111 protein-coding genes, 1 pseudogene and 1 riboswitch are annotated in these 115343 nt (G+C 44.3%); of the genes and pseudogenes, 38 read left to right on the top strand and 74 right to left on the bottom strand.

The window, feature by feature from the left end; all coding sequences use genetic code 11:
- Positions 1–32 precede the first annotated feature (32 nt).
- From NR125_RS12415 to NR125_RS12395, 5 genes are all read right to left on the bottom strand, one after another.
- Entirely contained in the window at positions 33–1172 is a 1140-nt protein-coding gene (locus tag NR125_RS12415; protein ID WP_019380585.1) for an acyl-CoA dehydrogenase, read from the bottom strand.
- Between the two features lie 63 nt (positions 1173–1235).
- Entirely contained in the window at positions 1236–2366 is a 1131-nt protein-coding gene (locus tag NR125_RS12410) for an acyl-CoA dehydrogenase (protein ID WP_192907968.1), read from the bottom strand.
- A gap of 49 nt (positions 2367–2415) precedes the next feature.
- The gene (locus NR125_RS12405) at positions 2416–3270 is read right to left on the bottom strand and encodes a 3-hydroxybutyryl-CoA dehydrogenase (protein ID WP_256815444.1); all 855 of its coding nucleotides are present in this window, start codon (positions 3268–3270) and stop codon (positions 2416–2418) included.
- 209 nt (positions 3271–3479) lie between these two features.
- On the bottom strand, positions 3480–4667 hold the full coding sequence (locus NR125_RS12400; protein ID WP_256815443.1) for an acetyl-CoA C-acetyltransferase: 1188 nt from the start codon (positions 4665–4667) through the stop codon (positions 3480–3482).
- 327 nt (positions 4668–4994) lie between these two features.
- Positions 4995–7106 (bottom strand): (Fe-S)-binding protein, encoded by a 2112-nt coding sequence (locus NR125_RS12395; protein ID WP_009332309.1) that lies wholly within the window; start codon positions 7104–7106, stop codon positions 4995–4997.
- Positions 7107–7382: 276 nt separating this feature from the next.
- Between NR125_RS12395 and cls the strand changes: the two genes are divergently transcribed.
- Together cls and uvsE are read left to right on the top strand one after the other, a co-directional pair.
- Positions 7383–8564 (top strand): cardiolipin synthase, encoded by a 1182-nt coding sequence (gene cls, locus NR125_RS12390; protein WP_217035466.1) that lies wholly within the window; start codon positions 7383–7385, stop codon positions 8562–8564.
- Between the two features lie 431 nt (positions 8565–8995).
- Positions 8996–9952 carry a UV DNA damage repair endonuclease UvsE gene (gene uvsE, locus NR125_RS12385; RefSeq protein WP_256815442.1) on the top strand — a complete coding sequence of 319 codons (957 nt, stop codon included), beginning with the start codon at positions 8996–8998 and terminating at the stop codon, positions 9950–9952.
- A 183-nt stretch (positions 9953–10135) separates the two neighbouring features.
- On the opposite strand, the gene NR125_RS12380 is transcribed toward uvsE, so the two are convergent.
- The 8 genes from NR125_RS12380 to speE form a co-directional block, all read right to left on the bottom strand.
- Positions 10136–10684: a cysteine dioxygenase gene (locus NR125_RS12380; RefSeq protein WP_192907969.1), complete on the bottom strand. Its 549-nt coding sequence runs from the start codon at positions 10682–10684 to the stop codon at positions 10136–10138.
- A 25-nt stretch (positions 10685–10709) separates the two neighbouring features.
- Positions 10710–11612, bottom strand: a complete 903-nt coding sequence (locus NR125_RS12375) for a DMT family transporter (RefSeq protein ID WP_256815441.1) — start codon at positions 11610–11612, stop codon at positions 10710–10712.
- A 103-nt stretch (positions 11613–11715) separates the two neighbouring features.
- A complete protein-coding gene (locus tag NR125_RS12370) occupies positions 11716–11967 on the bottom strand; it encodes a hypothetical protein (protein ID WP_256815440.1) in 252 nt (83 codons plus the stop codon).
- Positions 11967–12146: a XapX domain-containing protein gene (locus tag NR125_RS12365; RefSeq protein WP_009332314.1), complete on the bottom strand. Its 180-nt coding sequence runs from the start codon at positions 12144–12146 to the stop codon at positions 11967–11969. The genes NR125_RS12370 and NR125_RS12365 overlap by 1 nt, the downstream gene beginning before the upstream one ends.
- A gap of 91 nt (positions 12147–12237) precedes the next feature.
- On the bottom strand, positions 12238–13905 hold the full coding sequence (gene argS, locus NR125_RS12360; protein ID WP_019380576.1) for an arginine--tRNA ligase: 1668 nt from the start codon (positions 13903–13905) through the stop codon (positions 12238–12240).
- Positions 13892–14344, bottom strand: a complete 453-nt coding sequence (locus tag NR125_RS12355) for a YwiB family protein (RefSeq protein WP_019380575.1) — start codon at positions 14342–14344, stop codon at positions 13892–13894. Before NR125_RS12355 ends, argS begins: the two co-directional genes overlap by 14 nt.
- Positions 14345–14599: 255 nt before the next feature.
- A complete protein-coding gene (gene speB, locus NR125_RS12350; RefSeq protein WP_026041615.1) occupies positions 14600–15478 on the bottom strand; it encodes an agmatinase in 879 nt (292 codons plus the stop codon).
- Between the two features lie 60 nt (positions 15479–15538).
- The gene (gene speE, locus NR125_RS12345; protein WP_009332318.1) at positions 15539–16366 is read right to left on the bottom strand and encodes a spermidine synthase; all 828 of its coding nucleotides are present in this window, start codon (positions 16364–16366) and stop codon (positions 15539–15541) included.
- Between the two features lie 407 nt (positions 16367–16773).
- On the opposite strand from speE, the gene NR125_RS12340 reads away from it, so the two are divergent.
- Positions 16774–18843, top strand: a complete 2070-nt coding sequence (locus NR125_RS12340; RefSeq protein WP_256815439.1) for a transglycosylase domain-containing protein — start codon at positions 16774–16776, stop codon at positions 18841–18843.
- Positions 18844–19054: 211 nt separating this feature from the next.
- Here the strand turns inward: NR125_RS12340 and NR125_RS12335 are convergent, their stop codons facing one another.
- Positions 19055–19567: a YwhD family protein gene (locus tag NR125_RS12335; protein ID WP_019380572.1), complete on the bottom strand. Its 513-nt coding sequence runs from the start codon at positions 19565–19567 to the stop codon at positions 19055–19057.
- Between the two features lie 37 nt (positions 19568–19604).
- Positions 19605–20264: a site-2 protease family protein gene (locus tag NR125_RS12330; protein WP_019380571.1), complete on the bottom strand. Its 660-nt coding sequence runs from the start codon at positions 20262–20264 to the stop codon at positions 19605–19607.
- A 180-nt stretch (positions 20265–20444) separates the two neighbouring features.
- On the opposite strand from NR125_RS12330, the gene NR125_RS12325 reads away from it, so the two are divergent.
- Positions 20445–20630 carry a 2-hydroxymuconate tautomerase gene (locus NR125_RS12325; protein WP_009332324.1) on the top strand — a complete coding sequence of 62 codons (186 nt, stop codon included), beginning with the start codon at positions 20445–20447 and terminating at the stop codon, positions 20628–20630.
- Positions 20631–20865: 235 nt separating this feature from the next.
- Here NR125_RS12325 and NR125_RS12320 read toward each other — a convergent pair whose 3' ends face one another.
- From NR125_RS12320 to NR125_RS12310, 3 genes are all read right to left on the bottom strand, one after another.
- Positions 20866–21375, bottom strand: a complete 510-nt coding sequence (locus NR125_RS12320; RefSeq protein WP_009332326.1) for a YwgA family protein — start codon at positions 21373–21375, stop codon at positions 20866–20868.
- Between the two features lie 58 nt (positions 21376–21433).
- On the bottom strand, positions 21434–22735 hold the full coding sequence (locus NR125_RS12315) for an HD domain-containing protein (RefSeq protein ID WP_256815438.1): 1302 nt from the start codon (positions 22733–22735) through the stop codon (positions 21434–21436).
- Between the two features lie 283 nt (positions 22736–23018).
- Positions 23019–23243: a YuzB family protein gene (locus NR125_RS12310; protein WP_009332328.1), complete on the bottom strand. Its 225-nt coding sequence runs from the start codon at positions 23241–23243 to the stop codon at positions 23019–23021.
- Between the two features lie 380 nt (positions 23244–23623).
- Here NR125_RS12310 and NR125_RS12305 point away from each other — a divergent pair, with 380 nt between their 5' ends.
- The gene (locus tag NR125_RS12305; RefSeq protein WP_009332329.1) at positions 23624–24376 is read left to right on the top strand and encodes an RsfA family transcriptional regulator; all 753 of its coding nucleotides are present in this window, start codon (positions 23624–23626) and stop codon (positions 24374–24376) included.
- A gap of 152 nt (positions 24377–24528) precedes the next feature.
- On the opposite strand, the gene lipL is transcribed toward NR125_RS12305, so the two are convergent.
- The gene (gene lipL, locus NR125_RS12300) at positions 24529–25371 is read right to left on the bottom strand and encodes an octanoyl-[GcvH]:protein N-octanoyltransferase (RefSeq protein WP_034296184.1); all 843 of its coding nucleotides are present in this window, start codon (positions 25369–25371) and stop codon (positions 24529–24531) included.
- Between the two features lie 215 nt (positions 25372–25586).
- A complete protein-coding gene (gene pta, locus NR125_RS12295) occupies positions 25587–26564 on the bottom strand; it encodes a phosphate acetyltransferase (RefSeq protein WP_251174331.1) in 978 nt (325 codons plus the stop codon).
- Between the two features lie 383 nt (positions 26565–26947).
- On the opposite strand from pta, the gene hemQ reads away from it, so the two are divergent.
- From hemQ to gerQ, 3 genes and pseudogenes are all read left to right on the top strand, one after another.
- On the top strand, positions 26948–27691 hold the full coding sequence (gene hemQ, locus NR125_RS12290; RefSeq protein WP_009332332.1) for a hydrogen peroxide-dependent heme synthase: 744 nt from the start codon (positions 26948–26950) through the stop codon (positions 27689–27691).
- A gap of 153 nt (positions 27692–27844) precedes the next feature.
- Positions 27845–28254, top strand: a pseudogene (locus NR125_RS12285) (cell wall hydrolase).
- A 46-nt stretch (positions 28255–28300) separates the two neighbouring features.
- Positions 28301–28819, top strand: a complete 519-nt coding sequence (gene gerQ / locus NR125_RS12280) for a spore coat protein GerQ (protein WP_251174332.1) — start codon at positions 28301–28303, stop codon at positions 28817–28819.
- Positions 28820–28859: 40 nt separating this feature from the next.
- Here the strand turns inward: gerQ and NR125_RS12275 are convergent, their stop codons facing one another.
- The 3 genes from NR125_RS12275 to NR125_RS12265 all read right to left on the bottom strand — a co-directional run bounded on the left by NR125_RS12275 (position 28860) and on the right by NR125_RS12265 (position 30695).
- Positions 28860–29231 (bottom strand): DUF423 domain-containing protein, encoded by a 372-nt coding sequence (locus tag NR125_RS12275; RefSeq protein WP_009332334.1) that lies wholly within the window; start codon positions 29229–29231, stop codon positions 28860–28862.
- A 26-nt stretch (positions 29232–29257) separates the two neighbouring features.
- Positions 29258–29533 carry a YwdI family protein gene (locus NR125_RS12270; protein ID WP_009332335.1) on the bottom strand — a complete coding sequence of 92 codons (276 nt, stop codon included), beginning with the start codon at positions 29531–29533 and terminating at the stop codon, positions 29258–29260.
- A gap of 484 nt (positions 29534–30017) precedes the next feature.
- Positions 30018–30695, bottom strand: coding sequence for a uracil-DNA glycosylase (locus NR125_RS12265; RefSeq protein WP_009332336.1), 678 nt, complete (start codon positions 30693–30695; stop codon positions 30018–30020).
- 183 nt (positions 30696–30878) lie between these two features.
- Between NR125_RS12265 and NR125_RS12260 the strand changes: the two genes are divergently transcribed.
- Complete coding sequence (locus NR125_RS12260; RefSeq protein ID WP_009332337.1) at positions 30879–31208, top strand: YflT domain-containing protein; 330 nt, start codon at positions 30879–30881, stop codon at positions 31206–31208.
- A 164-nt stretch (positions 31209–31372) separates the two neighbouring features.
- Here the strand turns inward: NR125_RS12260 and NR125_RS12255 are convergent, their stop codons facing one another.
- The 5 genes from NR125_RS12255 to mobA form a co-directional block, all read right to left on the bottom strand.
- Complete coding sequence (locus NR125_RS12255; RefSeq protein WP_019380563.1) at positions 31373–31771, bottom strand: hypothetical protein; 399 nt, start codon at positions 31769–31771, stop codon at positions 31373–31375.
- 160 nt (positions 31772–31931) lie between these two features.
- Positions 31932–32951 carry a thiazole biosynthesis adenylyltransferase ThiF gene (locus NR125_RS12250; RefSeq protein WP_256815437.1) on the bottom strand — a complete coding sequence of 340 codons (1020 nt, stop codon included), beginning with the start codon at positions 32949–32951 and terminating at the stop codon, positions 31932–31934.
- Positions 32952–32979: 28 nt separating this feature from the next.
- Positions 32980–33210, bottom strand: a complete 231-nt coding sequence (gene moaD / locus NR125_RS12245) for a molybdopterin converting factor subunit 1 (RefSeq protein WP_256815436.1) — start codon at positions 33208–33210, stop codon at positions 32980–32982.
- A complete protein-coding gene (locus NR125_RS12240; RefSeq protein ID WP_019380561.1) occupies positions 33203–33667 on the bottom strand; it encodes a molybdenum cofactor biosynthesis protein MoaE in 465 nt (154 codons plus the stop codon). The genes moaD and NR125_RS12240 overlap by 8 nt, the downstream gene beginning before the upstream one ends.
- A 62-nt stretch (positions 33668–33729) precedes the next feature.
- Complete coding sequence (mobA, locus tag NR125_RS12235) at positions 33730–34332, bottom strand: molybdenum cofactor guanylyltransferase (protein WP_019380560.1); 603 nt, start codon at positions 34330–34332, stop codon at positions 33730–33732.
- Between the two features lie 366 nt (positions 34333–34698).
- On the opposite strand from mobA, the gene pdxK reads away from it, so the two are divergent.
- The 4 genes from pdxK to NR125_RS12215 all read left to right on the top strand — a co-directional run bounded on the left by pdxK (position 34699) and on the right by NR125_RS12215 (position 40368).
- Entirely contained in the window at positions 34699–35526 is an 828-nt protein-coding gene (gene pdxK, locus NR125_RS12230) for a pyridoxine/pyridoxal/pyridoxamine kinase (RefSeq protein ID WP_251156332.1), read from the top strand.
- Between the two features lie 281 nt (positions 35527–35807).
- Complete coding sequence (locus tag NR125_RS12225) at positions 35808–36155, top strand: YojF family protein (RefSeq protein ID WP_019380557.1); 348 nt, start codon at positions 35808–35810, stop codon at positions 36153–36155.
- 43 nt (positions 36156–36198) lie between these two features.
- Complete coding sequence (gene bshB2, locus NR125_RS12220; protein ID WP_026041611.1) at positions 36199–36864, top strand: bacillithiol biosynthesis deacetylase BshB2; 666 nt, start codon at positions 36199–36201, stop codon at positions 36862–36864.
- Positions 36865–37071: 207 nt separating this feature from the next.
- A complete protein-coding gene (locus tag NR125_RS12215; RefSeq protein WP_256815435.1) occupies positions 37072–40368 on the top strand; it encodes an alpha-amylase family glycosyl hydrolase in 3297 nt (1098 codons plus the stop codon).
- Between the two features lie 111 nt (positions 40369–40479).
- Here the strand turns inward: NR125_RS12215 and NR125_RS12210 are convergent, their stop codons facing one another.
- The gene (locus NR125_RS12210) at positions 40480–40914 is read right to left on the bottom strand and encodes an SRPBCC family protein (protein ID WP_019380554.1); all 435 of its coding nucleotides are present in this window, start codon (positions 40912–40914) and stop codon (positions 40480–40482) included.
- A 211-nt stretch (positions 40915–41125) separates the two neighbouring features.
- Positions 41126–41848 carry a Crp/Fnr family transcriptional regulator gene (locus tag NR125_RS12205; protein ID WP_009332348.1) on the bottom strand — a complete coding sequence of 241 codons (723 nt, stop codon included), beginning with the start codon at positions 41846–41848 and terminating at the stop codon, positions 41126–41128.
- Between the two features lie 208 nt (positions 41849–42056).
- Between NR125_RS12205 and NR125_RS12200 the strand changes: the two genes are divergently transcribed.
- From NR125_RS12200 to NR125_RS12190, 3 genes are all read left to right on the top strand, one after another.
- Positions 42057–42782, top strand: coding sequence for an ABC transporter ATP-binding protein (locus NR125_RS12200; RefSeq protein WP_256815434.1), 726 nt, complete (start codon positions 42057–42059; stop codon positions 42780–42782).
- Complete coding sequence (locus NR125_RS12195) at positions 42779–43807, top strand: ABC transporter permease (RefSeq protein ID WP_256815433.1); 1029 nt, start codon at positions 42779–42781, stop codon at positions 43805–43807. Before NR125_RS12200 ends, NR125_RS12195 begins: the two co-directional genes overlap by 4 nt.
- Before the next feature lie 68 nt (positions 43808–43875).
- Positions 43876–44526, top strand: a complete 651-nt coding sequence (locus NR125_RS12190; RefSeq protein WP_251156335.1) for a TetR/AcrR family transcriptional regulator — start codon at positions 43876–43878, stop codon at positions 44524–44526.
- Between the two features lie 24 nt (positions 44527–44550).
- Here the strand turns inward: NR125_RS12190 and NR125_RS12185 are convergent, their stop codons facing one another.
- The 4 genes from NR125_RS12185 to NR125_RS12170 form a co-directional block, all read right to left on the bottom strand.
- The gene (locus NR125_RS12185) at positions 44551–45636 is read right to left on the bottom strand and encodes a PQQ-dependent sugar dehydrogenase (protein ID WP_251156336.1); all 1086 of its coding nucleotides are present in this window, start codon (positions 45634–45636) and stop codon (positions 44551–44553) included.
- 24 nt (positions 45637–45660) lie between these two features.
- On the bottom strand, positions 45661–46518 hold the full coding sequence (locus tag NR125_RS12180) for a Cof-type HAD-IIB family hydrolase (protein ID WP_009332354.1): 858 nt from the start codon (positions 46516–46518) through the stop codon (positions 45661–45663).
- Between the two features lie 321 nt (positions 46519–46839).
- A complete protein-coding gene (locus NR125_RS12175) occupies positions 46840–47502 on the bottom strand; it encodes a DNA alkylation repair protein (RefSeq protein WP_256815432.1) in 663 nt (220 codons plus the stop codon).
- A 120-nt stretch (positions 47503–47622) separates the two neighbouring features.
- Entirely contained in the window at positions 47623–48111 is a 489-nt protein-coding gene (locus tag NR125_RS12170; protein WP_256815431.1) for a GNAT family N-acetyltransferase, read from the bottom strand.
- A gap of 141 nt (positions 48112–48252) precedes the next feature.
- On the opposite strand from NR125_RS12170, the gene NR125_RS12165 reads away from it, so the two are divergent.
- The gene (locus NR125_RS12165; RefSeq protein WP_009332357.1) at positions 48253–49572 is read left to right on the top strand and encodes a short-chain fatty acid transporter; all 1320 of its coding nucleotides are present in this window, start codon (positions 48253–48255) and stop codon (positions 49570–49572) included.
- Between the two features lie 314 nt (positions 49573–49886).
- On the opposite strand, the gene NR125_RS12160 is transcribed toward NR125_RS12165, so the two are convergent.
- From NR125_RS12160 to NR125_RS12145, 4 genes are all read right to left on the bottom strand, one after another.
- Positions 49887–50090, bottom strand: a complete 204-nt coding sequence (locus NR125_RS12160) for a hypothetical protein (RefSeq protein ID WP_162271992.1) — start codon at positions 50088–50090, stop codon at positions 49887–49889.
- A 71-nt stretch (positions 50091–50161) separates the two neighbouring features.
- Positions 50162–51169 carry an ABC transporter ATP-binding protein gene (locus tag NR125_RS12155; RefSeq protein WP_009332359.1) on the bottom strand — a complete coding sequence of 336 codons (1008 nt, stop codon included), beginning with the start codon at positions 51167–51169 and terminating at the stop codon, positions 50162–50164.
- A gap of 21 nt (positions 51170–51190) precedes the next feature.
- Entirely contained in the window at positions 51191–51997 is an 807-nt protein-coding gene (locus NR125_RS12150; protein ID WP_009332360.1) for an ABC transporter permease, read from the bottom strand.
- A gap of 3 nt (positions 51998–52000) precedes the next feature.
- Positions 52001–52804: an ABC transporter permease gene (locus NR125_RS12145; RefSeq protein WP_071158239.1), complete on the bottom strand. Its 804-nt coding sequence runs from the start codon at positions 52802–52804 to the stop codon at positions 52001–52003.
- Between the two features lie 184 nt (positions 52805–52988).
- Between NR125_RS12145 and NR125_RS12140 the strand changes: the two genes are divergently transcribed.
- Complete coding sequence (locus NR125_RS12140) at positions 52989–54353, top strand: YjiH family protein (protein ID WP_009332362.1); 1365 nt, start codon at positions 52989–52991, stop codon at positions 54351–54353.
- A gap of 196 nt (positions 54354–54549) precedes the next feature.
- On the opposite strand, the gene NR125_RS12135 is transcribed toward NR125_RS12140, so the two are convergent.
- The 8 genes from NR125_RS12135 to NR125_RS12100 form a co-directional block, all read right to left on the bottom strand.
- The gene (locus NR125_RS12135; RefSeq protein ID WP_071158237.1) at positions 54550–55017 is read right to left on the bottom strand and encodes a hypothetical protein; all 468 of its coding nucleotides are present in this window, start codon (positions 55015–55017) and stop codon (positions 54550–54552) included.
- A gap of 17 nt (positions 55018–55034) precedes the next feature.
- Complete coding sequence (locus NR125_RS12130) at positions 55035–56144, bottom strand: PRK06851 family protein (RefSeq protein WP_192907982.1); 1110 nt, start codon at positions 56142–56144, stop codon at positions 55035–55037.
- 584 nt (positions 56145–56728) lie between these two features.
- Positions 56729–57205 carry a Cys-tRNA(Pro) deacylase gene (ybaK, locus tag NR125_RS12125; RefSeq protein WP_009332365.1) on the bottom strand — a complete coding sequence of 159 codons (477 nt, stop codon included), beginning with the start codon at positions 57203–57205 and terminating at the stop codon, positions 56729–56731.
- Positions 57206–57317: 112 nt separating this feature from the next.
- Entirely contained in the window at positions 57318–58979 is a 1662-nt protein-coding gene (locus NR125_RS12120; RefSeq protein ID WP_251266786.1) for a glycoside hydrolase family 13 protein, read from the bottom strand.
- A 221-nt stretch (positions 58980–59200) separates the two neighbouring features.
- Positions 59201–59662: a hypothetical protein gene (locus tag NR125_RS12115; protein WP_226280657.1), complete on the bottom strand. Its 462-nt coding sequence runs from the start codon at positions 59660–59662 to the stop codon at positions 59201–59203.
- Between the two features lie 99 nt (positions 59663–59761).
- Positions 59762–60664: an NAD(P)/FAD-dependent oxidoreductase gene (locus NR125_RS12110; RefSeq protein WP_071158231.1), complete on the bottom strand. Its 903-nt coding sequence runs from the start codon at positions 60662–60664 to the stop codon at positions 59762–59764.
- 109 nt (positions 60665–60773) lie between these two features.
- On the bottom strand, positions 60774–61376 hold the full coding sequence (locus NR125_RS12105; protein WP_009332369.1) for a hypothetical protein: 603 nt from the start codon (positions 61374–61376) through the stop codon (positions 60774–60776).
- An 11-nt stretch (positions 61377–61387) separates the two neighbouring features.
- Positions 61388–62569 (bottom strand): ParM/StbA family protein, encoded by a 1182-nt coding sequence (locus NR125_RS12100; protein ID WP_019380538.1) that lies wholly within the window; start codon positions 62567–62569, stop codon positions 61388–61390.
- A gap of 467 nt (positions 62570–63036) precedes the next feature.
- On the opposite strand from NR125_RS12100, the gene NR125_RS12095 reads away from it, so the two are divergent.
- A complete protein-coding gene (locus NR125_RS12095; RefSeq protein WP_019380537.1) occupies positions 63037–64305 on the top strand; it encodes a GGDEF domain-containing protein in 1269 nt (422 codons plus the stop codon).
- Between the two features lie 235 nt (positions 64306–64540).
- Positions 64541–66034 (top strand): peptide MFS transporter, encoded by a 1494-nt coding sequence (locus tag NR125_RS12090; protein WP_019380536.1) that lies wholly within the window; start codon positions 64541–64543, stop codon positions 66032–66034.
- Positions 66035–66173: 139 nt separating this feature from the next.
- On the opposite strand, the gene NR125_RS12085 is transcribed toward NR125_RS12090, so the two are convergent.
- The 6 genes from NR125_RS12085 to NR125_RS12060 all read right to left on the bottom strand — a co-directional run bounded on the left by NR125_RS12085 (position 66174) and on the right by NR125_RS12060 (position 71705).
- Positions 66174–66674: a cupin domain-containing protein gene (locus tag NR125_RS12085; RefSeq protein WP_019380535.1), complete on the bottom strand. Its 501-nt coding sequence runs from the start codon at positions 66672–66674 to the stop codon at positions 66174–66176.
- 24 nt (positions 66675–66698) lie between these two features.
- Entirely contained in the window at positions 66699–67544 is an 846-nt protein-coding gene (ypfJ, locus tag NR125_RS12080; RefSeq protein ID WP_019380534.1) for a KPN_02809 family neutral zinc metallopeptidase, read from the bottom strand.
- Positions 67545–67670: 126 nt separating this feature from the next.
- Positions 67671–68789 carry an NAD(P)/FAD-dependent oxidoreductase gene (locus tag NR125_RS12075; RefSeq protein ID WP_071158227.1) on the bottom strand — a complete coding sequence of 373 codons (1119 nt, stop codon included), beginning with the start codon at positions 68787–68789 and terminating at the stop codon, positions 67671–67673.
- 330 nt (positions 68790–69119) lie between these two features.
- Positions 69120–69311 (bottom strand): hypothetical protein, encoded by a 192-nt coding sequence (locus NR125_RS12070; protein WP_009332376.1) that lies wholly within the window; start codon positions 69309–69311, stop codon positions 69120–69122.
- Between the two features lie 68 nt (positions 69312–69379).
- Positions 69380–70357 carry an ornithine cyclodeaminase family protein gene (locus NR125_RS12065; RefSeq protein ID WP_071158291.1) on the bottom strand — a complete coding sequence of 326 codons (978 nt, stop codon included), beginning with the start codon at positions 70355–70357 and terminating at the stop codon, positions 69380–69382.
- 13 nt (positions 70358–70370) lie between these two features.
- Positions 70371–71705, bottom strand: coding sequence for an MFS transporter (locus NR125_RS12060; protein ID WP_009332378.1), 1335 nt, complete (start codon positions 71703–71705; stop codon positions 70371–70373).
- A gap of 199 nt (positions 71706–71904) precedes the next feature.
- Here NR125_RS12060 and NR125_RS12055 point away from each other — a divergent pair, with 199 nt between their 5' ends.
- Positions 71905–73077 carry a tetracycline resistance MFS efflux pump gene (locus NR125_RS12055; protein ID WP_019380532.1) on the top strand — a complete coding sequence of 391 codons (1173 nt, stop codon included), beginning with the start codon at positions 71905–71907 and terminating at the stop codon, positions 73075–73077.
- 34 nt (positions 73078–73111) lie between these two features.
- Here NR125_RS12055 and NR125_RS12050 read toward each other — a convergent pair whose 3' ends face one another.
- Positions 73112–73708 (bottom strand): class I SAM-dependent methyltransferase, encoded by a 597-nt coding sequence (locus NR125_RS12050; protein ID WP_009332380.1) that lies wholly within the window; start codon positions 73706–73708, stop codon positions 73112–73114.
- Between the two features lie 291 nt (positions 73709–73999).
- Here NR125_RS12050 and NR125_RS12045 point away from each other — a divergent pair, with 291 nt between their 5' ends.
- Together NR125_RS12045 and NR125_RS12040 are read left to right on the top strand one after the other, a co-directional pair.
- Complete coding sequence (locus tag NR125_RS12045; RefSeq protein ID WP_256815429.1) at positions 74000–74131, top strand: hypothetical protein; 132 nt, start codon at positions 74000–74002, stop codon at positions 74129–74131.
- A gap of 424 nt (positions 74132–74555) precedes the next feature.
- The gene (locus NR125_RS12040; protein WP_256815428.1) at positions 74556–78311 is read left to right on the top strand and encodes a S8 family serine peptidase; all 3756 of its coding nucleotides are present in this window, start codon (positions 74556–74558) and stop codon (positions 78309–78311) included.
- 180 nt (positions 78312–78491) lie between these two features.
- Here NR125_RS12040 and NR125_RS12035 read toward each other — a convergent pair whose 3' ends face one another.
- Complete coding sequence (locus NR125_RS12035; RefSeq protein ID WP_251156346.1) at positions 78492–80186, bottom strand: methyl-accepting chemotaxis protein; 1695 nt, start codon at positions 80184–80186, stop codon at positions 78492–78494.
- Between the two features lie 185 nt (positions 80187–80371).
- Between NR125_RS12035 and NR125_RS12030 the strand changes: the two genes are divergently transcribed.
- Entirely contained in the window at positions 80372–80857 is a 486-nt protein-coding gene (locus NR125_RS12030; RefSeq protein WP_251174345.1) for a hypothetical protein, read from the top strand.
- Positions 80858–80900: 43 nt separating this feature from the next.
- Here the strand turns inward: NR125_RS12030 and NR125_RS12025 are convergent, their stop codons facing one another.
- Positions 80901–81050, bottom strand: a complete 150-nt coding sequence (locus NR125_RS12025) for a hypothetical protein (protein WP_019380526.1) — start codon at positions 81048–81050, stop codon at positions 80901–80903.
- A 166-nt stretch (positions 81051–81216) separates the two neighbouring features.
- On the opposite strand from NR125_RS12025, the gene NR125_RS12020 reads away from it, so the two are divergent.
- The 3 genes from NR125_RS12020 to NR125_RS12010 all read left to right on the top strand — a co-directional run bounded on the left by NR125_RS12020 (position 81217) and on the right by NR125_RS12010 (position 83229).
- Complete coding sequence (locus NR125_RS12020) at positions 81217–81921, top strand: DUF421 domain-containing protein (protein WP_009332386.1); 705 nt, start codon at positions 81217–81219, stop codon at positions 81919–81921.
- Between the two features lie 17 nt (positions 81922–81938).
- A complete protein-coding gene (locus NR125_RS12015; RefSeq protein ID WP_034296197.1) occupies positions 81939–82931 on the top strand; it encodes a DUF3231 family protein in 993 nt (330 codons plus the stop codon).
- 94 nt (positions 82932–83025) lie between these two features.
- Entirely contained in the window at positions 83026–83229 is a 204-nt protein-coding gene (locus tag NR125_RS12010; RefSeq protein ID WP_256815425.1) for a hypothetical protein, read from the top strand.
- 7 nt (positions 83230–83236) lie between these two features.
- Here NR125_RS12010 and NR125_RS12005 read toward each other — a convergent pair whose 3' ends face one another.
- Positions 83237–83734: a hypothetical protein gene (locus NR125_RS12005; protein ID WP_256815424.1), complete on the bottom strand. Its 498-nt coding sequence runs from the start codon at positions 83732–83734 to the stop codon at positions 83237–83239.
- Between the two features lie 318 nt (positions 83735–84052).
- Here NR125_RS12005 and NR125_RS12000 point away from each other — a divergent pair, with 318 nt between their 5' ends.
- The 3 genes from NR125_RS12000 to NR125_RS11990 all read left to right on the top strand — a co-directional run bounded on the left by NR125_RS12000 (position 84053) and on the right by NR125_RS11990 (position 84737).
- Positions 84053–84271, top strand: coding sequence for a DUF1659 domain-containing protein (locus tag NR125_RS12000; protein WP_009332390.1), 219 nt, complete (start codon positions 84053–84055; stop codon positions 84269–84271).
- A gap of 40 nt (positions 84272–84311) precedes the next feature.
- Positions 84312–84530, top strand: coding sequence for a DUF2922 domain-containing protein (locus NR125_RS11995; protein WP_009332391.1), 219 nt, complete (start codon positions 84312–84314; stop codon positions 84528–84530).
- A 69-nt stretch (positions 84531–84599) separates the two neighbouring features.
- On the top strand, positions 84600–84737 hold the full coding sequence (locus tag NR125_RS11990) for a YvrJ family protein (protein ID WP_256815452.1): 138 nt from the start codon (positions 84600–84602) through the stop codon (positions 84735–84737).
- Positions 84738–84894: 157 nt separating this feature from the next.
- On the opposite strand, the gene NR125_RS11985 is transcribed toward NR125_RS11990, so the two are convergent.
- The 8 genes from NR125_RS11985 to NR125_RS11950 form a co-directional block, all read right to left on the bottom strand.
- Positions 84895–85767, bottom strand: a complete 873-nt coding sequence (locus NR125_RS11985; protein ID WP_256815422.1) for an AraC family transcriptional regulator — start codon at positions 85765–85767, stop codon at positions 84895–84897.
- A gap of 83 nt (positions 85768–85850) precedes the next feature.
- Entirely contained in the window at positions 85851–86300 is a 450-nt protein-coding gene (locus tag NR125_RS11980; protein WP_009332393.1) for a helix-turn-helix domain-containing protein, read from the bottom strand.
- A gap of 184 nt (positions 86301–86484) precedes the next feature.
- Positions 86485–87996: a malate:quinone oxidoreductase gene (locus tag NR125_RS11975; protein ID WP_009332394.1), complete on the bottom strand. Its 1512-nt coding sequence runs from the start codon at positions 87994–87996 to the stop codon at positions 86485–86487.
- 274 nt (positions 87997–88270) lie between these two features.
- Entirely contained in the window at positions 88271–89212 is a 942-nt protein-coding gene (locus NR125_RS11970) for an aminoimidazole riboside kinase (RefSeq protein WP_192907994.1), read from the bottom strand.
- Positions 89213–89233: 21 nt separating this feature from the next.
- On the bottom strand, positions 89234–90673 hold the full coding sequence (locus tag NR125_RS11965) for a glycoside hydrolase family 32 protein (RefSeq protein WP_217026033.1): 1440 nt from the start codon (positions 90671–90673) through the stop codon (positions 89234–89236).
- A gap of 30 nt (positions 90674–90703) precedes the next feature.
- Positions 90704–92113: a sucrose-specific PTS transporter subunit IIBC gene (locus NR125_RS11960; protein WP_256815418.1), complete on the bottom strand. Its 1410-nt coding sequence runs from the start codon at positions 92111–92113 to the stop codon at positions 90704–90706.
- A 156-nt stretch (positions 92114–92269) separates the two neighbouring features.
- Positions 92270–93259 carry a LacI family DNA-binding transcriptional regulator gene (locus NR125_RS11955; RefSeq protein WP_009332398.1) on the bottom strand — a complete coding sequence of 330 codons (990 nt, stop codon included), beginning with the start codon at positions 93257–93259 and terminating at the stop codon, positions 92270–92272.
- A 94-nt stretch (positions 93260–93353) separates the two neighbouring features.
- Complete coding sequence (locus NR125_RS11950; RefSeq protein WP_009332399.1) at positions 93354–94265, bottom strand: hypothetical protein; 912 nt, start codon at positions 94263–94265, stop codon at positions 93354–93356.
- 304 nt (positions 94266–94569) lie between these two features.
- Between NR125_RS11950 and NR125_RS11945 the strand changes: the two genes are divergently transcribed.
- From NR125_RS11945 to gnd, 5 genes are all read left to right on the top strand, one after another.
- Positions 94570–95481 (top strand): nuclease-related domain-containing protein, encoded by a 912-nt coding sequence (locus NR125_RS11945; protein WP_306219780.1) that lies wholly within the window; start codon positions 94570–94572, stop codon positions 95479–95481.
- 627 nt (positions 95482–96108) lie between these two features.
- Positions 96109–96840, top strand: coding sequence for a GntR family transcriptional regulator (locus NR125_RS11940; RefSeq protein WP_009332401.1), 732 nt, complete (start codon positions 96109–96111; stop codon positions 96838–96840).
- Complete coding sequence (gene gntK, locus NR125_RS11935) at positions 96833–98407, top strand: gluconokinase (RefSeq protein WP_256815414.1); 1575 nt, start codon at positions 96833–96835, stop codon at positions 98405–98407. Before NR125_RS11940 ends, gntK begins: the two co-directional genes overlap by 8 nt.
- Positions 98398–99744 (top strand): GntP family permease, encoded by a 1347-nt coding sequence (locus NR125_RS11930; protein WP_019380510.1) that lies wholly within the window; start codon positions 98398–98400, stop codon positions 99742–99744. The genes gntK and NR125_RS11930 overlap by 10 nt, the downstream gene beginning before the upstream one ends.
- Before the next feature lie 75 nt (positions 99745–99819).
- Positions 99820–101226 (top strand): decarboxylating NADP(+)-dependent phosphogluconate dehydrogenase, encoded by a 1407-nt coding sequence (gnd, locus tag NR125_RS11925; protein WP_256815412.1) that lies wholly within the window; start codon positions 99820–99822, stop codon positions 101224–101226.
- A gap of 83 nt (positions 101227–101309) precedes the next feature.
- Here gnd and aspA read toward each other — a convergent pair whose 3' ends face one another.
- Entirely contained in the window at positions 101310–102740 is a 1431-nt protein-coding gene (gene aspA, locus NR125_RS11920) for an aspartate ammonia-lyase (protein ID WP_019380508.1), read from the bottom strand.
- Between the two features lie 126 nt (positions 102741–102866).
- Here aspA and NR125_RS11915 point away from each other — a divergent pair, with 126 nt between their 5' ends.
- Together NR125_RS11915 and NR125_RS11910 are read left to right on the top strand one after the other, a co-directional pair.
- Entirely contained in the window at positions 102867–103055 is a 189-nt protein-coding gene (locus NR125_RS11915; RefSeq protein WP_019380507.1) for a hypothetical protein, read from the top strand.
- A 212-nt stretch (positions 103056–103267) separates the two neighbouring features.
- Entirely contained in the window at positions 103268–104437 is a 1170-nt protein-coding gene (locus NR125_RS11910; protein ID WP_256815410.1) for a DUF418 domain-containing protein, read from the top strand.
- Positions 104438–104558: 121 nt separating this feature from the next.
- On the opposite strand, the gene NR125_RS11905 is transcribed toward NR125_RS11910, so the two are convergent.
- From NR125_RS11905 to NR125_RS11865, 9 genes are all read right to left on the bottom strand, one after another.
- A complete protein-coding gene (locus NR125_RS11905; RefSeq protein ID WP_192907998.1) occupies positions 104559–105137 on the bottom strand; it encodes a bifunctional transcriptional activator/DNA repair enzyme AdaA in 579 nt (192 codons plus the stop codon).
- A gap of 27 nt (positions 105138–105164) precedes the next feature.
- The gene (locus NR125_RS11900) at positions 105165–105935 is read right to left on the bottom strand and encodes an isocitrate lyase/PEP mutase family protein (protein WP_009332409.1); all 771 of its coding nucleotides are present in this window, start codon (positions 105933–105935) and stop codon (positions 105165–105167) included.
- A 490-nt stretch (positions 105936–106425) separates the two neighbouring features.
- The gene (locus NR125_RS11895; protein ID WP_256815407.1) at positions 106426–106863 is read right to left on the bottom strand and encodes an SMI1/KNR4 family protein; all 438 of its coding nucleotides are present in this window, start codon (positions 106861–106863) and stop codon (positions 106426–106428) included.
- Positions 106856–107077 (bottom strand): hypothetical protein, encoded by a 222-nt coding sequence (locus NR125_RS11890; protein ID WP_226280658.1) that lies wholly within the window; start codon positions 107075–107077, stop codon positions 106856–106858. Before NR125_RS11890 ends, NR125_RS11895 begins: the two co-directional genes overlap by 8 nt.
- A gap of 158 nt (positions 107078–107235) precedes the next feature.
- Complete coding sequence (locus NR125_RS11885) at positions 107236–107862, bottom strand: LXG domain-containing protein (protein WP_256815404.1); 627 nt, start codon at positions 107860–107862, stop codon at positions 107236–107238.
- A 198-nt stretch (positions 107863–108060) separates the two neighbouring features.
- Positions 108061–109632, bottom strand: coding sequence for an L-lactate permease (locus tag NR125_RS11880; RefSeq protein WP_071158180.1), 1572 nt, complete (start codon positions 109630–109632; stop codon positions 108061–108063).
- A gap of 35 nt (positions 109633–109667) precedes the next feature.
- Positions 109668–110597 (bottom strand): L-lactate dehydrogenase, encoded by a 930-nt coding sequence (locus NR125_RS11875; protein WP_019380492.1) that lies wholly within the window; start codon positions 110595–110597, stop codon positions 109668–109670.
- Positions 110598–110884: 287 nt separating this feature from the next.
- Complete coding sequence (locus NR125_RS11870) at positions 110885–111895, bottom strand: aromatic ring-hydroxylating dioxygenase subunit alpha (RefSeq protein WP_019380491.1); 1011 nt, start codon at positions 111893–111895, stop codon at positions 110885–110887.
- A gap of 22 nt (positions 111896–111917) precedes the next feature.
- Positions 111918–113273 carry a nucleobase:cation symporter-2 family protein gene (locus NR125_RS11865; protein ID WP_083390512.1) on the bottom strand — a complete coding sequence of 452 codons (1356 nt, stop codon included), beginning with the start codon at positions 113271–113273 and terminating at the stop codon, positions 111918–111920.
- Positions 113274–113442: 169 nt separating this feature from the next.
- A riboswitch (purine riboswitch) is annotated at positions 113443–113544 on the bottom strand.
- Between the two features lie 135 nt (positions 113545–113679).
- Between NR125_RS11865 and guaD the strand changes: the two genes are divergently transcribed.
- Entirely contained in the window at positions 113680–115047 is a 1368-nt protein-coding gene (guaD, locus tag NR125_RS11860) for a guanine deaminase (protein WP_251156356.1), read from the top strand.
- Positions 115048–115343 lie beyond the last annotated feature (296 nt).

The raw sequence follows: 115343 nt of genomic DNA, 5'->3' as shown, positions 1-115343 counted from the left end.
AAATTTTACCAAAACGACCCGTTTTAGAACATTTATTTCGTTACCATACGAGAGATTACGAGACGCTGGATTTCCTGTGTGCCTTCGTAGATTTGCGTAATTTTGGCGTCACGCATGAAGCGTTCTACCGGATAATCCTTTGTATATCCGTACCCGCCAAAGATTTGGACGGCATCTGTTGTTACTTTCATAGCCGTATCACCAGCAAGCAGTTTGGACATGGCAGATTCTTTTCCGTATGGAAGCCCTTCTGACTCCAGCCATGCTGCCTGGTACGTTAATAGTCTTGAAGCTTCAATGCTTGTGGCCATGTCTGCCAGCTTAAATCCGATTCCCTGCTGGGCAGCAATAGGCTTGCCAAACTGCTGGCGTTCTTTTGCATATTCAACTGAAGCATCCAGTGCGCCCTGCGCGATCCCGACTGCCTGGGCAGCTATGCCGTTGCGGCCGCCGTCAAGTGTCATCATGGCAATTTTAAAGCCTTCGCCTACGTTTCCTAGAACGTTCTCAACCGGAACTTTGCACTCTTCAAAAATGATTTCAGTTGTAGGTGAGGAACGAATACCCAGTTTCTTTTCCTTCTTGCCGACTGAGAAGCCTTCAAAGCCGGATTCCACGATAAACGCTGTTGTTCCTTTATGTTTGGAAGCTGGATCTGTCAGGGCAAATACAACATAGATATCTGCGATTCCGCCGTTTGTGATGAAAATTTTGCTGCCGTTTAAGACGTAATGATCACCCTCAAGACGTGCCGTTGTTCTCATTCCGCCGGCATCTGATCCGCTGCCTGGCTCAGTAAGGCCATAAGCGCCAATTTTTTCACCCTGGGCCATAGGCTTCAGGTATTTTTGCTTTTGCTCTTCGCTTCCGAATTTGAAAATCGGCCAGCCTGCCAGAGATGTATGTGCTGAAAGAGTTACACCTGTAGAGGCACATACTCTGGAAAGCTCTTCAACTGCGATGCAGTAAGCAAGGTAATCACTGCCGATTCCGCCATACTCTTCAGGCCACGGAATCCCTGTTAAGCCAAGCTCCGCCATTTTGTCGAAAATCTCTCTGTCAAAGCGCTCTTCTTCGTCGCGTTCAGCAGCAGTCGGCGCCACTTCATTCCTGGCAAAATCGCGCACCATTTTTCTGATCATTTCATGCTCTTCACTCAATTGGAAATTCATTGTCTTTCCCTCGCTTTATATGGATTCGTTGATATATGGTGAATTCATTATTGGTCTGTTTCTTTACAGCTGTTTGCTGATGACAATCCGCTGAATTTCGCTTGTGCCTTCATAGATTTCGGTAATTTTGGCATCACGGAAGTAGCGCTCAACCGGGTAGTCTTCCGTGTAGCCGTAGCCGCCGAATACCTGAATGGCTTCTGTTGACACGTCTACTGCTGTTTTGGATGCAAACAGCTTTGCCATTGAGGCTTCCAGTCCGCATTTAATGCCGCGCTGGCGCATGTCTGCTGCGCGATAGATTAATAGTTTTGCAGCTTCGACGCTTGTCGCCATGTCTGCAAGCTTGAATCCGACACCTTGCTGAGCAGCGATCGGCTTGCCGAACTGTACACGTTCCTTCGCATAGCTTGCGGCTGCTTCAAAGGCTGCTTCTGCGATTCCAAGCGCCTGCGAAGCAATACCGATCCGTCCGGCGTCCAGATTGGCCATCGCAATCTTGAAGCCTTCTCCTTCATTGCCGAGAAGATTTTCAGAAGGAACACGCATATCCTCAAATGTCAGCTGAAGCGTTCTTGAGCCGTGCAAGCCCATTTTGTGCTCATCCTTCCCAAATACAAGGCCTGGCGTATCTTTCTCTACAATAAAAGCGGAGATGCCTTTGCTGCCAAGCTCCGGATTTGTGGATGCAAATACAATATATACGTCTGCTTCGCCAGCATTCGTGATGAACACTTTTGAACCATTAATGACATAATGGTCTCCATCTTTTACCGCACGGGATTTCAGGCTTCCCGCATCCGAGCCTGCGCTCGGTTCAGTGAGGCAAAAAGCTCCGAGGTACTCGCCTGAAGCAAGCTTCGGAATATATTTCTGCTTTTGCTCTTCCGTACCGAAGTAAAGGATTGGGTTTGTTCCAACCGATGTGTGGACCGATAAAATAACGCCCACTGTCGCACTCACACGGGACAGTTCATGGATGGCGATAATGTAGGAGGTAAAGTCCATTTCGGATCCGCCGTATTTTTCAGGAATCGGTATCCCCATCAGGCCAAGCTCGCCCATTTTGCGGAGAATCTCCCTTGGAAACTCGCCCTGCTCCATTTTTTCCACAAAAGGGGCGATTTCCGTTTGCGCAAAATCACGCACCATTCTCCTCATCATTTCCTGTTCTTCTGTAAATCTCAGGTTCATTTGTATACCCTCCGATGCCGCCTGGCTCTATTCAGCCGGGCTCCTGTGATTATTTTTCGTAAACGTAGAAGCCTCTGCCTGTCTTCTTGCCAAGCCAGCCAGCTTTTACATATTTTCTTAACAGCGGGCATGGACGGTATTTATCATCGCCAAAGCCTTCATGCAGGGTTTCCATAATATACAGGCATGTATCCAGGCCAATGAAATCAGCCAAAGTCAGCGGTCCCATTGGATGGTTCATGCCAAGCTTCATCACTTCATCAATGGCCTCTTTTGTCGCAACCCCTTCATAAAGCGTGAAGATTGCTTCATTAATCATCGGCATCAGGATGCGGTTGGATACGAATCCAGGAAAGTCATTCACTTCTACCGGCACTTTTTTAAGCGTCTTTGTGATGTCTTCAATGGTTTGATACACTTCGTCTGCAGTTGCAAGGCCACGGATGATTTCTACTAGCTTCATCACTGGTACCGGGTTCATAAAATGCATGCCGATGACTTTTTCCGGACGTTTTGTGGCAGCCGCGATTTCTGTGATAGGAAGGGATGATGTATTGCTTGCCAGAATCGCATGTTCTGGAGCGATTTCATCCAGCTGGCTGAAGATCTTTGTTTTAATCTCCATATTTTCAACGGCTGCTTCGATGATGAGCTCAACGTTCTTTGCGTCCTGCAGATCAGTTGAAGCGGTTACATTTTTCAGCACTGTTTCCATGTCTTCCGCTGTCATGCGCTCTTTTTCCACCTGGCGGGAAAGATTCTTTATAATTACGCCAATGCCGCGTTCAACAAAATCCGGCTTTAGGTCGTTTAAGATGACGCTGTAGCCTGCCTGCGCACAAACCTGCGCGATTCCTGAACCCATTTGTCCAGCACCGATTACCATAATGTTTTTTACGTTCATATTTGTATCCTCCGATCTTGGGCTTTGGCCTGTATTTCTATCGATTCGGCTGGTAAATCCTGCTTTTTGGCCGGTAAGATGTTCATATAGACCTTCATTGTTCCATGTGGCCGATAAATTGATTATTTTGGCCGTAAAATCCTAATTGCGGCCGATATGATCAGTTGCGTCTCTCGCTTGGCCGGGCTGCACCGCCGTCCTAAAACAGATTACTGCTTCGGAACCTCAATCATCACCGCATCTCCCTGGCCTCCGCCGCTGCAGATGGCCGAAATGCCGATTCCGCCTCCGCGGCGCTTCAGTTCATGCATCAGTGTTAGGATGATTCTCGCTCCGCTCGCGCCGATTGGGTGTCCAAGGGCAACGGCACCGTCGTTAACATTCACTTTCTCTTCATCAAGACCGGCAATTTTTCCGCTTGTTAAAGCAACAGCCGCAAATGCTTCGTTAATTTCAAATAGGTCAATCTCTTCCAGGGTTTTTCCTGTCTTTTTCAATAGAGCATTAATGACAAGTCCAGGGGTTTGCGGGAAATCCTTGGCTTCCACTGCAAGCGCTGTATGGCCAAGAATATAAGCTCCCGGCTTTTTGCCTTCGCGTTCTGCCCGCTCTTCGCTCATCAATACTAAGGCTGCTGCTCCGTCGTTAACGCCAGGCGCATTCCCCGCAGTGATCGTACCATCGGAGTTAAAAACCGACCCCAGCTTAGCCAGCTTTTCTAAGGAAGTATCTTTACGCGGCGATTCATCCTGGGAAACAACGATTGGCTCACCTTTTCGCTGCGGCACTTCCACCGGCACGATTTCCTCTGCCAATCTGCCGGATTCCATTGCTGCAATGGCACGTTCATGGCTTCTCAGTGCCCAGTTGTCCTGCGCTTCACGGCTGATTTCAAACTCTTTAGCTGTCGAGTTTCCGTATGTTCCCATATGGACGCCTGTGAAGCTGCAGCTTAATCCGTCATGAACCATTAAGTCCTTAACCGTTGAATCACCCATGCGCAGCCCCCAGCGAGCTTTCGGCAAAATATAAGGAGCATTGCTCATGGATTCCATGCCCCCGGCCACGATGACTTCCTCGTCACCCGCCCGGATAATCTGATCCCCTAATGTGACGCTACGCATGCCGGAAGCACATACTTTATTGATCGTTTCCGTTTTCACTTCCCATGGCAAGCCTGCTTTTCTTGCAGCCTGACGTGAAGGGATCTGGCCCTGGCCGCCCTGGAGAACGGTTCCGAGAATCACTTCATCTACGTCCTCTGGATTGACGCCGGCGCGGTTCAGCGCTTCTTTTACTGCAAATCCGCCAAGGTCAGAAGCTGAAAAGCTGCTAAGCGCTCCGGCAAATTTTCCAAAAGGTGTTCTTACTCCGCTAAGAATTACGGTTTTCCCCATTAAGAATCGCTCCCTTGTACTATTAATTTAAAATGTTCTAATAATTAATTTGAAAAAAAATCGGGTCTATGAAGCAGTTCTGGTTGAAGTTAAATATCAGTGAAGGCGCGTTGGCTGACTGAACGCTCGCTCGAAAAAACCGCGAAATCAAAGGATTTTCTCCCTCATCAGCAAACAAGCAAAATTGTAAGCGCTTTATCATATTCTATTTTACTAGAAAAATAGCAGAAATTGAAACACTTTACACAAAATTCTGGTAAAAACATTTTTCGTCAAAATGCTTTAGCTGAAATTTGCTTCAGTGCTTCAATTTCCACTTTCAATATGTTAGGATGCTAAGTTCTGGCTTTCACCTATAACAGACTTTTCGAGAATTTCGGCAACATCGTACGTATGAACCTGTTCTTCCACTTCTTTTGCTTTCGTGCCATCTGAAAGCATCGTTAAGCAGTATGGGCATCCGGAGCTGATCACGGATGGATTCACTGCGAGTGCCTGCTCTGTGCGTGAGACGTTGATGCGGTGCCCTGTTTCTTCTTCCATCCACATTAAGCCGCCGCCTGCTCCGCAGCACATGCCGGTTTCGCGGTTTCTTTCCATTTCCACAAGCTTAACGCCAGGAATGCTCTTAAGGATTTCACGAGGAGGATCGTACACCTCGTTGTAGCGTCCAAGATAGCAGGAATCATGGAATGTGATCGTTTCTTCCACAGCATATTGCGGCTTCAGCTTGCCTTCTTCTACAAGCTTAGCAAGAACTTCAGTATGGTGATAAACCTCTGCCTCTAATCCAAAATCCGGATACTCATTTTTGAAAATGTTGTAGGCATGAGGATCGATCGTTACGATCTTCTTCACTTCATTTTTCTCAAACTCTTCAATATTCTTTGTGGCAAGCTCCTGGAATAAGAACTCGTTTCCAAGACGTCTTGGTGTGTCACCAGAGTTCTTTTCTTTGTTTCCAAGGATCGCGAATTTAACGCCTGCCTCATTCATTAGTTTCGCAAAGGAAAGAGCGATCTTTTGGCTGCGGTTATCATAAGATCCCATGGAGCCAACCCAGAATAAGTATTCAAACTCTTCTCCTGCCTTTTTCATTTCCTTCACTGTCGGAACATGAACATCTTCGCGTGCTTCTCTCCAGTCTTCGCGCTCCTTGCGGTTCAGTCCCCAAGGATTTCCCTGGCGCTCGATATTGGTCATGGCGCGCTGTGCATCCGCATCCATTTTACCCTCTGTTAAAACAAGGTAGCGGCGCAGATCAATAATCTTATCAACATGTTCATTCATAACCGGGCATTGGTCTTCACAGTTTCGGCAAGTCGTACAAGCCCAGATTTCTTCTTCTGTAATGACTTCGCCAATCAGGCTAGGGCTGTATGCAAGGCCTGCAGCAGCTTCTTCTGCACCCTGGCCTGCAGCAGCAAGGGCAAGCTGATTGCCTTTCGTATTTGAAAACGCAAATGTCGGCACCCAAGGCTGCTTCGAAGTGACAACAGCACCATGATTGGTTAAATGGTCACGCAATTTCAGGATTAAATCCATCGGAGAAAGCATTTTTCCCGTGCCGGTTGCCGGACACATATTGGTACAGCGTCCGCATTCCACACATGCATAGAAATCGATCATCTGATGCTGTGTAAAATCTTCAATCTTTCCGACACCAAAGCTTTCCTGTGACTCATCTTCAAAGTCGATTGCTTTTAATTTCCCCGGATTATCCAGACGGTTGAAATATACGTTGGCCGGTCCGGCGATTAAGTGAGCGTGCTTGGATTGCGGCACGTACACAAGGAAAGCGAGAAGGAATACTAAGTGAATCCACCATGAGATGTAAAACACAACTATTGATGCCGTTTCACCCATCCATGCGAATGCACCGGCAATCAGAGAAGCAACCGGTTCTGTCCAGGTTCCTTCATGGCCATGCCAAATCATGCCCATTCCATTGCCAAGCAGTACGGAAAGCATGAGCCCTCCGATAAAAATAAGAACGAGACCTGATTTGAATCCGCGTTTTAAACGGACAAGCTTTTCCACATAACGACGGTGGAAAGCCCAGATTACCGCTACAAGGATCATCAGGGTCACAATTTCCTGGAAAAAGGTGAAGCCAGGATATAATGGTCCAAGCGGCAAATGCGCACCTGGCTTAATTCCCTTGATAATAAAATCGATTGCTCCAAATTGGACAAGAATGAAGCCGTAGAAAAACATCACGTGGATAATTCCGCTTTTCTTATCCTTTAAAAGCTTCTTCTGGCCAAATACGTTAACCCAGATCTTCTCAAGGCGTTCTTTCACCTTGCCGTCAAACTCCACCTTTTTGCCAAGCTTGATATATTCAATCCGCGTCTTCACAACATAGACAAACAGGCTGATGGCGTAAGCGGTTACAAGAAGAAATGCAATTAAGTTGATCCATAATAGACCGTTCATAGGCATGGTGCTCCTTTCTTCATCTTAGAAAATTTTAAAAACAATATAATTTTCTGAATTTACTCTTACTCCCATTATATTATGAATGAGCATTCAGTCAACCATTTTTCGTTAAACTTGTTCGAAAAATTTCATTATTTTCATTTATTAAATTCTTTATAAAGGTGAAAAGTCCTCCCATTTTGGGAGATTCCATGATAGAAAAAGCTTTGCAGGAAATACTAACAGGAAAATCCTGTCGAGAGGAAGATTGCATTGACTGTCTGGAATATCATTATGGCCGTTTTACTCGTCATCTTCTTATGGCTCTATATCGACTTTACATGGGGCCGGAAAAGCCATATGAAAAAGCTTGAGCGGACCGCCTTACCCATCCGGCAGTCTGATATGGAACTATTTGCAGACGGACCTGCTTTGTTTGATGATTTATTCTCCGAGCTAAGAAGAGCGCAAAAGCACATCCATATTTTATTTTATATTGTGAAGGATGATAAAATCAGCAAGGAGTTTTTAACCATTTTAAAGGGTAAAGCAAAAGAAGGAGTGGAAGTCCGTCTTTTGCTGGATTGGGCCGGAAGCTTTCCGGTTAAACGCAAAACCGTTAAGGATCTTAAAAGCAGCGGCATTAAGTTTTCGTTTGCACATGTGCCAAAGCTTCCATTTCTCTTCTATTCTTTCCAGGCCAGGAACCATCGGAAAATTACCGTTATTGACGGAAAGATCGGTTACAGCGGAGGCTTCAATATTGGCAAAGAATACATCAATCTGGATAAAAAGCTGAGTCCCTGGCGTGACTATCATTTGAAATTCCGTGGTGAAGGGGTAGAGGATCTGCAAAGAGAGTTTCTAATCGATTGGTATAAAGCAACAAAGACTGACCTGCTCGCAAACAGAGTCTATTTTCCTGAGCAGCCTGCAGGAGATTACCGCCATCAGTTCGCATCTTATAAAGGAGCATTTTTAGAAGAAAGCTTCTCCTCCTTAATTCGGAATGCGAAAAAGAGCATTACGATTGGGACACCCTATTTTATTCCGGGCAAAAGGCTTTTTCAGGATTTAATCCATGCCCTGGAACGCGGGGTAACTGTCAAGATACTTGTCCCATGCATTACCGATCATATTCTTGTTAAGGAAGCCTCCTATCTTTACTTAAGAACCTTGATTAAACAAGGAGCTTATGTGTATGAATACAAAAATGGCTTTTACCATGCGAAGGCGATCATCATCGATGATGAAATCAGCGATATTGGAACAGCCAATTTTGATAAGCGGAGCCTGTTTTTAAATTATGAAATCAATTGCTTTATTTATGACAAAGAGTTCATAAAGCAGATCAGGTCTGTTCTGGACAAAGACATAGACAATGCAAAGAGATTGACGCTAAAAGAATTAAACCGGCTGGACCCTTTACGGACATTCAAGGAAATGCTTGCCCGGTCTGTGGCAAGCTTCCTCTAAGAAAAGCGGAAGCGCCTTGCCCACGAAGGAACGCAGACAAAGAACGCCACGTCCTGTGGCAACGTCTGCATGACCCCCATCCTCCCAAAAGCTGCCGCTTTTGGTCGTGCGATGATTATGCTGACGAAGCCTTCCTTGTCCTGGGGGCCCCAAGCACAAGACGAGCGTCCTGGAAAGGCGTTCTTTGCCTTTTTAGGAGGATTGCCCGAAATGTGGAGGTGACTGCCCAGGGACGACAGGCATAAGACAGTTCCTGTAAGAAGGCGTTCTTCCTTCTGAAAGGAAATGGCTTATGACCCCGAGTCCCTAGGAGCCGCAACTAGACAGGCTTGTGACCTCGAGGGGGTAGGCTGCTTGCGCTAGACAGCTCTCGAAATACAAAGATTTACATTCTGTTAGATTATAGACCAGCATAAAGAAGGTGCTGCAAATTGAAAATAAGACTGGGATATGTTTCTCATGCCATCAGCCTGTGGGAGGCATCTCCTGCGAGAACATTGACTTTTACGCGCTATCAGCAATTGCCTGAGGAAGAAAGGCTGGAAAAGCTGAAGACCGTCACAGCAGTGAATTTGCAAAATACGTTAAGAATGCTTTATTTTAATATCGCCCATGAAATTCAGCTATATCGGCTTTCAAGCTCCATCGTACCTCTGGCCACGCATCCGGAGGTTTTATGGGATTTTGTCACACCCTTTAAGGAAAAATGGCTTGAAATTGGTGAATTGATTAAAAAACACGGGCTACGCGTCAGCTTTCACCCCAATCAATTCACCCTGTTCACATCTCCGCGTGACGATGTGACAAGAAATGCAGTCAAAGATATGGATTACCATTACCGGATGTTCGAGGCCATGGGGGTTGAAAACGAGAGCTTCATTAATATCCATATTGGCGGGGCTTATGGTGACAAGCTCACGACCATCCACCGTTTCCATGAAAATCTCAAGACACTGCCATCTCATATTAAAAAGCAAATGACACTTGAGAATGATGACAAAACCTATAACGCGGATGAAACCCTCCTGGCCTGCCAGAAAGAAAACATCCCCCTTGTGTTCGATTATCACCACCATATGGCGAACCTCGGCACCCGCCCGCTGGATGAGCTTCTCCCTGGGATTTTTCAGACGTGGGAACAAACAGGACTCAAGCCGAAAATCCACATCTCCTCTCCCAAATCAGAAAAAGCCTTCCGGTCCCATGCCGATTATGTTGACATTGATTTCATCAGGCCGCTTCTCGATCTGCTGAAAACCTTTAACCGGGATATCGATTTCATGATTGAAGCTAAAGCAAAGGACAAGGCTGCGCTTAAGCTGACAGAAGATATCAGCAGCATCCGCGGGGTGAAGAGGATTGGCGGCGCGGAGGTAGATTGGAAATAAGAAAAGCGGAGGCGCCTTGCTCACCCCCGACAAGCACAAGATGAGCCTCACGGAAAGGCGTTCTTTGCCTTTTTGGGAGGATTGGCTTGTGACCTCGAGGGGGTAGGCGCCGCAGCTAGACAGTTATCTAATTCCGAAGTTTGTCATTCGTAATGGAAGGCGTTCCGCTTGCGGAACGCCCCTTTATTTTAACTGAATCTCCTTCACCTTCTGCCTCTGCTCCTCAGGCCACCAGGCCCCACAGTCTTCAGAGACTACACAGGCAGAGCACTTTTGAAGGTCGTACACCTTCATACCAGTAATCGGAGGTGAATAAAGATGCAGTGTGACAAGGTTCTCCCTGCCTGCACTCTTCATTTTGTGCACACCTTTTTTGAGAGCAAAAAAGAAGGAGTCTTTGGACTTTATCTCTGCAAAAAGCTCAATTGGGACGTCTTCCTTCACTTCATAAACAGTATTTTCCGCATCTCCATTTAACACTTGAATCCATCCCTTTGAATTTCCATGATCATGCGGGGCGCATTCGATATCTGACCAGTTCATGACGAGCAGCTCCACTTCTTCACTTTGGTAAAGCAGCTTGCGGTAGTAGGGTTTTCCATCTGCCGGCTGCAAGTGAGGAAACAACTCCTCAAGTTTGATATCAAGTGATGCCAAAGCCTTTCTAAGTTCTTCTGCAGAAGGTGATTTCAATGAATCCAAACTGTTTTTAAACCGTTCCTTCAAGGCCATTAAACGACTCCCCCTTTACTCTGGATTATCGTTTCCTCCATGAAAAATATTTCAGCTGACCATTCACCATAATCACTCCTATAATAATTATGATCCCGCCCATGAAGCTTATGAAGAAAATTTTTTCACGAAGCAATAAAACGGCCGCAATAAAGGTAAATAGCGGCTCCATATAGATAAACATTGATACTTTGGAAGCTTCCAAAACCTCGAGAGCCTTGGACCAGTACCAGTAGCCAATCCCCGACACAAATATGCCCAGAAACAATATATGAGCCCATTCAGAATCGGATAAAAGATGGAACTTCTCCCACCCTCTGTCTCTCATTAAAAAGGGAATGGTCAACACGCATCCAAGCAAACTCATATAAAAAGTGACCACAAGGGAAGGAAGCTTAATTTGCAGTTTTCTCACCAAAATCGAATATACGGCCCAATTCAGTGTACTTAGGATCATAAGGAAATACCCTATATTTAATGCAAATCCCAGCGTCTGGCCGCTTCTCGCTCCTGTTACCATGAGGACCCCGGAAATCGCAGTTATAATGCCCAGCGTCTTAAGAAATGTCAATTTTTCATGGAGAAAAATCATGGAGAGAAGCACGGTAAAAACAGGTAAAAAAGAAATGATCCACCCCGCAGATGAGGCGTCTATTGTCTTTAGAGCTGATACCTGGATGACCTGATGGATGAAAACGCCGAGTACACCGAGAACAATTAAATGGGGATTATAGTTGAGCGGAATCTGGAGCGGATATCTTTTCAAGAGAAGCACAAGGAGCAGAAAAGCTGCCCCGATGGCAAACCGGAGCATGATCAATGTATAAGGGTCCAGCTTATCCAAAACAGCTTTTGTGGAAACAAAAGAGACTCCCCAAAAACTGATCGAAATGGTTGCAAAAAAAGAGGCTGCCAATTGTGGCTTCATGGGCGAGCATGTCCTTTCCGGAAGGTTTCTACCATGATATGCTCGTCCCGAAGTAAAATGCGGAGTTTAGTTTGATTTACTTGCGGATTGTATGCAAAATTTATTATTTTTTTGCTGATTTGCCGGGTTGGCTGACTAATTTTCTGAGGATTAGCCCGTAACTTTTTGGTTTGCTGCCTGTTTTCGGTTTGTTTGCAGGTTTACCAGGTTTGTTTGCTTTTTCCCTGATTTGTTTGCCAATTTTAGCTATTGTTTGCTGATTTCCCAGGTTTATTTGCAACATTCCGGATTTATTTGCAAAGTTCACATTTAGACATAAAGGGTGCCCATAACTTACGTGGACACCCTTTTCCATTATCTCAATATTCCCTGCAGCCAGGGCAGAACCACTTCATATGCTTTAAACCCGAGGTAAATGCCGACTATCCCCATAATGCCAGGCAGTGCGGGCGGTGCGGGTATCGGCAGCTTCATGAAAGCAAAGACAAATCCGACGAGAAATCCTGTAAGTATGGATAAAAGAACGATTTTCATGAGATCCTCCTAAAATAACATATGCCTTTAGCTTCCCCTTTTTCGTCAAAAACATGAAAAAGCCGGCACCTATAAGTGCCAGCTTTGAGTTTTACATTTTTTCCGGTGCAGATACGCCGATTAATTTCAGAGCATTCTTCAAGGTAGTCTGAACGGCTTTGATCAGTGCCAGTCGGGCTTTGGTTCTTTCCGGATTTTCCGCATCCAGTACTTTTTCAGCATTATAGAAGCTGTGGAAAGAAGAAGCCAGTTCATAAATATAGTTCGTGATTCTGTGCGGCATGCGCTTTTGCGCAGCTTCGCCGACAGCCTGCGGGAATTCGCCGATTTTCTTCAGAACGTCGATTTCCTTTTCCGCCTGAATCAGGGAGTAATCTGCAGCTTCGGCAGACATGCCCTGCTCTTCACCCTGGCGCAGGATGCTGGAAATACGCGCGTGTGCGTACTGGGCATAGTAAACAGGGTTTTCATTTGATTGTGAGACAGCCAGATCAAGGTCAAAATCAAGATGCGTATCTGCGCTTCTCATCGCAAAGAAATAGCGAGTTGCGTCCAGTCCTACTTCTTCCACAAGGTCACGCATCGTTACCGCTTTGCCGGTACGTTTGCTCATCTTCATTTTTTCGCCGTTTTTGTACAAGTGTACAAGCTGGATGATTTCGACTTCGAGCGCCTCACGGTCATAGCCAAGCGCCTGGATGGCCGCTTTCATGCGCGGAATGTAGCCATGGTGGTCAGCACCCCAAATGTTGATCAGCTTTTCAAAGCCTCTTTCAAGCTTGTCTTTATGGTAAGCGATATCTGGAGTCAGATATGTGTAAGAGCCGTCATTTTTAATAAGAACACGGTCTTTGTCATCACCGAAAGCAGTTGAGCGGAACCAGGTTGCACCCTCTTCTTCGTAGATGTGGCCGTTATCCTTCAATGCCTGAAGGGCTGTGTCGATTTTGCCATTATTATAAAGAGATGTTTCAGAATACCAAACATCAAATGGCACACGGAAATCTTCCAGATCCTGCTTCAGCTTTGCCATTTCATATTTCAGGCCGTATTCACGGAAAAAGTCAAAACGCTCTTTTTCATCCGCATGTACATACTTATCGCCATACTCATCAGCCAGCTTTTTGCCGATGCCGATGATGTCTTCGCCATGGTAGCCGTCAGCCGGCATTTCTTTTTCAAGGCCAAGAGCCTGGAAATATCGCGCTTCAACCGATAGAGCAAGATTGTTAATCTGGTTGCCGGCATCATTGATATAGTACTCACGGGAAACCTCATAGCCAGCTTTGTCTAAAATGTTGCATAGGGAGTCGCCGACAGCTGCCCCGCGGGCATGTCCAAGATGCAAGTCCCCTGTTGGGTTAGCTGAAACAAACTCGACCTGGATCTTCTGGCTGTTTCCAACTGTTGTTTCTCCGTACCGATCTCCTGCTTCCAGAACGGCAGGAATCAGATCAGTCAAATAAGAATTATTCATGTAAAAATTAATGAAGCCAGGTCCTGCGATTTCAATTTTTTCAATTGAAGCCTTTGAGCTGTCAAAATGAGCAATAAGCTCCTCTGCAATCATTCTTGGCGCTTTTTTTGCCACACGTGCTAATTGCATTGCCATATTCGTGGAATAGTCCCCATGTGCCTTTTCCTTCGGGATTTCCAGAATTACATCAGGAATCTGCTCTTCCGCTGCTAAGCCAGCCTTTACAACCGCATCTTTAATTTCCTGCTTTAATTTGCCTTGCACCTGCTCAACTATGTTCATTGTTCTCCTCCTCAAACGTAATCGCCAAATGATATGTACCTGCCTGGGATCCCTGCATTTTCAGATCGTATAAAATATCAATCGAACCTTCACCAGATTCGTGATCATATTGATGGACCATGCGCTTGGTCACCGTGCCCATTTCAAACACTCCGTAAGGCGTTTCATAGCTGCCGCGGAGCTTTTTATTCATTCTAAAAGGGAGCCTCATCTTTACGGCGCCGCTTCGTAAAATCAGTCCGTCTGCATCGGACATTTTTATGATCGTCTTTACTGTTCCCTCTTCCATTACTTCATCATACTGAAGGAATCGGGCAGAATCTTTTATATAGTATCGGCCAAAAGCAGTCAATTCAAAAGTCTCTTTGCTGCCAAGCTTGCGAATATCTGTCTTCACATTAATCTTCACAGGCATTTGTTCCGCTGAGCGACTGGACAACGGCAACACTTCCTTTTCATCATATATAACTATATAAGTATAAATACTCGCTGGGGAAAGTGCAAGAAGGTGACAGAAAGAAAAGCAGAAGCGCCTTGCCCACCCCCGACAAGCACAAGACGGGCCTCCCAGAAAGGCGTTCTTTGCCTTTTTGGGAGGATTGGCTTGTGACCTCGAAGGGGTGGGCGCTGGAGCTAGACAGTTATCGACGTTCAGTATTTCTTGAATAAAAAAAACGGAGACCGAAGTCCCCGTTTATTTTTTATTAACCCATCCAAGAATCATTTCCCGGATCAGTTTGCTTGCTGTATTGGCTGTTTGTTCAGATGGATCATAGATGGGCGCAACCTCGACAAGGTCTGCTCCAACGACTTTAACATCTGAATGGGCAATTTCATGAATAGAAGCAAGAAGCTCTCTTGATGTGATGCCGCCTGCGTCGACTGTGCCTGTTCCCGGCGCGTGGGCAGGGTCCAGAACATCAATATCAATGGTTACATAGACCGGACGTCCTGCAAGCTTAGGAAGAATATCTTTCAATGGCTTGTGCACTTCGAATTTTGAAATGTGCATGCCGACTTCCTTTGCCCACTGGAATTCTTCTTTCATGCCGGAACGGATGCCAAAAGAATAGATATTGCCAGGACCAATCAAATCAGCTGCTTTGCGGATTGGCGTTGAATGAGATAATGGCTCCCCTTCATAATCCACACGAAGGTCTGTATGGGCGTCCATGTGGATAATCGCCAAATCCGGATATTTTTTGTACATTGCTTTGATAACAGGCCAGGAAACCAAATGTTCTCCGCCCATGCCAAGCGGAAATTTATCCTCCGCCAGAAGCTGATCGATAAACTCCTCAATCATATCGATGCTTTTCTGCGGATTTCCGAATGGCAGCGGAATATCGCCGGCATCATAATATTTTACCTCTTCAAGCTCACGGTCCAGATATGGGCTATACTCTTCAAGCCCGATTGACACTTCTCGGATACGGGCAGGGCCGAAACGGGAGCCCGGACGATAGCTGACTGTCCAGTCCATTGGCATTCCATAAATGACCGCTTCACTTTCCTCATAACTAGGATGGCTTTTAATAAACACATTGCCTGAATAGGCTTCATCAAAACGCACCAAGGTCATCCCTCACTTTTTATGTATTCAAGAAGGCTGCTCTGAAACGCAGCCTGTCCATTACTTCACTAAATCTGCAACAAATTTAGGCAATACAAATGCCGCTTTATGCAATTCTTTCGTATAGTATTTTGTTTCGATCTCATGGAAGCGATCTTCGCTTACTTCTAATGGATCGTATTTTTTAGATCCGATTGTGAACGCCCACATGCCGCTTGGGTAAGTAGGGATATTCGCAGTGTAAAGACGAGTGATTGGGAAAATTTCTTTCACATCGCGCTGTACGTTGCGGATAAGGTCCGCTTTGAACCAAGGGTTGTCAGACTGGGCCACAAAGATGCCGTCTTCTTTTAAGGCTTTAGAGATTCCAGCATAGAAGCCTTTCGTGAATAGATTTACCGCAGGTCCTACCGGCTCAGTTGAGTCAACCATGATCACGTCATATTCATTTTCGCTTTCGGCAATGTGCATGAAGCCATCACCTACCTGCACATCAACGCGAGGGTCATCAAGCTTGCCTGCAATCTCAGGAAGGAATTTTTTTGAGTACTCAATAACCTTTCCATCGATATCCACAAGAGTCGCCTTTTTCACGCTTGGGTGCTTAAGGACTTCACGGATGACGCCGCCGTCACCGCCGCCAACAACAAGAACGTTTTCAGGGTTTGGATGTGTGAACAAAGGAATATGCGCAACCATCTCATGGTAAACAAACTCATCCTTGATTGAAGTCATAACCATGTCATCAAGAAGAAGCATATTGCCCCACTCTTCTGTTTCCACCATATCAAGCTTCTGGAATTCTGTCTGTTCTGTATGTAAAGTACGCTTCACCTTCATCGTAATGCCAAAGTTCTCTGTTTGTTTCTCTGTAAACCAAAGTCCCATTCTTTAATCATTCCTTCCATAAAAAAATGAATTATCACTAAAGAGCAGCAAAAAGCATTTTCATCTTTTATACTTCCCTAACATGCAAATAACAAACACAGAAAAAGTATAGATGAATCTAGCAAAATTGCAAGAAAAATTTCGCTAATTAGTAGAGAAAGATGTTTAAAATCTCTCTGTTTTTTCAATACTGAATACATAGAGCACTTATTAGGGAATTATTTGGATACTTCGCCGCACTTATCAGTCAGCTTTTAATTTTATCGGCCACTTTGGAACCTTTATCGGTCAGATTTCTAGTTTATTGGTCAATTTGGACAGTTTATCGGTCAGTTTTTATCTTTTTGGTCACTTGGCGCTGTATCAACTTTTCACTATAAAAAACAGATAAATAGGGGGTGCTTGATATGGAATTAATGACGGATCAGCGTTTTCGAAAAACGATGAAATATTTGCGTGCGGTTCTCATTATTAGCTTAATAGGAATGGCTTTAGCCGCGGTGATGATCGGAGGCATTCTGGTATATGCCAAAATTTTGGGGCCGCCGCCGCTCGCCGTTCCGCAATCGACTTTATTTTTCTCGGATGATGGCACGGTTATCGGTGAAAGCAACAACGGCCAAAAACGCTATTGGGCACCACTCGATGACATCAGCCCGCACTTAATTGATGCGACGGTCTCGATAGAGGATAAGAATTTTTTCGAGCACAATGGATTTGATTATAAAAGGATCGCAGGTGCCGCCCTCGCTGATATAAAGGCAATGGCCAAAGTTCAGGGTGCCAGCACCATCAGCCAGCAATATGCCCGCAACCTGTTTCTTGAACATGAAAAAACCTGGAAGCGGAAATTGCTTGAGGCCTTTTATACCATCAGGCTTGAAATGAATTATACGAAAAAGGAAATCCTTGAAGGCTATTTAAATACGATTTATTACGGCAATGGAGCTTACGGCGCACAGGCAGCAAGCCAGTTCTATTTCGGGAAGGATGCAAGTGAGCTGTCATTAGCTGAGGCTTCCATTTTATCCGGCATCCCTAAGGGTCCTGGCATCTACTCGCCATTTGCATCAGCAGAAAAAGCAGATCAGCGGCAGAAAGTGATTCTGCAGACGATGGTGAAGAACGGGCTCATCAGCCAAAAAGAAGCAGATCTTGCGGCGGCAGAAGAGCTTGAGCTGGTTGGCGAGCACATGCACCCAAGAGCGAAAACAGCCCCATATTTTCAGGACGCTGTCCGCAATGCCCTTAAAACACAGCTGAATCTGGATGACCGTACGATTGAATTGGGCGGATTAAAGGTTTATACCACTTTGAATCTGAAGGAACAGGAAATCGCGGAAGAAACAATAGATAAGCTTATTTCAAAAGACTCGGAGATTCAGGTCGGCGTTGTTGCCATGAATCCGAAAAACGGGTATGTGAAAGCAATGGTTGGCGGACGTGATTATGAGGCAAGTCCCTTTAACCGTGCAGTCCAGGCAGTCAGGCAGCCAGGATCGACGATAAAGCCTCTTCTCTATTACGCGGCATTGGAGCAGGGCTTCACCCCTTCCACCCCAATCCGGAGCGAGCAGACGACTTTTCGGTTTGAAGACGGTACGCCGGACTACACACCGCATAACTTCAACAGCAAGTATGCGGATGACGATATCACAATGGCCCAGGCCCTTGCTCTATCTGACAATGTCTACGCGGTGAAAACTCATTTATTTTTAGGGGAAGAGACGCTTGTCAATACAGCCAAGAAATTTGGCATTACCTCTAAGATGGCGAAGGTGCCGTCCCTTGCACTCGGCACATCCGGCATGAGAGTCATTGAGCTTGCCAACGCTTACAGCATGTTCGCCAATGGAGGGAAAAAGATCTCCCCGGTACTGATTAAGCGTGTGGAGAACCATAAAGGCGAAGTCATCTACGAGCAGGAGCCATTCCAGATGAAGATTCTGAAGCCTGACCTTGCTTTCGTTATGACCCACATGATGACAGGTATTTTTGACCGGAAGCTGAACGGTTATGCCCAAGTAACGGGAAGCACAGTCATCAACGATATGACCCGCCCTTACGCCGGCAAGTCCGGTTCAACAGAAACAGACAGCTGGATGGCCGGCTTTACACCACAGCTTGTCACAGCGGTATGGACCGGCTATGACAAAGGCCAGGTCATTACAAAAACCGTTGATAAAACGTATGCCAAAAACATTTGGATCCGGTTCATGGAGGAAGCCCATAAAGGAAAGCCGGCCAAGGAATTCAAAGCGCCCAAAGATACAGTCGGCGTCTACATTGATCCATCCAACGGGAAAATTGCCGGGGAAAACTGCCCGGTCAAGCGCCTAACCTACTTCGCAGAAGGCACAGAACCTGCGGAATATTGTACAGACCACTTGAGCCATAAAGAAGAGAATAAAACTGAGCAGCCGGAAAAGAAGCCTGACACACCTTGGTATAAGAAACTGTTTCGGTGGGCTTCGTAACGGTGACCACTTGTAAAACTGGTATAGGTGCCTGTCATTTTAATAAAAGTGAAAAACCCCGGGGTCCGAATCCCGGGGTTTTTCGTGTCCTAGTGCTATATTGTGCCTTCACACTGTTAAATAGTTTACTTTTTTTATTGGAATTGTACAAGTAGTTAGAAAATCACGTCAAAAAAATGTCACAATTTCGTCACAAAATTAGACTTTTTTTCTAAATGGCTTGTAAATCTTTTTTTAGCTGTTCCGCTGATCTTTCCCACATGCCGGCGTCATGGTTTTTCAGGAAATCTGCCAGCACTTTTTTGGATTTCTCGTCCATATGATCCACTATGATGTGTCTTTTAATCGATTTATCCATGCGGTTCACATGCTCTGGCAGCGATTTGTAGCCCCGGCGGATTTCTCTGTCGACCGTCATCTCACATGCAGTAACACCTGCATAATAAGCGCCTCCCTCTTTGCGGTCAATGGTGACCCAAATCAGCCAGTACGGCTTCCCGTTAGGCACTTCCTCTTTGGTTTTCAAAAACTTGATGCCTTTTTCAACAGGGCTGCGCGCATGCATGGCGCCCACTTCAATAGACGCCTCACCGGCATCCACATCAATAATAACCGGTGTCACATTATCAAGGCTCAGAGTCCCGACCCCAAAACCGCCATGTCCTTCAGTCGGGTCGCTCTTGATTATATTAAAATCGAGTTTCTTTTTCTTTTTTTCTTCCATTTTCAAGTCCTCCTAAGCAAAAATTAGGCTCTTATTATTATGTCATAAATATTTCATAGAAAAAATCATTTAGGCCGCTCGCAAGTACCGGCAATACGGTGTTAAATATCGGCTGGATGGTGTATTGATCCAGCGGTGTAATGACAAGAATTAGGAAAATAACGGAGCCATACGCCTCAAACTGAGTCATTTTCGGGCGAATATGGGCTGGCGCCAAATCTTCAATAATTCTGTAGCCATCAAGCGGCGGAAACGGCAGCAGGTTGAATACAAACAGCACTAAATTCAGCTGAATAAAGATATTCAGGAAATCTGCCACAAACGCTGGAAATGAAGCTGCGAGTCCAGTTCCGGCAAGAGCATACCAGATGAAAAAACCCAGGACAGCCATCACCAGATTGGATATCGGTCCCGCAATTGAAACAGATATCCCGGCAAGCTTCGGATTTTTGAAAAAGAAGCGGTTGACCGGTACCGGCCTGGCCCATCCGAAACCGGCAATAAAAATCAGGATTGTTCCAATCGGATCCAGATGCTGCATGGGATTTAGGGTTAATCTGCCCTGATTTTTTGCAGTGGGATCTCCAAACTTATAAGCCACATAGGCATGGGCAAATTCATGGACCGTAAAGGCAATCATCAATGTTACCGCGACATAGGGAATCTCCCTGAGAGAAAACGCCAAAAATTGTTCCAAATGCCAAAACTCCCTCTCCTGCCGGCTGAAAAGCCAGGCTTTATTTATACATACTATGTAGGAAAAGCCGATGCTATTTACCTAAAAGTATACATGAACGCCTGAGCAAAGGGAATCAGGCTTGCACATTGCGAGAAAAAGTGGAAAAATACAAGCATAAATAGTGAGGAGGAAAAGAAAATGCCATACGTAACCGTTAAAATGCTTGAAGGCCGCACTGAAGAACAGAAAAAAGCGCTCGCTGAAAAAGTAACAGCTGCCGTAAGCGAAACGACTGGAGCCCCTGAAGATAAAATCGTCGTATTTATCGAAGAAATGTCCAAAAATCACTATGCTGTAGGCGGAAAACGCTTAAGCGATCAGTAGAATTGCGTAAAGAAGGCAGTTTTCCATTACGGAAGCTGCTTTTTTATGGTTTTTTGCATAATGAGAGGTTTTACTTGCGGATAAAGAAATTTATTTGTATATAGACCGATTTTACTTTCGCATAAAAAATCTTATTTGCACATAGTATGATTTTACTTTCGCATAAAAAAATTCCGTGCGGATAACTGATTTATGTGCGGTAAGACTTTTTCAGCAAAAAAGAAAAGCCAGGCGCTTAATGCAGCCCGGCTTTTTCTCTTAAGCTTCCAATATATTGATACGCCTGTTCCACTTCTTCATCCGTGTAGCGCTGTTTGCTTTTTAGGGTAAAGACTTTTTCTTTCACTTCTTCTTTTGGGAGGTCATTAAAATAAAGGACCGTTGAGACGAGTTCAAGGAATCTTGCATTCTGGCCGTTCATATCAAGCAGGCAATCCTGCAGACTGGGCATTTCGACTGCATTAATGTCCAGAAATTCCTTGCCGGTTTCAGTAAGGGTGTACCGATACTGGTAATAGCCGCCCTTTTTTTCCTTTACTTCGTTTAAAAATCCCATGTTGCAGAGTTCTTCGACCCTTAGTGTCAATTCTTCCGAATATGGCCCGTAAAAGTGAAATTGAAATCTTTCCTGAAAGGGAAATGCGATGTTTTTGGCGATATAAATCATTTTCTGCAGCTTTTTCCGTCCCACGATTTCTTCAGAGACTGCAATGGCATGCATTAGTTTGGCGTGATCCTTTAACAAAGCTCTTCATCTCCTACTCCGTTTTTTCCCGTATCTATAGAAAACCAATTATGTAGTTTTAATCGATTTCCAGCAGCGTTCTAATCTGTTTTTTAATGTTTGGCTTTTTGCTGTCGTCTGCAATAAAATCAGCCGGATAGTAAAGCTTATGATCAGTGCGTCGCTTCCCGGAAATGGCATCCACGATCTCCGATTCGCGGGAAAGCTCGCGGATATCCCCATTTTTCAGCAGCAAATGGATCGGCAATCTTTCTTCTTCCTCGCCAGGACGGTAAAAATCATAAGGCAAATCAGATGAAGAATCGACGACCAGGTAATATTCCGGATCGATGCCTGCCTTTTTGAACAAAGCCGACAGCTCCGCCAGCTTCTTGTACTCTTTCGCCGGGTCGAATTCCACATATTTATATAAATTCCGGTCCATAAATCGGCAGCAGAGATCTTTCAGTATCGGATCTTCTTCCTCCTGCCACATCTGAAAATAATAAAGAATAATAGCTTCATCGAGCTTTATATAATCTTCAAGAGTGATTTCACCATTGAATAAAGAGTAAAAATGGATTGGATCATATTTAAACCTGTATTTCTGTTCATGCAAATCTTTCGCGCGATGAAGGATTTTGGTCAGGATCACCTCGGCACTGCGTGTAACCGGGTGAAAATACACCTGCCAATACATCTGATACCGGCTCATAATGTAATCCTCAACGGCATGCATCCCGCTCTGTTTGATCACGACCTGGTCTTCCCGCGGCCTCATGACACGCAGGATCCGCTCCATGTCAAAGTGGCCATAACTGACACCCGTAAAATAAGCATCCCGCTGCAGATAATCCATCCGGTCCGCATCAATCTGGCTGGAAATCAGGCTGACGACCAGCTTATTTTTAGAAGTTTTGGCAATCACATCTGCCACTTTCTGAGGAAAATCGGCACTTACCCTGGTGAGCACCTGATGGACCTCGGTATCGCCGAGAATGATTGCCCTCGTATAATGTTCATGATCGAGGTCGAATACTTTTTCGAAGGAGTGTGAGAACGGGCCGTGTCCCAAATCATGGAGAAGTGCCGCGCATAAGGTCAGGATGCGGTCTTCTTCATCCCATTCCGGCCTGCCCCAAAAGACGTCATCGGAAATGCGCCGCACAATCTCGTAAACTCCGAGCGAGTGGTTAAAGCGGCTATGCTCAGCACCATGGAAGGTTAAATAAGTTGTCCCGAGCTGCTTAATTCTTCTAAGACGCTGAAACTCTTTTGTCCCGATTAAATCCCAGATTACTCTGTCTCTTACGTGTATGTAACGATGAACGGGATCTTTAAATACTTTTTCCTCACTTAACTTTTCCGCTGAATATGCCATTCCGTACCCTCCGCTTTTCCTGTGTCCACGAGTTCCAAACCTGCTGTTCCCATTTTCTGGCGTATACCTATTATATCCCGATCACGGTGTCAATTCATCACAAAATTCTTTGTTTTTCATGGCTGTTCGACAGAAACCGCAATACAGCAATCATCTTCCCTGGAAATATTTTTCGACTTTTCTAAAAACGAATATTGCCTCCTAAGTCTATTTACCAATCGAAGCTCAATCATAAACTCAGGCAAAAAATAAAATCACCTCAGGACAGGAGTCAGGGTGATCTTTATTTTTTCAGCTTTTTATTAATTTTCTCCATCAATTCCTCTTCCGTCAGTGCGGCAAGGGGACGGTTATTGACGAAAGCAAATGTTTTTTTGCGGCCTGGCCCGCAATAGGATTGGCAGCCGACATCAATTTTTGCTTCAGGATCTATTTCTTTTAATCGCGGTATTAATGTCTTCAGATTTACAGCCTGACAATCGTCGCAAACACGAAATTCGTTTGCCATTTTATTACAACCCTTTCTGCGGTCAATCTTTTATATTATGCGCTCCCCGTTCCGGGAGCTTTAACAGCGCATGGCGCGCCTCGTCATCTTCTTCGTTAAAGCATATCCGCTGCAAAGCATTCCTATTCAGATAAAAAGGACTGCCCTGCCAACTGCTACAGGCTATTTTAAAACTTATCCAGCTCTATTGCAAGCTGTAATCATTAACTTGGGTGGTGAATCTTAGTAATCTTCACAAAACCGCCATACGTATCTAGCGAAAAATAAAATTTTAAAAAATCTACTATCCTTTTAATCACCTTTGTATAAAACCTGCCAAGTTTGTCCATCCTTTAACTAAGGCAACAGCAAAAAGTAATAATTTAGGGAGTTGAGGTTACATGAAAATACGTCAGGACGCTTGGACAGATGAAAACGATTTATTGCTGGCAGAAACTGTTTTGCGGCATGTGAGGGAAGGCAGCACTCAGTTAAACGCTTTTGAGGAAGTTGGGGACAAGCTGAACCGCACATCTGCGGCATGCGGATTCCGCTGGAACGCTGTAGTGAGGCACCAGTATGAAAAAGCACTTCAATTAGCCAAGAAACAGCGCAAGCAGAGACAAAGAATGCTAGGAAAGGATCAGGGCGGCAAAAAGAAACTCTTATACTCTCCGCCGGTTCCAACTATGCAGGAGGTTGAAGCAGCGCCAATTAAGACAAATGCGGTCCTACCGCCATCACCGGCAGATTTTTACGAAGAGCGCACAGAGGATGAATCGCATACCCAAACAGAGACGGTCTCATCCTTCACCTATTCAGAGCCGGTTTATACTGCGCCTGCACAGCTGGATATGGATACCGTTATCACATACTTGCAAACATTGAATCATTCAGGCATTCAGCTTGATATACTAAAGAGTGAGAATGAAAGATTGAAGCGGGAAAATGCCGATCTCAGAAGCCGAAACGAAGAGCTTGAAGGCAAAATCGGCGAATTGGAGCAGAATACGGTAACCATTCAGGAAGATTACGAGACACTGATGAAAATCATGAACAGAGCCCGCAATTTTGTTCTGTTTGATGAAGAAGAAAGGCCGGCATCCAAGTTTAAAATGGACCGCAACGGCAATTTGGAAAGAGTAGCTGAATAAGAAAAACTAAAAGCGCCTTGCCCGCCCAAGGGTGCAGGCGCTGAAAATTCTAAAACAAAAAAGGTGTTCCCGGCAGCGGGAGCAGGAGAAAATGGCAGCAATTCCTTTCAAGGAGGGCCGCAGATCGTTTATGACTGCGGCTCTTCTTTTATTTATTCGCTGCCAAGTACTTTCTCATTCCGTTCTATCACACGGCGGTAATAGGCTTCAAACAGGCCTGCTTCCACATTTGTCAGCTGCCCTGCATAAAGGCGGCCTGCTTTCTTTTTCAATGACTGCAAAAAGCGTAGCATCACATCCTGTACCGTCAGTTCTGTACCCAGCAATTCCGATAGTGATGCCATCACAGCCGGCTGAATTTCAGGGTACTGGAACTTTGTCTGTTCTTCTTTTTTAGCAAGAGAATAGAATTTGCCAATCAAATCGGCCCGCTCACTTCCACTGCCATCCACGCACAGATAGATCTGGACCGCCACGCCATTGCGGAGGCGCCTTTGCGAGATGCCGGCAAACTTTTGTCCCCCGATGCTTAAATCATAGCTTCCCGGGCAATAGGAGCCGACAATTTCACGCGCTTCTATTTCTATATGAAAATCGAAAAACATCTCTTGGATGAGCATCCACATCGCATCATATCCGCGGTTTATATCAATTCCCTTTTCACTTTCAGGAAAAATCAGCGAAATATTCAGGACCCCTTGATCCAGGACAACTGCCAGGCCGCCGGAATTTCGTACAATCACTTCGTACCCCTGGCTCTTTAAAGACTGGATGCCTTCAGTTAAAAAAGGCAGCTTCGTATCCTGGATTCCAAGCACAATGGTATTATGGTGAACCCATGTTCTCGCGGTCGCAGGCGCCTCACCCGATCCGACAGAAGCACATAGTGTATCGTCCATCCCGAAAGAGTGCAGGGCATTTAAGTGGATGCCTGCAGCAGACTGGTCAATAACCCTCCATTCTTCCTGAAACAGTAAGTCTTGTAGCGAATTCATCTTCATTTGATCCCCTTTTGCCGATATTCGAGTTAATCGGCAGAATTTATCTATTTAACGGCCAAATCAGCTGGTTTATCAGCCTAAGTTATAGTTCTATCGGCCAAATATGGCATTTTAGCGGCCAAACTTGAGCCTTTATCGGCCAAAGGCCCATAACAGATACATTATAGCAAAAAAGCCAGTCACAAGGGACCGGCTTCTAAGCTGCTGTATTATTGATGTAAAGCTTGAGCTGCAGTAATTAAAGCAAGCTTGTAAACGTCTTCCTCGTTGCAGCCGCGGGACAGGTCATTAACCGGACGGTTCAAGCCTTGAAGGATTGGTCCCACTGCCTCGAAGTTTCCTAGGCGCTGGGCAATTTTGTAGCCGATGTTTCCGGCTTCCAGGCTAGGGAAAACAAATACATTTGCATCTCCCTGGATTGGTGAATCCGGAGCTTTTTTCTCAGCTACCGATGGAACGAATGCCGCATCAAACTGGAATTCCCCATCGATGATTAAAAGCGGATCGCGAACTTTAGCCGCTTCAAGTGCCGCCGCAACTTTTTCCGTTTCAGGTGACTTGGCAGAGCCCTTTGTTGAGAAGCTCAGCATGGCCACACGCGGTTCGATATCGAACATTCTGGCTGTTTTCGAGCTTTCAATCGCGATTTCCGCCAGGTCCTGGCTGTCCGGTGAGATGTTGATGGCACAATCGGCAAAAACATATTTCTCACCGTCACGGACCATGATGAATACACCAGATGTTTTGCGCACGCCTTCTTTTGTTTTAATGATTTGAAGAGCCGGGCGCACTGTGTCAGCTGTTGAATGGGCAGCTCCGCTCACAAGGCCGTCTGCTTTGTTCGCATAGACAAGCATGGTTCCAAAATAGTTTTCATCAAGAAGGATCCTGCGTGCATCTTCTTCTGTCGCTTTGCCTTTGCGTCTTTCAACAAATGCAGCCACAAGCTCATCCATCATTAAAAAGTTATTCGGGTCATAAATTTCAGCTGATTCCAGGCTGATATCCATGTCTTTTGCTTTTGCTTCAATTTCTGCGATGTTTCCAATAAGGATCGGAGTGATGATTTTTTCCGCAGCCAATCTTCCTGCAGCCGCTAAAATACGCTCATCCTGTCCTTCCGGAAAAACGATTCTTAAATTCTGCCCTGTTACTTTTTCTTTCAATACTGTGAATAAATCACTCATGCTAATTCCTCCTACGGCACTAAATTTCCGTTCAATTCAATAGAAATTCTCCTATATACTCCCTTAGAATACTCCTCATCCTAAGAATTTCAAGGAGTTCACATACTGTTAGCGTTTACAACAAAAAAGTTTTTGTTTTCGGTAAATTTCCAATAATAAATATCCTTCTGACAGTCCACCTTTATACCTTTTTTAAGATATCCATAATCCCCTCTTTGTAAACGGGAATTTGCGGTGACAGGCACCTATGCCAGTTCGGCAAATTGGTATAGGTGCCTGTCACCCTGCTGAATTCCAACATTTCAAGTTTTGTACACATGTTAATTGGAGAAACTATGTTATAGTAATGATGAGAATTTTAGTACATATTAGGAGTGATTATAATGAGTGAAGCAGCAGTAACGCTTGATGGCTGGTATTGTTTACATGACTTCCGCACAGTTGATTGGACAACTTGGAAAATGGCTCCCAGCGAAGAGCGTCAGGCAGCGATCCACGAATTTATGGCCCTAGTGGACAAGTGGAATACAACACAAAGCGGGAAAAACGGCAGCCATGCCCTTTATACAATTGTCGGCCAAAAAGCTGATTTTATGATGATGATCTTAAGGCCTACAATGGAAGAGCTAAATGAAATTGAAAACGAATTCAACAAAACTAAGTTAGCTGAATTCACGATCCCTGCTCATTCATATGTTTCTGTTGTCGAGCTGAGCAACTACCTGCCGGCAGGAGAAGATCCTTACCAGAATCCTCAGATCCTGGCACGCCTTTACCCAGAACTTCCGAAAGCAAAGCATGTCTGCTTCTATCCGATGGACAAGCGCCGCCAGGGCAATGACAACTGGTACATGCTTCCGATGGAAGACCGCCGCAATATGATGCGCAGCCACGGCATGATCGGGCGCCAGTATGCAGGAAAGGTAAAGCAGATCATCACAGGTTCAGTCGGCTTCGACGATTACGAATGGGGCGTTACCCTCTTCTCTGATGATGTTCTTCAGTTTAAAAAGCTTGTTTATGAAATGCGCTTCGATGAAGTCAGTGCCCGCTACGGTGAATTCGGCTCCTTCTTCGTTGGCAACATCCTTGAAGAGGACAAGGTTGAAAAATTCCTTCACGTATAATGTTTAAAACTCCCGGCTTCTGCTGGGAGTTTTTCTTTTTCCGGAGGTCATAAAAAAACATGCCTCTACATAGTAATGAAATAGTGAGTTTCTCTTATACCTAAGCAATTCTCTTATCCGCAGCATCATGGCTTATTAAAGAGAGGTGAAGAGATTGGAGTTATCCCTTACACCGAGGAAGATGTTAAGCTCCTCGGCCGGCTCATGCGTGCGATGGGAAGCTTGGCATGCTGATGGTTGGGAATGTGAGGGGTTAACCGTGTCCGGGGTGAATGTCTGGGCCTTCAAGGATACCTGCTCCATCAGGAGAATGGTCTATCAGAACCCAAGCGGGATTGAAGCCAACCAAAAAGGCAATTTTTATCAAGGTGCGCGGCAGTGAGATTGACCTCGCCCGCAAAGTAATAAGCGGTCACCAACACTACTCTGCCAGCAGTGCATTATGGTTCTTTCGGCCACAAGGCAGCTGCCCGGCCCAATGGTACAGCCAAGGGAATGCCGGACGGTTTAAAGCCCATTGCTTTTATAAATCTACCCCGCAGGACTGTCCGACAGTCTACTAGCAATGCGGATAGAAATGGCTGATTTTAATTTTAGGAGGGAAAAAAATTGAGTCAATCAAATTATGGTCAATACCCTTTTTATGGTTACCAGCAGCAGCGTTACACGGACGGCACCCAAATGCCTCAGAACTTTCAGGGCCAGCCGCAGGGTCAGCCGCAGTTCCAGCCCGTTCAAACAGGCGGAACAATTCCGGGTACGAGTTCGGGCGGGATGTTTCCAGGTGCAGGCGCCGGCGGCGGTATGGGTGCCCCTTCAGCTGCTCCTTCTATTCCAGGCATGCTCCCGCTTGAACAATCCTACATCGAAAATATTCTTCGCCTGAACAGAGGAAAACTCGCGACTGTTTATGCAACATTCGAAAACAATACGGAATGGAACGCCAAAATATTTAAAGGCATCATTGAAGCAGCCGGACGGGATCACTTGATACTGAGCGATCCGCAAACAGGCCAACGCATCCTTCTTCCAATGATCTACTTAGACTATGTAACATTTGATGAAGAAATAGAATATGAATATCCGTTTGGCGGAGGGCAAGGAATGTCGCAATATTCGCCGAGGTAATGAAAAAAGGAGCTTTGACCCCGTCAAAGCTCCTTTCCTATTATAAATATTTTACCGCCGCAATGATCAGCAGCACCCAAGCCGCAAGGAAAGAGACTCCGCCAAGCGGGGTGATGGCACCCAACACGCTGATTTTTGTTAATGTTAAAACATATAAGCTTCCTGAGAAAAGGATAATGCCGATCAGCATCAGCCAGCCTGACCAGGATAATAAAGATGTCGCCGGCAATTTGCCAAGCAGGACGCCAATAATCAAAAGGCCTGTTGCGTGGAACATCTGGTAGGTTACACCTGTTTTCCATATCTCCAAATACTTCGGCTCCACTTTCCCCTCAAGCCCATGCGCTCCGAATGCACCTAATGCAACTGCTAAAAAAGCATTAATGGCTCCAATTATAATAAATAGCTTCATAATCCCCTGCACCTCTTATCGTTTTATTAAAAATCGAATAATGAATCGCCGTTTGCCTCATCTTCCATCTGCATTTTCTTTGGCTGCAGACCCGCTGGCTGAGCCGCAGGCGGTGCATTGTATGTATGGCTAATAGAAGCAACAGCAGACACACTTCCTGTATCCGACTCTTCCAAAACCAGCTCGCATAATGACTTGATCGCCTGCACTCTTTCTCTTATTCTGGCGTCTGAAGAGCTGCTTTTTGCTTCCAGCAATTCCTTTTCCATCTTCCCTAAAAGCTTCTGAACAGAGATATTCATTCTCTACACCTCTTTCTGTAAAAAAAGCACAAGCGCCTTGCCACCCTCTACCCTCAAGTGTCAGGCTGCTTCTGCTAGACAATTCCTGAAGTCCAAAAAAAGTATACATTCTTTTTAAAAAATCGCCAATGTTACCGGCCATATAAAGTTTATCAGTTTTCCTTTTCAAAACGCAAACAAGGATGGCCAGATGCCCGGAAAACTTCGAGAGAGGGCATCCGCCTGGTTTTAAAGAAAAGCGGACGCGCCTTTCGCCCACCCCCAACCCTGGAGGGGGTAGGCGCTGAGCTAGACAGGGTAAACTGAAAAGCCCTGCAGCCTTTTGGATAGTACCGGTCCCAGTAACACAGAATTATTTGCATTTAAAACAAGCCATTTTCTGTGAACTCATTTTCCTTTCCCTTCTCGAACATGCATATTTCGAGCACTTCTCTTATTCTCTTACACGAAACGGTATGTTTCACGTGAAACATGACGAAAAGAATCAGAGATCATGAATCTGCCAGTCAATGGGCTCCTCCCCAAGCTCTTGTAATATCTCATTCGTTCTTGAAAATGGCCTGCTGCCAAAGAACCCTTTTCTCGCCGAAAATGGACTTGGATGCGGCGATTTTACTATATAGTGTTTAGAAGCATCAATCAGCACTTCTTTTTCCTGAGCCGGTTTGCCCCATAAAATAAAAACCACGGGCTTTTCCCTCTCATTCAGTTTTTGTATAACCGTGTCGGTGAAAGTTTCCCATCCTTTCCCCTTATGCGAGTGCGCCTGCCCTTTGCGGACGGTCAGAACGGTATTTAAGAGCAGCACTCCTTCTCGGGCCCATTTTAATAGATAGCCATTGTTTGGCACCTCGAAGCCCAGGTCATCCTGCATTTCCTTGAATATATTTTTCAGCGAAGGAGGCAGCTTTACATCAGGCTGTACCGAAAAGCTCAATCCATGTGCCTGCCCCGGCCCATGATAAGGATCCTGCCCCAATATAACTGCCTTTGCGTCTTTATAAGCTGTATATTGGAGCGCATTGAAAATATCCTCCTGCCTCGGATAAATAGTTTGCTCCTCATATTCTTTTTTTAAAAATTCACGAAGATGGAGATAATAAGGTTTCTCGAATTCCTCTGCCAAAATCTCCTGCCAGTCATTGCTTAAGATACGCTTCATCTGCCAACTCTCCCTCCTCTTATTTGAAAAGTCCTATTCTTAATACCCATTGGTTATCATGGCATAATCTTTCATTCTTGCATACATGTTTAAAATTTTTTAGAACGGATATGTAATAAATATAACGGCAGGACATGCTGCCATTTAAATAAATCTGCAAATCTTTTAAGGAGGATGTTATATATGTATAAAATTGAAGTTGTTGAAAATGGCGTACAGGCTACAGATACGATTGGAATGCTGCAAAGCCAGGGATTTAATAAGGAAAACATCTATATTTTCGCACATGACAAGGATCGCTCAGAGCACCTTTCTGACGCGACGGATACAGGCGAAGTCGGCATGAAGGAGCAGGGCCTACTCGATTCTGTCGGCAACGTGTTCAAAAAACGCGGAGATGAGCTTCGTACAAAATTTGAATCTGTTGGTTTAACGACGGTAGAAGCAGAACAATATGAAAAAGTATTGGATGAAGGCAAGTTAGTTATTGTAGGTACAGACGAAGTAAAATAATTAGAAAAGCGGAGGCGTTTTTCCTTCTGGAAGGAAACGACTTATGACCCTGAGTCCCTAGGAGCCGAAACTAGACAAGCTTGTGACCTCGAGGGGGTAGGCGCTGGAGCAGCTAGACAGTATAAAAAAGCGATGAAAAATTTTTCATCGCTTTTTTTATGCCCTTAAAACATCCAAACCCATAGCCCAATCAGAAGAGCCGGGTATAGCACATACCACCAGACTCTGGTTATATTGACTTTTGACAGGATGAAAAAAACCAGTTCAGGCAGCACAATCAAACCAGCCTGAACCCAGATGAAAGTGCTAAAATGCTCCGGTGCTGTAATGCCTTCCCCTGTCGCCCAGTCCCCGCTATTGAATAAAAAATAGAAAAAGTTCAGGAATGGGAGAATGATAGCGAAAAGAATCCGGCTTATATGTACGATTAGATCTGCAGGACGCTTGGTTTTATACATAGGGGTAACCGGAATGATAAAGCTGTAAAGGATCAGGACCATCCCTATAAAATTGACCAGCAGCTGGTCAAACAAATAGCCGAAAAAATACATGAATGTAATCATTATTAACCTCTTCTGTCTTTTTGTCTTTATTTTACAAAAAAGGAAGGGGCTTATATATAATGAAAAAGCACTAGTTTATCGGACTCTTACTGACCGTAAAGGCCAAAACGCCACGTCCTGTGGGCCCCAACCAACAGAACCCCACTGATTGAAGTTCACTTTAACCCATAATCCGCTGATAAATGGACTTCGCCTGCGCTAAATCCTTTGTGCCATGAATAAGGGCGCGTCCGTCTTTAAAGAGGACAAGGCGCTTCTCCTCCATTTCGATGGAAAGCAGATACGGATTGCCTTTCACCTGGTAGCCAAGTGCTTTCAGCTGCCGTGCGATTTCAGCGAATTCGATTTCCTGCTCCTTTGGCGGGCGGATCTGAACAGTGTCCCTTCCGCAGAGAACAGTGGATTTCATCATATTTTCCGGCCGCAGATAAGGATATGTTCTTTCTGTTCCGCAAGATAAGCAGCCTTCATCCTTCGCTTTTGACACCTTCATGCTGGTGTACTGGTTTCGCCATAAATCAAAACTGACCATAGCGGTACGCACGGCTTCCCAGTCCTCAGCCAGAATTTTCAGCGCTTCAGCTGCCTGATGGGCGACGACCATTTGCACAGCTGGGGCAATGATTCCTCCGGTGTCACAGGTCATCCCCTGGATCGGAATCTTTTTCAGCAGGCAATTCATGCATGGCGTTTTCCCGGGAATGATTGTCATGCTCATGCCAAAGCTGCCGACACAGGCTCCATAAATCCATGGAATATTAAATTTTTGAGAGATATCATTAATGGTCATCCTGGTTTCAAAGTTATCGGTCGAATCCAGGATCAGATCCACCCCTTCAGCAAGCTCTTCCAGCTTTTCCGGAGTAGCATCGCCAATAATCGAGCGGATTTCGACCTCGCTATTAATTTGTTTTAGCCGTTTTTCTGCTGCAGCCGCTTTTGGCATTTTATCTAAGGCGTCGCTTTCTGCAAAAAGCTGCTGGCGCTGCAGGTTGCTTTCCTCGACATAATCCCGGTCAATGATCGTCAGTTTGGCGGCACCTGAACGCGCCATCAATTCCGCATTTCCCGAGCCAAGAGCGCCGGCACCGACTATCAGCACATGCTTGGAGCGGATTTTTTCCTGCCCCACTTTTCCAATAGGCGGAAACAAAGCCTGGCGAGAATACCTTTCAGACAATGCGCCCCCTCCTCTCTTGAAGCTGCCATTACCCTCCGCTGACTGGAGGGATAAAGGCGATTGTATCTCCGTCCTGAATGACTTCATCATCAGAAGCAAACTCTTCATTCACGGCTGCAATGACTGAATCAAGCTTCAGCCCGTAATTTTCCTCAAGCATCTGTTTCAGTTCAGAGATTGTTTTGCCGCTGACATCCTTTGTCAAAGACTCTTCTCCAACACGGTCCCGCAAATGGGCAAAAAACATAATTTTATTCATGTAAATCCTTCTCCTCCGGTTTTCCTTTTGGGTATGCCACTGTTTCCAGCTGATTGCCGATCCATTCTTCGCCATCTTCCCAATGTTCCTTTTTCCAAATCGGCACAATTTCTTTAATTCTTTCAATCGCATAGCGGTTTGCTTCATAAGCATCCGCACGGTGTGGAGTGGAAACGGCAATGACGACCGCTACATCGGTGATATCCAGCTTGCCTGTCCGGTGGGTAATTGCCACTTCTGCCCCGTTCCAGCGCTCTTTTATCTCGGTTCCGATCTGCTCCAGTTTTTTCACAGCCATTGATTCATATGCTTCATATATTAAGTAAAGTGTTTTTTTTCCATGTGTCAGCTCGCGGACGGTTCCGATAAAGGTCGTAATCGCTCCCGCTTCCCGCTGCACCACTTTATCGATCACACTTTGGATATCGATCGGATCTTTAGAAATCTCAAAATTCATGGAATCACCTCTTTTTATTTGATTTTGACATAGACAGAGCCGGAATGGAAATGAATGCATTCTTATTTTGAGGCATCTTCGGCCAGTTTCAGTGCCTGCCGGTATTCATCAGGACGGTTCATGTTAAAAAAGTGCGCATCCCTATATAAAAACCCCATATTCTTAAGCTCTTCATCTTTTATGATTCTGCTATCTATTTCCTGCAGAAATTGGCGGATCCGCAGCTTATTTTCTCTCAATGCCAGCTCTGCTGCATCTTTTGCATCCTTTCGGTAAGCGGCAAAAAGCGGGTGAAGCTGCCCTCCGATTTCAAGTACGGATGCCTGATGCTGATCCAGCTGTTCAAGAAGAAGCCTGGCAAGCTCCCCGGATATGAATGGCATATCACAGGCCACAATCAGATTTTTTTGGGTCCTGGATTCAGACAGGCCGGCCTGGATTCCAGCCAGTGGCCCTTTTTCTTTCCAGCGGTCGCTCACAAGGGGAAGGCCGAGAAACTGATAATCTTCCTGTTTATTGGCTACGATGATGACATTGGGCAATATAGAAGACAGCTGATCGGCGATTCGTTCAATTACCGTTTTGCCGCCTATTTTCAGCAGGGCTTTATTCTCCCCCATCCGGCTTGAATGCCCTCCTGCCAAAATGATGCCTGTACTGCTCATTTTCCTCACCGTCTTTCAATGTATCTTATCGTTATCCTTTTATTTTACCATCTATTCCGGCCTGTTTCTTATACGAAGGCCGCTGGAGTTGGCAATATTGTGACGTTCAGCAGGATTTTTTTCTGAAGTTAATTTATGTGCGGATAGACGAAGTTTATGAGCGGATAAATTTTTTTACGTGCGGATAAGCGTGATTTATGTGTGCATAGCCTTTTTTATGTGCGTTCAAGTGATGTGCATCGTATTTTTGCCTAAAGGAGCGGTTAACTTAATGCTATCTGCAGTCCGTTATAGTTTTTACCTTTTTCAATTATTGTTATAATTAGAAAAAGATATCCAGCAGTACTTCAAGGAGGAACTATGCATATGACGATGAAAAAAGTAATGACCATTGCCGGTTCAGATACGAGCGGCGGCGCGGGAATCCAGGCAGACCTTAAGACATTCCAGGAGCTTGGCGTTTACGGGATGACTGCGCTGACTACCATTGTGACGATGGATCCTAAAAATAACTGGAGCCACAACGTGTTCCCGATTTCTACAGACATTCTGGAAACACAGATCGAAACGATCATATCTACAGGTATTGATGCGATGAAAACTGGCATGCTAGGTTCTGAAGAAGTGATTAAAATTGCGGCCAAGACCATTAAAGAAAACAGCCTGGACCATGTTATCATCGACCCGGTCATGGTCTGCAAAGGTGAAGATGAGCCGATTCATCCTGAATTGAACGAAGCATTAAGAGATTTGCTTGTGCCGCTTGCAACAGTGGTAACACCAAATTTATTTGAAGCATGGCAGCTGGCTAAAACAGGTCCAATCAAAACTGTGGAGGACATGAAAGAAGCGGCTGTCAAAATTCATGAACTTGGTGCGAAGTATGTATTAATCAAGGGCGGCAGCAAGCTGCAGCACGAAAAAGCCGTTGACCTTCTATATGATGGACAAGAGTTCACTCTTTATGAAAGCGAACGCGTTGAAACGACTTACACTCATGGCGCAGGCTGCACCTACTCTTCTGCAATCACAGCAGAAATCGCGAAAGGCAAACCTGTCAAAGAAGCGGTTCAAACAGCGAAGGATTTCATCACTGCCGCCATCAACCATGGCTTTAAGCTAAATGAGTATGTTGGCCCTACGATGCCTGGTGCTTACCGCAAATATAGCGCAGGCAGTCTTGATTCAGAATAAGCATGGTGAAACAGAGTCCGAGGGGGCTCTGTTTTTTGCAATTGGCAATTCACCCGATAAAACGGGGATTTAGCGGATATATTGATTTTTTCGCGGATAAAATTAAATTTCCGCGGTTATATTTGTTTTTTCGCGGATAATATAACAATTTCGCGGTTATATCTTTTTAGCACCCTTTCTGAGATTACTTTTTCGCTTTTCATTTCTTTTTTTAGTAAGATAAACATATAAATACCGTCTCAAACGAATATATGAAGATAAAACGGAAGGGGGACTATAGAGTGGAACCAGCAGTGAAAGAACACGTGCAAAAAGAGATTGACCGCCTTGCCAATAAAGAGGTCTTTATTCATCTGGAAACAACAAATGGAGCGTATGCTTCCCATTTTGATGAAAGCTTCTTTTCTTCAGGCGCCTATATCCGCAATGCCAAATTGGTTTATGAGCATGGAAAAATCACCGGAAAAGGCCCTTACCGGGTTGGATTGAAAATGAATTTTGGCTGGGTGTATGCTGAAGGAATTACCCACTTTGAAGTCGATAAAGAAGACAGGCTCCTTTTAGCCGGCCACGATTTCAGCGGCAAGCTTGCAGTCGCCCTGCAAATTAGTGAAAATCCTTTTGAATAAATAGGGGCTCAGAGGATATCAAATGGAAAGGAGCACGACCATGATGGAAAAGGAAAGACATGTACTCGTCATCTTCCCTCATCCGGACGATGAAGCATTTGGCGTTTCAGGAACGATTTCCTTACATATCGATAACGGCACACCTGTCACCTACGCATGCCTGACGCTTGGAGAAATGGGGCGCAATATGGGTAATCCCCCTTTTGCCACCAGGGAAACTCTGCCGAAAATCCGCAAAGAAGAGCTGGAGGAAGCAGCCAGGGTTCTGGGCATCCAGGACTTAAGAATGCTGGGGTACCGGGATAAAACCGTGGAGTTTGAGGATGAAGAAAAGCTCGCGAACAGACTAGGAGTCATCATCGGTGAGACAAACCCTTCCCTCATCATCACGTTCTATCCGGGATACGCTGTGCACCCGGATCATGACGCAACAGGCGCCGCTGTGATCCGTGCGGTAAAAGAGCTGCCTGCTGACAAGCGTCCGAAGGTTCACTGTGTCGCATTCTCCAATAACTGTGAGGAAGAAATCGGCCAGGCGGATATTGTCAATGACGTCAGTGCGGTTGCAGACCGGAAAGTTGCAGCGATCAAGGCACATGCCTCACAGACACAGCTGATGGCAGCGAATATGGAAGAAAGCATTAAAAAGCAAGAGCCTGAAGTATTGGCCAGAATGTATAAAGAACGTTTTTGGACCTATAAATTCTAAAGATAGAGCACGCCGCCTCTGGTTTCAGAGCGGCTTTTTAGTATTTGTTTTTTTCTGAATATTAACTACTTTCTGCCCATGAGCTTTCCCTATTATGATGTTAGAATTTCCTTAAGTATCTGCAAGCGATTTCATTTGCTTCTTGGTGCAATCGCTTGCACTACACCCTTACACACTTTAGCTAACCAATTATAGGGAGGGAATTTTATGGACAAATATAGGAAAGCTGGCTTCTTGATCATGCTCCTAAGCCTGATTCTCAGTTTATTCACAGGAATTCACCCGCATTCATCCTCTGCCAGCACAGGCGAAAGTCCAGTAATAGACGGGAGTCAAGTTACTTTCTCCTATCAGGGAGAAGCTCAGCAGATCCGGGTCGCCGGCAGTTTTACCGGCTGGCAAGATGGAGCATTGGCAATGACGAAAGGCGAAAACAATATATGGTCAAAGACTATTCATTTATCACCTGGAGTCTATGAATATAAATTTATTCTGGATGACGGCAATTGGATTGCCGATCCGGCAAATAGCAAGACTGGTAACGGAAACAGCTTACTGGCTATTAGCGGATTAACGACTGAAATGCCTGCTGATGCTGTAAAAGATACCCTGATTCCTCTTTCAGCCAAATTAGTACATAGCAACGGCACTATCGAAGATGTGCAGCCAGCCTGGAGATTAAAAACTGAAGCAAATGGCGTTGAGGTGAAAAATAATCAGCTGGCAATCTCCAATTCTGCTGAAGCAGGAAGCGTAACTGTCATTGGCGAATTCAATGGCTATACACTGGAGCATAGCTTCAGCATTATCGGTCAGATGAATAGCTATACAATAAACTACTGGCGCGATGACGGTGAGCAATTCAATTGGGATTTATGGGCATGGGAGGACGGAAAAAATGGCAAGGCTTACCCATTTACAAACCGGACAGAAGGATTTGCCCAAGCTGAGATTTCTGTTCCTTCGAGTAAAATCCATGTCATTCCCCGTCCCGGAAACTGGGATACTCAGGATGTTTCCAGAACCATTACCATGCCTGATGGCCAAAATGAGGCAGAAGTATGGCTCGCTGAGGGGTACCAAACCGTTTATTACTCAAAAGAGGAATTTGACGATCGGAATGCTGGAGATAACCGTCGTTTTATTGAGTTTACGTATGTAAGAGACAATCACGATTATGAAGGCTGGAACATTTGGACCTGGCAGACTGGCTTAAAGGATGGGCAGGCAGATTTTACCGAAGTCAATGACAAGGGGGCTGTTGCATTGATTGAAATTGGCCAGCAGAGTGAGCAAATGGGATTTGTGCTTCGTAAAGGAACAGGCTGGGATCAAAAGGATCCTTATGGTGCCGACCGCTATATTAAAACAGGGAATGACAAGTACACCAAGGTTATTGTCAAAAGCGGCCAGAGTGAATTCTATCAGGTCCCTTCTATTACGGGTCCTCTTCTAAACAATGGCAGTCTTACTCTTTATTTTAGAGATCCGGCGCTGTTCAAACAGGGAAAAATGGATTCGATTGAAAAGGTTCAGGCAAAGTTGAATGGACAGATTTATGATATGCAGTATTCCCTTAAGGAAGAACGTTTCTTTGTGACGATTGATCACTTAAAAGAAGGCACATACGAGTACTCTTTCCTTGTTACTAGAGATGGAGAGACTTCTGAAATGAAAGATCCTTTTAATGAAAAGTCATCCATCACCTATAAAAACCCAGCAGCAGAGATCAGAACTGACGTGAGTCCAAATAAAGTTTCATACAATGAAAATGCCGTTTTGTCTATTGAAACAATACTTTCAGATCCTGAGGTATCTATTAAAGAAGCTTACGCAGACCTATCTGCTATCGGCGGAAGCAGCAAAGTCAGTATTGACCCGGCATTAAATGCACACACCATTTCCATTGATCAATCTGTAACGGCAGGCATTAAGAAGCTGCCGATCACAGTGATTGATGAATATGGGAATTTTCATGCGGGAGAAGCTTCCGTTGAAGTCAAAACCCGCACCTTCAGCGGCAAAAAGGATGATTTTGATTGGGATGAAGCACGCATTTACTTTATGCTGACAGACCGCTTCAACAATGGAGATTCTACCAACGATGATCCAAACCATTCAAATTATGATACGTCCCATCTGGAAACCTATCATGGCGGGGATTTCCAGGGTATGATTGAAAGACTGGATTATCTCGAGGACCTTGGCATTAACACGATTTGGATTACACCGATCGTCGACAACATCAATTGGGACCTGCGCCATGATAAAGATGGAAACCAATATGGCTATCATGGCTACTGGGCAAAGGATTTTACAAAATTGGATGAGCATCTTGGGGACATTAAGACATTCCAGGAACTTTTGGAAAAAGCGCATGACCGCGGCATAAAAGTGATGGTGGATGTGGTACTGAACCATACCGGATATGGATTAAAGGAAAACGATCCCTCCATTGGGCTTGGAATTCCCAACTTCCCTTCTGATGCTGACCGCGAGCGCTTTGCCGGCATGCTGCGGGATGGAGGAAATGATACCATCCGCGGCGAGCTGGCCGGATTGCCTGATTTTAAAACTGAGGAAGAAGAGGTCCGCAGACAAATTATTGACTGGCAGACAGACTGGCTTGAAAAAGCAAGAACAGACCGCGGGGATACGATTGACTACTTCCGTGTGGATACCGTTAAGCACGTGGAGCATACAACCTGGAAAGCATTTAAAAATGCCCTGACTGAAATCAGGCCTGACTTTAAAATCATCGGAGAATATTACGGCGGCCACATCGATGAACATGGAGGCTTTCTGAACAGCGGCGAAATGGATTCCATCCTCGATTTTGATTTTAAACATACCGCTGCTGATTTCATTAACGGCAAAATCGACGCAGCTGAAGCAAAATTGCAGGCTCGAAATGATAAGCTCTCAAATACGGCAGCTCTTGGCCAATTTTTAAGCAGCCATGATGAAGACGGCTTCCTGATCACAAGTGCGGGCAATGATTGGGGCAAAATGAAAATCGCCTCTGCCCTCCAAATAACAGCAAAGGGACAGCCAGTTATCTATTATGGGGAAGAAATCGGCCTTTCCGGCAAACATGCAGGAGATATGGATAAAGGAGAATTTAATGAAAACCGCTATGACTTTGACTGGTCCCTAATCGGAAATGACATGCACAAGCACTACCAGAAGCTCCTTAACATCCGGAAAGATTACTCGGCAGTGTTTTCAAAAGGTACACGCGAAAAGCTCGCAGGCAGAGACGCTAATGGGTATTTAGTCTTTAACCGCTCCTATAACGGCATAAATGCTGTTGTAGGCATAAACACTATGACGGATAAAAAGAAAGTAACAGTAAAAGTCCCATTTGCCGCCGGCAGCAAGGTCATTGACCAATATTCCGGAAAGAAATATTCAGTGGACAAAAATCAGCAGATTAAAGTCAAACTGCCCGGCAGAAATGAGGGCGGTACGGTCATTCTAGTTTTGGATGAAAAAAGGGATTAATAAAGTCAGGGAGCCTCTCTAATGGAGAGGCTCCCTGTTTTACTGTTTAGCTCAAGGTACGACGAAAACCGTTAAAGGTGTGGGGGATAGTCAAGGCGCCTTGCGCTTTGCTTATTTCTCCATCATTTCCTTCAAATACTGAAGCTGGCTTCCATCTTCCCGCTTCACAATATTCACGATGAAACGCTTCGTTAATTTGGCGACAAGGCCGCTGGTTTTAACGTTTGCTTCCATCTCCACCTGCGTTCCTTCTTCTATTTCATGAAAATCATATTTATATTCTGTTATCAGTCCATTTGCATTGCTGCGGGTGGTATAGGTTCTGTCTTGTTCAAAATCAATAATTTCAATATCTGCACTGATTTTTTTCCCTCTGACCATACGGGTTTCGATGAACCTTGTTCCTTTTCCGATCTCGCCCTCGGTCTGTTTTTCCACGTTCACAACAAACGGCATGAGTTCAGGGACATTTTCCATTTTAATCATATAATCGAATACTTCATGTACAGGTTTATTGATAATCTCACTGGAACGAAAATCAGCCATGCTTTGCACCTCAGAGTCATAGAGTCTATGACTCTATTATATAACAAAAAAGCCGGGCTGACTAAGAAAAGCGGAAGTGCGAACACGCACTGAGAACGCCACATCCTTCCAAAAGCTAGCGCTTTTAGTCGTGCGATGATAAAGCTGCCGGAGCATTCCTTGTGGAGCAAGACAGTTCATATATGCTCTCACCTTAAAAAGCAACTCGCCCTTACAGCCTCTGATGGTAAAGGGAGCAGAATTTGCACCAGTCCACAATGACGATTTTTCTGCCTGTAATTTCGATGATTCCTTCTTTTTTCAGTCTGGAAAAAACACGGCTGACACTTTCCCGGGATGTTCCGACAAGGGTGGAGAATTCCTGGACGGTTATGGGAAGCTCAAGATGCATCCGATTACAGTGGTTGGCGCCGAATTTTTCCGCGAGCCTTTCCAATGTCCGGACTGTTTTCGAGTACACATCAAGCAGGGCGATGTCCCTCAGAATAGAGGTCATATCACGCAGCGATTCACTCATATAGCGGATAATCTGAACAGCCATTTCCGGTGAATACAGAAGCTCCTGTTCCAGATCATCCGTGTTCAGAAAGTAGATTTCACCATCCTGCACCATTGTACCCGTCGCAGGATAGGTTTGGCCCGTCTGGTTAAAAAGGTTGGCTTCTGCAAAAATCTCGCCTTTTTTCTTAATGCAGACAATCAGTTCGTTGCCATGTTCATCCTGTTTCGTCAGCTTCACAATGCCGGAATGAACAAAGTAAACTCCTTTGGCGACATCATATTCAGACATAATTCTTTCGCCCTTCAAATAAGATTTCTTAATAATTCGTTTATCGATCAGCTGTATGGATTCACTGGGGAGCTCTTTAAAAATTTCAATCTTGCCTAAAAATTCATCGATCAACGGTCTATGATCCTGCTTTTCATTTTCCATTCCCATCCCCCGCTTTTACATTTCTATTAGAAATATTTTAGCTAAGATGGGTTTAGGAAGAAGTGACTTAACTCACAAAAGCCTGCTCATTGCTTGAAATTCCATTTGTCGAAATTAATAAGTGATTACTCACTTTACAAATAGACTGTTTTCCCTTTATGATGGATGTAAGTGATTACTCACTTTTTAGTTGAAAAGGAGTGAACCAATGAAAAATTCAATTGTTTCCATCCAAAATGTATCCAAGACTTATGGAAAGCACCAGGTTTTAAAAGGCATTTACCTTGAAATTTACGAGGGTGAAATTTTTGGCCTGCTCGGCCCATCTGGAGCCGGCAAGACGACGCTTGTTAAACAACTGGCAGGACTGGAGGTGCCAACACAGGGGGAAAACCATATTTTCAGCGAAAAAATGCCCCAGCTGGATTTGATCAAACGAATTGGCTATATGGCACAATCTGACGCTCTATATACTGACTTAACAGCAAAGGAAAATCTTGATTTTTTTGCAGCGCTGTATGGATTAAAAGGAAAAGAAAAAAAGCAGCGGATGAATGAGGTAATGGAAATTGTTTCGTTAACTGACCATCTTGGCAAGCTGGTTTCCGATTATTCAGGGGGTATGAAAAGAAGACTTTCCCTTGCCATTTCCCTTCTGCATAGCCCTGGTCTCCTCATACTGGATGAACCTACTGTAGGAATCGATCCTGTCCTCAGAAAAAGCATCTGGGAATCTTTTAAAAGTCTGAAGGAAAACGGAACGACTATCCTGGTGACGACTCATGTTATGGATGAAGCTGGAAAGTGTGACAGACTTGGCATGATTAGAGACGGACAGCTCATTGCAGCTGGAACACCGGAAGAATTGATGCAGCAGACCAGCTCTGCCAATATTGAAGATGCCTTCCTGGCATATGGAGGTGCGCAAGTATGAGGATTATGGCCCTGGTTATACGGATACTCCGCCAGATTGTAAGAGATAAACGGACGATGGCTCTATTGATCTTCGCTCCTATCCTGGTCCTGACTATGCTTCACCTTGTGTTTAACGGAGATGAATATACGCCTGAAATTGGCCTCATTGATATCCCTGAAAAACTGGAATCTCAGCTTAACCTGGAAGATGCTAAACTCAAACACTATGATACGGAGAAGCTGGCAGAAAATGACCTATCAGACAAGAAGCTGGATGCGTATCTGGCTTTTGATCAGATGCCGCCATCAGTGGTTCTGGAAGGAAGCGATCCAAGTGTAAACGGAGCTGTGATGAAATGGGTTCAGGATGCACTGAAGCCTATACAGCAAAATGGAGAGAATCAGGAGATAAAGATCGATTATTTATTCGGCTCGGACGACATGGGGCAGTTTGATTATTTCGGGCCGGTGCTGCTGGGATTCTTTGTCTTTTTCTTTGTATTCCTGATTGCCGGTGTTTCCTTTTTGAGAGAAAGAACAACCGGTACACTTGAGCGGCTCTTGACCAGTCCTCTCCGGAAATGGGAAATCGTTACGGGATATATCATGGGATTTGGGTTATTCACCATGATCCAGGCTGCCATCATCGCCTGGTATGCAATCTATGTGCTTGGCATGCTGATGGAAGGGTCTTTTGGCTATGTCCTGCTCATTACACTGCTTCTTTCGCTGACAGCATTGACTCTGGGAATCCTGCTGTCTTCCTTTGCCAATAATGAGCTGCAGATGATTCAATTTATACCGCTTATTGTGGTTCCCCAGATCTTTTTCTCGGGGTTATTCAATCTGGAGACCATATCAGGGTGGCTCAGCTGGATCGGTCCTTTTACGCCTTTATTTTACGCAGCTGAAGCATTAAGAAATGTAATGGTGAGAGGATTTGGATGGGAAATGATTTATAAAGATCTGCTTATGCTGCTCGCTTTCTCATTGCTCTTTATGTTTCTGAATATCGCTGCTTTAAGACGGTACCGGAAAATTTAAAATTTCTTTTTGCATTTTCATTCCTTTATAATAAAGGCATAGATTTTGAACGTATAAAGGAGTTAACCATGCCAGAGCAGGATTCCATTTTAGAAGGATTATTTCAGGAAGAAGAAAGACTTACGGAGAAGCAGAAGAAAATTATCATGGCTGCGATTGAATCGTTTTCCGAAAAAGGCTATGCAGCCACTTCGACAAGTGAAATCGCCAAGAAGGCAGGAGTAGCCGAAGGAACCATCTTCAGACACTATAAAACAAAAAAGGATTTACTGATGGGGATTGTTTCCCCGATGATGGCGAAGCTGATTGCTCCCTTTGTCATCAAGGATCTATACAAAGTAATTAATCATAAATACGAACACTTTGAAGATTTTTTAAGAGCCATGATGGAAAACCGGATAGCGTTTCTGAAAAACAATATGCCTCTTATTAGGATCCTGATTCAGGAAATTCCGTTTCACCCTGAACTCAAGGAACAGTTTAAAGAGCATATCGCGATTAAAGTATTTGAACGCTTTGTTACTTTGGCTGAATATTATCAGAAAAAAGGTCAGATTATTGATATTCCAGCCTATAGTGTAGTCAGAATGACCTTTACATCGATATTTGGCTTTTTAATCGCGAGGTATTTAATATTGCCTGAAGCCGATTGGGATGATAAAAAGGAAATCGAGCTGACCATTCAATTCATCATGCATGGACTTTCTGCTAAAGACTAAAGCCTGGCACAGCTGCCAGGCTTTTTATATATCCGAAAGCGGAATTTGATAGAGTTTGTCATCCTTATCAAGCGGATTGCCGCGTCCGTCCGTATTGTTGCTGATAAAATATAGCACATCCCCTTCAATAAAGACGTCCCGGATTCTTCCTAAGTTAGAAACAATTTTCCTGACGTTCTTTGTTTCCAGATCAAACTCAAGAACGGCACTGCCTCTTAAAGCGGCAGTGTAAAGCTTGCCTTTATAATAGGCCACCCCGGACGGAGCCCAGGTTTCGTCATCACCTGAGGTAAATAGCGGTGATTCCATTCCTTCCTTCTTTTCGGTCCCTTTTATGACGGGCCATCCGTAATTTTTACCGGGAAGGATCTTATTGATTTCATCATTGGCCGATGGGCCGTGCTCACTTTCATATAAAGTTCCATCCTCAGCCCATGCCAGCCCCTGCGGATTGCGGTGGCCGTAACTATAAACATAGGATCCGCTGAAAGGATTATCCCCCGGTACGCTCCCATCCAGATTCATTCTTAGGATTTTTCCTCCCAGAGAATTCACATCCTGAGCAATTTCAGGATCAGTGGCAGCATCGCCTGCAGTAGCATAAAGCTTTCCGTCAGGGCCAATTTCAAGCCTGCCGCCGTGGTGGAACTGCCCGCTCGGGATTTTATCGAGCAAAAGCCTCTCCTCTTTCCACGTTCCCTCTTGAAGCCCAAGGGTCACTATACGATTAAACTGACCTGAGGTGTTTTCATAGGTGTAATAGGCATATGCTTCATTTGATTTTGAAAAATCAGGTGCCAGCACAAATCCAAGCAATCCAGCTTCGGAAGCAGTAGAAAGTTTTTTCGCAAGTTCAACTTTTTGACGTTCTTTCTTGCCATCCTCTACTTTTACAATGCTGCCCTGCCTTTCCGTCATGTAAAAGGTTTCGCCTGTTTTGGCAATGGACCAGGGAATATCAAGCTCATCCGCCAGTATTTCCGGCTCTTCACCGGCAGGAAGGCTTGCCTCCTGATCCTCGACTTGTTTCCCGCTATTATTCCCGCCGGTACTTGAGCATCCAGCCAGCAGGCCAAAAACCAGTAACCCTGCACCTAACACCTTTTTCATCCAGCTTCCATCCCCCTTGAAATTTTACTTCAGGACTTCCCGGATTGCCTTGGCTACACCGCTGTCTTCATTTGCAGATGTCACCGCATCACATTGTGCTTTAATGATGTCATCGGCATTTCCCATGGCAACGGATCTTCCTGCACGTTTGAACATAGACAAATCATTATAATTATCGCCAATTGCCATTGTTTCCAGAAGTGAAATGCCTCTTTCTTTTACAAAAGCTTCAAGAGCAATCCCCTTTTGGGCGTTCACACTTGTCAGCTCCAGGTTCTCATCCCCTGATGAACTTACAGCCATGCCTTCAAGCTTAAGCAAGTCTTCTTTGGCGGATACGAGAAAATCCGGTTCGAATGAGAAGGCCAGCAGCTTGTATATTTGGTGCTCGTCACTGTTGAAAAGCTCGTCATAGCTGTTCACTTTTCGCACCAGCCCTTTTGTAAAGCGTTCTTCCGCAGCTTTTGTCACTTCGTCAATATCCGCTTCTGGATTTCCGCTTAAAAAGATGTCGACAATGATGGAGACGCCGCGGTCTTCATCAATGGTGTATGTACCCTGGTTTGTGTATACCTCAAAATAAACGTTGTTCTGTACAAGGATATAGGCAGCTTTTTTAGCCAGGTCCTTATCGAGCGGATTGGAGGATACAACTTTTCCATCTGCAGCTCTCACTTCTGCCCCGTTTGCGCAAATAATCGGGCAGGAGATGCCGGCTTCATCGAGGACGAAGCTTGCTTCGAAGTAGGAGCGCCCGGTTGCGATGACTACTTCGACTCCTTTTTCCTGTGCTGTTTTAATGGCTTCGATATTTTCAGGCGTGATTTTCTGTGTGGCGGTTAAAAGCGTGCCGTCCATATCACTTGCAATGCATTTGATCATTATAATTTCACCTTCTGGCTGTAGTATTTTTACTGAAAAACTTATTTGCCATTCTATCATGTTCTTAGGGTTATTTTAAATAATTGCACTTCCCTGAAAAACTCTCTTACTTATTTTAGTTTATGTATGCTGTCCGTTGATTTCCGCTGCGGGCCCCCAGCAAACCCTCGGGGAGGAACGAGAGCCTCCTCCGCAGGACATTGATTATGCTTCCTCGGCTAAGCACCGCACGAAGGAAATGCGTCAGCATTTGCGAGGATCAAGAGTCCTCCACTGCAATCAACTCAGTGCTCCTAATTTAAATGATAAAAACCTAAGAGTCTAACCAATATACTTACTCCCCTCCCTAATGCTCAGCCTGGCAAGTGTGTTTGATTCAATAAACCTTTTAACTGATTCAGGGTTTGTTTTGGAGTATTCCCTGAGCGCCCAGCCGATGGCTTTTTGGATGAAGAATTCTTTGCTGTCATTGTTTAGCATAATATAGCGGTATAGCAGGTCTTCGTTTGTGCTGGTTTTGTATTTCAGCTGAAATAGGATGGCGGCCCTGCGGAGCCACATATTTTCGCTGGTCGCCCATCCCTCTATTTTTTCGGGGATGACTTCTGGATTTTTGGCCGCGATGGCGCCTGCCGGGTGGGCGGCAAGCATATCGACGGTATCCCACCAGGATTTCGTTGTGATCAGCTTTTCAACTAATGAGAGATGACTTTTGTCCAGTTTCCTTGTGAATTTCCCGATGTAGTCAAGGGCGGCAGCCTGGTATTCACGCTCTTCCAGATCCCATAAGGCTTCCACAAAATCCGGATTAAATTCCTGCTTCAGAAGGCCTGTCTCATTAAAAAATTCCTTTAAAAGAGCTCTTCGATCAGGCGCCTTAATTCCAAGAAAAGGAAAGTGGTCTTTAAGATAGCTTTGCATGGGGATTGCTTTTTCTATGTCTCTATTTTCCTCAAAAAGCTTTATTAATAATCGAATATCCATCTGAACACTCCTTTTTGCATCAACTTGGGGTTATGTTTCCCTATCCGAGTCCGGGTTCGGACTCGCTCTTCCCGATTTCTCCTTTTCCTGTCCGAATGAGCACCGGGTTCAGTTAATTTATCATTCCACATTCACCAACTGCCCTACACATTCTTCTCCATCTTCCATTCTCGAGGTATCGTCAACATTAAGCTGATAATAGCGGTACACCTTCTTCCAAAAGCGGATAGCAGGCTCATTTCGTTTTAACTGCTCTATATAGTAGGTTCCCTTATATTTGCTGAACAATAGATCAATCGCTGTTTGCCCCACGTTTTCCCCTCTGAACGAGTTATACAGAAAAAAGTCATTGATGCAGTAATCTGCTTTTCTTAAAAAGGGAGCACGCAAAAGCAGCAGGAATCCTGCCAGTTTGCCATCAGCTTTAATGAGGTAAGGTTCTATGCCTTCTTTGTCCCAGATTAATGAAAAGGCGTCAAATTCGAATGTGCCTTCTTCATTTACTTTCAATGCATCAGTGTATTTTGTTAAATCGTGCAGATAGAAAGCATACATGTTTCTTACGATATCCCGGTCTTTCCATTCAGCTTTCACTATTTTAACGTCCATATTTCCTGTCCCCTTTCGATGTTTACTCTCCTAATTTAAGTGGCAGAAGCCTTTTAGACAACAATTATGTCAGAAAAGAAGGAATAGATCGAATTTTACAGAAAATATAATAGGTTAATAATAAAAATTGGAGGTTGCATCATGAAAGTACTGGTATCTTTCTTTAACCGCATTATGCAGCGGTATTTGCCTGATCCATTTTTATTTGTCATTATCCTAACCTTCGTTGTTTTTGGATTAGGTTTGATTTTCACAGATAATGGACCTTACCAAATGGTTCAGCATTGGGGAAATGGTTTTTGGGGCCTGCTGACTTTTTCCATGCAGATGGTGCTGGTTTTAGTCACTGGACATGTGCTGGCCAGCAGCACGATCTTTAAAAAAGGATTAGGTGCACTGGCATCATTAGCCAAGTCACCAGGCCAGGCTATCCTTATTGTGTCATTCGTATCGATGATTGCAAGCTTAATTAACTGGGGATTTGGCCTCGTGATTGGCGCCTTATTTGCTAAAGAGCTTGCCAAAAAAGTAAAAAATGTGGATTATCGCCTGTTGATTGCAAGCGCTTACGCTGGCTTCGTTGTCTGGCACGGAGGAATTTCAGGTTCGATTCCATTGACCATTGCTACACCTGGACACTTCTCTGAAGAGATGATTGGCGTCATCTCTACTGACCAGACCATCTTTGCCGGATTCAATATTTTCATTGTTGTCGCACTATTGTTGGTTTTGCCTTTTGTAAACCGCTTTATGATGCCGTCGAAAGAAGAGACCATTGTGGTCGATCCTGCTCTTCTTCAAGAAGACATCCAGGCAGCTTCAATTGAAAAAGAGGCGATGACACCTGCTGAACGCCTGGAAAACAGCCGTCTGATTTCCCTGCTTGCCGGAATTTTTGGTCTTGTTTTCTTATTTTATTATTTCGCTGCAAAGGGGTTTAACCTGAACCTTGATATCGTAAATTTCCTATTCCTGTTCCTCGGCATCCTTTTCCATGGAACACCTAAAAGGTTCCTCGAAGCTGTCCTCAATGCAGTGAAAGGGGCTAGCGGAATCATTATTCAGTTCCCGTTTTATGCCGGAATCATGGGCATGATGACTGCCTCAGGACTTGCTGCGGTTATGTCTGAAGCGTTTGTCAGCATTTCGAATGATTACACATTCCATTTCTTCGCGTTTTTAAGCGCGGGGCTTGTGAACTTCTTTGTTCCTTCAGGAGGAGGCCAGTGGGCGGTTCAGGCTCCGATTATGCTTGAAGCGGCTCAGTCAATGGGTGCTTCCATCCCTAAAACAGCCATGGCTGTCGCATGGGGTGATGCCTGGACCAACTTAATTCAGCCTTTCTGGGCCCTTCCGGCGCTCGCCATTGCAGGACTCAAAGCAAAGGACATCATGGGATTCTGTGTTCTGACTCTGCTGGTCAGCGGGGTGATTATTTCAATAGGGTTTTTATTTTTCTAAAGTCAAAGAGCATGGCATCCGCCATGCTCTTCTATTATGAGATAATGTGTATTATCTTAATTTAGATAACTGTCTAGCTCCAGCGCCTGCCCCCTTGGGGTCACAAGCCAATCCTCTCAGAAAGGCAAAGAACTCCTTTCCGTGAGGCCTGTCTTGGGCTTAAGGCCCGCAGGACAAGGAAGGCTTCGTCAGCATAATCATCACACGACCAAAAGCGGAAGCTTTTGGGAGGATGCGGGTCATGCAGACGCTGCCACAGGACGTGGCGAGATCTTAGTCTGCGTTCCTTCGTGGGAATGGCGCTTCCGCTTTTCTCATGACATTCCATTATGATGATCATTTTTCATGTTATGCATATAAGACTCGATATAAGCTCTCTCTGACTCAGATACATGCTTTTCATTTTCTTCAGGGTCAAAATCGTCAATTCCATGCTTTTTATGCCACCAGTCCACAAACATTCCCGCTCCCAGCAATACTGCACAAAAGCCCAGCAAATATAGAATCAATTTGATCACCTCTCTATAGTATATCGATTTTTCAGAAAATATTGATATATTAGCCGAGCCTATTTTTCGGTAGGTGCAATTTATACTTTGACCGTTTCAGGCAGCTCCTGATAACCCTCCTGATAAATGCGGCTGATGATGGATTCGATTGCAGGCTCTTCCACGGTTAAATCTTTGATATTATGTGTTTCAGTAATTTGGGCAATTAATTCCGAGGCGGACACTTCATCCCGGTTAAATCGGATCCAGAAGCGGCTTGCTTCTTCTTTAAACACCTCACCGCCCTTAAGCTGGAGGCTGTGAGATGATTCCTCCAGGTCAACGATGAGTGTCCTCGTTTTGCCAAAACGCTCTTTTACCACTGCGATTTCCCCGTCGTAAACCTTTTGCCCATGGTCAATGAGAATCATCCGCTCACAAAGTTTTTCGATATCCTCCATATCATGTGTGGTTAAAATGACGGTGATTTTGCGCTCATTATTAATCTCTTTAATAAATGTCCTCATTTTCTCCTTAGCGATGACATCCAGGCCAATCGTCGGTTCATCAAGAAATAGGATTGGCGGGTCATGCAGCAGGGATGCGGCAATATCAGCTCTCATCCTTTGCCCAAGAGACAGCTGGCGGACCGGAGTATTCAAGAATTCATCCAGCCCCAATATCTCTGTAAAGGTGTCCATGTTTTCCTTATACCGTTTAGCCGAAACCTGATAGATTTCCTTCAGCAGCTCAAACGATTCGATTGTAGGAAGATCCCACCAAAGCTGTGTTCTCTGGCCGAATACCACTCCGATATTCTTGGCATTTTCCTGCCTGTTTTCATAGGGAATGATGCCGTTTACCGTTACACTCCCTGAGCTTGGGACAAGAATGCCCGTAAGCATTTTGATGGTGGTGGATTTTCCGGCACCATTCGGTCCGATATAGCCGACCATTTCCCCTTCTCCGATCGAAAAGCTGATATCCTTCACTGCTTCCTTCTTAATATGTTCTCTTTTCACCAGGCTCTTCACAGCGCCGAGAAAGCCTGTCTCCCTCTTGGCAATCATAAAGTCCTTCATCAAATGTTCAACCTCTATAATCGGCAATTCCAGCCCTCCTAAACTATGTCATGAACCTGTACTCTTATACCTCTTTAAACCGAGCATCCAAATATAATAGGCTATGGCAAAAAAAACGATGCCAACAAGCGGCGAATAATACCCAATATTCTCAGGGAAAAATGGCGTTTCCTTTTCCAGAAGCACAGCCGCGGGAAAGTAATTCACAAAGCCGAATGGAACGACAAAAGCGGTAAACCATTGGACGGCTTTCGGATAGATGACCAAAGGATAATTGGTCAGATTTCGGGCCGGATACATGGCCACCCAGTAAAATTGCTCCGATTTTGTCGTCCAGAAAGCGAGGGCAGATATCATGACAAGCAGACCTCCCTGGATGAGGATTCCCCCAACCACGGATAACAGCAGAAACAAACTTTTCCCGATGGTCCAATCCAGCTGCAGCTCAAAGCTGACCCAAATAAAAATGCCGATGCTGAAGATGAACTGTCCAAAAGATGCAACGTCAAACTTCATCGCCATGAAATGAAAAAATGGATTGATCGGCCTGACAAGGAAGCGGTCAAATGTGCCGTTTAAGATGTAGGTATCCAACCCCCTGAAATGAAAAAAGAGAATGATGCAGAATCCCCAGGATAAAACAGCGACAGCAAATAGAAACAGCATCTCGTAAAAGGTCCATGAGCCCAGTTCCTGAAACTGATAAAGCATGATCCACATCGTGACAGCAGTGCCTGTATAAGATGTGATCAGCCCGACAATCCTCATGACAAAGGCAAACCGGTACTGCAGCTGGGCCCTTACACCTGCGGAGATGAGCTTGAAATACAAATCCAAATATTTTAAAACACTCACACTCTATCCCCCCTGTACCACTACTTTTTGGGATGCGCGATTCCAGACAAACCTTAATAACAGATAACTGGCTGCAGCCCAAAATAATTGGACACCCAGGGAAAGCAGGATTTCAATTCCAGAGATTCTGCCTATAAAAATCGCATTTGGTATGTAATAGATCCCCTGAAACGGCAAGTAAAGCGCCATCTTTTCCAGCCAGCCCGGAAAAAACCACAGTGGAATGACTGATCCCGAAAGAAGGGACATGGCAAAGTAAAAGACATCGACAATCCCGCCTGTTTCAACGAGAAAAAAGGAAAGCAGCCCAAAAGACATTTCAATGCAATAGCGGATCAGGAATCCAATAAAGGCGGATACGATGAACAAAGCCCAAGTCTCCCAGCTAGAGGGCAATGTCAAATCCATAAAAATGAACATGACTGTATATAAAGGGAGCAGCGCTGTCAGTATGTAAAAGGCCACACTGCCAAAATCGGCAAAAAGATAGCGGAGCGGCACATCAAACGGCCTCATTAATTCCAGGGAAATATCTCCGGTCCGGACCTTCTCCTGGATTTCCCACAGCGGGGTGCCCGCCCCATTTACTCCAGATAAAAATTGGCTGACCACAATATATGTCAGCATGGACTCAAAGCTGACGCCGCCAGCTTCTTCCCTTCCGGCATATAAAGCAGTCCAAATTGAACCCCACATCAGCAGAAAAATAAGATTTGAGCCAAGCCGCGACCATACATCAAATCGATAAACGGCTGATCGAAGAAAGGCCTTCTTTGTGAAGGTCCCATATAACCGAAACCTGAACATCCGCACACCTGCTTTTTGATTTTTTTGATTATTTCATATTTTAACATAATTTAGGATCTTAAAAATATGTTTGTTTTAGAAGTTTAAAAAGAAGGGAAACAGTGGAATTTAAGAGAAAGGGTTGGCTTTTTCAGGGGTTATGAATTAAAATAACATTTGGTTTATAAATATAAGAAAAAGGTGAATGATATTGTTTGATGCATCCAGAAAGAAGCATTCTTCTTCAGATCTAATAAAATTTCTCATACCTTCTTTAATTGGAATCAGCTTATTCATGGTTCCGATCAAATATCAAGGGGATATTACAATTCCTATAGCCATATTTTCAGGCTGGATCCAAAACCTGCTCGCAGACTATCTTCCTGAAATTATGACCTTTATTATTGTCATTACACTTTTGGGTACATTGCTGGCCAAATTCGCTAAGCCCGCTTTTATCGAAAAAAGCCCTTTTTTCAAGAACCTATTTGACGTTCCCTACATCTGGGCTGCAGCGAGATTTATAGGCGCTGTTTTTGCTGTTATTACCCTTTTTCAAATCGGTCCTGAACAGATCTGGTCTGAAAACACAGGCGGACTTCTCCTAAATGACCTTCTGCCGATCCTGTTCTCGGTCTTTTTATTTGCCGGGCTGTTCCTGCCTTTGCTGCTGAACTTCGGATTGCTTGAATTCTTTGGCGCACTTTTAACAAAAATCATGCGTCCTGTATTTAAGCTGCCTGGAAGGTCATCGATTGACTGTGTGGCATCCTGGCTTGGCGATGGGACCATTGGTGTTCTTCTAACCAGCAAACAGTATGAAGAAGGCTATTATACGAAAAGGGAAGCGGCCATTATTGGCACAACCTTTTCCGTCGTATCCATTACCTTCAGCCTTGTTGTTATTTCACAGGTGAATCTTGGCCATATGTTTGTGCCTTTTTACCTGACCATTACAGCAGCGGGATTCCTTTGCGCCATTATCAGCCCTAGAATCTGGCCCCTGTCCAGAAAGCCTGATACGTATTATAACGGCCAGGAATCCGAGCTTGATGAGAGCATCCCTGAGGGACACACATCAGCAAGCTGGGGACTCCAGCAGGCTGTTGCCAAAGCAAGCACAAATCAGAGCTTGAAAGCCTTCTTCCAGGATGGCGCCAAAAACATTCTGGATATGTGGATGGGTGTAGCCCCGATTGTCATGGCTTTGGGAACCTTGGCTCTGATTATCGCGGAGTATACTCCTGTTTTTGCTTATTTAGGAATGCCATTCATTCCATTGCTTGAATTGATGCAGGTACCGGAAGCAAAAGCCGCTTCGGAAACACTTGTGGTCGGATTTGCTGATATGTTCTTGCCTTCCGTTATCGGTGCAGGCATCGAAAGCGAAATGACACGATTTATCGTAGCTTCAGTATCCGTTACCCAGCTGATTTATATGTCAGAGGTGGGCGGACTTCTGCTTGGCTCTAAAATCCCTGTAACATTATGGGACCTGATTATTATCTTTATCCAAAGAACGCTTATTACTTTGCCGGTGATTGTGCTGGCTGCTCATATTCTTTTCTAAATGGTTTTCCATTGGGTTAATACTGAAAACCTGATATGACGGGAAGTGACCGATATATCAACATTTTAACCGATAACATTAGAAACCCGGCCGATTAACAAGGTGCAGCGGCTGCTATCAGTGTAGCAAGCGCTGATTTCTACAGATAAAAGAGGTATCCTGAAGCGGATACCTCTTTTTTATTAGCTTCTTTAATTTAAAAACATTGGAAAGAACGAATTCTTCTCAAGTCTGTTCCATAATACGTCCAGCGCCAGTTCCTCCAGCGCCAGCCGGCTACAGATGTTCTGCCGACAAAGGTCGGGAAGAACCAGAAGCTGTTTCCATTTTGCAGCCATATAAACGTATTGCGGAATAAGCAGCCTCTTATGGCACCGGGATCAACAGCAAACGTGCTTACCTGCTGCATCTGTGGTGTGAAGCTTGGCGGCGGCCCTGATGGCGGTCCATCCTGACCTCCGGGGCCTCCTCCGCCACCTGGAGGCCCAAATCCACCGCCAGGACCACCTGGAGGCGGTCCTGGCGGGAATCCTGGAATATTAAACCCGCCGCCCGGAAATCCCGGAATGGTGAATCCACCGCCTGATCCTCCGCCAGGAAAAATGCGTCCATGTTCATTCTGGTCATACATATATGGATAAAACGGATAATTTGTATAATCCATTGTGTGTGGTCTCCCTTCTATTCCCTTATTGAAACTTTCTCTGAAATCAGCAGCAGCTCAGAGCGGACCTTCTCTTTGATCCGGTCAACTACTGCAAAGTCCATGGCGCTTACATAGATGTTTTCCAGCGTGTCCCGCTGGGTTTTGGCCCGTGCCAGATAGGATATGGCTTCGGTCATTTTATTTTTATAACGGGTGCTGATATCCTTTAGCTGTTCAGCGTAAATTTCATCTGTGCCTGAATTGATCGTAATTTCATACATGTCGACGATTTCATCTCCATCACGATCCGGAAAATACTCATGCGGCGCCGTGCTGTCAAAAATAGCGAGGCCCAGCTCGCGAACGATGATCATATCCAGGCTGTGCGGATCGAACCCGCAATGATAGATTTCAATATCAAATCCGCGGCTTTCAGCTTCTGCTGCCAGCTTCTTAAGCATCGTTGACTTGCCGGAACCCGGACGCCCTTTAATGAAGTACCTTTTTTGAATATCCTCCGTAAGATTCGGCACGAAATCCACCGCTCCAATCGGAGTGGCTGCCCCTAAATAACGATGTTTCACAGATGGAGTTTTGTTCAATTTTGCATTTCCATAGAAGGCGGAGATCAGCTTCTTGGTCAATTCATCCGCCTTCTGGAAATTCATATTTTCTATATAGATTTTCTCCCATTCATCATGGATTCTCAGTGCTTCGGCAAATGTGTCATAGGCCGCTGCAAAGGAATTGCTGATCTGACCAGACAGTAAAGTTATTTCTTCTCTTTTCGCAGCCAGCGCCCTTGAATCCCACGCTTCTCCGAGATTAATATATTCTTCGACGGCTCCGGGTGCTTTCGGTTCAATCACATGCGGCGCTGTTCCGTCGACAATGCCTGCTTTTAAAGAAGGAATGATCACGCCATCGATTGATTGACTGTCAGATGAGCAATAAATGTATTCAAGGTCATAGCCCTTTTCGGACAGTTCCGCTCCGATTGCTTTCATCAGTGATGATTTGCCTGTTCCTGGGCCGCCTTTTAAAATGAATAAGCGATCAAGCCCCTGCAGGTTCGATTCGAATAGATTGTGGAACCCCCGGGCTGTATTCCCGCCGGCGAAGTATTTCAGTATTTTCCCAGCCATTCTTACACTTCCTTTCGAAATGCATTTTCACCTTACAGTATGCAAAGGGAGCAGGATGGGTGAAAGCCTATTTAGAAAAGCGGAAGCGCCTTGCCCATGAAGGAACGCAGACTAAGAACGCCACGTCCTGTGGCAACGTCTGCATGACCCCCATCCTGGGGGCCCCAAGCACAAGACGAGCCTCCCGAAAAGGCGTTCTTTGCCTTTTTGGGAGGATTGCCCGAAATGAGGAGGCGACTGCCCAGGGACGACAGGCATAAGACAGTTCCTGCAAGAAGGCGTTCTTCCTTCTGAAAGGAAACGGCTTATGACCCCGAGTCCCTAGGAGCCGAAACAAGACAAACCGAAATGTGTAGGCGACTGCTTAGGGACGACAAGCATAAGACGAGCCCTGCAAGAAGGTGTTTTTTCCTTCTGAAAGGGAATGGCTTATGTCTCGAGTCCCTAGGAGCCTCAACAAGACAAGCTTGTGATCTCGAGGGGGTAGGCTGCTTGCGCTAGACAATTATCGACGTTCAAAATTTTATACTTTTTTCGTAAAAAAAGAGTGCCGAATCATGGTTATTCAGCACTCTTCACTTTTATTATTTAATTAAATCCGCAAGTTCAGCTCCGATGGCCTTCTGCAATTCTTCCGCTTTGAGCTCCATCTGCATGCCAATTTTGCCTCCGCTGACAATAATCAGATCAAGTCCCGCTGCCTTTGCATCAACGAAAGAGGGATACTGCTTCTTCATACCGACGGGAGAGCAGCCGCCGCGGATGTAGCCGGTCAGCTTCTGGATATCTTTGACCGGAATCATTTCCACTTTCTTTTCGCCGGCTGCTTTAGCGGCTTTTTTCAAATCAAGCTCTTCTGCCACCGGAATGATAAAAACATAGATCTGCTTGCTGTGGCCTTGAGCAACTAGAGTTTTATAGACAGCTTCAGGATCTTTGCCAATCTTCGCTGCAACCGAAACCCCATCGATTTTGCCGTCCTGGTTGTCATATGTAATCAGTTCGTAATCCACTTTCTGAGCATCCAGCATACGCATCGCGTTTGTTTTACCCTTTGCCATTGCCTGCGCCTCCATTGGTTATTTTTCTCATTTTAGCATTTTAGGATAAATTTCAAAAAGGATCAGACTTATAAAAAAGCAGGACCCCTAAAAGGAATCCTGCTAACAAAGTTTATCTCAATCGATAAACACGGGCTTCATAAGGCTTAAGCATAATTGAATCCGAATCTTCATGCGTATCAACCGGATAGTTATTCAATAAAAGCTGATCATTAGAAAGCTTAAATTCAGCTTCAAAAGATGCCTCCTTTGTTGAAAGATTCGTGATGACGACTACCTTGTCATCATCTGATGTACGGGTATAGGCATAGATTTGCTTATCTTCTTCAAGAAGCAGATCGTATTGGCCATAGGTGAAGACTTCATTTTCTTTTTTCAATCGAATCATTTTTTTATAGAACGAAAGGATGGATTCCTGGTCCTGCGATTGGACTTCCACATTGATTTCCTTATAGTTCGGGTTAACCTTCATCCATGGCTGTCCTGTTGTGAATCCTGCGTTGTCCCTGGAAGACCACTGCATAGGCGTACGGCTGTTATCGCGGGAAGAGGCCCAGATGATATCCATGATTTCCTGATGGGACATGCCTTCCTCTTTTTTAAGGCGGTACAGGTTTTTCACGGCTACGTCATCATAATCGTCAATGGATGGGAATTGGACATTGGTCATGCCGATTTCCTGTCCCTGATAAATGAATGGCGTTCCCTGCATCAGGAAGTACATGGCACCCATGGATGTCGAGCTCTGGTGCCAGTATTCCTCATCATTTCCCCATGTTGAAACGACACGGGGCTTATCATGATTTTCGATAAATAAAGCGTTCCAGCCATCAGCCTCCAGACCTTTCTGCCAGCGGGTAAGAACTTTTTTCAGCTCGACAATATCAACCTCTGGATTGGTTTCTGCATCCCAAAGGCCAAGGTGTTCAAATTGAAAAATCATATCCATTTTACCCTGTTCCTCACCGACCCAAAGATCGGCTTCATCCACAGTAACACCGTTTGCTTCGCCCACTGTCATCACATCATAGTTCGCATATGTGCGATCTTTAAATTCCTTTAAAAATTCGTGAATGCCTTCCTGGTTCATATGCATATCGAAGGAAGAAACATACTTTTGCTTTTTTGGGTTCGGCATATCAGGCAGGCCGGCACGCTTTTTGATATGGCTGATGGCATCAATCCGGAAACCGTCGATTCCCTTATCCAGCCACCAGTTCACCGTATCATATAAAGCCTCACGGACTTCTTTGTTCTCCCAGTTTAAATCAGGCTGCTTCGTAGAAAAAACGTGCAGGAAATACTGTTCAGTCTTCTCATCATATTCCCATGCTGACCCGCCAAAAATGCTTTCCCAGTTATTCGGTTCCTTGCCATTCTTTCCGTCTCTCCAAATATACCAGTCCCTCTTCGGGTTCTCCTTGGATGAACGGGATTCGATGAACCATTGATGTTCGTCACTTGTATGGTTCAAGACAAGATCAAGAATCAGCTTCATATCGCGCTTATGGACTTCATCCATCAGCTGATTGAAATCCTCCATGGAACCGAAGTCTTCCATGATATCCTGGTAATCTGAAATATCATAGCCATTATCGTCATTAGGGGATTTGTACATTGGGCAAATCCAGATGACATCGATCCCCAATCCTTTAATATAATCAAGCCGCTGAATGATTCCCTGAAGATCACCAATTCCATCTCCGTTTGAATCCTGGAAACTGCGCGGATAAATTTGATATCCTACTGCTTCTTTCCACCAAACCTTCTTCATATTAACACCCTCAATTTATATAAATTTCTTTTTCAATCATCGCGGTGCGCAAACGTTTGCATTAAGCGGTATAAAAAAAAGCTGCCTGCTTTTAAGCATTTGCATACTACTACAGTAAGTGTAACGCTTACAATTGGATTTTTCAATACCCTTTTTCATGATAAAATCCTGCTAACAATTTAGAAGCCGCAGCTTTTTGGACTGCGGCTTCTCCTATATTATCAGGCTGGCTCCACTTGAAGCTGTTCCCGGTATGGTTTTAACGAATGATAGATAATTTTCTGCATGAAGGCTTTATCCATATCCGGCAGAAGCTTTTCAGCAAATGCCCATGCATTTTCCTCAATTTTCAATGCTGTGAGGCATCGTTCCTGCTCTGTTATGCAGGAATCAAGGTAATTGGCCAATTCCTCCAGCTCTGTATCTTCAGCATGACCAAGCTCATGAGCAAACACAACAGTGAAATAATCCAAAAAGCGATCAGCAGAAGAAAAGAGCTGCTGGCATTGTTTCATAATCTCTTCCATATAAAGCGTTATGGTATGTGTTCCCATGCTGTACTTTCCGCCAGCTATACGATTTCCCGGAAAATGATTCTCTAATTTAATCTTTGCCAGACTCCCCGATCTCTCCAATAACTCCCGAACGACTAGATCCAAGCTTTCTTTCTTCAATGCATACACCTTTCTCTATTTAATAGCTTATAGGCTATTATATGAGAAAAGAGCTCAGAAATAAACCAAATATTTACCCTTTAAATTCTATATTCAAACCAGTTCAGGTTAATTTTTGTCCTGCAGCAGCGATTTATGAATCCAAATGGCAGCCTGTGAACCCTCCCCCATTGCAATGGTTACTTGTTCTGAATGGGCTGCCACATCTCCAGCTGCCCAAACATTTTTGACACTTGTCATTTTCGAGCGGGGATCTGTCAGGATATGCTTATTTTCAAGGCGCTCTGCTCTGAGCTGCTTTGCCAGGTCAGACTTTACTTCGTTTCCTCCAAAGGCAATAAACCCTCTATCACCTGTGATTTTTTTACCATTTTCAAGCAGTACACCGTTGAATTTTTCGTCGTCTGCAAGTACCTTACATATAGATTCCTCAAGGTATTCAATCTTTTTTTCTTTCAATTTCTCCAATAATTTCTGATCTGCCGGCTTTTTTTCATGGTTGATGAAAACAAGATCATTTGTCCAATAAGACAATGTTAATGCCATATTGGCTCCGGCATTTCCAGAGCCGAGCACAATGGTGCGTTTATCCTTTACCTCATATCCGTCGCAGTCAGGACAGACATAGACAGAAATGCCGAGACAAGGCATTAATTCGGGGAAGGGCGGCATCCGGTCCATAATACCCGTTGCAAGTAAAATCCGTTTTCCCACATATTTATTGCCCTTTTGGGATGAAACCTCAAATCCTCCATCTGTCTTTTCTGCGTGCTCCACTTTTTCATTAACAAACTTCACTCCAAGGCTTTCTGCGTGCTTCTTCCCAATCTCCCGGAGTTCAGGGCCGCTCACGCCATCCGGATAGCCTAAGATATTATGATAGCTTTTGCATATCGTGGAGCGCCCATCATTGGAATCAAGCACCAGCACCTTATGTTTATATCTGCCCAGCTGAATGGCAGCCTGCAGTCCCGCAATACCTCCTCCAACAATCAGGCAATCATAATTCAATTGAAATTCCTCCTTTTCGTTCCAAGATAAGCTATAGTTGTAAACTACCCAGAAAATCCTTTTCTAAATACAAAAAAGGAGAGTTTCATCACTGAAACTCTCCCCAAGCTTATTTATTCATATGTGCAAGAAAGCCGCCAAGAAGAGTATCCAGGTCTTCTTCGCTTTCCTCTTCAGTTTGACCTTCTGCATTTTCTTCCTGTTCCTGTTTAGCTTTATCCCAATCAAAGTCAAGCAAATCATCTTCAATATCGGTCAGTTCAACTTCAGAAAGTTCGTCTTCTTCTAAAGCTGCAGCTGCCGAATCATACTGACTCACTGAATGCCTCGGCTCCTCCTGCAGATAAAGAGCTTCATCAATATCAGAAGATCGGCTGTTCAAAGAAGCCAGCAGGGAAGTTGCACGTACGGGATCCGTAATCAGCTGATAAAGGATGCTGCCGAGCAATGCTTCTGAGTGCTCATGCTTTAGCCAGTCGCGCTGGATTTTGCTTAACCCCTTGGGAAGGGGAATGGTAATAGTTTCCCGGTCTTTTGATTGAGAGCTGCTGACTCCCTGCATCACAAACTCTGCAATCTTACTGGAAAAATTCCGTTTTTCGGTTTCCTTGAGCTTTTGCAGATGCTTCAAAATATGATCAGGTGTGTCAGATGGCACCCGAAAGGATACGGATTGTCCTCTCTTAATTTCAGAAGAGGAAGCTTTACTCATGAAAAATCACCCTAGTTGGCTTTAACAGGTTTTTTATCCTGGTCCGCCTTGTCTTTATTCGTTCTTCTTGAAAAATCAGAGATCAGCTTGTAATAAGCATTGGCCATCATCCAGATGCTTTCTTTTTCATCCTCAAAGAAGTCAATGTTATAGCCATCCAGATTGTTATTTAATGTTTTCAGATAATCTTTTAAAACAATAGAGCCGCCGCCGACAAAGTAGCAGATTTCCGTCTGGGAGTTTTTCTGCCAAACGTTGCGGAGTAGGCGATACTGCTTCTTAGCCAGATCAAGCAAAATTCGGTCTGTAATATCATGTACGCTTGTCCGGCTTCCTTTTACCATAATATGATTGCGGTCATTCTTTTTCGTGATGATTTCCACGACATCCCGGCGGCTGTCGAGTTCAACGCCATGTTTCGAACGAATCTCCTCACGGATGGATTCAAGAGCTTCAGATACCCCAAGGTTGAAGCCCTGCGCTTTGTCATCATCAACATTGCGGTTTTTAATGACAGCAATATCCGTTGATAGTCCGCCGATATCCTGAATTAAAATACGCTTATCAATTAAATCCTTATTGATGATATTTAAGTTGTTGTCCATTACAAGGTTGATATAAGCAGCAAAGCCTTCAGGATATACCTTAATTTCATCAAACTTGATATTTACTTTTTGCCCCTGGTACTTCGGTGTCACAAGGAACTCAACCTGATGGACAGAGCCCAGCAATTTGGAACGGTAGCCCGCATCCTTGCCTTCCTTTACTTCACGAAGAGGAAGTCCTGTTCCCAGTGTGTAGTTTGCATCAATCACATTCCCGGACTTTTTAAAGCCTGTGGAACCATCTTTCTGCACAGCATCCAATGCCAAAGCAGAGAATAGCATGACTAATGTCTGATCTTCTTCGGATTTGCTGCTGCCCGGATCTAATTCAGTAGCGTTATCGCTTTTCGTTGCCAGGTGCCCCACACGATAAATCGCATTGTTTTCTTTCAGGGCAGGGGAGTGGACTCTGATATGTATGCCTTCAAGCGGATTTTTGCTGTCAAGTTCTTCTATCCCGATAACCGGGCGGTCCTCAACATCTCTCGCAATCACATTCGGTATATTTAATTCTGAATCCAGTTTTCCAAAGATTGCTTTAATAGAATCGTTTCCTACGTCAACTGCTGCAATTCTTGAATTCGTCAAATCATTCAATCCTTTCATTCTCAAATATAGAGCTATTGTTTTAAGAGTAATTCAGATTGAGAGATTAATCAATGTAAGGAAATAAAAAGTAATCAAAGCGTAAAGACGTAAACAAATTGTAAACTTATACCTACATTGTATACACTTTCCGTATACAAGTAAACAATATTGAACACATCCTTACACACCAACATGTACACGCGTTTGTATACTTGTTTACATTTTTGAATACAACTGTAAACAATATCGCATACTTGTATTCATTTTTGTTTACAACCAAGTTTATTTGGTGTTTTTCCTGAAATTTGATAGTTTAAGAGATAAAATAATATCCTGCTTGTCTCTAACAAAAATGAAATAAAATAGATAATATTAAAAAATTTAGAAAATATATTAAATTTGTCTACTTTCTAGAAAAAAATTCCTATAAAATAGAGGTATAACAACAGGCAAAGGAGTACAGAAAGATGCAAGGCTCCAGAATATTTATGGTTTCGCTTTTTATTGTTTCACTTTTTACAGCTCTGATCTCGGACGGGATCATTGTCGAGAGCTCTTCATATATAAAAGCACTCTTCATATACTTGCTGTTTTCCTGCTTGTATCACCATTTGCGGATTATCAGCAGAAACGGAAATACGTCCATCGATTATGGAATTAATTACAGTCTCTCCATTGGGCTTTTTACAGGGCCATTAGGTTTATTTATATTTGAAGTCATCTATCGATTTAGTGTTTATTTATATAAGAAACAAACAAAAACAGACGATCCGGATGAATTTTTCCATACGTTTTATAACATTGGCTCCTTTGTGATGAGCAACTCTATTGCATTCTATTTATTCAATCTGCTGTATCCCCTCTTTCAGGATGCGGCATTCGGCTTTTGGATAATCATGCTTATTCTGATTACCGTAACATCCATGCTTTCAGACATCTTCCTGGTTACCGTGTTTAAATTGACAGGAGACATAAAAACGAAGCAGGAAGCGATTGATTTTATCAAAACAAGAAGTGTACTGGATATGGGGAAGATTGCCTTTACTAATGGTCTTTTGCTGTTATTTCTTAATGAGGGCAAATGGGAGATGCTCATAAGTCTGTTTATACTTAATTATCTTGTCAGCCGTTCCTTTCTGTCGAAATCACAGATGCTGCAGAATAAAATCGAACGCGATAAATTTGAGCAGATGGCCTATACCGACTTCCTTACTGGTGTTTTTAACCGTGCTTATATGGATAAAAAAATGACGGAACTTAATCAATCGGCGGAACACATCGCGATTGTAGTGGCAGATATCGACAAGTTCAAAAGGATTAATGATAGCTATAACCACGCCGTGGGCGATCAGGCAATCAGGCACTTTGCCGACTCATTGAAGAGCTATCTTTCCAAAGATGATTACTTGTTCAGAAGCGGCGGAGAGGAATTTACCATAATAATGAGATTCAGGTCATATGAAGAATGCTTGAATTTAGCTCAGAAGATACGCAAAGGCATTGAAAACAGCACATTTCATGCCGATTTTAAAGACCAGTCCATTTCTCTATCCTACACAGCATCCTTTGGCCTCTTTTACTATAAAGTGAACAAGCTCCTTTCTATTGAAAAAGCCTATGTTTACGCAGACCAGCTCCTTCTGCAGTCTAAGGACATGGGAAAAAACAGGCTATCCTCCAGGGAAGAATCAATTCATCAGCATAGCCCTAAAGAAGCAGTACTTACAAACGCATAAGGATATTTGCAGCAGCCGCCGGTTTGAGCGGCTTTTTTTTATGGGAATAATACCTCTGTTTTTAGATAAGTTTTAATACTGTTATTATTCTGAAAAAACGTTCTTTTGTTTAAATCTCTGGAAAAATCTATTTATTCCGCCTAAAAAGTCAATAATAACCATCGTTACATAAAATTTTTTTTGACAATTAGGAACTATGAAAGATATTATAGAATAGCTAAAAGGAGGATGAAACATGTCAGATTTTAATAGGCAGAAAATTGTTGAAAGTGTGCCTCAAAAAGGTTTCTTTGGACATCCTAAAGGCTTGTTCACACTTTTCTTCACTGAATTTTGGGAGCGCTTTTCTTATTATGGAATGAGAGCGATCCTTGTATTCTATATGTATTATGAGGTTTCAAAAGGCGGTTTAGGCCTGGATGAGCCGACAGCTTTAGCTATCATGTCCATTTATGGGTCATTGGTGTATATGTCAGGAATCATCGGCGGATGGATAGCCGACAGATTGCTCGGAACCTCCAGAGCTGTATTCTATGGCGGAATTTTAATCATGCTCGGCCATATTGCCCTTTCTATTCCTGGCAGCCTGGCTATGTTCTTTGTTTCCATGGTGCTGATCGTATTAGGTACTGGATTATTGAAGCCAAATGTATCAAGCGTGGTTGGGGATATTTACAGCCCGGAAGATAACCGCCGCGATGCAGGTTTCAGTATTTTCTATATGGGTATCAACCTTGGCGGATTCCTTGCGCCTTTAATTGTCGGAACAGTTGGAATGGATTATAATTTCCACCTAGGTTTCGCCATTGCTGCCGTTGGTATGTTCTTTGGCTTATTAGTGTTTGTTTTTACGAAAAAGAAAAATCTTGGATTAGCAGGAACTTATGTATCTAATCCATTATCAGCAGATGAAAAAGGTAAGGTTTATACAAGAATTGGCCTTGGTGCTGCTGTTGTTGCCATTTTAGTGGCAGTCGGCATCCCAACTGGTCTTTTAACATTTGATTCGTTTATTGCCCTTGTTGGTGTTCTTGGTATTGGGCTTCCGATTATTTACTTTACTGTAATGTACCGCAGCCCGAAAACAACAGAAGTGGAACGCTCACGCATCATTGCTTATATTCCATTATTCATTGCATCTGTTATGTTCTGGGCTATCCAGGAGCAGGGTTCAACGATTCTTGCGAATTATGCGGACAAGCGTACCCAGCTTGACTTTATGGGTCTTGATATTTCACCGGCATGGTTCCAGTCTCTTAACCCATTGTTCATCATTTTCTTTGCGCCAGTATTTGCCTGGCTATGGGTGAAGCTTGGCGACCGCCAGCCTTCAGTGCCGCAGAAGTTCTCCCTGGGTCTATTATTCGCCGGTTTATCTTTCCTTGTGATTCTGCTGCCAGCATACCTTGGGGGAACAGATTCTCTTGTAAGTCCATTATGGCTGGTTCTTAGCTACTTTATTGTTGTTCTTGGTGAGCTTTGCTTATCTCCAGTCGGACTTTCAGCCACAACAAAATTAGCGCCTGCTGCTTTCTCGGCGCAAACGATGAGCCTTTGGTTCCTATCAAATGCGGCCGCACAGGCAATCAATGCACAGATTGTTAAGTTCTATTCACCAGAAACAGAAATGACTTATTTCGGTGTAATTGGTGCAGCTGCGATCGTGCTATCCATTATCCTATTCATGTTGAGTCCTAAGATTCAAGGATATATGAAGGGTGTACGTTAATAGAAAAGCGGAAGCCAGAAGAGTGTATGCTCTTCTGGCTTTTTTTAGTATCTTCTCGGCCGGTAAATTCGTCAGTTTGGCCGGTATTTCTTTCAAATCGGCCGGTAAATGTTCTATTTGGGCCGGTAAACAGCAGTCTTCATTCTTTCCACTCTTCAAGCATCGGCCCCTCATCACCATAGACAGGATCAGTCTGAGGAACAGGGACATTTTTGATTTCTGCCAGTGCTTGTACACGATCTGATGGGTCTTTTTTCTTCATATTCGGGCTTGTTCCGCCAGGATAGGCACCTACGACTTCGAAGTCCGGACTGCTTTCCGCATTCTTATGCCCTGTCCCTGCCGGGAGGAGAATAACATCGCCCTGATGGAGGTCAAGGCGCTCGCCCTGGTCACCGCCGATGAGGACGGTTGCTTGTCCTGCTTTGACACCCAGTACTTCATGAGTATTGCTGTGATAATGATGGTAATCATATACCCCGCCCGTCCAGCTGCCGGTCCATTGATGTCTGTTAAAAGCCGCCTCTATTTCATCAGGCTGCTCCTTAAAAACGGCCTTGTAGATGATAACAGGAAGGTCCGGATTGTTGGGTATTTGTCCATCATCCGCCAGCTGAAATGTTTGGGTTTGGCTATTCAAGTGAACCTCTCCTTTCGTATTGCTTCAATTTCTTTGTTTAAACGTGTCTCCGCCTTTGATGGTTCCGTTTTGGAATCCTTTGTAGAACCATGACTTTCTTTGTTCTGACGTTCCATGGGTAAAGCTTTCCGGCACTACATAGCCCTGCGCCCGTTTTTGAAGGGTGTCGTCCCCTACTGCCGTTGCAGCATTCAGGGCTTCTTCCAGATCGCCTTCCTCTAAATATCCCATTCCCTGTGCATGGTTGGCCCAAACGCCTGAATAATAATCGGCCTGCAATTCAAAACGGACAAGATACTGATTAAACTTTTCTTCACTCATTCTCTGACGAAGCGGCATGATTTCCTCAGTCGTTCCAAGCAGGGTCTGCACATGGTGCCCTACCTCATGGGCTATGACATAGGCCATGGCAAAATCGCCAGGAGCCTGGAACTTTCTTTGCAGTTCTTCGTAAAAGCTTAAATCAATATACAATTTTTGGTCGCCCGGACAATAAAAAGGCCCAACGGAAGAGGACGCTGCCCCGCATGCAGACTGTACGCTGCCTGAATATAAAACAAGGGTCGGCTCCTCATATTGCAATCCCTGTTCTTCGAATATTTCCGTCCAGACTTCCTCTGTATCCGCAAGCACAACAGAGACAAAATCAGCAAGCTCTTTTTCCTGTTCTGATTCTTCATACGGTACAGCTGTGCCAGAGTCTGTTCCGGCCATATTGCCTAAAAGCTCTCCCGGATCACCGCCGAGGAAGGTAAATATCAATAAAATAATAATTCCGCCGAGGCCGCCGCCAATCAGGGTTTTTCCCCCTCCGCCCATGCCTCTTCGGTCTTCTACATTAGAACTCGCTCTTCTGCCTTTCCACTTCATGATTCAGCCTCCTACTGAAACGCCATTTATCATTCATTTCATTAGTGTATACCCGAATTGAAGGGATTTATTAACTTAGCAGAATTAAAAATAGGTGCCTGCTGCAAACAGGCACCTTTACCCTTATTATTTTTCTATCGCGCCAGCCGGATCATAGAGGTCCAGGTCAATATCCACCTCTTGCCCGAGAGCAAGCTTGGCAAGCTGGGCACCCAGAAACGGCCCTGCGGTCAGCCCTGAGGCTCCAAGTCCATTTGATATGTAAAGACCCTTTATGCCCGGAATTTGGCCGATAATGGGCAAGAAACCGGGTGTATAGGGACGGAAGCCCACACGTGCTTCTGTGAACGTTCCATCAGACAATCCAGGGGCTATTGCTAGCGCTTTTTCAAAAATTTCATTTAGGCCGCCAGCTGTCACCCTTAGATCATAGCCTATATTATCTTCATGGGTGGCACCAACGACGATGCGGCCGCCTTCAAAAGCCAGAATGTATTGGTTGTTTGGCGGCATCACAACAGGCCATTTGCCCGTTTCCTCCTCTTCAAGCTGAAGATGGACAATCTGCGCTTTTTGCGGCTTTACATCCAATTGAATACCAAGCGGCTTCAAAAGCTCACCAGCCCACGCGCCAGCTGCTGCGATGACACTATCTGCTTCATATTGCTTTCCGCCGGCTTTTACAGCTGTGACCCTGTCTCCTTGGCACAAAAGTTCAGCAGAGTCATGAACCAATACAGCACCATGTTTTTCTGCTGCCCGCAGCAGGGCGTCCCTTAATTCCCGGCCGTTGACGCGCGCCGCTCCGCTTACATGTACAGAGGCATATTCCTTTGATAAAGGCGGAAACAGCTCCAATGTCTGGTCTGGAGATAATGGTGTAATCTCTCCCACTTCAGGTGCATCACCGCGTCTTGTTGCTGCACGTTCTTCCATTTTTTCAAGCTTTACAGGGTCGGTATGAAGGCTGACGGCTCCTACCTTCTGATAGCCCGTCTTCGTCTCTCCGTCCTTTTCAAGCTCCCGGATTAATGTTTGATAATAGGCCGCTCCCCCTTTGGCCAGCGCGTACCACGCCTTATTCCGCCGCTGTGTCAGCCAGGGGCAGATAATTCCGGCCGCTGCGTCTGTTGCCTGCCCCGGGTCTTTGCGGTCGATAACGGTGACATTTGCACCTGCCTTAGCCAAATGGTAGGCTGCAGAGGCCCCCAGGATTCCTGCACCAATGATGATATGACTTTTCATAATGACTCCTTTTTGCGATCTAGTTTGCCACTTATTTTACAAGAGTTTGGGGCAGTGCACAAAATAATCATGGCAGACGCGTATTCATATTTGCACGGTGATATTGCTGGAAAGCTGCTGGGGCGCGGGGTGACCGATAAAGTGGTATTTTGACCGATATCGGCCGATATATATAAAATCTGACTGATATACCTGGCACAGCGGCCTGATAAGTTAATTTCCCCCTGTATCTGATCCAGCAATTGAAAAATTCCTTTCTGACAGCTATCCAGCAACTATTTCCATATAAAAAAACTGCATGACAGGCATAAAACCCATCATGCAGCTTCATTAAAATGGCTTATTCGGTTCATAGGTCGGCTGCTGGTTTTGTGCCTGATACTGCTGGCTTTTGGCTGCCGCGTCCTGGACATTTTCTTCAAGGGCAAATTCTGTGTCCATTCCTTTTTTGAATTGGTCCGCCTGGTTTTGGGCGGCTACGACCTGCTGCTCTTCTGTTACTTTATTCGGCTGCTTTGGCATTCCTATCTCTCCTTTATTTTAGAAGTATAGCTATAGATTTTCCAAAGCTGCAGGCACTATTCACCTTTTTACAGGTCTACCTTAGTTCCGATGCCTTCAAGAATTGCTTTTTCATAAACGGCTGCAGCCACAGCGAGGTCAAAGTAGGCAATGCCGACTGATTTAAAAAAGGTAATCTCTTCATCGTTTTCTCTGCCTGCGATCACTCCGGCTGATAATTGTCCGAGTTCGCCGTGAAGGTTCGAGAAGCTCCAGATGCCTTCTCTGGCAGGAATAATGAAATCACCTGCTTCCTCTTTGACCCCTTCCAAGGTATCTGCGACGATTTTAGAGCTTCGCAGCAGTGTTTCTGCGTCGACTTCCTGCATATGCGGAAGATAGGAGCCTACCCCGTTAATATGCGTACCCGGCCGGAGGGCCTTGCCTGTGAACACGGGCTTTTCCGAGCGGGTGCTGCAGATAACAATATCCGCCCGGGAAACAGCTTCATCGGCATTTTCCAAGATGATCACCGGACCATTGAATTCATGAAATTTCGCAGAAAATTCTTGTGCCTTTGCAGCCGTCCGGTTGTAGAGTAAGATTTCCTCTATTTCACGGACCTCCAAAACGGCCTGCAGCTGCTCTTCAGCCATTGCCCCGCACCCGATCACAGCCACAGATCTTGCCGGTTTTTTTGCCAGATGCTTAGTGGCAATCCCGCTCACGGCCCCGGTCCGGAGCCTTGTCAGGTAAGAGGCATTCATGCATGCGAGATGCTCTCCATTATCTGTATCGCTTAGCAAAATGACTCCTTGAGTCGTTTTTTTGCCGATCGCAGGGTTCTCAGGAAAAATGGTGACCACCTTCACAGCCGTTTTGCCAATTGGCGGCATGGCACTCGGCATATAAAGGGCAGATGCCTGTTTCTCCGGAAAGTCCAGGACGGTTCTATGGGGATTCTGGATTTTCCCTTCCAGATGATGTACCAGGGCATTTTCCAGATCTTTAATGGCTGATTCCATCGTATAGATGGATTTGATTTCTTTTTCAGATAATAAAAGCATGAAATCTACCTTTCTAAGCTTTTTGGTCGGTTTGTCCGAAGCCTGTATGGAATGCATCATCTCCTGGAAGATCAGAATCAAGGTCCTGATTGCTTCGGTCACGGACGGATGAAATCGCAATCAAAGAGATGGCAGCTGCAAGCATGATGTATAACGCTACAGGAACATAGGAATTGTCATACGCATTCAGCAGGGCAGTTGCAACGAGAGGAGCGGTTCCTCCTGCCAGAGCGGCTCCTATTTGATAGCCCAGTGTGATGCCGGTATAGCGGACATTCGACTTAAATATTTCTGAAAACATAGTCCCAAGTACAGCGGTAATTGGAGCCCAGATGATCCCGAGACCCAATATGGTAGCCACAACCAGCAGAAACGCCGAACCCTGATGAAGCAGCCAGAAGTATGGAAAGGCGTAAAGCATCATCAGGACCGTTCCGCCCACATATAGCTTTTTCCGGCCAACTTTGTCAGACAGTTTTCCCATGATCGGGATTAGTATTGTAGTAATTATCGTTGCAATCGTAACGGCATTCAGAGTAACAGTGCGTGAGAATCCAAGCTGTGTTGTCGCATAGGAAACAATAAAGGTTCCGAAAATATAAAATGGCGCTGTCTCCACCACTTTTGCGCCGACTGCAATCAATACTTCCTTCCAATGGCTGCGCATGGTTTCCACAAACGGAATCTTGGCGATTTCGCCTTTCTCCTGGGCCTTTTTAAAGGATGGTGTTTCATCAATCCCTTTGCGGATCCATAAGCCAAAAAAGACAAGCAGGGCACTTAGGATGAACGGGACACGCCATCCCCATGATAAAAAGGCTTCCTCAGGCAATAAAGTCATGATGGATAAGGCAAGCGTTCCAAGGAGCATTCCGATGGTGACACCCATTTGCGGAATGCTTCCAAAAAAGCCGCGCCGATTTTTTGGAGCATACTCAACAGCAAGCAGCAATGCGCCGCCCCATTCTCCTCCAAGGCCAATACCTTGTATTAAGCGTAAAATGATCAGCAGGATCGGTGCTGCCGTGCCAATATTGTCGTAGGTAGGCAAAAAGCCCATGAGGACAGTTGCACCGCCCATAAGGGATAGTGTGAGGACAAGAGTCTTCTTTCTGCCGATTTTATCGCCGATGTGGCTGAAAATTACCCCGCCAAGCGGGCGGATAAAGAAAGCAAGTGCGAAAGAGGCATATGCCAGCATCAAACCGACAGCCGGGTCATCGCTATGAAAAAACATTTGATTAAATACAAGTGCAGCAACCGTCCCGTACAAAAAGTAATCAAACCATTCGATGGAACTTCCGATCAGGCTTGCGATCAGCACTTTCTTTTCTAATTTCTTTTCCATTCCATTTCCCCCTCTCTTGACTGTAAAAATGTACAAGTTCATCATAGTTTATATTATTTTGATATTTCAATATATTTTTAAAATTGGCTGATAAATAGAACTTATTTACCTGCCCAATGCCTAAGGTGAAAGTATGGGAATGTTTTTGTTATAATAAATAGTACTTAGATGGAATTTGACCTTAACTGGAGTGAACACGTTGAATACAAAAAAAGCACTGCCTCTTTTATTCGCAGTTATGTTTCTTGTTATGGTGGGGTTTGGAATCATCATACCTGTCATCCCCTTTTATGCGGAAGAATTAGGGGCCTCCCCCACTGAACTGGGCCTATTAATGGCCGTTTATTCGTTGATGCAGCTGCTGTTTGCGCCTATGTGGGGGCGCGTTTCCGATAAAATCGGACGCAAACCGGTCATATTGATCGGTATTTTTGGCCTTGGCCTGTCTTTTTTCATGATGGCCTTATCCACTGAACTTTGGATGCTGTTTGCTGCCAGAGTTATCGGCGGCTTCCTGTCATCTGCCAATATGCCGACTGTCATGGCCTATGTAGCGGATATTACATCTGAAGAAGACCGCGGAAAAGGGATGGGAATCATTGGAGCTGCGGTTGGCTTAGGGTTTATTTTTGGTCCGGCAATCGGGGGCATCTTTTCCCGGGAAAGTTTGAACATTCCTTTCTACGCGGCAGGAACATCTTCATTTATTACATTTTTCCTTGTCATGCTTGTGCTGAAGGAATCCCTTTCACCAGAGCAGCGCAGCCAGGGAGCTGCTAAGCGTCCAGGACTTTTAACAGCTTTAAGCGGAAACACTGGAATTCTGTTTATCCTTCAGCTGTTTGTTTCGTTGTCACTGGCAGGCCTGGAAGCAACTTTCGCGTATTTTGCGGCTGACAAAGCTGGCCTTGGGACCGTAGAGCTTGGCTATATCTTTATGATCATGGGGTTTGGAGGCGCACTTGTACAGGGCGGTTTAGTAGGAAGAATGACGAAAAAGTACGGAGAAGGAGCCGTGATTCAACTGGGGATCATCATCTCCGCCATTGGCTTTGGACTTATTCTCCTGGTTGACAGTTTTACCACAGCAGCGATATTCTTAACAGTTTTCGGAATCGGAAACGGGTTTATCCGCCCGAGCGTATCTTCCCTGCTGACAAAGACATCTCAAACTGGACACGGCAGTACGACCGGCCTGCTTTCATCATTTGACTCCCTGGGACGTATTATCGGGCCCCCGCTTGGCGGCTGGCTTTTTACCATGAGCATCGGTGCCCCGTACATCTCGGGAATCCTGCTTTCCGGATTGGCATTCGTGTTGTACCGTGTTTATTCTGCCAAGGTAAACAGAACCCAATCGATTACATCTTAAAATAGGTAAAGGAGGCCGCTTATGCCTCCTTTTTCTATTTCTGCAATATAGCCTGAATCACATGCCCCGTACCTGTATGGCCTTTTCCTTCGACTCTCTCCTGTTCGCCATAAAAGAAATGAAGGACTTTATAGCTCTTAATCCATTGGAGAAGATCTGCGGGATCATACACCATATCAACACTTTTCGGCCCGCCTGTTCCATAGACGAGCTGATCCTCCGAATAGACTTCAAGCATGACGATTCCACCCGGCTTTACAACAGAAACGAGCTTATCGAAAACAGTCTTTTGATCTTTTTTCAGAAAGTGGCCGAAAACCATAATCGAAGCATCATACTCCCCTGATGGTACAGAATCATGAATGAGATCCTTCTGCCCTGTTTCTACTCTGACATGATGGCGTTCAGCCAGCTGCTGTGTTTTTATTAGCCCGCTTTGTGTATAGTCCCATGCGGTTACCTCATGCCCCTTTCTTGCAAGGAACACAGCATTTCGGCCCTCACCCTCGGCCAAAGCAGCAACTCGTTTGTGTCCCTCAAGCCGCCACGCATGCTCTCTGATAAATTCATTGGGCTCTTCACCATATAAATATCCTTCTGCGGAGAACTTTTCTTCCCATAGATTTGCCAATAGAACCACTCCTTCCTGATAAGGTATTCTAGAAGTGGTTATGGAAATCCTATTGTATAATGGAAAAAATGCCGGCTTAGGAGGATGATGACGATGAAAGAGCTGACAGCGATGGAAGAGGTGCATCAGTTTATTCAGAGCGCCGAGCTTGGTCTTATTTATGTGCTGACTGACAGCTGAAGCGTCTGTCATGGCCTGCTTCCTCAGGTTGAGGAAGTGTTGAAGGATTATCCCCGTATAGAATCCCGGTCTGTGAATGCAGGAAAGGTCCCTGAGATAGCCGGGTTCCTCATGGCTTTTACAGTGCCTGTGATTGCCTTATATCTGGATGGAAGAGAAGTTCTGAGAGAGGCGCGATTCATACCGGTCGAGAAGCTTCGAGATGATTTGAAGAGGATCTATGAGGGTGTTTTTGATGTATAAAACAAGGACTGACGGTGCTTTTCCGCCGGTCCTTGTTGACTATTCCAGCTGATGGTTATTAAAAATCAGCATTACATAAGCACAAGGATGCGATTATTAAAATTAATAGATTTGCAGTATTATTATCTTCCCCTATTAAATAACCCCAAATTTTATTGTCATAAATACCTACAGACACTCCCAATCAACCATCAATTTATCAAAATCTAATTCTTTTAGCCCAGAATTAACACTTAAATTGCCTTTTAATTTCCCCAATTAACAGAATGTTCTTTCTTCCTTATACTTTTCAATAGAACCTTATGAACTATGAATCAAGTTGTAAGAGGTTGTTGTTTGATTATTTAAAGCAGTTTAATAGGGGTGCTTTCCCAGCTGCTTTAAGGGTGAACCACTATACTTTTGAAGAGGAGAATGGGCACGAATGGGAGATTTCAGGTTTAAAAAGCATTTAACAGCTGCCATGGCTGCTGCTATGCTGGCTGTTCCGCCCCTGCAGGCTGCGGCTGATGATTCAGGGAAAGGCATTCTAAAAGGCGCAGATGGCAAAGCGGCAATAACTGATCTGCAAGGGATGAATGCAAAAGCCAGTAAAGGCAAGCATGACATCACCCTTATCACGGGTGATGTCGTAACCGTAACCGAATTTGAAGATGGAAAGAATATCATTCATGTTGAACCAGCGGATCCCTCCGCAAGTGGAGCACGTATTTTGACAGCCAACAAAGAAACGTATGTCATTCCTGATCAGGCTATGCCATATCTGGCTTCCGGATTTTTGGACCAGGATTTGTTCAATATTACGGCTTTAATTAAAGACGGCTATGATGATGAGAATCAAAAGGAATTGCCGGTCATCATTCAATATTCCGAATCTAAAGGCCGTTCAGCTGTTGCTCATCCAATCCCAAAAGGCTCAAAGAAAACCCATGTACTTGAAAGCATAGATAGTGTAGCAGTCACAGCTGATAAGAAAGAAACAAAGGGATTCTGGAAAGAAATTACTAAAGCAAACAAAACCCCCAAGAAATCTAAAGCCGCACTGGCTCCAGGGATTGAAAAAATCTGGCTGGATGGCCGTGTCGAAGCTTCTCTTGAACAAAGTGTCCCTCAGATTGGAGCCCCTTCAGCTTGGGAATCCGGCTATGATGGAACAGGCGTAAAGGTGGCTGTTCTTGATACCGGAATTGATCCAGAGCATCCGGACATTGCAGGCCAATTGGATGAGGCAGTGAGCTTCGTTCCAGGAGAAGAAGTAACCGATATGCATGCACATGGGACACACGTGGCTTCCACAGTGCTTGGGACCGGGGAAGCCTCCGAAGGACGGAATCAGGGTGTGGCTCCAGGCTCACGTCTTCTTGTAGGAAAAGTCCTGAGTAATGAAGGCTTTGGCCAGGATTCATGGATTATTGATGGAATGGAATGGGCTGCTGAAAATGCCAAAATCGTTAATATGAGCCTGGGCAGTTCTGAACCAAGCGATGGAACGGATCCAATGGCTCAAGCTGTAAACAATCTTAGTAAAGAAACAGGTTCCCTGTTTGTTATTGCTGCCGGGAACACTGGCAGTGAAGGAATCGGATCACCAGGAGCTGCTGACGATGCTCTTACTGTTGGCGCCGTAGACAAGTCCGACAATCTTGCCTGGTTCTCGTCTAAAGGGCCTAGCTTTGGAAGCTCAGGATTAAAGCCTGATCTCACTGCTCCTGGAGTAGGAATCATGGCTGCACGTTCTCAATATACGAACCAGGGAAGCGGCTCTTACATGAGCATGGATGGCACCTCTATGGCAACACCTCATGTTGCTGGAGCTGCAGCCCTTCTCTCCCAGCGCCACCCTGAATGGACCGGAGAACAGCTTAAAGAAGCTCTGATGAGCACCACAAGGAAGCTGGAGGACATTAGCCCTTTTGAAGGCGGAACTGGCCGTCTTGATGCTGAAGCTGCAGTGCTTGGTAATATAAGGGCCACTGGTTCCCTCGACTTTGGCTTCTATGACTGGCCTCATGAGAATGATGTTCCTGCTGAGAAGACCATTACGTATACAAACGATAGCGGCCAGGATGTGACATTGGATCTGTCAATATCGATGAAAGATAGCCATGACACCGATGCTCCTGCCGGAATGGTAAAGCTTTCATCAGAAAAAGTGACTGTTCCAGCTAATGGAATTGCCGAGGTCACCGTTACACTGGACCCGAATAATGGTGATTTTGGCTCCCGTTATCAGGGTCATATCAGTGCTTCAGCAGAAGGCCAAAAGATTGTCCATACGTCTTTAGGCATGATTAAAGAAGATGAAAGGTATCCCCTTACCATAAAGGCAGTTGATCGGGATGGGGAAGCTGCCTCCGCATACTTCTACCTGTTGGGACCAACTGGCGATCCTCAGTTCATGTCTGTGGAAGGCACGAAGGAGCTGCGGCTGCCGAAAGGAACGTATTCCGTTATGTCCATGATGGACGTTGATGCTGATACAGATCATGCAGGTGTTGCACTTGTCGGCGACCCGGAAATTAACCTGGATGGACCTCAGACAGTTATGCTGGATGCGCGCAAGGCCAACGAGATTACTGTTGATGTTCCAAAAGAGACAGAAGCCAATTATCGGAAAATGGAATATTACCGCAGCATAAATGGAAACGACGTGAATGACATTTACATTTTGCCAGTATTGGTGGATAAAATGTACGCTGCACCTACAGAGAAAGTTAACGTTGGTGAATTCACACAGGCTACGCGCTGGCGCCTGGCGGAACCTATGCTGACAATCGGTTACAAAGGAAAGGAATTGGATGATATCCCGCAGGCAGGCAGCACTCTCCTGAATGGGAAGTATAATTTGAAGGCTGTCTATGCCGGAAATGGATCTCCAGAGGATTATGAAAATCTGGATGTAAAAGGAAAAGCCGCAATTGTGCAGCGCAGTGATGAATTAACAGGATCAGAACGTGCTGCAGCAGCGTTAGCAGCAGGAGCAAAACTATTGATTACCGTTAATGATGGACCTCAGGAGCTTAGTGAATGGGTAGGAATAGAAAATGAAGATTTTTCACTTTCCAACAGCCCTCTACCGATTGCTGGCATCAGCAGCACTGAAGGCAAAGAGCTGATCGCAGCTGCCAAGTCTGGCAAATTGACTTTAAAAGTCGAGGGTACACCTGACTCGGATTACTTATATGACCTGGTGGACATGCATCATCAGGCAGTGCCTAAAGAGGTAAACTATTCTCCGAAATCGAAGGACCTTGTTAAAATCAACTCTGAATATAAATCAGACCGTCCTGCTCCGGGTGCTGAGTTCAGGTACGATATTCTGGCGCACAGCTTTGCCGGAGTAGGCTTCCTGCAGACCCTGTCACTTCCGTCTGTCAGAACAGAGTGGGTATCGGCACAAAAAGGCACATCATGGTACCACCAGGCTGGTGTTCTCGATGCCCAGTGGGAAGTAAGACAGCCAAAAGTGGATTACAAACCGGGTCAAACGTTGAATGAAGAATGGTTTTCACCAGTCGTCCGTCCTCGTTTTGGTGATGGTTTCTGGGCTCCATACCGTTCAGGCAATAATTTGATATTAAATGTTCCTGCCTGGGCTGACTCAGGACCTGGACATACGGGAGCTGACATGAATTACCCTGGCGATCAGACATTAAAGCTATATCAAGGGGATAACCTGGTTAAAGAAGGAAAGGGCCAGGCACTCTACTTATTTAATGAATTTCCGGAAGAAAAAACCCAGTACAAACTCGTAAGTGATGCTGCCCGTGATGCAGAGCGCTGGAACACATCAGTCCGTACACATACGGAGTGGACATTCTGGTCACAGAAGCAAGGAGAATTCCAGACTGCTCTTCCGCTGATTTCAATTGATTATAAAGTGGACACTGACATGTCAGGCAACTCCACGGCCGGTAAAAAGATTAAGCTTGATTTATCAGCTGTTCAAATAACCGATGCTCCGGAAAACGGCCAAATAAAAGGAGCAGCCCTGGAGGTGTCTTTTGATGAAGGAAAGACATGGGAAGCTGCAAAGTTAGTTTCTAAGGGCAATGGCTGGTCCGCCGAAATCAAGCATCCAAATAAGAAGGGAACCTCTGTCTCCCTGCGTGCCAGTGCATGGGATGATGCAGGCAATCGTGTAAATCAGGAAATCATCAAGGCTTATGGATTAAAATAATGAAAAAATGATGAACCTCTTGTTAAGCAGCGGATTGCGTACAGAGCAGATGTGAACCAAGCAGCCAATGCCTGGTTCACTTTTTTAATAGATTAGTTAACCGCCTAACTCCGCAACCCTCCAGGGCAGCTTTTGGAGGATTCGGCGACCTTTATAGCTCGCCTTACGCTTTTCTAATTGCTATGCCCTATAATGGCTTGTCAGTTCAGACAATGACCTTGCCAGAGAGTTGAGTTTCATCCCAATTTTATCCGTTTTCTCCATTTGTCCTGTTTGAATGACGCTGGCAGCAAGCATCTCTTCTGCACTGGCCAATGTTTCCTGTGAAACAGAGGAGAACTGTTCAGCTCCCTGTTCAAGCTGCGGAAGCGTTTTTTCCAGGCCTTTCAGCTCCGTTTGCATGGTTTGGAGCTTTCCGCTTACATTAGAAATCTCTTTCATCAGCTCGTCCAATGATATTTTGGATTGGCCTGCCATTTCAAGATTGCCTTTTATCTCCGTATGGAGCTGGTCAAATTCCTCTGAAGCTCTGAGTGTTATATTCTCCATATTTCTTATTCCCCGAGTGATATCTTCTGCGGCACCTGCAGATTGCTCAGCCAGTTTCCGGACTTCTCCTGCGACCACGGCAAAGCCTTTCCCTGCCTCTCCTGCCCGGGCAGCCTCAATGGAAGCATTTAAGGATAACAGCCTTGTTTGTTCAGCAATTCCCTTTACCATTCCGACAAGATTTGTAATCGCTAAGGAATGGTCTTTGACCTCTTTTATTGTCAGGGTCAATTTTCCAAATTCTGAACCAAAGGAATGAATGGCAGCGATCAGATCACTGATGCTGTTCCCGCCGCGCCTGGCAGAGTCATTCATCACCTCCGAGCTGCGGTTTACACTTTGCATATGTAAAAACATGTCTTCGAACTTATCTTTCATTTCTTTAAAACTGGACGCACTATTTTCAGAACTGGCTGCGGTTTGCTCTGCCCCCATTTTCACGAGGTGAATGGCTGATACCAGCTGCTGTCCGCTTTCAAGAGCGCTGAAGGATGATCCTTTCAGCTCATTGCCCGTACTCTCAAGCTCCTTCGTTGTGCCGGTCAGCTCCCGCAGCAGGCTCCTCATTTGTTCAATCATGCTGTTATAACTTTTCTGCAGAGAAACCATTTCGGGAATTTCTGTATGAATCTCAAGCGTGTTTTGCAGGTTTCCTTCCCGAACCTCCCGCATGGTGTTTCTTAATAAGTTCAAAGGCTTCGTTATTTTTCTTACAAAAAGACTAATAATGGCTGAAGCAGCCGATAAACTGATCACAATCGCTGCAATCATAAAATACCCGATCGCATGCACATCAGACATATACGCTTTTGCCGGGATGAGGACTACATAGACGCCGCTAATTTCCTTCATCTCCTGAAAGGCCGCTGTATAATCTGTCCCGTTCATCTCAATGTGTATGACTCCATTTTTCATTGTGCTGATCTCATTGATCGTACCCCTTGAAAAAGCGGCATCTGACTTGCTGCTGACCTTAAAAGGCGTAATCTTGTTATCTGAAAGATAGAAAAAATCAGAGTCAATCCCATCTGCCTGCAGCTTTTTCTGCTGAGAACGGACACTGGCCTCGAGCTGCTGCTTAAAGTACGAATCATCACTGACATACACAAACTTTAAGTTTTCCGCTATGTATCCCATTAATTCCGCTTCTCTTGCCAATCTATCCTCAATTGTTTTGATTGCCATGTCCTTTGTTTTAAGATAGGAACTAACTCCCACTGCCGCTATCGACAGCAGCAGCAGGGTAAAAAACAGTGCCAATAATCTTGTTCCCAGGTTCAGCTTATGGCTGAAGGCTGCCGCAAAGTTATTCAGCCGTTTCTTCATTTATCCAAAACCCCCAAATTATCATACTAATGACCTATAAAAGAAATTATACAGAGCGAATGTAAATTGTATGTAAAGATTGGATGAAAAGTAATGTTTTGTAAATTTACAAAGGAACGTAAAGTAGGCTGTTTTAATATATTGGTTAAATCCGAGGCTTTATTTTATAAGAACGGGGGAAGAACATGACCAATTTTCACTATTTCACCGGGACCATTACGCAGATCTCCGATTTTAACGGAGACGGCTGCCATAAAATCATTTCCGTTGATAATGGAATGGGGGGAACTGCCAATTTCATTGTATCCTCCTCCACTTACGTTTTAGATCAATCCATGCTTTCAGCAGGTGACATCATTACCGGGTATTATGACGGCAATGCTCCTATTCCGCTGATATATCCTCCTCAATACCGTGCGCTAGTGGTCGTAAAACATACTTCTCACCAAAATGTGAAAACTGACTATTTTAATAGCCAGCTAGTCAGCAGTGATGGCCAGCTGCAATTAAATGTTTCTCCGTACACCCAGATGGTGCTGACAAATGGGCAGGCCTTTACCGGCAGTCCCGCAAACAGAGACCTAGTTGTAATCTATGGTCCGTCTACCAAAAGCATCCCTGCCCAGACTACACCTTATAAGATCATTGTTTTGTGTTTATCCTCTACATGAACAGGAGTGCCCGGGATGGGCACTCCTTTTTTCAGGCTAACACTTACTCATCATCCACTTCGCCATCACCAATTTCATCCTCTTCTTCCACATCTTCAACCTGTTCGTCTTCCTCAGGCTTTTCATCGTTTCCGCAGCCCGTTAACGTTACGAATGATAGAGATAGAAAAAGCATCAATAAGAGTTTTTTCATTTTTATAACCTCCTTTCGCTTAGTTTTTCAAAAAGGCAAACCTTATATGTACTGTTAATAATTTACAAACCTTCCTCACCTTTGAATATTTGCAGCTGGATAGGAAAACACTTGTATAAAGCTGAACTATGCAAGCTTACTTTTTACATTAAAGGATGTGCCATAGATGGATTTTTTACAGAGTCAGCACTCACTTTCTGCTATGGAGTGGGGACTCAGGGCTATCATCGCTTATTTCTTCTTAGTCATTGTCGTCAGAGTGCTGGGGCAGCGTGCTATTTCCCAATTAAGGCTCCTTGACTTAGTAATGGCTTTTGTCATAGGCAACATTATTGCCCATCCCTTATCAGATGAGGAGCTTGGACTAAAGGGTTCAATTGTTACAACCATTGTACTCGTGGTCCTTTACCTTATCAGTTTATTCAGTATCCTGAAATGGCCAGCAGTCAGAAGACTGGTAAACAGCAAGCCCATCATCATTGTGCAGAATGGCGAAATCATATACAAAGGCTTAAACAAAGCAAGGATTTCTATTGATGTGCTGCTGGAGGAACTTCGGGAGAAAAAAGTAGAAGATGTAAAAAAGGTAGCGCTGGCTCTATGGGAAGCAAGCGGGAGAATTTCCTTCTTTTTAGATCCCAAATACGAACCCATTACACCTGCTTTCCTGCAAAGAAATGCAGAACCATTCGATATGCCTATAACCATTATTAAGGAAGGTAAAGTGGATAAAAAAGAGCTGCAAAACATGCAAAAGGATGAAAGATGGCTAATCGCCCATTTAGAACGTTTCTATCAGACAGAAATTAATAATGTTCTGTTAGCTACCTTAGACAGCAAAGGAACCTTGAAGGTATTTTTATATCATTAATTTGGCTAAAAGGAGTGATGACAGTGCTTTCTAAAGAGCTGACGGTTTCTGAAATCTCAAATATTTGGTCATCGTATTTAAAAAACAGCATGGAGCTGCAATTTTTTACTTATTTTTTTCAAACTGCAGAGGATCGGAAAATTAAAAAGATTGCTGGAAGACTGCTGCATCAATCCGAGAAAAACCTTAAGCAGCTCCAGGATTTTTTCAGTAAAGAGAATCTCTCCGTTCCCCGCGGCTTCACTGAAAAGGATGTAAGGATCAATGGGCAGAAATTATTTTCAGATCATTTCATTTTATTTTTTTGTCATGATATCACCCAGCTTTCATTGAGCACATATCCAAGCGCCCTATCAGAAAGCACCCGTAAAGATATTCGGAATTATTTTGAGATTACTCTTAAATTCACGTTAAAAATACAGAATGAAATTGTTGATTTGATGTTATCTAAAGGCATTTACCAAGAGCATCCGAAATTAAAGATGGAGGATCGGATCGACTTTGCCCGCAGCCTTAAATACCTCAATGGGTTCAAGGGCGGTTCCAGACCGCTGAATGCTCCTGAAATAGCGAATATATCAAGAATTATTCACAGAGCCCAATTCTCGAAAATGATCTTTGTTACCTTCAGTACTATTGCTGAAAGCAATGAAATGAAAGACCATTTCAGCAAAGGAAGGGATTTGATTGAGAAAGTATTATCTTCCCTCCGAGACATTATGGAAAATGAGCATATTCCGCTGTCCTCATCGGGAGATTATCAAATTTTTGACGTGGACACCCCTCCATTTTCCGAGAAGATCATGCTGTTTTTTGTAAATACTTGTCTCGGCATCTTCTGCTTCACCATGATCAGCCAGGCACTGACCTCCAGCCTAAGATCCGATATTGTCATAAAGCTGCTGAGCATTTCCAAAGACATGTCCCTCTTTTACGGAAAAGGCCTGCTGATTGCCATAAAGCAAAAATGGCTCGAACAGCCGCCACAGCCAGCAGGGAGACAGGTATAAGAGTTTTCACCATTCTGTCACATTTTTTACCAATCACACTGCCTTTTCCACTCTTTCATTTCGATTATCAGAGATGAAAGGGCGGTGCAAAGATATGAATCTTAAATCAGGAAGTGTGGACCAATTTGGACAATTTTCTCAATTTAAAGATCTGCAGGAATTTAATGCCCATCTGGAAATGTGGCTTGCTGTACATAAGAATGAGTTTTCGAAGGGAGAACTTGTTGGGCTAAACGGCTTGTTCGTTTTGCCGCGAAGGTTCCCGGTGTTTCCAATGCCAAGATCGGGACCGTTTTAAAAGCCATTCATGCGGAATACTGCGGCAATGGCATTTCCCGCTCCACTTTTAAAAGAATGACAGCCAAGGCCGCAAGCCTCGGTTTGGGAAAACGATTAAATACATACAAATTGCTGGACTGGGATCCGTTTTTTCTTTCCGTTTCATGAACGGTAAAGACCTGCTCTTCAAATTTTCTTGTTAAAATTCCATAGAAATACGCGATAGGACGGGCGATTGTACAGGTTTTCATTTTCCGGATCAGCTGTTTAAAAGCATGGATAGCTGTGTCCAGCACCACGTTCAAATTTTGTTCACAATTGTGCTTGTAAGCGGCTATGGCTGTCATTCTCCAGAACTCTTCAATCTGCATTGCTTCCGGAATAAAGTAACATGCAAGTTCTACAAATGCTTTTGGAACACGATCACTGGTAAAGGTGTAATCAAGTCCGGTTTTGGAACGATTAGTATTCTTTTGATTTTTATTAGTTTTAGAAAGATTGATAGTTTTATTAGGGTGGTCCATTTTTTTCTTTTTTGGTGGTTCACACTAGATTAATAAGAAAAGCGGATGCGCCAACGCAGACTAAGAACGCCACGTCCTGTGGCAACGCCTGCATGACCTCCATCCTGGGGGCCAGGCCTCCTCAAGGGGTAGGCACTCCTCCTAAAAGCTGACGCTTTTAATCATGCGGTGATTAGACTGTCGTTGCTTTCCTTGTGGAGCTAGACAGTTATCGGCATCAAAATTTTAGGCTTTCTGATTTGTTAAAAAATTTTTTCCGCATCCTGTCTTTTTACATCCTTCATTTCGATTATAAAGGTGAAAGGGAGGTGAGCAGGAATGGCACAGGCAATCATCATTGATTCAAAGCTTCGCCTGGTTTTTGAAACAGGATTGAACGGACAGGGCAAGCCTGTCTACAAATCAAAAACCTACAACAGTGTGAAGCAATCCGCTACAGCGGACCAGCTTTTCACAGTGGGACAGGCAATCGCTGGATTATCAAGCTACCCGCTGACTGAGCTGAACAGAAATGACAGCTTCGATATTTTAGGCTAATTCTTATTGAAAATAACCAAATCGGGAGGTGTGAAAGGGAATGGCGAAGACACTTGAAATGACGTTTGAAACGGAGCTGGGCAAGGAAACCAAATTATCGGTTGACAGCCCAAAGGAGCCGATTGATCCGGCAGCTGTGAAGGCAGTGATGGAACAGATCATTGCAGTGAACGCATTTGACGGAAATGGCGGTGACCTTGTTTCTGCCAAAGGCGCTAGATTAATAGAACGCAATGTAACAGATTATGAATTAGTGTAAGGGAATGAGGCCGGATTCTTTGGAACCCGGCCTTTTTTATAGCTTGTAAAAAAGAAAGGAGCATGCATGATGGAACAGATGGTCACATTGATCAGCGAACTCGGCTTCCCGATTGTGGTCACGCTTTTTCTGCTGAACCGGATCGAAGCCAAGCTTGATGTAATCGTGTCCTCAATCCAGGGATTGCCGGATAGGCTGAAAGAATAGAAAAGCGGAAGCGCCTGCCCCCCTGACACCTCATGGGGCTGGGCGCTCCTCCTAATAGCTGAATCGTGCGGTGTTTAGACTGCTGATGCTTTCCCAGTGAAGCTAGACAGGATTTTAATACTCATTTTAAAAGGGCGGGACTCCATAGTAAGGAGCCCTATTCTTTCATAACCGGAATCCAGATTTCACTGCGGAATGTAGGCGAAGCGGTATCTTTGCTTTCATTCCAGAGGATTTCCGGCCCATCTATTTGCTGATAAGATGATGAAGGGAACCATTCTGAGTAAATCCGTCCCCAGACATTCTGAAGCGTTTCCGGAAACGGACCCACTGCTTCAAATACCGCCCATGAACAGGCCGGAACCTCAAGAGATGCCATCCCCTCCGGGCATTCCTTTGCAGTGGCAGCTCCGATATAATGGTCCAGTTCACCCTTTTCTTCCATTCTGCCTTCAGAAAAATTGGCTGAAGCACTGATCAGGCCAAATGGCTCTGTATCCGATACACTCTTGAGCCTAAGAATCATTTTTTCATCTAAGCTCTCCCACATGGCCGCAATCTCCGGATTCACACCGTTAAAAATAATCGGCACCCGCTTTTTTAAGCCTACAATCCGAAAGGCATCTTTTTCTTCTATACGATAGTTCATTTCATTTCCTCCCTTTATAGATAAATGGAAGGTCATCGGCGGATAAGCCTTAAGAGCGTGGCCATTGCTCCTGGCTTCTGAAGGAGTGATGCCATGAAGCTGCTGGAATGCCCTCGTAAACGAATCAGGCGAGCTATACCCATATTTGAACGATACATCAATGACCCTGGCATTCTTATCCTTCAAATCGAAGGCCGCCAATGTCAGCCGTCTCCTGCGGATATACTCCGAAAGCGTTACACCTGCAAGAAAGGAAAACATTCGTTTAAAATGGTATTCTGAGCAAAACGCAATCTTTACTAGTTCTTTGAAGTCGATTTCATCCGTTAAATGTTCTTCAATATACCTCATCGCCCGATTCATATTTTGCAGCAAATCCATTTCAATGACCTCCTCTTATCTACAGAATATCAGGAGCTGCAGGGTGCGGCCCGACAATCCATGCACAAGAATGCAGGGTTGCGTTACTCATTTTTATATTTCTTTTTCAATGTGTCAGAGAAAATTGCGCCGCCCAGCATTAAGAATAAAGGACCGAAATTCCAGAAAAACGATCCGCGAATAGGGATCTCTAATTCAGTAAAATGATTAAGGCCTAAAATGCTTAGTTTAATGATTAGCATAGCGGATCCTATCAGAAATAAACAATCAAAAAATACTTTCAATCTTGGATACGCTAATTGCCTGCTGTCCTTTATCACTTTCTCCGTCAATTCCTCATCACTCCTTAATAATTCATCAATCGTAACCCCAAACAGATCACTCAGTTTAATAATAATTTCAATGCTGGGATAGTTCTGCCCATTTTCCCATTTGGAAACAGACTGACGGCTCACAAACAGCTTTTCAGCCAGATCCTCCTGTGACCATCCTTTCTCTTTCCTCTCCTTTTTAAGCTTCTCGGCAAAAATCATATTCACAATCACCTTTCTGCAAATCGATACTCCCATTATGGTGAATTTTTTGGCCAAAAGTAAAGACAGGAATGGTTGCCGGGGGCCGCACGCATAGGTTGCAGAGGCTTTAAAACTGGTTTTTCATCATATAAAAAAGAACCTTCAACCCGCATTTAGGGTCAAAGGTTCTATCTGGTTAAGATCAGTTATAGGCCAGCTCTTTTTGATTTTCTGCTTCGCTCAGTCCCAGCACTTGCGCCGTTGATTCATGAATCTCACGGAACAGCTCAGGGTTCTCGGATAGTGACATGCCGTAGGACGGAATCATTTTCTTGATTTTAAAATGCCACTCTTCCATATACTGCGGGAAGCATTTTTGCAATACTTCAAGCATGACGTTAACGGCAGTTGAAGCACCCGGGGAAGCTCCGAGCAAGGCAGCAACCGAGCCATCTGAGGCACTGACTACCTCGGTGCCGAATTGCAGGGTTCCTTTTCCGGCAGGCGTATCCTTGATAACCTGCACACGCTGGCCTGCGACCACGACACTCCAGTCTTCACTCTGTGCATTAGGGATAAACTCGCGCAATTCTTCGACGCGCTGTTCATGGGATAGCATGACCTGCTGAATCAGATATTTTGTCAGCCCCATTTCTTTTGCACCAGCTGCCAGCATGGTGATGACATTATTCGGTTTAACAGACTTGATCAGGTCCATATTGGAGCCTGTCTTTAAGAACTTTGGCGAGAAGCCGGCAAATGGCCCGAACAGCAGGGATTTCTTGTTATCAATAAACCTTGTATCCAGATGCGGCACGGACATTGGAGGTGCACCTACTTTGGCTTTTCCGTACACTTTTGCATGATGCTTCTCGACAATTTCCGGTTTGTTGCAGACGAGGAACAGTCCGCTTACCGGGAATCCGCCTATATGCTTGGATTCAGGGATGCCCGTCTTCTGAAGCAGATGCAGACTTCCGCCGCCTCCGCCGATAAATACGAACTTCGCCTGATGGTTTTCGGTTGTGCCGCTTTCCATATTTCTCACTTTTACATTCCATGATCCATCGCCAGCACGCTTCAAATCCTCTACGCTGTGCTGATAATGGACATTGACATTTTTACTCTTTAAATGGTCAAACAGCATGCGTGTTAACGCACCGAAGTTGACATCCGTTCCAGAGTCGATTTTGGTGGCTGCGATTGGTTCGTCCGAAGTGCGGCCATCCATCATCACCGGAATCCATTCCTTCAGCTTTTCAGGGTCATCGGAAAATTCCATGCCCTGAAACAGAGGATTAGCTGACAGCGCTTCCAATCGTTTTTTCAAAAACGATACATTTTTTTCCCCCTGAACAAAGCTCATATGAGGGATTGGCATAATAAAGTCCTGCGGATTGCGAATCAGGTTGTTTTCTACAAGATAAGCCCAAAACTGTCTGGATAGCTGAAATTGTTCATTTACATTAATCGCTTTAGTGATATCTATTGATCCATCAGATTTTTCAGATGTATAGTTAAGCTCGCACAATGCAGCATGTCCCGTCCCTGCATTATTCCATTCGTTAGAGCTTTCTTCTCCTGCGCTAGCGAGCTTCTCAAACACTTTGATCTCCCACTCAGGTGCTAACTCTTTCAGTAAAGACCCCAAAGTCGCGCTCATGATTCCGGCACCAATTAAGATAACGTCTGTTTTGTTCTGTACGCTGCTCATTTTAAACCTTCCTTATCCCAGATATTTGCCAAAAACTGCAGGCTCTCTGCTCAGGTGTCACCACTCGAAAGGCATCACCCAAGGACACACCTTTTCCGTCACACAAAATACACATTCTATTCTATTATAATGATTGATCGGGTAAGATAGCTAGTATTATCTGATAATTATATACTATTTTAGACAAATTAGAAAGCGGCGCGGGGGTTTTCGGAAGCAAAACAGCAGACAAAACGGTTCCAGTATTGGAAGGTTTGTCTGCTGTTTGGTAAATTTATGTCTTTTTTAAGATATCCTGCACTTCATCCAGGCAGGGAAGACCGGTCATAGCACCTTTCCTTGTGACGGCCAGGCCCCCTGACACATTTGCGAAGCGAATCATGAAGGCCATCTCGTCATGCGAATGCTCCTCTAAAGCTTTAGGAGATTCATTTATGCAATAAAGGAGACCGGAAACGAATGCATCTCCGGCACCGGTGGTATCCACCACCTTGTATAGCAATGCAGGAACTTTTCCAATCTCATCTTTATAACGGAAGATGCAGCCGTCACTGCCCAGCGTAACGATTGTCAGCTGATTCTCAGGAAGCCGGGATATTCCTTCTTCCATATCATTGCATCCAGTTAAAAAGGTGAGTTCTTCTTCCGAAATTTTTAGAATATCGGCATAGGGGAGAGTCGCCATAATTTCTGCTTTTGCCCTTTCCTCGGAACCCCACAATCCTAAGCGGAGATTTGGGTCATAGGAAATAAGCATATTCATTTCCCTGGCCCTCTTCACTGCTTGAAGGGCTGCAGTCCTCGATGGCTCATGAATCAGTGAGATTGAGCCAAAGTGAAAAATCTTATATTCTTCAAAAATGGACCAGTCAATCTCATCTTTATTCAGGAAACTGTCTGCACTTGGGTTAATATAGAAACTAAAATCCCGCTCACCAGAGGGCTCTAACGTCACAAACGTAATACCTGTCCGCGCTTCATCCGTCAGTTTCATATATTGTGTATGGACCCCGTACCCCTTCAAGGTATCCTTGAGAAAGCGACCGAGCACATCGTCTCCGACTTTTCCAATGAAGGCGGCCTTCCCTCCAAGCTTCGACACTCCTACCGAAACATTAGCCGGTGCCCCGCCCGGAGCCTTTTGATAGGTAGAATTATCAGAATCCAGGGGAATAAAATCAATCAGAGCTTCCCCTAAACATAGAACCCCTTTCATAGTACACCTCATTTAAAAAAGTTATTTATTCTCAAGATTCCACATGGATACCGAAAAGCCTGCATCCCCGCTAAAGAAAATCGTTTCATCCTCCGGATCAGGAAAATATCGTAGTGTGAAGACTTCCTCTCCGCCATTTATGAAAATTTCCAGTGAAGACTGGTCCATAAATACATGCAGTTTGGATAGACTTGAAATTTTGCAGGTTCTTGACTCCTGCATTCCTGTTTTTACATTTCTTCTTTGCAGCTGGATTTCCTTTTGATCCGGATTATAAGTAAGAGAAGCCTCATTCCGGAAATCAATTTTGAACATTCCCCTTACATTCTTCAAGGATTCCAGCATCAGTTCGGCCGTTTTCCCACTTAATCCGTCCAGTTGCAGGCTTTCTCCATTAATCTCTATATTTTGGAGCTCCATCTTATCTTTGCGAAGCTTTTTTAATTCCTTTACAGGCTTCTGGAAGAGCCTCCCGTTTATCATTTCAAGCACTCTTGGCATGGTCAATGCGTGGATCCAGCGATAAGGAACAGTTGGCTGGCTGGATTCGTCTTCATCTGTCATGCCCATCCATCCATAAAGAATCCGCCTCCCGGAATCGTCTTTAAACGTTTGCGGTGCATAAAAATCAAAGCCGCGATCCAGCTCAACAAAGGAACCATGTTTAAATATCGCTTTTTCGTAATCAAGCTTTCCGGCAAAATACCCTGATTGAAAAAGGTTATGGTATTCAAACCCGCTCGGCTCAAGCCCCTGCGGTGAAACAAGCAAAATCTCCTGTCCATCTAATTCAAATAGATCGGGACATTCCCACATATAGCCGAAGTCTTCTAGACCATTCATCGATGCGCCGGCAATCTTGCCTTGTTCCTCCCAATGGTATAAATCCTTCGAAGCAAACAGGACAGCCGCACCCTCCTGATTGGGCGTCTGAGCTCCAACTACCATATAGAAATGCCCATCCTTTTCCCAGACCTTCGGATCGCGGAAATGAGCGGTATACCTTTCCGGCAGCTCCAGGACAGGACCTTTTTTGGCAAAATGGATGCCATCTTCTGATACGGCAAGACATTGATAAGTCTCACGCCTGCCATCCTCCGTCTTCACATTTCCTGTATAAAAGAGATAAAGCTTTCCCTCATACTCTATCGCACTTCCGGAATAGCAGCCATTCCGGTCATACCACTGATCCGGAGCCAGCGCGACTGGCTCTTCCTTCCAATGGACGAGATCCCTGGAAGTGTAATGCCCCCAATACTTGGCACCATGTGCAGTATCAAACGGATTCCATTGATAAAAGACATGATAAACACCATTGAATTGGATTAAGCCATTGGGATCATTCAGCAAGCCGACAGGCGGCATAAGATGATACTTCAACCGGTAAGGATCCTGCTGAACCAAATGCCTATTTCTCTCTGCTTCTTCGCTGGCCTTCTTGAAAAAATCGATTTCAGTCATATTAGAACATCCTTGCTGTTGAAATTTCTGTTACTGTCCCTGTTCCACTTCTTTCCTTGCCTTATCCGAGTAGCCAAACATCCAAGTCAGGGCAAAGGCCACTGCAATGGCAATCACATTGACTAGGATGTACTGCAGAACCTGGCCATTTAAGTAAAGAAGGGTGCCTGGAATAACGGTAACTGCCATTCCTGCCGCTTTCAGCTGAAGCAGAGAGGCAGCGAACCCGCCGGCAGCTCCGCCAATCAGTCCCATGACAAACGGCTTGCCGTACCGCAGATTGACACCGAACAACGCCGGCTCGGTTATTCCCAAAAATGCGGATAAAGCAGACGGGAAAGCCAAAGCCTTTAATTTGGCTGATTGTGTTTTTAAAGCGACTGCTAAAGTTGCACCCCCCTGGGCTGCAACGGCACATGTAACAATTGCGTTGTAAGGGTTGCTTTTATACTGAGCCAATAGCTGAATCTCCAGCATATTGAAAATATGATGAACACCAGTGATAACGATAAGCTGATTAAGACCACCGATAAGAATGCCGCTGATCCCGAACGGCCATGAGAGCACAGTCGTAGTAACATCCAGGATGCCTTGCTCCACCATATGAAACAACGGCCCAATGACCAGAAGCGATAATCCAATCATGATCAGAAGGGTTAAGAACGGGGTAATAATCAGATCCAATGCATCCGGCACCCGTTTTCGAATGACCCTCTCCAATTTTGCCCCGATAATCCCGGCAATAAAGGCTGGAAGGACAGAAGCCTGGTAGCCAACAACCGGAATGAATCCAAAAAAGTAAATCGGCTCAACATTACCGCCTGCCACATCCCACGCATTTGGCAGGGAAGGACTCACAAGCATCAACCCTAGGATTAAACCAATGATTGGAGTCCCGCCAAACACTCTAAAGGTTGACCAGGCAACAAGAGCCGGCAGGAAGATAAATGCCGTATCCGTCAGTACCTGCGTAAATAAAATGAAATTTCCCGACACATCCGATGCCGTCATGCCGAATAAAGCGAGAATTTCCTCCTGCATCACCAGTCCGCGCAATCCCATAAAGAGTCCTGTCGCGACAAGGACTGGAATGATCGGCACAAACACGTCCCCGAATTTCCGGATCGCCCTCTGGAAAGCAGAACCGCTTTTAACCGCTTCTTTTTTCTGCTCTGATGCTGACATAGATTCAATGTCCAGGCCGGATACTTCTTCATAGACTTTATTAACTGTTCCCGTGCCAAAAATAATCTGATATTGACCTGAATTGAAGAAAGCCCCTTTTACTTTATTGATGCTTTCAACCTTTTCCTGATCAATTTTTTCCTTATCATTCACTATGATCCGCAGCCTGGTCGCACAGTGGGCTACTGAGTGAACATTCTCACTGCCCCCGACAGCGTCAATTAGTTCTTCCGCAATTTTACGATACTCAGACATCCTCTTCACCCCTATTTTCATATGTTTGTGGAATCGATTCCACATTGGATAAAAAAATAACCATTTAAATTGGACGTTCTGTGTGGAATCGATTCCATAAAAGCAAAAATAAAAGTGTAATCGATTATCTTCCTTATGAAACCGATTACACATCTATTATATACTTTCTCTTTCTACAAGTCTATATCTAATTTTTCTGGTTATTTCCTGCCCGTGCTCCCCCTTAACCTTTTGAAGGATTAATAAGGCTGCCTCCCGGCCTGCATCTTCAAAGGAAAAATCGATGGTTGTTAAGCCTGGTGTAATATATTTAGAAAGCTCCGACCCACCCATTCCGGCAATCGCTACATCACCAGGAACGGAGAATCCATTTTGCCTGAGATACTGCAAAGCGCCAATTGCCAGACGATCTGTCACAGCAAGAACAGCTTGAGGTTTATTTTCGGCAGATTCCATGATACTCTTCATGCACTCAGCGCCTGAGTCTATATCGAAAATCCCCTTTTGCAGCCAGCTTTCTTCAACCGGAACCTCATGCTCCTTCATTGCATCCAGGTATCCTTTTTTCCGGAGGTAACCCACCGCACGGTCAGCTTCATCCACACCAATAAAAGCAATTTTTTTATATCCCTTCTTGATTAGGAGGCCAACCATGTCCCTCGCAGCCTGATATTCATCAAAAATCACATTCGTCAATTCTTCCGCATGCTGACCCACCATAATAAAAGGGATTTTCAGCTGACGGATCTCCTGAATCAATTCAGGCTGCACATTTGTAGCCGACAGAATCATGCCGTCCACATTCCTGCTTTTGAGGAGCCGTATATATTCTATCTCTTTTTCAGCATGAAGATTAGTATTAGCAAGGAGAATCTGATAGCCTTCCCTGGCCAATACGTCGTCAATTCCATTAACCAGACGGCTGGACGTTTCGGTGCTGATTTTCGGCAGAATAACCCCAATAACCTTTGTTTTTTTCGTGCGGAGTGACTTCGCATGGGCACTTGGGACATAACCGGTCTCCTCAATTACGTGCAGGACCCTTTTCCTTGCATCCTCACTCACATAACCGGAATCATTTAATACCCTCGAAACAGTCGTCCGAGAAACATTCGCCCTTTCTGCAATTTCCTTTATGGTAATCATCTAAATCCTCCCGGGCCAAAATAGTCTATTATCATTTTACACAAATGAAGGGAAAAGGAAATAGCTTGGTGAGGCAGGACGAGTATATCCCCTATTACTCCTGCCTCATCAGTGCTGGCCGCCGGTCGTGCAGAACCAGGAGAAGAATCATCCCCATCATAACGCCCAATACAATACCGGCCTCGGTGCTCAGCACCCGTGCCAGAGGGTATTCTGGGCTGGACTGAAAATCTGGGCGAATGATGGAAAAGAGGTTATAAGAAAACAGCATGCCCGACGAGATCCATGCCGCTGCCATTGGCGGCAGAAACCTCCTCGACCCGCGGCGGGTGATCAGCACTAATAGGCCCCACGCACCCACTAATGCCCAGCCGCCTGTACTCAGCGTCAAGAGGCGCCACCACAAATCACGGGAATCCAGCATGCTTGGATCTATGCCAAGGGTGCCTCCTGCAGCCCAGAACACCTTTATAGTGCCGAGGAGAATGCATCCCGCTGCAACGAGTCTGCCAAACGTGACTTGCAGCTGCCTGGTGTGCCCCGGCACCTCCCCGCAGTCGATTGGACCACCCAGCGCCTCTGGCCACCGCGCCTTGGCATATCCTGCTAAAGCCAAAGGCAGGCAAATACCGGCCCCGACCAGCGAGACCATAACGAAGATCTGCTCGTAAACCCAGAAGTCAGCGGCACCTGCTTCCTGATCCAGGACCATGGCGGCTGGGCCAAGGACAGGTGCCAGCAGCAGCATGGGAACGAGAAGACCGGTACCCAGCCAAATGGGCAGAGCCACCAGCCATGCAGGCAGCCGTTCACCCCACGGCCTGCAGAACGCCATCGCCAGCAGGATACCAACCGCAGCGACAACCGCAGTAACTGCGTTAATCCCCCGCCAGCTGACATCGACCATTTGCTCTGTGGGAAGAAAGAGGCCAAACGTCCAGGCAATTTTAATCAGCAGATAAGGGGTCACCGCTATGGCGGCCCCATAACCAAAGATTCTGCGCATTTTTATCAACGGTGAGGATGCCTGGTCTGTATTTTCCAAATTAATTCCTCCTGTTTATTATGATTATTCAATTTCTACACAAAATTCCTTTTTACGTACATGGATTCATACTTTCACAACAATAGCAACATTGGAATTGTATTCCATTTAATAATCTTTAATGTATTAAATACTTCTTAAAAATTGGTAAATATAAATAAGCAGAGGATTTAAACCCAGATTGTTTTTTAGAAGGCTCCAGTATTTGTTTGATATTTTAGAAACTTCTAATAAAATAAACCTAGAGGCCAAAGAAAGGAAGTGAATGATGTTAGTTAAAAGAAGATCCGAGCCGGTTGAATTAATGTCTATAAGATATTTAAACACCCGAATGGAGTTAACTGAAAAGGAAAAGCTGCAGTATTCAAACCTTGAAAAAGGCTATGAAGGAGAGGTGAAATTTGACCATCTCGCAGAAATTCTCCAGGAAGAGAGATTGATTATCAATGATTTGCTATTGGAGGTAAACAACTCCTATTTTCAAATTGATACCCTGATTATTTCAGAGAGTATGATCCATCTATTAGAAATAAAGAATTTCCAGGGAGACTGGTACTTGGAATCTGACAAGCTTTATACCGTGACTGCCGGCAGGGAATATAAAAATCCCATTTACCAATTAAAAAGAAGTGCGGCCCTGCTCCGCCAGCTGCTCCAAACTCTCAAGCAAAATTACCCCGTTGAAGCCTCCGTCGTTTTCATTAACCCTGAATTCACCTTATATCAAGCCCCGATGGACCAACCTATTGTTCTTCCAACCCAAGTCAACCGCTTTATAAAAGATCTGAATAAAACTCCGTCCAAATTAAATGATGGACATACGAAGCTAGCCCAACATTTAATGTCATTACATCAGCCTAAAAACCCATTTACTGTATGGCCAAAATATCACTTTGAACAGCTAAAAAAAGGGATGCATTGCAAAACCTGTCAATCTTTACCGCTAACTATTAAAAGCAAGGACCTCGTATGCAAAAAGTGCGGAGGGAATGAAAAGATTGAACAAGCGATTCTGCGGAATATAAAGGAGTTCCAGCTCCTCTTTCCTGAACGAAAGCTTACCACACAAAACATCTATGAATGGTGCAATTTAGATCTAAGCAAACGAACAATCTGCAGGGTACTAAAGAAAAACTATACGGCACTCGGCAGTACAAGTAATACTTCTTATGTATAAACTTTATTGATTAAAGCATTTGAAGACCATCTGGGGAGACGGGGTCGGACAGAGTTCCTCCGGTTTTCCCCTTATTCTGTCTAAAGTCAGCACCTACTTCGGACTCAACCTCTCCGATTCCTACTCCCACTGTCCGAATACGAATAAGTGCCTACTTCGGACTCGCTTCCTCCAATTTCCTCTCTTTCTGTCTGAAGTTGCATAAACTTCGGACTCAACCTCTCTGATTTCTACTCCTACTGTCCGAATAAGTGCCAACTTCGGACTCACTTCCTTCAATTTCCTCTCTTTCGGTCTGAAGGTGCACCTACTTCGGACTCAACCTCTCCGATTCCTGCTTCTACTGTCCGAATAACCGTCAACTTCGGACTCACTTCCTCCAATTTCCTCTCTTTCTGTCTGAAGCTGCATCCACTTCGGACTCAACCTCTCCGATTCCTGCTCCTACTGTCCGTAGGTGCGCCTACTTCGGACTCAATTTGACCGCTTTCCAGCAGAGATGCGTATCTGCAATGACAAAATTCGACACGAGCCAAATAAAGCGTTTGCATTTTCACCAATTTCATTTATAATACTTGTATACAAGTATACACGTATACTCAAATGTCATTTCATAAAGGTGATGTTATGAACGATTCTAATGAATTCTTATATCCTCAAAAATGGCTATCTAAAGCTTCCGCTGGTGACCGCGTAGCCTATGAGCTTAGAATGCGCATTATTGCAGGCTTATTTGAAAGCGGTACCACGCTTTCAGAAAATAAACTGGCTGGAGATTTTGCGGTAAGCCGTTCACCCGTCCGTGAAGCATTAAGAACACTGGCATCTGAAAATATCATCCGATTAGAAAGAACGGGTGCTGTTGTTGCTGGCTTAACAGAAAAAGAAATAGAAGAAATTTATGATGTTCGTCTAATGATCGAAACGTTCGTATTTGAACGTCTCATAAGTATGGATACAAATGAATTAGCAATGGAACTAAGCAAAGTATTGGAAATGATGAAGGTAGCTGTTAAGTATCAGGATGCTGATGAATTTTCTTATCAGGACATCCTGTTCCACGAAATCATCATTCGATCTATTGGCCATTCATACGTCTCATTGATCTGGAATAATTTAAAGCCCGTAATGGAAAGCTTCATTCTTTTGTCCATGCGCGTGCGATTCAAGGAAAATTACGAAGACCTTACTCGGATATTGAAAAACCATGAACTATATATTGATGCAATCAAAACAAAAGACAGAGACCTCATGATTAAGTCTTTACACGAAAATTTTGATGATGTTCAAGGGAAAGTGGACGACTTATGGAGATCACAACAAATGCTATCTAAAGGGGTTAAACAACAAGATGACTAGCTATATGTTAGGGATTGATATTGGAACCACCAGTACAAAAGCCGTGTTATTCAGTGAACAAGGTGAAGTTATTCAGCATGAGAATATTGGATATCCGCTGTACACACCGGATATTTCGACAGCTGAACAAAACCCGGAAGAGATTTTTTCAGCTGTACTGCAGTCCATAGCGAATATTATGGAAAACCATTCGGATAAAAACCTGTCCTTTATCTCTTTTAGCAGTGCGATGCATAGTGTTATCGCAATGGATGAAGATCACCTGCCGCTTACGCCAGTCATCACCTGGGCAGATAATCGCAGCGAAGCATGGGCACGCAAAATTAAGGATGAATTGAATGGACATGAGGTATATAAACGGACTGGAACGCCTATTCATCCTATGTCACCGTTAAGCAAAATCGCCTGGATTGTGAATGAACGCCCTGAGATCGCCAGCAAAACAAAAAAGTATATTGGCATTAAAGAATATATCTTTAAGAAGCTCTTTGATGAATATGTTGTCGATTATTCACTGGCTTCATGCATGGGAATGATGAATCTTAAAACATTGGATTGGGATGAGGAGGCACTAGCGATTGCAGGAGTCACTCCCGCACAATTATCCAAACTTGTGCCCACTACGAAGATGTTCAAGAACTGCAATCCTAAATTAGCTAAACAAATGGGCATCGATCCTCAAACACCTTTTGTGATTGGCGCAAGTGATGGAGTGCTTTCGAATCTGGGTGTTAATGCGATTAGAAAAGGTGAGATTGCCATCACCATTGGGACAAGCGGTGCCATACGGACCATTATTGACAAGCCGCAGACGGATGAAAAAGGTAGAATCTTCTGTTATGCCTTAACGGAAAAGCATTGGGTGATTGGCGGACCGGTAAACAATGGAGGGATGGTTCTTCGCTGGATCCGGGATGAATTTGCCTCTTCAGAAATCGAAACTGCCAAAAGATTAGGCATTGATCCGTACGAAGTATTAACAAAAATTGCAGAACGCGTAAGACCAGGTGCAGACGGCTTGCTATTCCATCCTTACCTGGCAGGTGAACGTGCTCCTTTATGGAACCCGGACGTACGCGGATCCTTCTTCGGATTAACCATGTCACATAAGAAGGAACATATGATTCGGGCAGCGCTGGAAGGCGTCATTTATAATCTATACACCGTGTACTTGGCATTAGTTGAATGCATGGACGGCCCGGTAACCCGTATTCAAGCAACAGGAGGATTCGCAAGATCTGAGATCTGGCGACAGATGATGTCCGATATTTTTGAATCGGAAGTTGTCATACCTGAAAGCTATGAAAGTTCATGTCTTGGTGCCTGTATTTTAGGATTATATGCCACAGGAAAAATCGACTCCTTTGAAGCCGTTTCTGAAATGGTGGGCGATACCTATAAACATACACCGCAAGAAACGGCAGTAAAAGAATATCGACAATTGCTGCCGATTTTCATTCATTTATCAAGAACGTTAGAGGATGATTACTCAGCGATTGCAAATTATCAGCGAAGATTAGTACAGCATAACTGCATAACTAACAGGAGGAGTTTACAATGCCATTAGTAATAGTTGGAATTGGAATCATTGCCTTATTAATACTAATAATGGGCTTAAAATTAAATACCTTTATTTCATTAATCATTGTTTCATTTGGTGTTGCTTTAGCACTCGGAATGCCGCTGGATCAAATTGTAAAGACCATTGAAGCAGGATTAGGGGGAACGCTGGGTCACTTGGCGCTTATATTTGGACTTGGCGCCATGTTAGGCAAACTGATCGCCGACTCTGGAGGCGCACAGCGAATAGCTATGACCCTTGTGAACAAATTCGGTGAAAAGAATATTCAATGGGCCGTAGTGGCAGCATCATTTATTATTGGTGTAGCATTATTCTTTGAAGTAGGACTTGTATTATTAATTCCAATCGTATTTGCCATTTCAAGAGAATTGAAGATATCCATTTTGTATCTTGGTATTCCAATGACAGCAGCTCTATCTGTCACACACGGATTCCTGCCCCCTCACCCGGGGCCAACTGTCATTGCGGGTGAATTTGGCGCAAACATTGGTGAAGTACTGCTTTATGGATTTATCATCGCTCTTCCTACCGTGATTTTAGCTGGACCGGTATTTACAAAAATTGCAAAAAGGCTAGTCCCTGAATCATTTACAAAAAGCGGGAGCATCGCCTCTTTAGGCGAGCAGAAAACATTTAAGCTTGAAGACACTCCTGGTTTTGGAATCAGTGTATTTACGGCTTTACTTCCTGTTATTTTAATGTCGATCGCAACGATTATTACATTGCTTCAAAAAACATTGGGATTTGAAGATAATAGTATTCTGGCCGCAATCCGTTTTATTGGTGACGCCGGCACTTCGATGCTGATCTCCTTATTGGTTGCCATCTATACAATGGGACTGGCAAGGAAGATTCCAATCAAAAATGTGATGGAATCCTGTACAACAGCTATCACCCATATCGGAATGATGCTCTTGATTATTGGCGGAGGCGGTGCCTTCAAACAAGTATTAATCGATGGCGGTGTTGGTGACTATGTAGCAGAGCTATTCAAAGGAACGAACTTATCACCGATTTTGCTTGCATGGATTATCGCTGCCATCCTGCGGATTTCCTTAGGGTCTGCCACAGTGGCTGCCTTAACAACAGCTGGCTTAGTCATTCCGATGCTGGGCCAATCAGATGTTAATCTTGCATTAGTGGTACTTGCAACAGGTGCAGGAAGCTTAGTTGCTTCACATGTTAACGATGCCGGCTTCTGGATGTTCAAAGAATACTTTGGTTTAAGCATGAAGGAAACGTTTGCAACATGGACCTTGCTTGAAACCATTATATCTGTAGCTGGATTAGGATTTATTTTATTGCTAAGCTTATTTGTATAAACTATATAAGGCAATGGAACCCTACTTCCTGAGAGGGTTCCATTGCCTATTAATCTGAAAAAGGGAGCAAGAACTATGTTAAATACAATTGGTGTTATTGGTTTAGGAGTAATGGGCAGCAATATCGCTTTAAACATGGCCAATAACGGAGAGCAAGTGGCAGTATATAATTACACAAGGGACTTAACCGATAAACTTGTACAAAAACTGGATGGGCAAACCATTAACCCTTATTACGAAATCGGGGATTTTGTAAATTCCCTGGAAACACCAAGAAAAATCTTTTTAATGGTTACCGCAGGGAAAGCTATTGATTCTGTTATCTCCAGCTTGATCCCCTTCCTTGAAGAAGGTGATGTCATCATGGATGGCGGAAACTCACATTATGAAGATACAGGAAGAAGATATGATGAACTGAAATCAAAAGGAATTGGTTATTTAGGAATTGGAATCTCAGGCGGTGAAGTCGGTGCCTTAACAGGACCTTCCATCATGCCTGGCGGAGACAAAGAGGTCTATGATAAAGCCGCTCCTATTCTTACGAAGATAGCTGCACAGGTTGATGGTGTTCCTTGCTGTGTCTATATTGGACCAAAAGGGGCAGGCCATTTCGTTAAAATGGTACATAATGGAATTGAGTATGCGGATATGCAGCTAATTGCCGAAGCCTATACCTTTTTAAGAGATAAATTAGGATTATCAGTTGAGGAAATCGCTGATATTTTTGAAACATGGAATCAAGGCGAGCTGAAGAGCTATTTAATCGAAATCACGGCAGATATTCTAAGGAAAAAGGATGAGCGTACAGGGCTGCCGCAAATCGATGTCATTCTCGATAAAGCAGGGCAAAAAGGAACCGGAAAATGGACCAGCCTGCAAGCCATCGATAATGGAATTCCAACCTCGATCATCACAGAATCCTTATTTGCCCGTTATATCTCTGCTTTAAAAGAAGAGCGTGTGACAGCAGAAACATTCTTAACAGGTCCAGAGAAGAATCAGACAGCCCTCGAAAAAGAAGAGTGGATTGAATACATCAGACAAGCTTTATATATGGGAAAAGTATGCGCCTATGCGCAAGGATTTACGCAATATAAAATGTCATCCGAACTGTATGGCTGGAATCTGCCTCTGAAGGATATTGCCCTGATTTTCCGCGACGGCTGCATCATTCGTGCGGAATTCTTAAATGTCATAAGCGAGGCCTACCAAGAGCAGCCTAACCTGGCCAATTTGTTAGTCTCCCCTTACTTTGCAGAAAGAATCAGGGACTATCAGAACGGACTGCGTAAAATTGTCTGCGAAGGCATTCAATCCGGCATCGCTTTACCGTGCTTGAGCTCATCTCTTTCCTATTACGATAGCTATCGGACAGGAAACTCCAATGCGAGCATGCTGCAGGCACAGCGTGATTACTTCGGTGCCCATACGTATGAACGGACTGATTTAGAAGGAACCTTCCACACAAATTGGAATGAATAAAGCGGCGCCTGAGCTAAATTAATAGAGAAGAAAAAACGCTTGCCCCCGCCAGCTGCTTAGCATAGGGGGCAAGCGTTTTTAGTTTAGTCTCTTTCCAGCAGCGCAGCGCCTGCGATGCCAGGATCTGTCATCTCATATGGATCGAGAATTAAATCCAGTTCTTCTTCTGTCAGCACATCATATTTCAGGCATAGTTCCCTGATTGGAGAGCCTGTTAAAATGGCTTCCCTCGCGATTCTTGATACGACTTCATAGCCAAGGTGAGGGTTTACCGCTGTGATGATGCCCACACTTTTCTCAACGTATTCCCTTAATCTCTCTTCATTGGCTTCGATTCCTTTTACACAATGCTCAGTAAACGTACTGAAAGCATTGTTCATAATGCTGATCGATTGCAGAAGGTTAAAGATCAGGACTGGCTCCATGACATTCAGTTCAAGCTGTCCTGCTTCTGAAGCAAGAGAGATGGTATGGTCGTTTCCGATGACCTGGAATGCCACCTGGTTAATCAGCTCAGGAAGAACAGGGTTTACTTTCCCCGGCATAATGGAAGAACCCGGCTGTCTTGCTGGAAGCGATATTTCCCCAAGGCCGGCTCTTGGGCCAGACGCCATTAGACGCAAATCATTCGCGATTTTGGACATATTGATCATGCAGATTTTCAAGGCTCCGGAAACTTCCGTGTAAGAATCCGTATTCTGCGTGGCATCTACAAGATGATCAGCCCCTGTAAATGGCAGACCGCTGATGTCGGCAATGTGCTTCACTACCAAGTCAATGTATTTAGGGATGGCATTTAGCCCTGTTCCAACAGCTGTTGCTCCCATGTTCAACTCATATAAGTGCTGTTTGGATTGCTGAATGCGCTTAATGTCACGCGCAATGACACGGCTGTAAGCTTCAAATTCCTGGCCAAGCCTGATTGGAACCGCATCCTGCAGATGAGTCCGTCCCATTTTAATTACATGGTTGAATTCCTTTGATTTTTCAAGGAAAACGGAATGCATATGTTCCATGGTCGGGATTAACTGATCCAGCAGATTTAATACAGAGATATGCATTGCAGTCGGGAAGGCATCATTCGTCGATTGGGACATATTGACATGGGTATTTGGGCTGCAATGAGAATAATCTCCCTTTTCATAGCCCATAATTTCAATCGCACGGTTTGCAAGGATTTCATTAATATTCATATTAATGGACGTCCCGGCACCACCCTGGATCGGGTCAACAATAACCTGATCATGCCATAGTCCTTCAATCATTTCATCAGCTGCCTGTACGATCGGGTCTCCAATGCCTGAATAAAGGCGCTTAACCTCCATATTCGCCAAGGCCGCAGCCTTTTTCACCATTGCCATTGCCTTGATTAACTCCGGGTGGATCCGGTAGCCTGTAATCGGAAAGTTCTCAACCGCGCGAAGCGTCTGAACACCGTAATAGGCATCAACCGGAACTTCCTTAGAACCCAGGAAGTCTTTTTCAATTCTGAAGCTGTTCGTTGCTGCTAACATATACTCTTCTCCTTTATATAAACCTTTCAGATATATATAGGTTTTGTAATGACTTATCCTTCGTATACACTATAATCCGGAAAAGGGGAATAAGCAATGGTTATGGGACAATAATATATTGGCTATATGGAGTGCCAGCTTCTCCCTTATTATTTAACTGCACTTTGCCAACTATCTTATGCAATTGACATAAATTTAAATACGACCTACTATTTAATTGCCTTAATTGAAATTGCCTTTAATGCTCGAAATGAACAGGTTCCTTATTACCGGATGGCAGACAAAGGGACAGAGGAAGCTCTTATTATGGATTAAATGGAAGGCCAGCAAATGGCTGAATTTACTCAGCCCTTTAAACCGGAATAGCTTGCTTCACTGATTTTAGCCATAGAAGAAAGAATGCTTAAAGTAAACTCACCTATCCCTATAGGGCTTATTAAAATGATTGGGAAGCTTATTGTTTAATCGACCTGCAAAATAAAGAATCAAGCAAGGCGTATATATATAAGACAAAGGAGAAAATCAGCATGTCCAATCAATCGAGCATGAGAACAGCTGGTCCAAAAAAACGTGCTGTTTCACTGGATTTAGCACGAGGTACGATGCTTCTGCTAATTGCACTTGCCCATGCCCCCCTCTATTTGTATACCTCTGAACCCGGGATTATGCAAAGAGTAGAGGCTGTTACCTTCCTTGACCAAATCGTTAATTTTTTGGGCCAATTTTTTATTGATAATAGAGCAAGGGCGATGTTTGCCGTTTTATTCGGATATGGGCTTGTTCTTGCATTTGACAGTCGAATATCTAAAGGAATAAGAGAAAAAGAAGCCATTAAGACGATAAGAAGGCGTTCCTGGTATTTGATTCTATTTGGGATTGTTTTGGCTGTCATCATTGGAGGCCAGGATATTCTTATGGCCTACGGGACAGCAGGGCTGCTCGTCAGCTGGCTTTTAGCACGTGAAATCAAGACACTGATTCGAACCTTTATTTTTATCACCTTATTCTATATAATTTTTGGCCCAATCATGTGGGGCTTCAACATGCTGGAAATCGGAGGCTATGGTTTCCCTCCAGAGGTTTCAGCCGCAGACACCTACCTTGGCACAGCTTTGATAGGCCTATATACTTTTCCTTCTATTCCTATTCTCATTCATTTAATGTTCCCGGTTCTCCCTTCCGTCCTGCTCGGCATGTGGATCGCCAGGTATCAGTTATTAATCAAGCCAGAGCAGCATTTAAAAATCATTTATTTGATTACCGTTTTAGGATTAACCGTTTCTTTATTAGGGGCACTGCCTTTATCGCTGCTGGGGACCTTATGGCATCCAAGTCCATTTACAGCTGGTTTGATGAACGGCTTACACATTTTAACAGGAATTGCAGGAGGCTTGGCATATGCCGCGATTTTCGGGATCATTGGGACCAAGGTAAAAAAGCCTGGGAGTCTTACCCTTTCTTTAATGGCTTTAGGGAAGCGCTCATTAACCTTCTATGTGTGGAACGAGACGATGCTTGTCCTCTTTTTATCGCCGGTGGCTCTTGATTTAGGTGGCCGTGTAAGCAATGGTACTGCAGCGGTTATTGCTGTGGGAATATGGTGTCTTTCTCTTCTATTGGCTTGGAGATTGGAAAAAAAGGATTTGAATGGACCATTGGAAGTTTTATTGAGGAGATTAGCCTATAGAAATAAGTAAACGAAGACAACCGAGTATTTTAGGGAACTCGGTTGTTTTTGAAATGTTTAAATAATTTTAACACTGTCATTTTCTCATACTGAAATGGAGCATTATGACAGGATAAATATCCATATACGCTTCATAAACGGTCCGATTCATTCAGGAATTCCTTCCGATATTCACTCGGGGAACAGTTTTTCAGGCTTCGAAACACTTTGTAAAAATTGGAAGGACTTTGAAACCCCACCTCATAGCAAATCTCCAAATTTGTCAGCGAAGTGCTTTTAAGGAGGTGGGCGGCTTTATCGATACGAATCTTTTCTAAATAAGCACGCGGAGTTTCAGAGGTTTCCTGTTTAAATAAGCGCTCAAGATAAAAGGGACTTAAACCGATTTGATCCGCTATGTCTTTTAATGCCAGATTTTGTTTGTAGTGATTGACCAGGAATGTAATAATATCTCTGACTAGGGCAATATGCGGCGATTGCTCCACTTCTGGCTGGCATCTTTTGCAGGGGCGGTAACCCGATTCTTCCGCTACATTCTTTTCTGCGTAAAATTCTACATTTATTTTTTTGGGTTTTCTCGATCTGCAGGAAGGGCGGCAATATATCTTCGTTGTTTTGACTGCTGTATAAAATAAGCCATCATATTTGCGATCACAAGCAATGATTTTCTCCCACATCTCTTCAAATGACATATTGATATTCGCCGCCATTAACTCCACTTCCTTCCTGCGTTTCTGCTAGTTATTATACAAGATGGCAGTATCCCTAGACTCTGCCAGTTCACGTGCATTCTTTTCTATATATGCAATCACTTTATCAGACAGGGCATTTCCAAAGCTAAAACGCCTCACACCTAATTCTTCTAGCTTATTACAATTGGTCAGTCCCGGTAAAGATAAGACATTGAGCGGGGCACTGACATTCTTCGTGATGGCTTTAATCTCCACTTCTTCTATTAAACCCGGTACAAAAACTCCGCTGGCACCGCTCTCCACATATGCTTTTGCCCGTTCTATCGTTTCTGGAAGCGGATTTTGTTTCTGTAAATACGTATCGGTTCTGGCGTTAATATAAAAATCCTTATAGCCATTGTTTTCTAACGCGGCTCTTATTCTTTCTAAAAGGCTGCAATGCCAGGAAAGCTCCTTTAGTCCTTTCTGCTTTTTGAAGGAATCCTCAATATTGATGCCGGCCACCCCTGCATCTGCTGTCATTAGGACATGCTCAATTATTGTTGGGATATCTTCCCCGTAGCCTGCTTCAATGTCAGCAGATACAGGAATCTTCACATTTTCCGCTATGGTTTTGATAATCGCTAAATGTCTATCAAAATCAATTAATTCTCCGTCTGCATATCCAAGTGAATCAGCAATCCCCCAGCTGGTCGTGCCAATGGCTTTAAATCCTGCTTTTTCAAGTGTTAAGGCGGAAAGCAAATCCCAGGCGTTTCCCAGGAATAAAAGTTCATTTGAAAAATGCAGCTCATTAAATTTCTGTATTTTGTTCATTATTATTTCCTCCTAAAGTTGTTGGACTCATTTTAACAAGAGAACGATAGCCATTTCGTCCTCATTCTTGCTCTTATGGTCTGGCTTTAAGAGGACAAAAAAGTGAATGTTGATTGTGTTTCACATTCGGCGCGGGGATCCTTCTGGTTTTTCGAGTAGCAAAAAAAAGACCCCCTTAAATGGCTTTGGCCAATCAAGATGGTCATAATTTTAATTTACAATACAGAAAAAACTATATAATCAGTCATTAATCTAAGCAATAAACTCTTTAATATTTCATTACTTTACTGCAATTAATAATTCAAATAATGGATTTGAAAACATATTTAAGGATATAAAAGGGAAGAACCAACCATGTTTGGCGATTCTTAAAATGAAGTATTTAGGGATATATCAGTTCAAGGAATTTAATATCGTTTTTTCACGTATAACGCCAGGTGAACTTTAACCTCCTATTTACAGTAGTATATATTACTTAAATTCTACACTATTAATCAATCATAGCCATAAAGTATTCATCGTCCTCATCAATCTTTCTTATAAATTCCTCTAATGAATCAGCTATTTTTATCCCAAAGAAATAAACAGGAGTATAATTAGAAGTGTTTATGTCAAGAGTTAAATATACCCCCTCGTTTTTTTCAAAAAACACTAATTTATCTTCCTCTTCATATATATTTTCTAAATCTGGATCAAACTCGTAAATATCTTCTCTAAGCGTTATATCAGCTATAGTGTCTGGATCCATAATTCTATTTATCGCATTACCATTGATTCCTTTTATAAAGCCATAGCCAACTTCTAAGTAAAAATTTCTAAGTTCATTGGGTAACGTAAACCCAAGTCTCTCTTCTGCATTTAACAGTTCACTTTCTTGTAGTTTAATAAATTTATGCTTACCATTTTTCACAAAATCAAATTTAGCCATTAAAACTACCTCCTCCACTTATGACATCCCGCTCCCAGGCGCTGGTGACAGCGGACCATATATATTTCGGCATATCCAGAGCCTGGCTCACTTTTCCTATAGGGTCATTTAAAATGCCTAAGTAAAATTCCTGGTGCTTCCTTTGGTTTTCTAATAGCTGGTCACGGTTAAACAGCAATTCACTGCCCAAAAACAGCGGACTGAACGGTCCCATAATGGTTCTGCCTAGTTCATAGGTCGACTTCAGCCCATCCCATGTATCACCTACAGCTTTGGATGCCCCCTCAATGGCTCCTTCAGCTATATCCTGAAGAACACTTTGCCCGATTTCTGGATTGGGATTCGATATTTCCTCGTGGAAATCCTTCCAGTTTAGAGTTTAGGCTGATATTGGGCCAGAGATAAGCTGCTGCTTTGGAACATGCCCGCTATTTTTTGAATGTACTGGTTCATAAGGTTTAGATCATGCAGGATAGGGTCCAGTGCAGCCGTTTCCCGATGGTCAAAATCCTCCAATTTTTGAACTGTTTCGCGGCTTGAGTCCTCAGCGTTCTTTGTTGCCTGGATAAAGCGGCCAACCTCCAGCCGCGGAAGCGCAACAATATCGCTTACGGACTTCATGATCTCATTCGCTTCCTCTGTCAGCTCAGCAGTGATCTGAAGAGTGTTTCTAAGCCCTTGTTGGAGTTCATGCTCCAGAAATTCCTGGCGGATAAAGCCTGAAGGGGAGGGTTCAAGATTACCCAATGAACCTATGAAACTTTTTAAATAGGATCGATACTCGTCAATCCAGGATTCAAGGAATTGCAAAAATGGCTGGTGGCATTCCTGATAAAAAGCCCGTATTGCCTGGCCGCCCTGTCCTTTGAACACATCTTCAAGAGACACCAGTTCCTGGATGGATACCTGAACTTGACTTACCTGATCTTTAAGGATGGATAATTGATTGCTGGTTTCGTGGATTCCTGCAAGCAAGGAATCTACTTCAAGAACTTTCAACAGAATCAGCTCCGTATTATAAATTCCATTTTCTTCTATTTTTATCTTAAAGGACTCGGGCAATTAGTTGAATAGGAATTTTGGCATGAAATAGTGTAAAAGTATCCTAGAGTTTGATCCATGGTTTTTGGATTCCCCAAGCACCTGAAATGAAAAGAGACAGGCTTTTGCTAAGCATGTCTCTTTTTTATGAGGAAACTAGAAAAATAATGACAATATCAATGTCCAAATACAAACAAACACCAGCAATCCAAAGCTATATTTCAATGTCATTTTCGTCAAATCGGCTTCTTTTCCTGTCTCGCCAACAGCTGCTGTGGCAATGGCGATGGACTGAGGAGAGATGAGCTTTGCCATCACGCCTCCAGCCGTATTGGCAGAGAGCAATAAGGATGAGTTGGTTCCGATCACATGACCGGCAGTCGCCTGGATGGGCGCAAATAGAGTATTATTGTTCACGACAGATCCTGTCATGAACACCCCAATCCAGCCTAAAACGGGTGATAGCAGTGGAAATATAGTTCCAGTGGTTGCAACGGCTTCACCCAAAGTGACGGTCATTCCTCCATACGTCATGAGCTTTGAAATCCCGATAATGGCACAAATCATGATAATCGGAGTCCAAAACTCTGAAACTGTCTTTTTGAGAAGCTTGAATCCTTCACCCATACTGATGCCTTGAGTCGTTGCGATTGTCGTTAAGCCTGCCAATAAGATTGCTGTTCCAGTAGCACCTATTAAACTGATGCTGACACTAAGAGAAGATCCGGGTATATCGAAGTTAATGACTGTGAATTCCAGCAGGCCCCCTTCAGCAAAAAGACCTTTAAATGCCGGGAAACTCCATATTAAAATAAATAGGGTCAATAGATAAAATGGTGACCATGCTTTAACAATTTTACCTAAGGAATGCTGTTCAAATCGACACTCTTTCCCATTGAGCAAAAAGATATTTTTTGGTTTCCACTTTTTCAGAAATAACGCTAATACACCCATTGCTAATAAGGAAGGAATAATATCAGCAAGCTCCGGGCCTATAAATATCGTGATGATTGCTTGTGCCACAGTGTAAACCCCAGCTGTGATCAGGATAGCCGGGAATACTTCCTTAATTCCTTTAATCCCGTCAATGAGCCATATTAATAAAAAGGGAATGGTAAAGTTAATAATCGGCAGTGTCAGAGCTGTCATGATCGACACATCCATGGAAGTAACCCCTGGAATCCCAAACGTATCGACAATGCCGACCGGTATTCCAATCGCACCAAAGGCGCCTGAAGCACCGTTTGCAATGAGACAGAGCATGGCTGCCTGTAAAGGCTTGAAGCCCAGTGACACTAACAGCACGGCACAAATGGCAATCGGTACGCCGAAGCCGGCAGCTCCTTCGAGAAAGGCATTAAAGCAAAATCCGATCAGAAGAAATTGAATGCGCTGGTCCTGGGAAATTCCTGCGATGCTTCCGCGCAAAATATCAAACTTGCCTGATGCCACCGAAATTTTATATAGCCATACAGCCATGACAATAATCCAGCCAATTGGCCAAATTCCTGATGCAGCACCTTGAATAACACTTCCTGCCGCTTCTCCGAATGGCAATTTAAAGATGATAAGAGCGATGAAAAAAGTGACAGCTAAGTTTACTAGTGCTGCATGAATACCCTTCATTTTCAATACCGTCAAGCAAATCAGAAATAACAGAATCGGTATAGCTGCCACCAGGGAGGAAATAGCCAGGTTATGAAAAGGATTGAACGTTTCCACTAACATATGATCTGCTCCTTTGGATCTAAGATGTCAACTCGTCATAATGCTGAATTTTGGATGTCTTTTAAGGTTTGAACAGATCTAGCAAACTTCCTTTTTTCATCCTCTGTCAATGACAGCTCAACAATATTTTTCACACCGTTTCTTGTGATAAGTGACGGAATCCCGACAAACACATCACTGTGGCCATATTCTCCTTCTAACAATGCTCCAACCGGCAATACCACATTCTCATTTCGTAAGATGGCTTTTGTTATTCTGACCAGCCCCATCGCAATTCCATAGTAGGTTGCACCTTTTGCGTTAATAATTTCATATGCAGCATCCCGGACTTGGACAGCAATTTCTTCTTTTCTTTCTTCTGTTAATCTCTCAGCTACCGGGGTTCCGGCAATATTGGCAAAGCTCCATACCGGGAATTGGGAGTCGCCATGTTCACCGATAATATACCCATGGACACTTACGGCTGCCGTATCAAATTCTTTCCCTAATAAATAGCGGAATCTGGCAGAGTCCAGGATGGTTCCAGACCCGATGACTCTTTCTTTAGGCAAGCCAGAGAATTTCCAGGTTGCATAAGATAAGATATCGACTGGATTTGCTGCAACTAAGAAAATCCCATTAAATCCAGAATCCATAATGCTCTCTACAATGGATTTGAAGATCTTAACGTTTTTATTCACGAGATCCAGCCGTGTTTCTCCCGGTTTTTGCGCTGCCCCTGCACAGATCACCACAAGAGCGGCATCCTTACAGTCCTTATAAGAACCATATCTAATCGTCATAGCCGTTGGAGCATAGGCAATGCCGTGGTTTAAATCCATGACATCTCCTTTTGCTTTCTCCTCATTTACATCAATAATGATTAACTCATCACATAAGCCCTGATTTAATAAGGCATAAGCATAACTTGATCCAACAGCGCCATTTCCTACTAATACAATTTTGTTTCCTAATGTTAAATTCATAATAAGTTCCTCCAATAATTAATTGTGAAATATTTCACATAAAGTCATAAAAAAATATTCTATTGATCTCATCTTATTTAGGTGATTAAATCTATGTGAATTAATTCACATATTAAATTAAAAAAAATATCGATATAGTTATTTGTGAAATTCTTCACATTTAAAATATATCAGTGCTTTTGTTTTTGCGCAAGTCTTTCCTCAAACTTTTTTAAACAATTAAGGAGTGGATAAGAAGTGCCAGCCCCCCTGTAAGCTGCAGCATAGCGGGGAGCTGGCACTGATCATTATTGCACTAATACTTTTTTCCGTGCTTCATCCTGAATGGGATTTGTGCCATTCTCCACACCCAGCTCATTTAGCCATTTGCGATAGGCAATAGTAAGGGCGTCTGACTTAAGATGCAGCTCTGCCTGTAAGTCAAGCGGCAGCAGCTCTGGTTTTTGACTTTGGACGATATCTAAATCCTGATAAAAAATCGTATCCTGAAATTCAATAAAAGGCTCATCCGGCATGTCCAGATCATAGTTTCTGGTCAACAGCATAAATGCCTTGGCCTGCTCGTGATCCTCTTGATTGACAGCTAGCAGAATCGTCAGCTCATCATCCGATCCTTCCGTTGTTTTTGTAAAACGGGCGGTAGTTGGATTGAGGATTTCATACACATAGTCAGCATACCCGCCTTTGGAGCGTCCGTCAGGGTTCGGCTGATAGACCGGGATTTTACTAGTAATTAAGCGATTATCAACAAATTCAACTTTATAATCGACAACCTCCGCATGATCCTCATCTCCAAGCAGGCCTTCATGTACAAACATAAGATGCGAAACATCCAGGAAATTTTCAATAATTCTTGGGGCATTTGCTTTTACCTCATAGGGGCCGCAAATTGCAGTCCGGTACCCCTCCATGCTATATTCAGGAAAGGAAACAAGCGGCGCCGGATCTTCCCCTAAGTTAACCCAGATCAGCCCCAGATACTCCTCACAATGGTAAACGGTTGCTCTTGCTTTACTTGGAATGGCTCTGCCGCTCGGCAGGGCAGGAATTTTCTCACAGGCACCTGTACAATCGTATTCCCAGGCATGATAAGCGCAGACCAGATTTCCGTTCTTCACCTTTCCAAGGGAAAGGGCTGCCCCCCGGTGGATACAAAGATCCTTAAATGCGTGAACCCCTTTTTCATTGCGGAAAATGACGACACGCTCCCCAAGGACAAATACCTGTTTGGGATCCTCCAGCAATTCCTCTGCTTTGCATACTGGATGCCATTCATTCCATAATCGATCTTGCTGCATAGCGACACTTCCCTTCGCGACTTTAATTGACATGTACTGTTACTTCATTTGTTTTTACACTATCTTCAAGCTTTTGCGGCAGAACCAGATTTAGAACCAGCGCTGTAATCGCTCCGATGGCTGTACCTGATGAGACAAAATAGGTTGCAATGTCAGGCAGCCCTTTTAACACATCAGCAGGCATTAGCACGGCAAACAGGGCAAGCATAATCGGCACACCGATCACAAGCATATTCCGTTCTGTAAAGGCCACTTCCTTTATCACTTTGAATCCATTCATCATGATGACTACGCATAAAATGGCAAACACACTGTTGATGACAACCCCGGGAATGCATGCTATTAAATTCATCAGCTTTGGCATCATGCCCAGGATAATCATAATCACACCGCCTGCGATAATCGGCCTGCGGCTTTTCACTCCTGTGATGGCAATGATGCCGGCATTGGATGAGTAGCCTGTTACCGGTGTTCCCCCAAAGAAGGAACCAATAAAACAGCCCAGCCCTTCTCCAAATGCCCCGCCATTTAAACGTTTATCATCCAGTTTTTCCCCTGTCACCTTACTAACCGTAAACCACGTCCCAGTTGTTTCGATTGTGACAATAAAATAGATGGCTGCCATAATCAGAATCGCATGCAGATCAAATTCAGGAGCTCCAAAGGCAAACAGGCTTGGCATCTGGAACCACGCCGACTTACCCAGCGATGAGAAGTCGACTAACCCAAAGAATGAAGCAACAATTGATCCAATACCCAGTGATAAAATAACGGATACGATTTTAATGTATTTCAGTTTCGATTGGGACTTCTCGCCAATATACATGCAGAAAATCAGCACAGCCGCTGTCACAGCTGCAACGAATATATTTTCTCCAAAGTTTCCTGGTGCCGAGTAGATAGAATTGATCGCACTCGGCATTAATGAAAGCCCAACAACGACAATGACTGTCCCCGCTACAATCGGAGGGATGAATTTCCTGACGACCTTGCTGAATACTTTAAGCGGGTAGCCCAATAAGGCAACAAGCAAAGCTCCGGGGATCAAACTGCCAATCATCGCACCGATTCCAGAAGTTGTTCCGATGGCTGCCAGTGCACTAAGCGGTACAAAGGATGGCCCTTGCATGACTGGAAGCTTCATAGCAAATCCTGCTTGAATGATTGTGGCAATTCCGCAGGCAATAAAGGTCATTTGTATTAACAGAGCACTATCCGGAACGGAAAAGGACAATAATCCTGCTAGAATCATCGGCGGAATGAAAAGATCCATCGCCAATACTTGCTGCAGCCCCAGAAAAATGGATTGTCCAACTGAAACCTCTTTTCCCGTTTTACTGCTGTTTGTTTTTCGTTTTTCAGTCCTTGCATCCATCATTAGAACCCCCTGTTGGTGTTATGATATCCATATAATCACTGTTTCTTTAAACAGACCAATAGAAAAAGCCCAACGTATATGCTCTCTCCCAAACGTAAAAAAGCATATACCTCGAGCTTAAAAAATCGAAGTACGAAAAGAACAGACGAATTCCAAGTGAGTCTTTGTCCATCCTGTTCCTGCTTTTCATAGTCGGTTTATTTACGGTAAACGGGTAGAAACTTGTAGGCCATATCCCTACGATTATATGAAAAACACTATTTAATTTTTTGATTGAAATTTTCTTACAATAACTTTTCTGTAAATGACAACAAGATTTTTTACAATACTTTTCTGCTAGACTGAGTTTACTCTTTCCTTTACAATGACTATAGTAGCACAAAACACGAACGTTAGGAAGGTATATATGAGTAAATATACGTATATTTTTCATGGAACCGCTTTTTCTAGTCATTCTCCTAAGAAAATAAATATTTTAAAAGATTACTTATTTTTCGTGAATTCAAATGGGATAATTGAAAAAATCGCGGATCCTGAGCATGAGGACTACCAATCCCTGCTGGCTGCCTATGAAGGACAGGAGAACTTTCACCGCTTAGCAGACGGGCAATATTTCCTTCCTGGTTTTGTGGACTTGCATGTCCATGCTCCGCAATGGGCTCAATCAGGGACAGCTTTGGATATTCCCCTCTATGACTGGCTCCACACATACACATTTCCATTAGAGTCCAAATATGCAGATTTGGCTTTTGCCAAGAAGGTTTATGAAGATCTCGTGAATACACTGCTTGCAAATGGAACCACGACGGTCCTTTACTTTGCTACCGTTCATAAACAGGCAAGTTTATTATTAGCGAAAATATGTGCGGAAAAAGGGCAAAGGGGCTTAGTGGGTAAAGTCGTCATGGATGATCCTGAACAAAATCCAGACTATTATCGGGATGCAGATGCGAAAACAGCGTTAGCCGATACGGAGGAGTTTATTTTAGCAGTAAAGGAGCTGGCCAAAACGGTCAAACAAGGCGTGTATCCTGTCGTTACACCGCGATTCATACCAAGCTGTTCAGATGAAGCACTAAAGGGCCTGGGTGAACTGGCTGCCAAATATGATACACATATTCAATCCCACTGCAGCGAAAGTGACTGGGCTCACAGCTATGTACAGGAACGTTTCAGCAAGCATGATGCAGCAGCCCTGCATGATTTCGGATTATTAGGCGAAAAATCGGTAATGGCACATTGCAATTTCCTGGATGACCATGATGCAGAGCTATTTGCCAGTACAGGCACCGCAATCAGCCATTGTCCGCTGTCCAATGCCTACTTTGCCAATAGCGTGATTCCAATCAAGCGCTTTATGGCCAAGGGAATTGATATTGGATTAGGGACTGATATTTCAGCTGGCGCAACTCCAAGTCTTTATGATAATGCCAAACAGGCTGTTGTCTCCTCCAGAATGCTGGAGGACGGAGTAAATTCTGCTCTTCCTGCAGAGGAACGGGGAGTGCCGGACTCCCGGCTTTCCATCCATGAAGCCTTTTACCTGGCTACAGCCGGCGGCGGAGAAAGCTTAAGTCTGCCTATTGGGCGAATTCAGGAGAACTATGCATGGGACGTTCAAATAGTCGATACGAAAGTGCCGGGAGCAAGCCTCCCCATCTTTACCGAAAGTGAAGCGTTAGATGATATTTTTCAAAAAGTCATGTATCTCGTCCGTCCGGAGCATATTCGGGAAGTCTGGGTACAAGGGGAAAAGGTTCACTCGCGTTCTTGAGGAATTGCGTAAAAGGTTCAGAATGACTTCTGCCTCTTTTGTCCGAACGAGCATTGGGTTCGGACTACTCCCCTTGGATTCCCATTTCTTCTGTCCGAAGTTGCGCCCGGTTCGGACTCTATCTCCCGGTTTTTCGCCTCTCCTGTCCGAAGTTGCACCCGGTTCAGACTCTCTCTCTCGGTTTTCCCACTCTCCTGTCCGAAGTTACACCAAGTTCGGACTCTCTCTCTCGGTTTTCACACTCTCCTGTCCGAAGTTACACCAAGTTCGGACTCTATCTCCCGGTTTTCCGGCTC

The sequence above is a fragment of the Cytobacillus sp. Bac17 genome (assembly GCF_024519925.1).
Taxonomy (GTDB): Bacteria; Bacillota; Bacilli; order Bacillales; family Cytobacillaceae; genus Cytobacillus; species Cytobacillus pseudoceanisediminis.
This window is presented reverse-complemented; position numbering and strand designations above follow the sequence as displayed.

Coding starts and splice junctions, on each gene's coding strand:
- NR125_RS12415 (WP_019380585.1), bottom strand. CDS start 1,172: ATGAATTTCCAATTGAGTGAAGAGCATGAAATGATCAGAAAAATGGTG.
- NR125_RS12410 (WP_192907968.1), bottom strand. CDS start 2,366: ATGAACCTGAGATTTACAGAAGAACAGGAAATGATGAGGAGAATGGTG.
- NR125_RS12405 (WP_256815444.1), bottom strand. CDS start 3,270: ATGAACGTAAAAAACATTATGGTAATCGGTGCTGGACAAATGGGTTCA.
- NR125_RS12400 (WP_256815443.1), bottom strand. CDS start 4,667: ATGGGGAAAACCGTAATTCTTAGCGGAGTAAGAACACCTTTTGGAAAA.
- NR125_RS12395 (WP_009332309.1), bottom strand. CDS start 7,106: ATGAACGGTCTATTATGGATCAACTTAATTGCATTTCTTCTTGTAACC.
- cls (WP_217035466.1), top strand. CDS start 7,383: ATGGCCGTTTTACTCGTCATCTTCTTATGGCTCTATATCGACTTTACA.
- NR125_RS12380 (WP_192907969.1), bottom strand. CDS start 10,684: ATGGCCTTGAAGGAACGGTTTAAAAACAGTTTGGATTCATTGAAATCA.
- NR125_RS12375 (WP_256815441.1), bottom strand. CDS start 11,612: ATGAAGCCACAATTGGCAGCCTCTTTTTTTGCAACCATTTCGATCAGT.
- NR125_RS12370 (WP_256815440.1), bottom strand. CDS start 11,967: ATGGAAAAGGGTGTCCACGTAAGTTATGGGCACCCTTTATGTCTAAAT.
- NR125_RS12365 (WP_009332314.1), bottom strand. CDS start 12,146: ATGAAAATCGTTCTTTTATCCATACTTACAGGATTTCTCGTCGGATTT.
- argS (WP_019380576.1), bottom strand. CDS start 13,905: ATGAACATAGTTGAGCAGGTGCAAGGCAAATTAAAGCAGGAAATTAAA.
- speE (WP_009332318.1), bottom strand. CDS start 16,366: ATGGGACTTTGGTTTACAGAGAAACAAACAGAGAACTTTGGCATTACG.
- NR125_RS12340 (WP_256815439.1), top strand. CDS start 16,774: ATGGAATTAATGACGGATCAGCGTTTTCGAAAAACGATGAAATATTTG.
- NR125_RS12335 (WP_019380572.1), bottom strand. CDS start 19,567: ATGGAAGAAAAAAAGAAAAAGAAACTCGATTTTAATATAATCAAGAGC.
- NR125_RS12325 (WP_009332324.1), top strand. CDS start 20,445: ATGCCATACGTAACCGTTAAAATGCTTGAAGGCCGCACTGAAGAACAG.
- NR125_RS12315 (WP_256815438.1), bottom strand. CDS start 22,735: ATGGCATATTCAGCGGAAAAGTTAAGTGAGGAAAAAGTATTTAAAGAT.
- NR125_RS12310 (WP_009332328.1), bottom strand. CDS start 23,243: ATGGCAAACGAATTTCGTGTTTGCGACGATTGTCAGGCTGTAAATCTG.
- NR125_RS12305 (WP_009332329.1), top strand. CDS start 23,624: ATGAAAATACGTCAGGACGCTTGGACAGATGAAAACGATTTATTGCTG.
- lipL (WP_034296184.1), bottom strand. CDS start 25,371: ATGAATTCGCTACAAGACTTACTGTTTCAGGAAGAATGGAGGGTTATT.
- pta (WP_251174331.1), bottom strand. CDS start 26,564: ATGAGTGATTTATTCACAGTATTGAAAGAAAAAGTAACAGGGCAGAAT.
- hemQ (WP_009332332.1), top strand. CDS start 26,948: ATGAGTGAAGCAGCAGTAACGCTTGATGGCTGGTATTGTTTACATGAC.
- NR125_RS12275 (WP_009332334.1), bottom strand. CDS start 29,231: ATGAAGCTATTTATTATAATTGGAGCCATTAATGCTTTTTTAGCAGTT.
- NR125_RS12270 (WP_009332335.1), bottom strand. CDS start 29,533: ATGAATATCTCTGTTCAGAAGCTTTTAGGGAAGATGGAAAAGGAATTG.
- NR125_RS12265 (WP_009332336.1), bottom strand. CDS start 30,695: ATGAAGCGTATCTTAAGCAATGACTGGCAGGAGATTTTGGCAGAGGAA.
- NR125_RS12260 (WP_009332337.1), top strand. CDS start 30,879: ATGTATAAAATTGAAGTTGTTGAAAATGGCGTACAGGCTACAGATACG.
- NR125_RS12255 (WP_019380563.1), bottom strand. CDS start 31,771: ATGATTACATTCATGTATTTTTTCGGCTATTTGTTTGACCAGCTGCTG.
- moaD (WP_256815436.1), bottom strand. CDS start 33,210: ATGAATAAAATTATGTTTTTTGCCCATTTGCGGGACCGTGTTGGAGAA.
- NR125_RS12240 (WP_019380561.1), bottom strand. CDS start 33,667: ATGAATTTTGAGATTTCTAAAGATCCGATCGATATCCAAAGTGTGATC.
- mobA (WP_019380560.1), bottom strand. CDS start 34,332: ATGAGCAGTACAGGCATCATTTTGGCAGGAGGGCATTCAAGCCGGATG.
- pdxK (WP_251156332.1), top strand. CDS start 34,699: ATGACGATGAAAAAAGTAATGACCATTGCCGGTTCAGATACGAGCGGC.
- bshB2 (WP_026041611.1), top strand. CDS start 36,199: ATGGAAAAGGAAAGACATGTACTCGTCATCTTCCCTCATCCGGACGAT.
- NR125_RS12215 (WP_256815435.1), top strand. CDS start 37,072: ATGGACAAATATAGGAAAGCTGGCTTCTTGATCATGCTCCTAAGCCTG.
- NR125_RS12210 (WP_019380554.1), bottom strand. CDS start 40,914: ATGGCTGATTTTCGTTCCAGTGAGATTATCAATAAACCTGTACATGAA.
- NR125_RS12205 (WP_009332348.1), bottom strand. CDS start 41,848: ATGGAAAATGAAAAGCAGGATCATAGACCGTTGATCGATGAATTTTTA.
- NR125_RS12200 (WP_256815434.1), top strand. CDS start 42,057: ATGAAAAATTCAATTGTTTCCATCCAAAATGTATCCAAGACTTATGGA.
- NR125_RS12195 (WP_256815433.1), top strand. CDS start 42,779: ATGAGGATTATGGCCCTGGTTATACGGATACTCCGCCAGATTGTAAGA.
- NR125_RS12190 (WP_251156335.1), top strand. CDS start 43,876: ATGCCAGAGCAGGATTCCATTTTAGAAGGATTATTTCAGGAAGAAGAA.
- NR125_RS12185 (WP_251156336.1), bottom strand. CDS start 45,636: ATGAAAAAGGTGTTAGGTGCAGGGTTACTGGTTTTTGGCCTGCTGGCT.
- NR125_RS12180 (WP_009332354.1), bottom strand. CDS start 46,518: ATGATCAAATGCATTGCAAGTGATATGGACGGCACGCTTTTAACCGCC.
- NR125_RS12175 (WP_256815432.1), bottom strand. CDS start 47,502: ATGGATATTCGATTATTAATAAAGCTTTTTGAGGAAAATAGAGACATA.
- NR125_RS12170 (WP_256815431.1), bottom strand. CDS start 48,111: ATGGACGTTAAAATAGTGAAAGCTGAATGGAAAGACCGGGATATCGTA.
- NR125_RS12165 (WP_009332357.1), top strand. CDS start 48,253: ATGAAAGTACTGGTATCTTTCTTTAACCGCATTATGCAGCGGTATTTG.
- NR125_RS12145 (WP_071158239.1), bottom strand. CDS start 52,804: ATGTTCAGGTTTCGGTTATATGGGACCTTCACAAAGAAGGCCTTTCTT.
- NR125_RS12140 (WP_009332362.1), top strand. CDS start 52,989: ATGATATTGTTTGATGCATCCAGAAAGAAGCATTCTTCTTCAGATCTA.
- NR125_RS12135 (WP_071158237.1), bottom strand. CDS start 55,017: ATGGATTATACAAATTATCCGTTTTATCCATATATGTATGACCAGAAT.
- NR125_RS12130 (WP_192907982.1), bottom strand. CDS start 56,144: ATGGCTGGGAAAATACTGAAATACTTCGCCGGCGGGAATACAGCCCGG.
- ybaK (WP_009332365.1), bottom strand. CDS start 57,205: ATGGCAAAGGGTAAAACAAACGCGATGCGTATGCTGGATGCTCAGAAA.
- NR125_RS12120 (WP_251266786.1), bottom strand. CDS start 58,979: ATGAAGAAGGTTTGGTGGAAAGAAGCAGTAGGATATCAAATTTATCCG.
- NR125_RS12105 (WP_009332369.1), bottom strand. CDS start 61,376: ATGAGTAAAGCTTCCTCTTCTGAAATTAAGAGAGGACAATCCGTATCC.
- NR125_RS12095 (WP_019380537.1), top strand. CDS start 63,037: ATGCAAGGCTCCAGAATATTTATGGTTTCGCTTTTTATTGTTTCACTT.
- NR125_RS12090 (WP_019380536.1), top strand. CDS start 64,541: ATGTCAGATTTTAATAGGCAGAAAATTGTTGAAAGTGTGCCTCAAAAA.
- ypfJ (WP_019380534.1), bottom strand. CDS start 67,544: ATGAAGTGGAAAGGCAGAAGAGCGAGTTCTAATGTAGAAGACCGAAGA.
- NR125_RS12075 (WP_071158227.1), bottom strand. CDS start 68,789: ATGAAAAGTCATATCATCATTGGTGCAGGAATCCTGGGGGCCTCTGCA.
- NR125_RS12070 (WP_009332376.1), bottom strand. CDS start 69,311: ATGCCAAAGCAGCCGAATAAAGTAACAGAAGAGCAGCAGGTCGTAGCC.
- NR125_RS12065 (WP_071158291.1), bottom strand. CDS start 70,357: ATGCTTTTATTATCTGAAAAAGAAATCAAATCCATCTATACGATGGAA.
- NR125_RS12060 (WP_009332378.1), bottom strand. CDS start 71,705: ATGGAAAAGAAATTAGAAAAGAAAGTGCTGATCGCAAGCCTGATCGGA.
- NR125_RS12045 (WP_256815429.1), top strand. CDS start 74,000: ATGGCTTTTACAGTGCCTGTGATTGCCTTATATCTGGATGGAAGAGAA.
- NR125_RS12040 (WP_256815428.1), top strand. CDS start 74,556: ATGGGAGATTTCAGGTTTAAAAAGCATTTAACAGCTGCCATGGCTGCT.
- NR125_RS12035 (WP_251156346.1), bottom strand. CDS start 80,186: ATGAAGAAACGGCTGAATAACTTTGCGGCAGCCTTCAGCCATAAGCTG.
- NR125_RS12030 (WP_251174345.1), top strand. CDS start 80,372: ATGACCAATTTTCACTATTTCACCGGGACCATTACGCAGATCTCCGAT.
- NR125_RS12025 (WP_019380526.1), bottom strand. CDS start 81,050: ATGAAAAAACTCTTATTGATGCTTTTTCTATCTCTATCATTCGTAACG.
- NR125_RS12020 (WP_009332386.1), top strand. CDS start 81,217: ATGGATTTTTTACAGAGTCAGCACTCACTTTCTGCTATGGAGTGGGGA.
- NR125_RS12015 (WP_034296197.1), top strand. CDS start 81,939: ATGACAGTGCTTTCTAAAGAGCTGACGGTTTCTGAAATCTCAAATATT.
- NR125_RS12010 (WP_256815425.1), top strand. CDS start 83,026: ATGAATCTTAAATCAGGAAGTGTGGACCAATTTGGACAATTTTCTCAA.
- NR125_RS12005 (WP_256815424.1), bottom strand. CDS start 83,734: ATGGACCACCCTAATAAAACTATCAATCTTTCTAAAACTAATAAAAAT.
- NR125_RS12000 (WP_009332390.1), top strand. CDS start 84,053: ATGGCACAGGCAATCATCATTGATTCAAAGCTTCGCCTGGTTTTTGAA.
- NR125_RS11995 (WP_009332391.1), top strand. CDS start 84,312: ATGGCGAAGACACTTGAAATGACGTTTGAAACGGAGCTGGGCAAGGAA.
- NR125_RS11990 (WP_256815452.1), top strand. CDS start 84,600: ATGGAACAGATGGTCACATTGATCAGCGAACTCGGCTTCCCGATTGTG.
- NR125_RS11985 (WP_256815422.1), bottom strand. CDS start 85,767: ATGGATTTGCTGCAAAATATGAATCGGGCGATGAGGTATATTGAAGAA.
- NR125_RS11980 (WP_009332393.1), bottom strand. CDS start 86,300: ATGATTTTTGCCGAGAAGCTTAAAAAGGAGAGGAAAGAGAAAGGATGG.
- NR125_RS11975 (WP_009332394.1), bottom strand. CDS start 87,996: ATGAGCAGCGTACAGAACAAAACAGACGTTATCTTAATTGGTGCCGGA.
- NR125_RS11970 (WP_192907994.1), bottom strand. CDS start 89,212: ATGAAAGGGGTTCTATGTTTAGGGGAAGCTCTGATTGATTTTATTCCC.
- NR125_RS11965 (WP_217026033.1), bottom strand. CDS start 90,673: ATGACTGAAATCGATTTTTTCAAGAAGGCCAGCGAAGAAGCAGAGAGA.
- NR125_RS11960 (WP_256815418.1), bottom strand. CDS start 92,113: ATGTCTGAGTATCGTAAAATTGCGGAAGAACTAATTGACGCTGTCGGG.
- NR125_RS11955 (WP_009332398.1), bottom strand. CDS start 93,259: ATGATTACCATAAAGGAAATTGCAGAAAGGGCGAATGTTTCTCGGACG.
- NR125_RS11950 (WP_009332399.1), bottom strand. CDS start 94,265: ATGCGCAGAATCTTTGGTTATGGGGCCGCCATAGCGGTGACCCCTTAT.
- NR125_RS11945 (WP_306219780.1), top strand. CDS start 94,570: ATGATGTTAGTTAAAAGAAGATCCGAGCCGGTTGAATTAATGTCTATA.
- NR125_RS11940 (WP_009332401.1), top strand. CDS start 96,109: ATGAACGATTCTAATGAATTCTTATATCCTCAAAAATGGCTATCTAAA.
- gntK (WP_256815414.1), top strand. CDS start 96,833: ATGACTAGCTATATGTTAGGGATTGATATTGGAACCACCAGTACAAAA.
- NR125_RS11930 (WP_019380510.1), top strand. CDS start 98,398: ATGCCATTAGTAATAGTTGGAATTGGAATCATTGCCTTATTAATACTA.
- gnd (WP_256815412.1), top strand. CDS start 99,820: ATGTTAAATACAATTGGTGTTATTGGTTTAGGAGTAATGGGCAGCAAT.
- aspA (WP_019380508.1), bottom strand. CDS start 102,740: ATGTTAGCAGCAACGAACAGCTTCAGAATTGAAAAAGACTTCCTGGGT.
- NR125_RS11915 (WP_019380507.1), top strand. CDS start 102,867: ATGGAGTGCCAGCTTCTCCCTTATTATTTAACTGCACTTTGCCAACTA.
- NR125_RS11910 (WP_256815410.1), top strand. CDS start 103,268: ATGTCCAATCAATCGAGCATGAGAACAGCTGGTCCAAAAAAACGTGCT.
- NR125_RS11905 (WP_192907998.1), bottom strand. CDS start 105,137: ATGGCGGCGAATATCAATATGTCATTTGAAGAGATGTGGGAGAAAATC.
- NR125_RS11900 (WP_009332409.1), bottom strand. CDS start 105,935: ATGAACAAAATACAGAAATTTAATGAGCTGCATTTTTCAAATGAACTT.
- NR125_RS11895 (WP_256815407.1), bottom strand. CDS start 106,863: ATGGCTAAATTTGATTTTGTGAAAAATGGTAAGCATAAATTTATTAAA.
- NR125_RS11890 (WP_226280658.1), bottom strand. CDS start 107,077: ATGGGACCGTTCAGTCCGCTGTTTTTGGGCAGTGAATTGCTGTTTAAC.
- NR125_RS11880 (WP_071158180.1), bottom strand. CDS start 109,632: ATGTTAGTGGAAACGTTCAATCCTTTTCATAACCTGGCTATTTCCTCC.
- NR125_RS11875 (WP_019380492.1), bottom strand. CDS start 110,597: ATGAATTTAACATTAGGAAACAAAATTGTATTAGTAGGAAATGGCGCT.
- NR125_RS11870 (WP_019380491.1), bottom strand. CDS start 111,895: ATGCAGCAAGATCGATTATGGAATGAATGGCATCCAGTATGCAAAGCA.
- NR125_RS11865 (WP_083390512.1), bottom strand. CDS start 113,273: ATGATGGATGCAAGGACTGAAAAACGAAAAACAAACAGCAGTAAAACG.
- guaD (WP_251156356.1), top strand. CDS start 113,680: ATGAGTAAATATACGTATATTTTTCATGGAACCGCTTTTTCTAGTCAT.